Source organism: Actinopolyspora xinjiangensis (assembly GCF_900104475.1).
In the GTDB taxonomy this organism is placed as follows: domain Bacteria; phylum Actinomycetota; class Actinomycetes; order Mycobacteriales; family Pseudonocardiaceae; genus Actinopolyspora; species Actinopolyspora xinjiangensis.
The window spans coordinates 57,672-173,014 of sequence record NZ_FNJR01000004.1; the positions used below are offsets into that span (position 1 = coordinate 57,672).

The following is a 115,343-nucleotide window of genomic DNA, read 5'->3' on the forward strand; positions in this document are numbered from 1 at the left end:
AGGCACAGCAGGTACGTCGGTACCGCGAACCCGAGCACCGTGCGCCGGTGGCGCCACAGTATCCGGTGGCGTCCGCCCACCGTCGTCCCCCGCCGCTGGAACACCGGACCGGTCAGTTCCAGGGCGATCAGCCACCCGCCGAAGAGCAGCCCCACCACCGGCACGACGGTCTGGCCCAGCAACGGCACGAACCCGAGCGCGAACAGGACCACCGCACCGACCACACCGACACAGACCAACCGCAGGGCATCGGCCAGCCCCCGCCACAGCAGGCGCACCCCACCCGCCCCGTCACCGTCGTCAGCGAGGCCGCGTTCCCGCTCGGTGCGTTCGGCGATGTGGTCGTAGAAGGGGCCCCCGATCAGCAGCGTCAGGGCTATGAACGACACCGAGCCGAGCAGCACCGCCCCGGCGACCAGCGTGATGGCCAGCAGAAGCCGCAACGAACGACGCCACCACCACGACCACTCGTCGGCGAACGGGGTCAGCCAGCTCGCGACGTCCCCGCTGTGGAGGGCGAGCACGACGACGCAGGTGAGCAGCAACAGACTGCTGAGCAGCGCGGGGACCCCGCCCAGCAGCAACATCCGCGGCGAGCGGACGATGCTGGTGAATCCGCTCCCGAGATCACGGAACCCGGCGGACATCTCGTTCATCAGGTACGGACCTCGAAAGTGGACGGCGTTTGTCCCCCACGATCCTATGGGAACTCGTCCGATCGGTGGATGCGGTGGCTGCCACCCCGGGGCCCGACCCGGCGGTGGCACGCGGCGACGACGGTGCGACACCGGCGGGCAGCCTCTCGAACTCCTCGCCGCACCGGTATCACGCCGAACGGCACGCCTCCCACTGCCGGTCGCGGCGTTCCCGGCCGCGAGTGACCCGTCGCAGATTCCGCCCCGCCCTGAGGCAGGGCGGCCACGGCGGTGGAAGCGGTTCTCCGCCGTCGCGGCGAACCCGGCGGAGAACCGGCGAAATCAGGCGATGATCCGGATGGGATCCTGCAGCAGCGAGGTGAGCTGCTGCATGAACACGGCGCCCACGGCGCCATCCACCGCGCGGTGGTCGGCGGACAGGGTCATGCGCATCATCTTGCGCACCACGAACTCGCCGTCCTGAACCTGCACCTCCTCACGGGTCGCACCGACGGCGAGAATGGCGGCCTCCGGCGGGTTGATGACCGCGGAGAACTCCTCGATGCCGAACATGCCCAGGTTGGACACGCTGAAGGTGCTCCCCGACATCTCGTCCGGCTTGAGTTTGCCGTCCCTGGCTCGCTCGGCCTTCTCCTTGCCCTCGGCGGCGATCTCCGAGACGCTCTTGCGATCGGCGTCGGGGATGACCGGCACGACCAGTCCCGAGTCCAGCGCCACGGCGACACCGAGGTGGACCCGCTTGTGCTGGAACAGCTTCTCGTCCCGGAACGAGACGTTGACCGAGGGGTTGGCGCGCAGGGCGGTGGCGCAGGCCTTGACCACCAGGTCGTTCACGCTGACCTTCGGTCCCCCCGAAGCCTGCAGCCGCTCGTTGAGGTCGGCGCGGAACGAGACCAGGTCGGTGACGTCGACGGCGCTGGTCAGGTAGAAGTGCGGCGCCTGCTGCTTGCTCTCGGTCAGCCGCCGGGCCGTGACCTTGCGGATGTTGCTCAGCGGGATCTCCTCGAGTTCCGGATCCCGCTGCTCGGCTTCCGAACGCTCGGCGGGACGCGACTCGGGCGCCTGCGACCGCCGCTGCTCCGCACCACCGGCGGCCTCGGCGGCGGCCTCGATGTCGACCCGGATGATGCGCCCGCCTGGGCCGGTGCCGGTCACGGTGGAGAGGTCCACCCCCTTCTCCCTGGCGACGGCACGCGCGAGCGGGGATGCCTTGGGGCGACCGTGCGGCTCGGCTCCGGACTCGGCCGGGGAAGCGGCCGCGGGGCGAGGCGCGGCCTCCGCCGCCGCGGAGTCGGCGCTCGCCCCGGCCTCTCCGGAACCAGTCGACGATTCCTGTGCATCGCTTTCGGAGGGTCCGGCCGCCGCGGCGGCCCCCGAACCGTCCCCCATCAGCCCGATGGGGACGCCGATGGGCACGGTCTCCCCCTCGCCGACGAGGATCTTCTCCAGCACCCCGTCGTCGTAGGCCTCCATCTCCATGACGGCTTTGTCCGTCTCGATCTCGGCCACGACGTCGCCGCGGTTGATCTGGTCACCCACCTGCTTGTGCCAGGTGGAGATAACGCCTTCCTCCATCGTGTCGGAAAGGCGCGGCATGTGAATCTCGGTCATGGTCTTCCTCGGATCCTGGTGGTCCGGCTCACCCCGGTCCCGTCTCGAACGAGCTCCGCCGGTGCTTTCCCTCGGTCATCGGAGCGATTCCGAGGTGAGCCTGCGCCTTGCTGCGGGGTGTGTCAGCGACGGTGTCCGACCGCCTCCAGCGTCTGCCGCACCGCGGTGTTGAGCGACTCGGCGGAGGGCAGCGCCGCGCGTTCCAGTGGCTTGGCGTACGGCAGCGGAACCTCGGCGGCGGCGACGCGACGGACCGGGGCGTCGAGGTAGTCGAAAGCGCCGTCGGAGATGGAGGCCGCGATCTCCGCACCGACACCGTAAGTCAGCCAGTCGTCCTCGGCGATCACGGCGCATCCGGTCTTACGGACGGATTCCACCAGGGTCTCGCGGTCCAGCGGACGGAGGCTGCGCAGGTCGATCACCTCGGCGGAGACACCCTCCTCGCTCAGCTGGTCGGCGACCTGGGTGGCCACTGTGGCCATGCGCGAGTACCCGATGATGGTGATGTCACTGCCGACCCGGGTGACGCCGGCCTTTCCGATCTCGGCGGGCGGGGCGTCCTCGGGAACCTCGCCCTTGGTGTTGTAGAGCGCGAGGTTCTCCAGGAACAGCACCGGATCGTTGTCGGCGAGCGACGCCTTCAGCAGCGCCCGGGCATCGGCGGGAGTACTCGGCGCGACGACCTTCAGACCGGGGACGAACGCGTAGTACAGCTCGATGTTCTGCGAGTGGGTCGCCCCCAGCTGCTGCCCACCCCCACCGGGGGTGCGTAGCACCATCGGGGCGCTGGACTGGCCACCGAACATGCCGTAGATCTTCGCGGCGTGGTTGACGATCTGGTCCAACGCCAGCAGCGAGAAGTTGATCGTCATCAGCTCGACGACCGGACGCAGCCCCAGCATCGCGGCTCCCACCGCGGCACCGACGAAGCCCTCCTCGGCGATCGGGGTGTCGCGCACCCGCTTCTCGCCGAACTCCTCGAGCAGGCCGGCGGTGATCTTGTAGGAGCCCTCGAAGACTCCGATCTCTTCTCCGATGAGGAAGACGTTCTCGTCGGAGAGCATTTCCTCGCGCAGCGTGTCGTGCAGCGCTTGCCGATAGGTGATGACGGCCAACGGTCTATCTCCTGGACATGGTCGCGCCGTGGGGCCGCTCGCGCGGCCCCGGCGCCTCGTGGCGGGGTGTGATTCGATGGTTCGCTCTCGCGAGAGGGCCGGGGGACCGTCGCGCGAGTTCGGGACTGTCCCCGTCAGAAGACGGGATCGGCCGGCAGCCTTCGGGAGTCGTTGGCGACCGGGGTGGCGTAGGTGTAGTCGAACAGGGTGGCCGGGTCCGGGTGCGGACTGTCGTCGGCGAAAGCCACGGCGGCGTCCACATCGGCCTGTACCGCGCGCTCGATCTCGGCGGCGCCGTCCTCGTCGAGCACACCCGCCGAGATCAGCTGGGAACGGAACGTCGCGACCGGGTCGGCCTCCCGCGCGGCCTCGGCGTCCTCGGCACTGCGGTACTTCGCCGGATCGACGACCGAGTGGCCCTTCATCCGGTGGCTGACCGCCTCCAGCATGGCCGGCTCACCGGTTTTCCTGGCGTGTTCGACCAGTCGACCGGCCGCCTCCTGGACGGCCACCACGTCGTTGCCGTCGACCCGCTCACCGTGCATGCGGTAGGCGACCGCACGCTTGTACAGCTCGGACTCCGCGGAGGACATGTCCACCGTGGTTCCCATGCCCAGATAGTTGTTGATCACCACGAACACCACGGGCAGGTTCCACAGCGCCGCGATGTTCATCGACTCGTGGAAGGCACCGATGTTGGTCGTACCGTCGCCCATCTGGCACATCACGACCTCGTCGCCGCCCCGGTAGTCGATGGCGAGCGCGGCGCCGGTGGCCAGCGGAATCTGCCCTCCGACGATGCCGTAACCGCCGAGCAGCCCCACCTCGGTGTCGAACATGTGCATGGAGCCGCCCAGCCCCTTGGAGGTCCCGGTGGTGCGGCCGTACAGCTCGGCCATCACCCTGCCGGGCTCGATCCCCTTGGCGATGGCGTAACCGTGCTCCCGGTAGTTGGTGAAGAGGTAGTCGGAACGGCGCAGCGCACTCATGAGCCCGACCACCGTGGCTTCCTCACCCAAATTGAGGTGGCAGTAACCACCGACCTTGGCCTGGGTGTAGCCCTGTGCGGCGCGTTCCTCGAACCGCCGGATGAGACTCATCTGCCGAAAGTAGTCACGCAGGGTTTCCTGGGACTCGGAACCCAACGCGGTATTCCCCTGACGCTGCTGCACCCGATTGCCGCCCGAACGGGTGCCGCGGCGGCTCTTCGATCCGGAGCTTGCCGGCTTGCTACGGGTAGCGGTCTCCGCCATGAGAGATCCCCTTTTTCGAGTGGGTGGTTGCGGCGTCGCTGCGACCGGGGACGACGCGGTGCGTGCGAGGACGGTCGGACGCCGATGCCTTGGTGCGGTCCCGCCCGGGGAGGCGGGACCGAGTTCGGGAGCTCCGCCGCGCTCAGCGACGTCGCGGCGGCGCGGTGTGCAGCGGTAGCCCCAACGCCGACATGGCGGACTCCATACCGATCTCCCCCAGCGTGGGGTGGGCGTGGATCGTGTCGGCGAGTTCGTCGAGGGTGGCCTCGAGACTGATGGCCAGGGTTCCCTCGGTGATCAGATCGCTGGCGGACGGGCCTATGACGTGCACGCCGAGGATCTCGCCGTGCTTGCTGCCCGCCACGATCTTCATGAAACCCTCCTCGTCCCCGGTGGTCTTGGACCTTCCCAGGGCGGCGAAGGGGAAACGGCTGGTGACGACGTCGTGGCCGTGCTCCTTGGCGGTCGCTTCGGTGAGACCGACGCTGGCGATCTCCGGGTGGGTGAACGTGGCAGCGGGAACCACGCCGTAGTCGATGTGGGCCTCGTGGCCGGTTATGGTCTCGGCGGCGACCACTCCCTGATGGGAGGCCACGTGCGCGAGCAGCGCCCTGCCCGTGACGTCCCCGATGGCGTAGACGTGGTCGACGTTGGTCCGCAGCTTCTCGTCGACCCGCACGAAACCGCGCTCGTCGGTGGCGACGCCGGTCGCGTCGAGTCCGAGGGACGCGGTGTTGGGCTTGCGGCCCACCCCCATCAGGACCACATCGACGTCGAGCTGCTGTGCCTTGGCGCCGTCCACGTGGACCCGCAGCGCCCCCTCGGCCCGCTCGATGGCGGAGACCGTGGAGTCGGTGAGCACCCGCACCCCGCTCTTGCTCATGGAACGGCCGAGAGCCTTGCCGATCTCGGCGTCCTCGATCGGAACCAGGCTGGAGGCCATCTCCACCACGGTGACCTCGCTGCCGAAGGTGGCGAACATGCTGGCCCACTCCGCCCCGACGGCGCTGCCGCCGATCACGGCGATCCGCTTCGGAACCTCCTGGAGCCCGAACGCACCGTCGGAGGTGATCACGCCGGGGAGGTCTGCCCCTGGGATGGGCAGCCGGGCGGGCACCGACCCGGCCGCGATGATCACGTCGCGCCCGGTGACCCGCTCGACGGGCTGCCCGCCCGCCGGCTCGGCCGCGTAGCGCGGGCCTCCCTCACCGAGCGGAGACTCCCCGTTGGGGTGGACGTCCACGGTGTTGGGGCCGGTGAACCGGGCGTGGCCGTCGATGACGGTGACCCCGTTGGCCTTGAGCAACCCGGCCACGCCGTCGGTGAGGTTCTTGACGACACCGTCCTTGCGGCGGGTCACCGCCCCGAAGTCCAGCGCCACGTTCTCCGCCCGCACCCCGAAGTCCGCGGAGTGCAGCACCGTCTCGTAGACCTCGGCGGAGCGCAGCATCGCCTTGGTCGGGATGCACCCCCAGTTCAGGCACACACCGCCCGCTTTCTCCTTCTCCACCAGACCGACCGACAGGCCCCGCTGGGCCGCACGGATCGCCGCGACGTAGCCACCAGGGCCGCCGCCCACCACAAGGAGGTCGAATTCCTGCACTTCGCTGTGCTCCTTTGCTTCGCACCCACCGAGAAGCCTCGAACTGTCGCGTTTCGAGTGTCGTGACCGGGACCACGGTGGCGCCATGCCGCCACGCCCAGAGTTGACCCTCAGTCACTGTGCATCCCGCACATCAGTCCCACTATTCAGCGACAAAACGAGTTCAATTGAGTACGAAACGTATAAAACTGGCCTTCAACCGGGTGGGGTACCCAACAGAAAACGAGCGCGAGCGACCGCGGTGTCAAAATCGCGGCGATTTCCCCGCCGTTACGGTTGACATCGCGACACGATCGTTCCTCAAAGCCCGCTGGTGCGCATCCGCAGGGCGGACAGCGCCAACGAGAGCGCGACGTAGGAGTCACGCCCGTGCAACGGCCTGCCGATCAGCGTCGTGATCCGGTGCAGCCGGTTGAGCACCGTGTTGCGGTGGCAGTGCAGCCGCACGGCGGCGTTGGCCGTGGAGCAGTTCTCCTCCAGCCAGGCGGCGAGGGTCTCCAGCAGCATGTCCCGCTCCTTGGGCTGCAACGCGAGGATCTCGCCGAACTGATCGTCCAGCAGCCGTCTCGCGAGGTCGGGGGACTGGACCAGCAGTGCCTCGGGATAGCGCTGCTGCAGCGAGACCAGCTCCACCGATCCGGGGGGCGAGGTACCCAGCGCCGTGAGGGCGAGTTCGTGCGCCATCCCCGCTTCCGCGAGCCCGCTGACCACGGGAGAAGCGGCGGCCCGTCCCCTGACGAGCTGCCGCAGCGCCGCCAGCGCGCTCGACTCGTCGTGCTGTTCCAGCGCGATCAGTCCCACCAGGGTGTCCGCCCTGACCTGCCAGACGGAACGGATGTGCAACGCCGCGAGTGCGGCCTGCTGCCCTCGCAGCGCGAAGCTGCCGTCCGGGACCATCTCGGCCACGACCACGACGTAGGGTCCCGAAGTGGGCAGGTCGAGTTCCTTCGCGGTCCGCTGAGCGAAGGCGGTGTCCCTGGCCCGACCGCCGAGCAGGTCCTCCACCAGCGCGTGTCTGCGCTGGTCGTCGCTGCGCAACTGCTCCAGCTCGGTGTTGCGGTAGGAGGTGGACAACGCGGAGGACAGCGCGTCGATCACCGTCCACATCGTGGTGGCCGCACCGAGCACGGCGTCCGGATCGACCTTGTCCGCATGAGCCCGCTCGACCAGCGCCTCCCACAGGATGCGTCCACCGAGGCGGAAGGTTCGCAGCATCACCTCGAGCGGAACTCCCTGTTCGGCGCGCCGCCTGCCGATCGCGGCCGCGACCGAGTCGTCCTCCCCACGGGGGACACGCCCGCTGAGCACGTGCAACGCGCGGGCGAGGTAGTTGGCACACCCCTCCCACAGGTCCTCACGTGGGACGGGGCGGTAGTCGGTCCACTCCGGGTTGTCGGTGAAGATCGCGTCCATGAGCCGCTGGGCGAGCCCGGGCACGTCGTCGAGGCACTTCTCCGCCAGCGAGCGCGTAATCTGTTCGGCGCGACCGTCGGGGAGGTTGTGGGTCAGTTCCCCGGGGACGTCACCTGTGAAGGGATCAGCCACCACACCTCCAGACGATACGCCGTCGTCGCCACGGCGAGCGCGCCCCGACGGGCGGACGAAAAACCACCGACCGGGAATTCGCAGCGCAAAGCCCTGGAAACCCGAAAGCCGTCGTCGACTCCGCCGGGATCGGGCGGGGCCGGGACCACGATCCCGCGCCGCACACGATGCGCGCGAGGCGGTATTCACCGACAATTCGGTCCCGTCCCCTGTGCGGGACGAGTCCCGGTGGCACGGGCGACCGCGATCGGTGCCACACCCGCGCGACGATCGGGAGTTCGATGGCCGCATCCGGATCACCATCCCGCGGACGCAGACCCCAGCTGCCGGAGGAAGTCGCGGTACACATCCGCGAGCAGATCATCACCGGCCAGGTGCAGGAGGGGGAGTACCTGCGGCTCGACCAGCTCGCCGAGGAGCTGGGGATCAGCGTGACCCCGGTCCGGGAAGCACTGATCGCCCTGTCCGCGGAAGGGTTCGTGGAGCTGGAACCGCGTCAGGGGTTCGCTGTGGCACCCCCGAGCAGACAGGACCTCGACGACATCTTCGAGCTGCGGGCCGTGCTGGCGGGTAAACTCGCGGGCCGCTGTGCCGGACGGATCTCCGAGGAGCGGCTGGAACGCCTGCGAGCACTGCAGCACGAGCTCTCCCGCGCCGACGAGTCGGGGGACACCGCGACGGCCGCCGAGTCGCTCACCCGGTTCCACCGGGAGCTCGGTGAGGCATCCCGCGCACGCAAACTCGCGTGGTTCTTCGAACTCGCGAGTCGCTACGCCCCCCGGGAACAGGCCCTGGCCGCCGCGGGATGGCCGCGCTCGTGCGTTCGCGAGCACGGTGCGGTGTTGCGGGCCCTGGAGAGCGGCGATCCCGGTAGCGCCGAGGAGACGATGCGGGAGCACCTGCGAACGCTCGGGAAGCTGCTGATCGACTACCTCGACACCCGGAACACCTGGCCGGAGGAGGACACCCCCGATGACTGAGATTCGGGTGCTCCCCGCTGCCCGTTCGGCGCCGGTCACCCGATCCCCCCGCCACGCGTCGGACAGCAACGCGGCCACCCGAGGCTGGGCCACGGAGCGTAGGCAAACTCACCCATATGTGCCCACCACAAGAGTGACAGCGCAGGCATCATGGTGGCGAATACCCGCCAGCGCACGGTTTCCGCGACCACGGGAGTGATATCACGCACCCCGGTGGCTTCCACGATCGTGTGAGTAGGGGAAACTGAACCAACGTCCGCGCGCGAGTGGCACTCGCGCGGAAACCGACCGTCGAAGGTGCAGCAGGCCGATGCCCAAGACAACCAATCCGATGGCGAAGCGCAGCGGGGCTTCGACCAACATCATCCTGACCGCGATCGTGCTGGTGGTCGCGGTAGCAGTCATCGGTGGAGTCGTGTACTTCGGAGGCAACAACACCGACAACGGCGCCTCCTCGGGTGACAAGGTCGCCTCCTCAGTACTCAACCCCGAGGGCAGCCATCAGGTTCTCGAGGGAGGCCAGGGCGCCCCAACGCTGGTCGAGTTCGTGGACTACCAGTGCCCCGCCTGCCACAGCTTCTACCAGAGCACCACCAGCAAGTTGGAGAAGGAGTACGAAGGAAAGATCAACTTCGTGGTCCGGAACAACCCGCTGGACATGCACCCACTGGCCCAGCCCGCCGCGAAGGCGGCCGAAGCGGCCGCGATGCAGGGCGAGTTCAAGTCGATGTATCACAAGCTGTTCGACAACTACTCTTCCTGGGCCGTTTCCGCGAACGGCGGCAACAACGTCAGCAGCGACGAGCAGCGCGCACAGCGGCAGTTCGCCGAGTACGCCGAACAGATCGGCCTGGACACCGAGAAGTTCCGCGAGGACATGAACTCCGACCAGGTGCAGCAGCGCATCGACAAGGATCTGGCCGACGGCCAGCAGGCCGGCGTCACCGGTACGCCCGCGTTCTTCCTCGACGGTGAACGGGTCCAGTTCTCCCAGGGCGGCACCTCGCCGTTGCAGCAGCTGCGCGACAAGCTGGACGGAGAGCTGGCCAAGTGACCGCGACCGCCGAGACGAACACGCGAGACGGCAGTTCCGCACCCACGAACTCGGAACAGGCCCTCTTCGGGAGGGCGTTGGGGTGGCTCTATCTGATCGGGGGCGGCATCGGGTTCCTCGCCGCCTTCGCGCTCAGCATCGAGGAGTACCTCACCCTCGTCAACCCGGACTATGTAACCACCTGCAGCATCAACCCGGTGGTGTCCTGCGGCTCGGTCATGGAAAGCGACCAGGCGAAGGCGTTCGGCTTTCCCAACCCGCTGATCGGCATAGCGGCGTTCGCGATCGTGACCACGAGCGGAGTCGCCATGCTGTCCGGCTTCCGGGCACCGCGCTGGTACCGGATCGGGATGCAACTGGGAACGATCTTCGGCGTGGTGTTCGTGCACTGGCTGATCTGGCAGAGCCTGTACGAGATCCACGCGCTGTGCCCGTACTGCATGGTGGTCTGGGTGGTGACCATCGCCATCTTCTGGTACACCACCCTGCACAACCTGGGAAACGGACACATCCCCGCCGGCCCCGCGAAACCCCTGGTAACAGGCGTGAGCAAGGTACACAGCGTGGTGCTGGTGCTGTGGTACCTGGTCATCGTCGGCATGATCCTGCAGGCGTTCTGGACCTACTGGAGCGGGCTGCTGTAACCCGCGCCCCCGAACCCTGGGAGCGCGGGCGGGGTTTTCCGACCAGACCACCGGGGCGGCGTGGCTCTCCCCGCTGCGGACGTCCGCGCCGCCCCGCGAGAACGGAACACCTCCCGCATCGGCCGCCTGATCCCCGGCACGAGTGACCTCCGTTTGTCCCGTTACGTCACCGGGTATCAGGCGGCTATGAGCGTTCAGGCCCGTTCGACATCGCCGCGTACCCGACGTTCGCGGCCAGCCGCTGTCCCACCGGGACGTCCCACCCCCCGAAGCGACGGACGGTTCCGCCCCTCTGATTCGATGTGCGGTGGTCTCGCATGAGGTTGGAACGAGGAGTCCGCGTGTCAGCATCCCATCCGGATCGGAACCGGGCATCACTGGAACACGGCGCGCCGAGTGGCGAGCCCTCGGAAGCGGTCGAGGACTCCCGCGTGGTGGAGGTCAGGGTCGCCGCGGAGGCGACGCAGCTGCCCGTCATGCGCGCCGTGGTGGGCGATCTCGCCATGCGCGCCGATTTCGACGTCGACACGATCGCCGACCTGCGGCTGGCGGTGGACGAGGCGTGCTCCTCGCTGGTTCGGATCGCGGCCGAACGGAGCCCGTTGGTGGGCAGATTCCGCACCGAGGACGACAGGCTGGATTTCACGGCGGAAGTGACCAGCGACGATCCTTCCGGGCCGCGCAAGAACACGTTCAGCTGGCGCGTACTCGGCGCGCTGACCGACAGCGTGGCATCCTCGGTTCGAGAACCCGAGAACAGCGGCGACGGTCACGTCGTACGGATCGAGCTGAGCAAGGGACGGATGGTCCACGGGTGACGCAGGCGGACTCCGAACACGTCTACCGAGGTCAGAACTACGAGGAGCTGGCCCCGCTATTCGTCGAGTTCGCGGAGCTGAGCGGTGACGACCGGCGGCACGCGGAACTGCGGGACAAGCTGGTCACGGCGCACCTGCCCATCGCGCAGCACATCGCACGGAGATTCAGCAACCGGGGCGAGTCCCAGGAGGACCTAGTCCAGGTCGCCACGCTCGGTCTGATCAACGCGGTGGACAGGTTCGACCCGAACCGGGGTGTCGATTTCCTGTCCTACGCGGTGCCGACCATCATGGGTGAAGTGCGGCGCCACTTCCGCGACACCGGCTGGACGGTACGGGTTCCCCGACGGTTGCAGGAACGACACCTGTCCATCTCCTCGACGATATCGACGCTTTCCCAGGACCTGGGCAGAGCCCCCACCCCCAGTGAGATCGCCGGCCACCTCGGCATCAGCCGTGACGAGGTGCACCAGGGCCTGGAGGCCGGAAACGCCTACCGGAGCAGTTCCCTGGACGAACTGCTCAGCGACACCGACGAGATCCCGCTCGGGGACGCGATCGGCTCCTCGGACACCGAGCTCGACGAGGTGGAGAACCGCGAGGCGATTCGTCCGCTGCTGCGGGAACTCGGCGAGCGGGAACGCCGAATCCTGATCCTGCGTTTCTTCAAGTCCATGACGCAGACCCAGATCGCCGAGCAGATAGGCATCTCGCAGATGCACGTCTCCCGGTTGCTCGCCCGTACACTGAGCTGGCTGCGGGAACGACTCGAGGTGGAGGTTCCGCCGGAGCCGGTGACGGACACCTGAGTGACGACACCGCCCCGGACACGTCGGTGTCCGGGGCGGTGAGGCGCGGTTGGAAAGTCGCCGGGGATCCGGTGTCGGGGTAACGCGGCTCCCCGGCGACGACTTGGGGGTCAGCCGAGGGTGTAGCCCTGCTGCTTCAACCACGGAATCGGATTGATCTCCTGGGCGCCGGGGCCCACCCGGGTCTCGAAGTGCAGGTGCGGACCGGTGGACTGGCCGCGGCTGCCCACCGTGGCGATCTGCTGGCCCGCCTCGACACGCTGGCCGACACTGACCTGCGAGCTGTGGATGTGTCCGTAGACGGTCACCTTGCCGTCGTCGTGCTGGACACGAACCCAGAGTCCGAAACCGCTGGCGGGACCGGAGCTGATGACGGTACCGCCCTGCGGCGCGTAGATCGGGGTTCCGGTGTCGGCACCGATGTCGATGCCGGCGTGGGCGCCACCCCGGCTGTGGTAACCCGAGGTCAGAAAGCCGCTCCGCACCAGCTTCTTCGGGGTGGCGGACTCCTCGGCCTTCTTCGGGGCGGCCGCCTTGGCCCGCGGCTGCTTGTCGCTGTTCCCGGAATTCTCGGACTCGTTCCGCTCGGCGGCCTCGCGAGCGAACTCCTTCTTCTTCGCCGCCTGCTCCCGCACGGCCTCGCGCTGCTCGGCCTCGCGTTCAGCCTTGGCCTTCTCCTCTTCGGCCTTCTCGCGCTGTTTCTGGACCTCCGCGCTCTTGTCCAGGTTCTCGCGCTCCGAGCCGTCGTCCTTCGAGTCGCCGCCACGCAACTGGACCGAGCCGGGGGACTCGGGAGTTCCGTTCACAGCGGCGCTCAGGGGGCTCTGTTCGGCCACCGGGGCCACATCACGACTCTGCGACTCCGAACCGTCCCCGTTCGTCGCGGCGACGAAGGGAGAGCCCACGGCTACGAACGCGCCGGCGGCGACCACACCGGCCAGCACCTTGTTACGGACCGGGGTCCGCGAGCCACGGGAAAAGGAATTGCGCAGTGATTCAGGCAGATAGGACTTGAGGGTGGAGTTGTCGCGACGGCCACTCTCGTCGTTCTTCTCAGCCATGCTCGCCTTTCCGTCTCGGGGAGGTCCGGCCACTGCCCGTCGGGGGTCGGGCTTACTCGTCGGGGGGTCGAGTTCGTCGTGACCGAACCGTGACGTACCTGGTGCAACGTAGCTTTATGTATCCGAAGCATCAAGCGTTCACCCTTTAGAAGCAGCCAATAAGCACATAATCGAAGAGATCAAACACGTTACGTGTTCAATATTTGATCACTGTTCGATAACGACTCAACCAAACGGCTACTTGGCTCCCCACTGCCTCCCATCGGAGCGACCGCCGGAGCAGCCCCCGAGGAAACGTCGGAAAGCCTCGAACATCATTTTCTTCGATTCCGCTGGTCAAAACGAAGCGGGCAAGCGAACGGAGATCAGTTTTCACCACGAAGGAAAGATCGAATACACAAGAAGAATGATCTGGGAAAGATCACGAAAACCGCTGATGTAGCTCGGTCGGCCTTTGATCGAATTCGACCGAAAAAGATCATCCGCACGACGCGGGCCTTTCACGGTGACCTCCGACACGCCGTCGCGATGCCATTCAAGAATGGCTACCAGTAACGACTGAGAAGACCCATCCGAACACGATGCGCGTCACATCCCGCTGCTCCTCCCCGACCGCGCGGAACACCTCCGGAAGGCACTCTTCGGAGTGAGGTAGCGATCCGGGCGTTGCGTACTCGTCTCCGGTCCTCAAACCTGGTCGAGGGATAGTCACTGCCGTGGGAGGGTGCCGTGCCAGAGGACGACCACACCCGACAGCTCGGCGGTCGGGGCGAGAACGGTCGCAACGAGCTCAACACGCGGCAACTGTGGACCGGCGGAGCCGCTACCGCGCTGGTCTCGGCGCTCATAGCGCTCGTGGGAGTGGTGATCCTGCGGGGCGTGCTACGGATTCCCGTGCTGGGCCCCTCCCGTTACGGGACACTCGGTGACGTCAGCACGGTTCGGTTGTGTCTGTTCGCCGCGCTCGCGGCGCTGCTGGCCACGGCTCTGCTACACCTGCTGCTGGTGAGCACACCACGACCGGTCACCTTCTTCGGCTGGATAGTCGCGCTGGCCACCGTCGCCGTGGCGGTACGCCCCTTCACCACGACGGCCTCGCTGGAAACGCAGCTCGCCAGCTGCGCGCTGAACGCGTTGATCGGCCTGGCGATCGGGACCCTGACGGCCGGAGTGGCGGCCAGCGCCACCCGATCCCGCCGGTAGGAGCTCGTCTCCCCATGACAGTGCGCCGGGAACCCCGTAAACGGAGCGCGGCCGCCACCCCGCCGCCAGGACGGACGAGGAAACACCATCCCGGTTCGACACGGCCGGCGGGAGGCGGCCGGCGGGAGGCAGGAGAACTCGGGGACACCGCCGAGCGGGCCCGGAACGGGCCGTCAACTCAGCCCGCCTCTCGCGAAGCCGCCCGGGATCGACCGCCAGGGCCCACACCCCGGCCCGCTCCGGCAACCGGGGCAGCCCCGCTCGGGCATCCGTGGAACGGACTCCGAACAGGCGGGCCCGACCGCTCGGCCGAACCGGGGAACGGATCGGTGGCGGACGGCCGAACCCGCTGCCGGATCACCCGGGGGGCACTGCTCAGCCCTGCGAGCGGAGCGGGCTGGAGGCCGTACGCCACTCCACAGTGGGACGCATCGCGGCCAGGTCTACCCGATCCTTGAACTGCTCGGCGACACCGAACAACGAGTTGATCAGGGTGTTGGACAGCAGGTGGGGATCCAGTCCCAGTTCCACGAGCCCCGTGTGCACCACGTTGTAGTAGTGGTGGTCCTGCTCCACACGCGGGTTGTCGAGGTACTCCACCTCGACGGTGCCGTGGTAGTTGTTGGCGACCGTCTTGGCGATCTCCTCGACCGAGAAGCTCTCCGTCATCTGGTTGAAGACACGGAACTCGCCCTTGTCCGCGGGGTTCTCCGAGGCGAGACGGATGCACTCCACGGTGTCCCTGATGTCGATGACACCACGGGTCTGGCTGCCGGTGCCGTAGACCGTCAGGGGGTGACCGAGCACGGCCTGGATCACGAAGCGGTTGAGCACCGTGCCGAAGATGGCGTCGTAGTCGAAGCGAGTGGCCAGCCGCGGGTCACGCACGGTCTGCGGCGTCTCCTGGCCGTACACGACACCCTGGTTGAGGTCGGTGGCGCGCAGGCCCCAGATACGACAGGCGAACTCGATGTTGTGGCTGTCGTGCACCTTGCTGAGGTGGTAGAAGGAGCCGGGCTTCTTCGGGTAGAGCATGCGGTCGGTACGACCCTTGTGGGTGACCTCCAGCCACCCCTCTTCGATGTCGATGTTGGGAGTGCCGTACTCACCCATGGTCCCGAGCTTGACCAGGTGGATCTCCGGGTCGACCTCCTGGATCGCGAACAGCACGTTGAGGTTGCCGACCACGTTGTTCTGCTGCGTGTAGACCGCGTGCTTGCGGTCGATCATCGAGTAGGGGGCGGCTCGCTGTTCGGCGAAGTGCACGATGGTGTCCGGGCGGAAGTCCCGGATCATCTCGACGGTGAACTCGGCGTCGACGAGGTCGCCGTAGTACGCCTTGATGTCCTGGCCGGAAACCTCCCGCCAGGCATCGACCCGAACCTGCAGCGGTTCCATCGGAACCAGGCTGCGCACGCCCATCTCGTGGTCGTAGGCCCTACGGGCGAAGTTGTCTGCCACGGCCACGTCGTGACCGCAGTCGGAAAGATGCAAAGCGGTCGGCCAACCAAGATAGCCGTCCCCACCCAGGACGAGGATTCGCACGCCTTCTTCTCCTCTACACAAATGTCGGCACCCAGCGGCGTCCGTTCACGACGAGCCCCTGGCTGCCACCTGTCAGGTTCGTTCCGCGACACCCGCACCTTGTGGGTATCCACAGAATGTAATTCATCGAACACGACATGTGCGACTCAAGCCCTCCCCACACTATCGTGTTCAATGTGAAAGGCTAACTGCTGCGCTGCAACAGCCAACCCCACCTCCACGAACGATATGTTCTCATCCGGCGGGCGGATGACGGAGCGGTTTCCGTACAGTTCGTGGAGCTCGTTTCTGCACTCACTCTTCCAACGGAGGGAAGCGAACCGTGTCCGCCACCCCGGAGCCGCCTTCCGAGCGCCGTGGTACCAGCCGGTACTGGAGACTGCTGCGCGGTTTCGCCGCTGTCTCGGCGTTGGCGACCGCGAGCAGTCAGCTCGTGTTCGTGGTGTCCTACTGGATCAGCTCGGCCTCGACGCTGGCCACCGTGCTGGGGTGGTTGGCCGGCGCCGTCCCCAACTTCTTCCTCAACCGCAGGAACTGGGGAAGCACTGGACGCCACCAGCTGCGCGGCGAACTGACACGATTCGCGGTGGTGTCGGTGACGACCTTCCTTCTCGCGGCGATCGCCACCAATTACACCGAGGAACTCGCCCACAGCCTCTTCGCCGATTCCGAGGTCCGGAGAGTGATCCTGGTCTGGGGTTCCTACCTCGGCACCTACCTGCTGATGTTCGTGCTCAAGTTCTTCCTGATGGACCGCTTGGTCTTCGCTACTCCCCGGCGGCACGAGCAGGTTCGCTGACCTGCTCGTCCGCCGTGGAGGACCCGCTCGCCCCAGCCAGCCGTTGGGCACGCCGCTCGCGCAGCCAGGTCCCGAGCACCACCCTGCTGTAGCGGTAGCCGTAGAGCACGTTGTTGCCCTTCTTGCTGACCCCCGCCACACGTTGACGCATGGTCATGGCCCGCTCGCGAACACGGTAGCCACGCGCCAACACACCGACCAGCAGCTCGGAGGACTGGTACTGCTGCTGCTCCAGCCGAACCGAGTTCGCGACCTCGACCCGCATGGCGCGGAAGCCGAAAGAGGTGTCGGTAATGCGCTGGCCGGTCATCACGCTGACCAGCCAGGCGAACACGTAGGTACCGACCCGGCGCAGCAGCTGGGGGTTCTCGCTGCTACCCAACCTGCGCGACCCGGTGACGAAGTCGGCCTCGTCGTCGAGGAGCGGACGCAATAACCGGGGAAGCTCGTCGATCTCGTACTGTCCGTCCGCGTCGGTGGTGACCACGTAACGCGCACCACGCTCGGCCGCCAACCGGTACCCGAGCCGCAGCGCCGCCCCTTGACCGCGGTTGGTCGGGGCCACACAGGTGTAGGCGCCGTACCGAACGGCGACGTCGGCCGTGTCGTCGGAGGCACCGTCGACGACCACCAGGGTGTCCACGTTCAGCTCGCAGCTCGTGCTCGGTATCCCCTCGAGCACCGCGGGGATCGCGTCCCTCTCGTTGTAGGCGGCGATCAGCACCACCACCGGGGCGAACCGGTGATCACCGTAACGCGCGGCGTAGTCGGCCAGGGCGGCTTCATCGACCTCATCGGGAAAGGTCGTCGGCATCTCATGCTCCATTCGTGCCGTGATCTCGGCTACCGGTTCGTCGTGGAATCCGTCGTATCAGGTCGGCGGCCGGTGATGGCCGTGATCCCCATCGCACCCGCCAGCGGCAGCAGGACCAGCGCGGGCAGTTGATAGCGCCAGGAGAACTCCATCGCGGCCGCGGTGAACAGCACCGCGGTCCCCACCCCGCCGGAAAGCAGGCAGACGGCCCGGAGTCCACTCCGACGAGCTCGTCCCACCCCCAGCATCGCCGCGACGGTGAGGACCAGGGCCAACCCCAACACGGTGCCCGGAGTGTAACCTCCCCCCAACTGGTACGCGCGAAGGAAACCCGCCGCACGCTCGTTGGTGGAGTAGCCCCCGTCGTCGTAGTACTCCAACCAGTCCAGTGTGATCCACTCCGGAGTGTAGAGCGGGTACTCGGTCTGGAACTGCCACCGAGCCAGCGGGACGTCACCCGGTGAACGGGTGCGCATCGGGGCGAATCCCTTCATGAAGTCCCGGACGACACCGCCGAAGACCTCCACGGGCTGGTTGCGCAGCACGTTGAAGGCCAGGGAATGCTGCGCCTCGGAATAGCTGACCCCCTCCGGGAGGGCGTCGGTGTCGATCTCGGGCCGGAACCAGTGGATGTAGTGGTCGATGCCCTTGCGTTTTCGCTCGGCCACTGGCTCCGGGGGGCAGACGACCCGCTGGGCCGGTGTCAGTTCGAGCCGTTCGCAGTCGGCGACCATCGCGGTGCGCCCGAATACCACGCTGCCGGTCGCTCCGCCGAGCGCGGGCTTGCCGGTCCAGTACATGTGATATCCAGCATAGCTGGAAAGCATGAACACGAACCCGGCCACCAGTGCCGTCGCCGATCTCAGTCGCCGCTTCCAACCGTCCCTGGGACGCAGCCCGGCAGCCAGCAGCACGAAGACGGCCGCGGGCACCACCAGGGTGAGTCCGACCAGCCGCACCAGCACCGAGGTGCCCAGCACCAGTCCCCCCAGCAGGGCCACGCCGGGTCCGGGGGTCCCCCACCAGGTCAGCAGGATGATCGCGAGCAGCAGCAGTACCTGGAACAGCAGGTCGGACATGATCAGGTGCTCGATCTGGAGCTGGTAGGCGTCCAGCAGCACCGGTGCCACCGCGAGCGCGGCCAACCACCGCCGACATCCGTAGCGCAGCAGCAGGGAGTAGCTGGCCAGAGCCAGCCCCAGTCCCAGCAGGTGCTGCACTATCGCGACGAGCCCCAGGTCACCGACCAGCAGGACCGGTCCGAGCAGCAGCACCTCGTAGCCGATCGGATTGATGTTGCCGGGGAAGAACACCCCGAGATCCCGCAGGTAGCGGAAGGAGTCGATGTACAGCAGCGCCGGCTGGTAGGCGATCTCCACCACGAGCCGCAGCAGCACACCCGCCAGTAGGAACAGCACCAGCAGCCAGTGCTGCCGGACCGCGCGCGACAGTCGAGCGGTCATGGGGCCACGGACATCCCACTGTCGGCGGCGCGGAAGTCGTCCCACACCGTGCGCAGCCCCTCGGTCAACCGCACGTTGGGCGTGTAGCCCAGCTCGCGCCTGGCCTTCTCGATCTCGACGATCACAGCGGGCATCTCACCGTTCTTGGCGGACACGTGCGTTACCGGCAGCTCCCTGCCCGTGGCGGCACGGACCGACTCGATGAGTTCCATGACCGAGATGGAGCTGCCGGAACCGATCACCGCGGTTCCGCTGTACTGCTTGTCCCAGGAGGCCATGACGGCCTGCACCACGTCGTCGATGTGCACGAAGTCGCGGCTCTGTGAACCGTCGCCGTAGACCTCCACCCCTTCACCGGCCAGCGCGGCGCGCATGAGCCGGGGGACGAAGCTGTCCTTGTGCCCCATGCCGGGACCGTAGATGTTGGTGAAGCGCAACGCCGTGGTCGCGATCCCGTAAGCACCGCTGTAGCCCGACAGCAGCATCTCGCAGGCCGCCTTGGTCGAGCCGTACGGCGTCAACGGGTGCAGCGGCAACCGCTCCGAGATGGTCCCGTAACCGATGTCACCGACCACAGCGTTGGTGGAGGCCAGCACGAAGCGCCCGACGCCACGCTGCCGGGCCAACTCGAGCAGCCCCTGTGTGACCTCCACGTTGTTGGCGAAGGTCTCCACCGGCTTGTCCACGGAACGCAGCACCGAGGTGATGGCGGCCAGATGAATGATCCCGGCTGTGTTCTCCGGGACACCCGCCTCCCGTACCTCAGGGTCGGTCAGATCACCGGCCACGTGTGTGACCAGGTGGCGATACTGCTCGGGCACCTCGGGAGCCACTCGGTCGACGACCGTCACCGGGTTGCCGCGCTGCGCGAACGACCGGACCACGGCTCTTCCCACGAACCCCGATCCTCCGGTGACGACGACGCGCTCGGCGCCGACTTCGGAACCTGCTGAATCTGTTGCGGACTGCACGAAGCTGCTTGGCACGCGTACGACTCTAACCGTTGGCACATTCGCCGTGCGTCAGCCCGTCCACAACATATCGCGGCCCCATTTCCACTGCGCAACGAGAATGACGAGGACCACTGTCAGCCACGGCGAAACCGATCCCCCACCCGGACCGGCTGAGCTCCCGAAGGAGCGGACGAGGGGAATCGAACGGGAAACCGGCGAGCCGAACGGCGACGCGGGGCGGATGCGGGCTCACCCGGCGCAGATTCGCGCCAGTGCCGCCAGTCCGGCGGCGAACACGTCTTCGCGGAACGCCCGGTCCAGTTCGATCACCCGGTCCTCGTCGGCGTCGTAATTCGCCGACCATTCCGCGAATGTCGCACCGCCGGCGGTAACCGGCGTCACGCGTACGGTGGCCCGGTAGTTCCGCACCGGAAACGGTCCCTCCAACATCTCATACCCGTACGAGCACCGAACGGAATCGAACGAGACCAACCGTTCCCGGACGGTCGAGCCGTCCGCGAGCCACAGCTTGCGCACGGCTCCTACCTCGGAAGGAGACGAATTCTGCTCGATCTCGCCCGCCGTTATCGCGGGATGCCAGTCGGCCAGTGCGGCGAAATCCCCGAAAAGGCGCCAGACGCGCTCCACCGGAGCCTCCACCAGGGCACTGGAGTACGATTCGGCCACGAATTCCTCACTCTCCTCTCGACGGACAGCACGAAGCAGTGGCGGTCGACCGTGCCGGAACCGCCGGAAATCGATCGTCCCCGGCGCACTCTCCCTCGCCGATGATGCCTCCCGCGCCTGCCGGACACCTTCGCTCTCCGGGGACGACCACGTGGCGTTCGCCCCGAGAACCGAGGAACATCACGTGGACGTGTTTCGGAAAAGCACCTCACGTCCCGGCGATCTCGCACGGTTCCCCGACTCCGCGCCGGGACTCCCGACGGGCGCGTCATCCCGAGACTCGCTGTTCCAGAAAGGCCTCCGTACGGGCGGCGACAGCCCGTTCGGTGGGCAGCCGCTCCATACTGCTCGCCCCGTAGAAACCGTGGCAACGGGTGGTCCGTGAAAGCACGTAGGCCATGTCCTCCGGTTCACTTATCGGACCGCCGTGACAAAGCACCAGAACATCATCACGAATCTCGGCCGCCGCTTTCGACCACTCCTCAACCGAACGCACGCAGTCATCGAGATCCCGAGCGGTTTCGGCACCGATGCTTCCCCCCGTGGTCAGCCCCATGTGGCAAACGATCACATCGGCACCGGCTCGCGCCATGGCGCGAGCCTCGTCCGCGGAAAAAACGTAGGGGGTGGTGAGTAGATCCATTTCCCGGGCGATACGCGTCATCTCGACCTCGAGCTCGTAACTCATGCCGGTTTCTTCGAGGTTTGCCCGGAACGTCCCGTCTATCAGGCCGACCGTGGGAAAGTTCTGCACTCCCACGAATCCCAGATCACGCAGTTGTCCGAGGAATTTCTCCGGAATCATGAACGGATCGGTTCCGTTCACTCCTGCCAGCACCGGAGTGTGCCGGACCACCGGCAGCACCTCGCGCGCCATCTCCAACACGATCTCGTTGGCGTTTCCATAGGCGAGCAGCCCCGCCAACGATCCCCGACCGGCCATGCGGTAGCGCCCCGAGTTGTACAACACGAGGAGGTCGATACCACCGGCCTCTTCGGACTTGGCGGACAGCCCCGTACCGGCGCCCCCACCGACGATCGGCACACCCCGCTCGACCTTGTGGCGCAGCGATCGCAGTACCTCGCCGCGGGTCGGTGCCCGCCCGTTGGACGAGCCCGCTTGCGGATCGTGCTCACTCATCACTCATCACCTCGCAGAACGCGTCCAGCAGAGCCCGTACGAACAGCGAATCGTTTATGTTGTGCGGCACTCGGACCAGGCTCCGTCGTTCGTGCTGCACCACGTTGCGTTCGAGTGTGTCGAACAACACTCCGTCGGCCTCCGGATCGTGGAAAGGCTCGCCGACGGCGTCCAGCGCGGACACCCCTCCTTCCGGGAGCAGGAACCGCACGGGGCCGGGGAGTGCGTTGAGCTTGTCCGCGAGGAACAGACCGATGGCCTCGCACTCCTCCGGGGTGGTGCGCATCAGGGTGACCTGGGAGTTGTGCTCGTAGAGCAGCCGACTCCGATGACGCTCCGGCACGGTGTCCCTGGCACCGAAGTTGACCATGTCGAGCGCACCGCAGGAGCCCACGTACGGCAGCCCCGCCCTCGCCGGGGCGTCGAGGCGTCCGCTTCCCGCGCTCATCACACCGCCGACGAGGAGATCGCAGAGCTCAGTGGTGGTGACATCCAGCAGACCGTGCAGCAACCCGTCGTCGACCAGCTTCTCCATGGCACGACCACCTGTGCCGGTCGCGTGGAACACCAGGGGGTCGTACGTTCCGGCGAGTTCCTCGGCCACGGCGCTGACACACGGGGTGGTCACACCGAACATGGACAGACCGACGGCGGGTTTGTCGGTCACGACCGGACCGGGTGCGCTCACGGCCCCGTGCAGGGCGTGCGCGGCGTTGGCGAGCACCCGCCGCGAGATCCGGTTGAGCCCGGCCACGTCGGTCACGGCGGGCATCATGGCGATGTCGCTGGCGTCGACGTAACCGGAGACATCTCCGGAGGCGACCGTGGAGACCACGAACTTGGGAACTCCGACGGGCAAGGAACGCATCGCCGGCGTGACCAGGGCGGTGGCACCCGATCCCCCTATCCCGATGATCCCGGCGACGTCGTCGCGGGTGCCCAGGAACCGCTGGAAGGCCTCCGACATGGCGGCGACCGCCGAACCGCGCTCGCCGGTGAACACGGCCTCGCCACCGTGCGGGTGGTGCTCGGCCACGGATGCCGCGGAGACCGAAGTGGCGGTGGTGGCATCGGACCGAGCGGTGCCGAGGTCCACGGTCACCACCGAGGAGCCGTCCGCGCGAAGCAGTTCGGCCACGTAGCCGAGTTCGTCGCCCTTGGTGTCGAAGGTTCCGACCACGTAGACCCTGCCCAACACACGCTCCGTGACCAATCGATGATCATGTGTGCGGCACTCTACTGGCTTCCGGCTCCGCTCGACAGCCCCCGGCCGCGATGCCCCGAGGGCGCCGGAAAACGGCCCGGCACGAGCCGGATTCCGATTCACGGCCCCGCGGGACACGGTGGACCGAGCCCGAACGAGAAGGAACGCCCGGTCGCGGCCGGGCGTTCCGAGATGGTCGTCACCGTCGGGCTCGTCGCGTGCCCCTCCCGACGGGGCGAGGCGGCCGACCGAGCCGTCAGCACGTCAGTGGCTTTTGCCTCTGCCTTTGACCTTGCTCACGACCCGGTCGATCTTCTCCTTGTTCTTGGGGTCCCGGGCGTAGCGCCGGGCCTGCTCGATGGCACGTTTGCCCTGCGGACTCTTGGCGAGCTCGGCTACCTTGACTACCTTCTTGAAGATCGACATGATCGCTCCTGGCATCTGGTCGGGGCCATCCGACATCCAGAGTACCCATCGACATCACCGAGTGAGACGACCGTCACAACCAATGGGAAACCAGGCTTCGCACCGGAGCTCGCGGGAGTGGAACGGCGTGGAGGGGCGGTCGCCGCACGGCCTGCCCACCACACTCCACGACCGCTCGGTCAGCCCAGCACCCCGCGCACCGAGGCGTGCCCTTTGAGCAGGTTGCGTGCCACTGTGCGGCGCTGGATCTCGTCGGTCCCCTCGAAGATGCGCAGCAGCCGCAGATCGCGGTACCAGCGTTCGATGGGTAGTTCTCTGGTGTAGCCCATCCCGCCGTGGATCTGCATCACCCGGTCCACGATCTCGTTGGCCCGGACACCGCCGTGCAGCTTGGCGATGGACTGCGCGTGGCGGGAGTCCATGCCCTGGTCGGCCTGCCAGGCCGCCTGCAGCACCAGCCAGCGCAACGCCTCGATCTCGACGGCGGAGTCCGCGATCATCCACTGGATGGCCTGCCGGTCCGCGATCGGGGCGCCGAAGGTCTTCCGGGACTGCGAGTACTCCGTGGCCATTTCCACCATGCGCTCACAACCACCGAGCGCGCGAGCGGGCAACAGGTACCTGCCCCGGCCGATCCACTGCATGGCGAGTCCGAAGCCGTTGCCGACCTCGCCGAGCACGTTCTCCTCGGGGACTCGGACGCCGTCGAAGGTCAGCGCTGCGGGTTGCCGGTCCCACTCACCCATGATGTCGATGGGTTCCGAGGTCCAGCCCATGTCCCGGTCGACCAGGAAACAGGTGACTCCCCCGTCGGCGCCCTTCTCCTTGTCCGTCACCGCGAAGACCATGGCGAAGTCGGCGTCGATACCACCGGTGATGAAAGTCTTCTCACCGTCGATCACCCACTCGGAGCCCTCTTTGCGGGCAGTGGTGCGAATGTTCTTCGCGTCGGACCCGGCGTCGGGTTCGGTGATCGCGAAGCAGGACTTGCGGGTCCCCTCGATGGTCGGGATCAGGTAACGCTGCTTCTGATCCTCGTTGCCGTAGTAGAGGATGTTGTCGGCGGCGCCTCCGAAGGTGAAGGGGACGAAGGTCCGGCCGAGCTCCACTTCCACGAGGGCCGTCAGCACTGCGGAGAGCCCCATGCCGCCGTACTCCTCCGGCGTCTGCACTCCCCAGAAGCCCGCCTGACGTGCCTTGTCGCGCAGCCCCTCGGTCTCCTCCTTGGTCAGGCCGCGCTCACCGCGACGTTCCCGGTCGAGTACCTGCTGCTCCAGGGGCATCAGCTCGCGCTGAACGAAGTTGCGAACCCAGTCGCGAATGTCGCGCTCGGTGTCCGACAGTGCGAAATCAACCATGACAAGCCTTCCTCGGTGGCGGGGACGACGATTTCACGGGAAATCGCCGGGGTGAGAGGTGGGCGCACCGGCCGGGCCGCTGCGCCCACGTGGGGAACCGGTGGTCAGCCGAGTTTGCGACCACCGTCGACGTACAACGTCTGACCGGTCACGAACGAGGACTGCTCACTGGTCAGGAAGCTGACCGCATTGGCGATGTCGCTCGGTTGACCGACGCGGCGCACCGGTGTCTCGGCGGCGGCTCCCTGCTGCAGCTCCTCGAAGGTCACCCCGAGCCGCTCGGCCGTGGTGGCGGTCATGTCGGAGACGATGAATCCGGGGGCGATCGCGTTGACGTTGATGCCGAACGGCCCCAGTTCGATCGCCAGGGTCTTGGTGAAGCCCTGGACACCGGCTTTCGCGGTGGAGTAGTTCGCCTGGCCGCGGTTGCCGAGCGCGGAGACGCTGGAAAGGTTGACGATCTTTCCCCACCGCTGGGGGACCATCTGCCGCTGAGCGGCCTTGCTGCACAGGAAGGCACCGCGCAGGTGAACCCCCATGACGGTGTCCCAGTCCTGTTCGGACATCTTGAACAGCATGTTGTCCTTGGTGACCCCGGCGTTGTTGACCAGGACACCGACCGTTCCCAGCTCCTCGGAGACCCGGGTGAAAGCACGGTCCACGGAGTCCGAGTCGGTGACGTCGGCGGCCACGGCCAGGGCCGATCCCCCCGCTTCGGTGATGCGACGCACGGTATCGGCGCAGCTGGCCTCGTCGAGGTCCACCACGGCCACGGCGGCTCCGGAGGAGGCCAGCGTCTCGGCGATGGCGGCGCCGATCCCCCTTCCCGCGCCGGTCACCACGGCCACCCGGTCCTGCAGTTCTCGCGTCACGTTCTGCTCCTTCAGTTCTGACTCGCCTGTTGTTCCTCGCGAATGATCCGCTCGCGCAACTCCCGCTTGAGCACCTTGTGGCTGGGGCCGAGGGGGAGCTCGTCGGTGAAGACCACCCGCCGCGGATACTTGTGGGCCGCCAACCGGTTCGCGGCCCACTCCACCACCCGGTCGCTAACCGACTGGTCGGTATCCCCTGCCGACAGTGTGGCATGCACCGCCACCGCGCATATCTCCTCGCCACGGGTGGAGTCCGGCAGCCCCACGACCGCCACCTGCGCCAATTCGGGGTGCTCCAGCAGGAGTTCCTCGACCTCGCGCGGGTAGACGTTGTACCCGTTGCGAATGATCAACTCCTTCTTGCGGTCGACGATGGACAGGAAACCGTCCTCGTCCCGGACTCCGATGTCGCCGGTGCGGAACCAGCCGTCGACGAGCGCGGCGCGGGTGGCCTCCGGGTTCCCCAGGTAACCGGCGAACACGTTGTGGCCCCGCACGACCACCTCACCACGGCTTCCGCGCGGCAACAACTCGATCCGTTCGGAGTCCGGATCGGCGATCTCGACGTCGATTCCCCACAGGGGATGGCCGACGGTGCCCGCACGCGTGCCGATGGAGGGCTGGTTGACCGTGGCCGTCGGCGAGGTCTCGGAGAGGCCGTAGCCTTCCAGGATCTGGGTCTCGAACCGCTCGTTGAACCGCTCCAGCACCGAGACCGGCAATGCCGCTCCCCCCGAGATGCACAGCCGCAGACTGGGTAGCCGCATCTCCGGCGGGGCCACCTCGAGCATCCGGGTGTACATCGTGGGTACCCCGTTGAAGTGGGTGATCCCGTGCTCGCGGATCAGTTCCAACGCCTGGAGCGGATCGAAACGGGGTTGCAACACGAGGGTGGCGCCGGCCCGGAACGTGGTGTTCATCGAGACCGTCTGTCCGAACACGTGGAACAACGGCAGACAACCCAGCACCCAGTCGCTCGAACTGGTGTCGTTGGCGTCGAACGCGTTGACCGTGGCGTTCATGACCATGTTGAGATGGGTGAGGATCGCGCCCTTGGGCTTGCCCGTGGTTCCACTGGTGTAGAAGATCACCGCCGGATCCTGTGGCCCCCGGGTCACGAAGTGGGAGACCGGCTCGACGTCCTCCGCCAGCTCGGTCAACGAGGGGGGATCGTCATCGGAGCGCTCGGAACCTCGCGACCCCAGGGTCACCAGGCTCGCACCGGTCCGCTCGGCGCATCCCCGGGCCAGCTCCAGCTGGCTGGTGTGTCCCAGAATCACCTTCGCTCCCGAGTCGGAGACCAGATGAGCGGCCTCCTCCGGCACGAGCAACACCGGAACCGGCACCACGACCGCCCCCAGCGTTTGCACCGCGTAGTAGGCGCGGACGAAGTCCGCGACGTTCGGGGCCACCAGGGCGACCCTGTCGCCGGTGGCCACGCCGAGTCCCCGCAGCGCGGCGGCGTGCCCGCGCACCTGTTCCCACAACTCGCCGTAGCTGACACGTTCCCGCCCCTCCAGGACGGCGAGGGCCTCCGGAGTGCGGCGGGCCGGTTCCGCGAGCACCGAGGCCAACGAGAGCGAGGTGGACGAACTCGCGTCCCCGATCGCCTCCCCCGTCCCCGTGCCCGGATGGTTCGTGGTCATCAGCGACCTCCTTCGTACGTCAGGAGCCGCTACCGCGTGCGGCGCGCACCGCTGCGGCCGACAGCTTAACTAACGACGTTAGTTTTGTGAGACCCTAAAGTCGGCGACAACGTTTGACAAGACTCGTGACCGCCGAACCGGATTCGTCCCGCCGACCAGCCCACGGAGGTCAGTCCTTGCCCAGACCGAGCCAGCCCCTGCTGTCGATGGAGCGCATCCGGGAGTGCGCCCTGGAGATCATCGACACCGCCGGGCTGGAAGCCCTTTCCATGCGACGTCTGGCGGAGCGGCTGGGTGTGCGGGCGGCCTCGCTGTACAACTACGTCCCCAACAAGGACGAGCTGCTGCACGACCTCGCCAACTCGATGATGGACCAGGTCGACGTCTCCGGTTTCGGGAGCGACTGGGTCACAGGAGTGACCGTCTGGGCGCGCTCCTACCACCGCGCACTGGCCGAACACCCCAACCTGGTTCCGTTCATCGCCTCCGGTCCCGCCCGCAGGGAGGCCGCGCTGCGGCGGGCCGACGCCGTCCACGGCGGGCTGGTCGAAGCGGGCTGGTCGCAGCGCTACGCGACCATGATCGGGGCCTCCGTGAAGTACCTCGTGGTCGGCAGCGCGATGGGGTCCTTCGCGGGCGGATTCGTCGACGACGCGGAGATCTATGACGAGAGGTTCCCGAACCTGAGCAGGGCGCACCTGCTTCGAAGCCACGCGGCCGAGATCGACCACGCCAGTTTCGAACTTGCCCTGCACGCATTCATCGAGGGACTGCGCAGACGCTACACCGAGACCGACAGCGCTGAGTGACCACCACCGGAGGCCGCCCACGACGACGGACCACCGCGGCACCGGCGAGGGGCGCCCACGGAACCGAGGCCGCGAGAACCCGACAACCCTCGCGCGACGCGCGCGGGCGGAATACGGACAGGATCACCTTCACGTGTTGTTGACTCGACCGCCGGGGCTACGTAGCGTTCACTCTACAATCGAACACTGCGCCTATGACGTCATGCGGGAGAGACTCCGCACTCGGCTCGCGGCAACGCTGCCCGGCCACGGCAATGGCCCCAACGTGCGCGCGGAGCGCCGAAGGAGCAACACTCCCCACAAACTCTCAGGCCCGATCACCGCATGACACCAGGCGATTCAGGAGGAAAGCAGGGGGTAGGTTCCCCTCGCCCACGGTGCAAGCCGCAGCGCGCGGTGAAACTCTCAGGCCAATGACTCCGGGGAGACGCCGTAACGGCGCCGACCACTAGGAGTTTCACATCATGACACCACCCCGCAAGACCCCGCTGCACGAGATCCACCAACGGCTGGGTGCCACTTTCACCGAGTTCGCGGGCTGGGAGATGCCGCTGCGCTACTCGGGTGACACGAACGAGCACAACGCGGTGCGCAACACGGCGGGCCTGTTCGACCTCACTCACATGGGCGAGCTTCGCGTCAGCGGCCCCCAGGCGGCCGAGGCGATGGACTACGCCCTGGTCGCCAACGCCTCCGCGATCAGGGTGGGACGCGCGCGGTACACGATGATCTGCGACGAGGCGGGCGGCGTGCTGGACGACCTGATCGTCTACCGCACCGGGGAGCGGGAATTCCTCGTTGTCGCCAACGCCGCCAACGCCGCCGTCGTCTCGTCGGAGCTGGCCGAACGGGTGAGCGGTTTCGACGTCGACTACACCGACCAGTCCGAGGAGTACGCGCTGGTCGCGATCCAGGGACCGGTCGCCAAGGACGTCCTGGCTCCACTGACCGACATCGACCTGACGGAGGTCCGCTACTTCGCGGGGTACCCCGGCCGGGTAGCAAATTGTGATGTTCTACTCGCCCGCACCGGCTATACCGGCGAAGACGGTTTCGAGCTGTTCACATCCGTCAACGACGCCGCTACGGTTTGGCAGGCGCTCAGCGAGGGGGGCGCCTCGTACGGGCTGCGGCCCGCCGGCCTGGCATGCCGGGACACACTGCGGTTGGAGGCCGGTATGCCGTTGCACGGTCACGAGCTCTCCACCGAGGTGACCCCGTTCGAAGCCAATCTGGGCCGGGTGGTCCGACTGGACAAGACGGGAGATTTCGTGGGACGCGCCGCGCTCGCCGACGCAGCGGAGCGGACGCCGGAGCGCACACTGGTGGGGCTGCGCGGAACGGGCCGCCGCGCCCCACGCCACGGTTACCGGGTGCTGGACGGTGACGGCGCCGACGTCGGTGTCGTGACCAGCGGTGCGCCGTCGCCCACGCTCGGTCACCCGATCGCGATGGCCTACGTGGACCAGACCAGCGCGAAGACGGGGGCCGAGTTACAAGTGGACATTCGCGGCAAGGCAGTCGCCGTGGAGGTCGTGGAACCGCCCTTCTACAGCCGGAACCGCTGAGACCGCGCCCGCCCCGCTCCACCGAGAATCAGAACACGGAGGTAAACGATCATGCCGTCAGGCGATCTGTTCAACGAGAGGCTCGCTTCGGTAGACCCCGAGGTGGCCAACGCGGTCGACGCGGAGCTGCACCGGCAGCAGAACACGCTGGAGATGATCGCCTCGGAGAACTTCGCACCCCAGTCGGTGCTGGAGGCTCAGGGGTCGGTGCTGACCAACAAGTACGCCGAGGGCTACCCGGGCAAGCGCTACTACGGTGGCTGCGAGCACGTCGACGTCGTGGAACGCCTCGCCATCGACCGGGTCAAGCAGCTGTTCGGGGCCTCCTACGCCAACGTCCAGCCGCACTCGGGTGCGCAGGCCAACTCGGCGGCGATGTTCGCGCTGCTCAAGCCGGGTGACACGATCCTGGGCCTCGATCTGGCCAACGGTGGCCACCTCACCCACGGGATGCGGCTGAACTTCTCGGGCAAGCTCTACAACGTCGTGCCGTACCGGGTCCGTGAGGACGACCACCTCATCGACATGGACGAGGTCGCCCGGCTCGCCCGCGAGAACAAACCGCAGGTGATCATCGCCGGCTGGTCCGCCTACCCGCGCCAGCTGGACTTCAAGCGCTTCCGCGAGATCGCCGACGAGGTCGGCGCCTACCTCATGGTGGACATGGCCCACTTCGCCGGTCTGGTCGCGGCCGGGTTGCACCCGAACCCGGTGCCGCACGCGCACGTGGTGACCACAACCACGCACAAGACGCTGGGCGGCCCGCGTGCCGGTGTGATCCTGTCCTCCGACGAGGAGCTCGGCAAGAAGTTCAACTCGGCGGTGTTCCCCGGCCAGCAGGGTGGCCCGCTGGAACACGTGATCGCGGGCAAGGCGGTGGCGTTCAAGCTGGCCGCCACCGAGGACTTCGTCGACCGGCAACGTCGCACCCTGGAAGGCGCTCGGATCATCGCCGAGCGGCTGCAGTCCGCCGACGCCAAGGCCGCGGGGGTGCAGATCGTCTCCGGCGGCACCGACGTGCACCTGGTCCTGGTGGACCTGCGCGACTCCGAGCTGGACGGTCAGCAGGCCGAGGACCGGATGCACGAGATCGGCATCACGGTCAACCGCAACGCGGTGCCCAACGACCCGCGTCCGCCGATGGTCACCTCGGGACTGCGCATCGGCACCTCGGCACTGGCCACCCGTGGCTTCGGCGCCGAGGACTTCACCGAGATCGCCGAGATCATCGCCACCGCGCTGCACTCCGACTTCGACGAGTCGGTGAGCAAGAAACTGCGCGGTCGTGTGGAGGCGCTGGCCAGCAAGCACCCGCTGTACCCGAACCTGTGAAGCGTCGGGCCGCTCCGTGACCCCGCCCTCCCCGGCGGGACGGATCGAGCCCGCGACCACGGTCCACGGCAGTGCCGCGCCCCGGAACTTCCCCGGGGCGCGGCACTGCTGCTTCGGAGCCCGAACGGCTCCGGACAACTCACGGGTGGGAATGTTGTAGATTTCGCGATCTTGTCGCGGCTCGCGGGCTCGACGAGTGTCGAGGCCATGACGAGCACACTGGAAGACCTGGTCACGAAAGCACTGCGTCGCGAGGCACCGAGCCGCAACGAGGCCACGCGACTGCTGTCCGAGGAGTTCGACGTCCTCGACGTGGTCGCGGCGGCGGGCCGGGTACGTCGGCACTTCTTCGGCAACCGGGTCAAGCTCAACACCATCGTCAACATGAAGAGCGGGCTTTGCCCGGAGGACTGCACCTACTGCGCACAACGGCTCGGAGCGGACTCGGAGATTCTCAAGTACTCCTGGGTGAAGGCCGAGGAGGCGGCCGGTGCGGCCGACGAGGCCGCCACCGCCGGAGCGAAGCGGATCTGTCTGGTCGCCAGTGGACGCGGCCCCGGACAGCGAGACATCGACCGGATCTCCGAGACGATCGAGGCGATCCGGCGGAAGCAACCCGACGTGGAGGTGTGCGCCTGTCTCGGATTGTTGTCGGAGGGGCAGGCCGAGCAGTTGCGCGAGGCCGGGGCCGACGCCTACAGCCACAACCTGAACACCAACGAACGGCGCTACGCCGAGATCTGCTCCACCCACACCTTCGCCGACCGGGCCGAAACGGTGCGCAGCGCCACCACAGCCGGGCTCTCCCCCTGTTCCGGCGCGATCTTCGGCATGGGCGAGTCGGACGATGACGTGGTGAGCCTGGCCTTCGAGCTGCTGGAACTCGACCCGGATTCCGTTCCGATCAACTTCCTGATCCCGATGGAGGGCACTCCGATGGCCGGTGAGTGGCGACTCACCCCGCAGCGGTGCCTGCGCATCCTCGCGCTCTACCGGTTGTTCTTCCCGGACGTGGAGGTGCGGCTCGCGGGAGGCAGGGAGGTCCATCTGCGCAACGTGGAGGCCCTGGCGTTGCACGTGGCGAACTCGATCTTTCTCGGGGACTATCTGACCAGCGAGGGCAAAACCGGTGAGCAGGACCGTCAGCTGATCGCCGACGCGGGTTTCGTGGTGGAAGGGTCCGAGGAGCGGACCCTGCCGGAGCGGCGTCACGACCTGGTCAACATCCGCAGGCGGGGGGTCGGCACCGACGTGGCCGCCAACGTCTGACCCGAAGGACACCGTTCGCCCCGGTGAGGATGCCCGCACCGGGGCGAATCATCCTCCGGTGGCGATGCGGGGGCATCGGGCGACCGTGTTCCGCGCTGAACCGCTCCCCGGAGGAGGTCGCGTCGGGTGGCTCACCGACGGGAGACCTCGTGGCTCGGCTCACGCCGCTCGGTCGACTTCGTCGAGGTCGGGCGTGTCGTCGACGATCTCCGCCGGACCGGCTTCGGTGACCCGCCCCCTGCGCCGCCGCCACAGCCAGGTGATCACCCCGACCGCGACCAGAGCTCCCAGCACTGCCCAGCCCGCTCCGCCGAGGATGTGTTCGACGTACTTGGCCGAGGCTCCCGCCAACCACCCGGTGGCCACGTGCAGCGTGGACCACATCGTCGCCCCCGACAACGATGCCGCCAGGAACCGCCCGTACCTCAGCCCGGACGATCCCGCCGCGGCCGGGGTGAGCGTGCGCACCACCGGCAAGAACCGGGCCACGAACACCGCGCCGATCCCGTAGCGACGCAGCAGCGTTCCGGCGCGGTCCCAGTGACGCTGCCCCAGCTTGCGGACAGTAGCGCTCTCCCGCAGTCGCCAGCCGTATCGGCGTCCCAGCAGGAAGCCGATGTTGTCGCCGATCGCGGCGAACAACGCCACGGACACCGACAGGGTCAGGAAGAATCCGAAGTCGGTCACGGCGGCCGAAGCGATCAGCAACCCGCTCTCACCGGGAACGACGAACCCGATCCCCAGCGTGCACTCTCCCAGCACCAGCGCGCCGACCACCACGATCAACAACGGGCGGGGCAGCCCCGCGATCGCGGCCAGCATCTCACTGACGACAGACACACACACTCCTAGGGCCGGGTAACGAGGATCACGCTACCGTGTGAGACCAACGGTATGAATCCGGAATCGCCCCCAGAGTCCAACGGGATCACACCGGCCAGCGCCGGAAGCGGGACCGGATATCGACGACCTGGCACACGAAGTGGAATCCGGACAACGCACCTCGGGTTCCGCGGCGCCGAAACACGACGACCACCCGCATAGTACCTTCAGCAGCTCTTGCTCCAGGAGCACTCGAACATCGCCTCATCGGGAGGCGTCGAGGGGGTGTCGGCGACCTCCACCGAGGAACGGCCCCGCCCATCGGGGTCCGGAGGAGCACCTTCCGCCCCGGCACCGTGCCGAGCGAGTCGGACCACCACCGCGTCCTGGACCTCGCGGGGCGGTGCCGCGAGGAAACCGTTGAACACCACGGAGAACACCAGCTGCCGGTCGGTGCGGGTACGAACGTAGCCGGACAGCGCACTGACCCCGGTCATCGAGCCGGTCTTGGCCGAGACGTTCCCCTCGGCGGGGGTCCCGCGCATCCGCCCCCGGAGGGTGCCGCCGGTCATCCGGTCAGAAGCACCGGCCAGCGGCAGCGCCCGCTTCCAGGTCTCGAACCAGGGCCGTTCACGGGCCACGTCGAGCAGCTCGGCCAGCTGCGCGGGCGCCAACGAGTCAAGCGTGGAAAGCCCCGAACCGTCCACCAGCCGGTAGTCGCCCGGCTCGATCCCCAGGGCGGCCATCCGGTTCCGCACCACCCGCAGTCCGGCCTGCCAGTTCCCCTCTCCCCGAACTACCCTGCCCATGGCCTTGACCAGCGCCTCGGCGTGACCGTTGTTGCTGAGCTTGAGGAACGGCACCAGCATACGTCGCAACGGCATCGAACGGTGCTCGGCCAGCACCCGGGCCCGTTCCGGGGTCACGGCCTCTCCCACGCCTTCGAAGGTGATCCCCCGCTCGACCAGGGCACGGCGGAACACGTCGAGCGCGTAGGCGGTGGGGTCGGGGACACTGCTGAAGACTCGCCGAGTCCCCGATCCAGCGGGAACTCCTCCGCTGACGATCACCCGATCGGTACCGTGCGCGCGACGGACGGAGAGTCGAGCCGTCGCACCGGGGGCGAGCGTGCGCGCGCGGTTCACGATCTCGACCGCGTCGGTCTCGGGATGGGAACTCACCCGCACCGGCTGGCCTCGACGAGTCGGCCGCACTCGGACCACCACAGATCCGGCGTCGTAGTCGGTGTTCGGCGCCACGGTCAGCGCCGAGACCGGCGCGGCGTAGTAGTACGGCTCGTCGATCGCCATCCAACCGTTCGCCAGCCCGCGGTCGTCGAAGTGGGAGTCGTCGGCCAGCACGTCCCCCCGGACGACCCGGATGCCGGCATCGGCGATCCGGTCGGCCAGCCTCCGGTAGTCCGAGGCCAGCATCGTGGGATCACCGCCACCGCGCAGGTAGAGGTCGCCGAGCAGCACCCCACCTCGTCGCATGCCGGTGGTCAACACCCCGGTTCGGAACCGGAAGTCGGGCCCGAGCGCCTCCAGCGCCGCTACCGAGGTGAACAGTTTGGCGTTGGAGGCCGGGACCAACCGGCGGTGGGGCGAGCGGCGGTAGAGGATCCGGTCGGTGGCCGGATCACGGACGACGACCCCGACCGAGGCCCCCTCCAGCCGGGAGTCGGACAGGATCCGGTCCAGATCGGCCCGCAACGACGAGCGCGTGGAACCGACGGGAGACGCCGCGCCCGGAACCGCGAGAAGCACCGTGAAACCGACCAGCAACACCAGGGCACGCCGCACCGCCACTCCTCAGCAGCTCGGGCCGCGCTCGTAACCGTCGAGCGGGACGATCAGGGGCCTGGCCAACCAAGCACGTCTCGTAGCCGAGGTCAACGAACTCTCCCGCTCATCGAGGGGCGTGTCGCGCTCCCGCGCTCCAACCGGGAGCCGTCCGCCCCCGGTTGTCTCAGGCGAACGCGATCGACCCGGCCATCAGCAGCAACGCACCACCGCAGCACCGCTCGAAGACCCGCTTGCGCCGGGGAGCGGCGAGAAAGGCCGACAACCACCCCACGGAGGGGACGACGACGAGCCACCAGGCACCGAACGAAGCGACGGCCGCGGCACTGAGCAACAGAGCCTGCTTCATCGGGTCACCCGCCGAGTCCATCGCCTGCGGCAGCAGGGTGAGAAAGGTGAGCAGCACCTTCGGATTGAGCACGTCGACCAGCAGGGCCCGCAGGAACACCGCCCGCCCCGAAGCGGGCGCCGCCTCCCGCTGCGGTTCCTGGGGAGCTCCCGCGCGACGCAGGATCTGAACCCCCATCAACAGGAGATAACCGACCCCGAGCATCTTGACCACGAGCAGCGCCGCGGGAAAGGCGATCACCAACGCCGAGAGCCCGGCGGTGGCTGCCGTGGCGTGGATGAGCAACCCGCAGGTAACCCCGGCTGCCGCCAGCCATCCCCAGCGAGCCCCGCTGGCGGCGCTGCGCGTCACCATCACGAAGTCGGGCCCCGGCACCAGAATGATCACCAACAACGCGAGCAGGAACGACCCCCAAGCGATGTGCACTGCGAACTCCTCGAACATCGAACCGACAATTCTTCGACAGACATCGCTATAGTGGGTGAATCGTTCGTATTCGATCCAGCTACGACATAGGATGTTCGGCCATGGCGAGTTCGACAGAACTGGATTCGGTGGATTGGCGAATCCTGGAGGAGTTGCAGAACGACGCGACGCTGCCCAACCGGACACTGGCCGAGCGGATCGGCCTCGCCGCGTCGAGCTGCCTGCAACGCGTCCGCAGGCTCAGGGAGCAGGGAGTGATCACCGGTTCGCACATCGACGTCGACCCGGCGGCCACCGGACTCACGCTGGAGGCGGTGGTGTCGATCAACGTGCGACCGCACACCAGGGCTGTGGTCGACTCCTTCCGGGAGTTCGTGATGGCCCAGCCCGAGACGCGCTCACTACTGCACGTGAGCGGGCAGGCGGACTTCCTGCTGCACCTGGCGGTCGCCGACAGCGCGCACCTGCAGAGCTTCCTGGTGGACAAGCTATCGGCACGCACCGAGGTGCGGCACTTCACCACCTCGGTCGTGCTGGAGCAGGTGCACACCCGCGCGTTGACGCCGCCGCGACCACCACGACCGGCACGGCGACGCGGCTGACGGGACGACTCGCTCCGCCGTGCCGGTGTGCTCCGGTGGATATTCGACGGAGCCCGCTTCCCGAGGGGTGTGGCAAGCGTGGCCGGGGCGGCCCCGGCAGGGGGTCTAGTCCTCGACCCGGAGCAGGCCCTCCTGCACCACGGTGGCTATCAGGGAACCGTCACGGGAGAAGAAGTTACCGGTGGCCAGCCCCCGCGCTCCGGAGGCGCTGGGCGAACTGCAGTCGTAGAGGAACCACTCGTCGGCGCGGAAGCGCCGGTGGAACCACATGGCGTGGTCGAGACTGGCCCCGTGGACCTGGTCCACACCCCAGTAGACGCCGTGCCTGGCGAGCACCGAGTCGAGCAGGGTCAGGTCGGAGGCGTAGGCGAGCAGGCAGACGTGCAGCAGGTCGTCGTCGGGCAAATCGCCGTCCGCCCGCATCCACACCCTGCTGCGCGCGTCGCGGGGACCGTCCTCCCGACTCAACCACGGCGGCTCGGTGACGTGCCGCATGTCGATGGGGCGGGGGAGATTCGCCATTCCGCCCACTTCGCCCGCGAGGTCGCCGAGGCGCTCCCCGTAGGTGGGCAGCTCCTCCGGGGCAGGTACCTCGGGCATCGGTTCGGCATGGTCCATCCCCCGTTCCTCCACCTGGAACGAGGCGGAGAGCGAAAAGATCGTCTTGCCGTGCTGCACCGCGACGACGCGGCGAGTCGTGAACGAACGACCGTCCCGGGTCCGGTCCACCTGGTAGACGATCGGGACGCTGGGATCACCGGGACGGAGGAAATAGGCGTGCAGCGAGTGCACCCGACGTTCCGACGGCACCGTTCTTCCCGCGGCGACCAGAGCCTGTCCGGCTACCTGGCCTCCGAACACTCGAACGGGGGATTCCGCCGGACTGACGCCACGAAATATGTTCTCCTCGATCGGTTCGAGGTCCAGCAACGCCACCAGCCGATCCAGCACCGGCTGTCCGTGCGGCATACCACTGGCATCGACCGGGACGGACGACTGACTGCCGGTGCCCGCCGGATCGGCGGCAGCGGCACGTGCCGCTTGGGTCACTTCGGACTCCTCGTGTCGGTGGGGGGGCCGCACGCCGACCCACCCGGGCAGCGGAATGCCGGAGTACGGAGCTCGCACCCGAGTCTCCGGTTCCGCCGCGTCCGGGAGAAGTCAGACGTGATCCTCTTCGCCGAGACGGTGCACCCGGATCAGGTTGGTCGACCCGACGGTCCCGGGCGGGGAGCCCGCGACGATGACGACCATGTCGCCGCTGTCCGAGCGGCCGAGCGACAGCATCGCCTGATCCACCTGGCGCACCATCTGGTCAGTGGTCTCCACACTAGGCACCAGGAAGGTTTCCGTCCCCCAAGTGAGAGCGAGCTGACTACGAACGGACTCCTCCGGGGTGAAGGCGAACAGTGGCAGCCTGGTGTGCAGCCTCGCCAACCGCCGGACGGTGTCACCGGACTGTGTGAAAGCCACCAGTGCCTTCGCGCTGAGGCGCTCGCCGATGTCCCTGGCGGCGTAGGAGATCACACCACGCTTGGTCCGCGGCACGTGACTCAGTTCCGGCGGCTCCGAGGACCCCGCCTCCACGGCCTCCACGATGCGCGCCATGGTTTCGACCGTTTCCACCGGGTAGTCACCGACGCTGGTCTCACCGGACAGCATCACGGCGTCGGTTCCGTCGAGCACCGCGTTGGCCACGTCCGAGGTCTCGGCCCTGGTCGGCCGGGGATTGCCGATCATGGAGTCGAGCATCTGGGTGGCGACGATCACCGGCTTGGCGTTCTCCCTGGCGATGCCTATCGCCCGCTTCTGGACCAACGGGACGTGCTCCAGCGGCAACTCGACCCCGAGGTCTCCCCTGGCGACCATGACACCGTCGAAGGCGAGCACGATGGCCTCCAGATTGTCCACCGCCTCGGGCTTCTCCAGCTTGGCGATCACCGGAGCACGGCATCCGACCCGGTCCATGACCTGGTGCACGCTGTCGATGTCGGCGGGAGTGCGCACGAACGACAGCGCGATGAAATCCACGCCCATCTCCAGCGCGAACTCCAGATCCTGCACGTCCTTGTCCGACATGGCGGGAACGGAGACGTCCATCCCGGGAAGCGACAGCCCCTTGTGGTTGGAAACCGGACCGCCCTCGACGACCTCGCAGACCACGTCGGTCTCCTCGACCGCCGTGACCGTGAGACCGACCTTTCCGTCGTCGACCAGGATCTGGTCGCCCACCTTGGCGTCGCCGACCAGGCCCTCGTAGGTGGTCGACACCCGGTCGTGGGTTCCGGTCACGTCCTCCACGGTGATCCGGACGACCTCACCGGTACGCCACTCGACCTCTCCCTCCGCGAAGGTGCCCAACCGGATCTTCGGTCCCTGCAGATCGGCGAGAATCCCCACCGCGCGTCCGGACTCGGCAGCCTCCGCACGCACCATGTCGTAAACCCGACGGTGGTCGTCATGGCTTCCGTGGCTGAAGTTCAGCCTGGCGACGTTCATCCCGGCACTGACGAGCTCGGCCACCTTCTCCGGCGTGGCGGTGGCTGGCCCCATAGTACAAACGATTTTGGCTCGTCGACTCACGGTGCCACAGCCTAATGCGTCGGCTCGCGCGCGAAGTATGCCACCGCCGACGTCAACCAAGATCCGAGAGGACGCATACTGGATCCTTTCAGTCCCCGTGCACACCGCGCGTTGTTCGTACTGAGCTGCGTGGCGAGCCAGGTGATTCTTTTCACCCCCTCGGGGGGCGTTCCCGACGCCCCGCCCGGCACGGACAAGCTGGTGCACCTGGCGCTGTTCGCCGTGCTCGCGCTGACCGGTGGGCTCGCCCGGATCTCCGACGCGGTGCTGCTGCCGTGCCTGGTGTGCTACGCCCCGCTCTCCGAGACGCTGCAGCAGGTACTGCCGCTGCGGCGCGACGCGGATCCGCTGGACACGCTCGCGGACCTGTGCGGAACGGCGATCGGCTACGTCCTGGCGACGCGTCTCCGACGAAAGACTCCCCGGAAGGGCCACCGAAACTCACACCTTCGAGTGAGGAAACATCGTTCCAGCGCACAGCTCTCGCTCTCGGAGCGCGAGCCGGGTTCGGGAGAGTGAACGGAGGTATCCTCCAAGGTGTGGACTCCACCGCACGGGCCCGCTCACGCGCTGCCGGCGGCAACCTCCCGGCAGAGGTAACGAGCTTCGTCGGCAGGCGTCGCGAGATCACGCTGACCAAACGACTGCTCGCGGAGTCGAGGGTGGTGACCCTGACCGGCCCCGGCGGCATCGGCAAGAGCCGCCTCGCGCTGCGGGTCGCCGCCAACATGAGTCGTTCCTTCCGGGACAAGACCTGGCAGGTGGAGTTGGGGGAGCTGCGCGACCCGGATCTCGTGCCCGCCACCGTCACCGAGCAGCTGAACGTCCCGGAGACCTCGGGCGGCGACGAGCTCGACAACCTCGTCGAGCACTTCCGGGAGCGCGAAGCGCTGCTGGTGCTGGACAACTGCGAACACCTGGTGCGGGCCTGCGTCGACCTGGTGGACACGCTGACCCGCGCCTGCCCGGGGCTTCGCGTGCTGGCCACGAGCAGGCAGTCGCTCGGCGCGGCGGGCGAGAGCACCCTCGTCGTACCGCCACTGCAAGCTCCCGACCCGGAACAGCTGCCAGCCGCCGAGGCTTACGAGCAGTACGCGGCGGTGCGGCTGTTCGTCGACCGCGCCCGTGCCGTGGTTCCCGAGTTCGAGGTGACGCCGGACAACGCACCGGTGCTGATGCGACTGTGCCACCGGCTGGACGGAAACCCACTGGCGATGGAGCTGGCCGTGGTGCGGCTGCGCTCACTGTCCCCCCGGCAGCTGGAGGAACGGCTCGACGAGCGCTACGAGCTGCTCAGCGGCGGCCGCAGCGGAGCACCACCGCGGCAGCAGACCCTGCGGGCACTGATCGACTGGAGCTACGACCTGTGCACGGAGCCGGAACGCCGGGCATGGGCACACCTGTCGGTGTTCTCCGGCAGCTTCGACCTGGAGGCCGCCGAGTACGTGATCGACGGCACCACCGAACGGTCCCACGCCGCCTCGCTGGTGCACGCGCTGGTGGACAAATCGGTGCTGCTGCTCGAACGCAGCGACGGCCCCAGCCGCTACCTGCTGCCGCACACACTGCGCGAGTACGGCCTGGAGAAGCTCTGGGCGGCGGGCGAACGCCCGGAGGCCGAGGCGAGGCACCGCCACTGGTACACCAGCATCGTGCAGCGCTTCGCCGCCGAGTGGCTGGGCGCCGAGCAGGTCGAGTGGGTCCGACGGCTGCGCACCGAACAGGCGAATCTCCGGGCGGCGCTGCACTCCGTGACCGAGCACGGCGACGGCGGAGGGACCGGCGGCGAACCGCACTCCGAGGAAGCGGGATCGGTGGCGGGCGGCCCCGCTGTCGCGCTGCGCCTGGCCACCGCGCTGGGACGCTACTGGCAGCTCCGAGGGGCCCACACCGAGGCGCGCTACTGGTTGGACCGCACCCTGGCGCTGACCGGGACGCACCGGGCACCGCGGGAACGAGCCGCCGCCCTGGCCGCCAGCGCCTGGTTCACCCTGCTGCACGGTGACGTGGCCGGGGCACGCGGTTCACTGGACACCGCGACCGCCACGCTCCGGGGACGGGATGCACCGCTGGAACGTGCCCACCTGACGCGCACCTACGGGATGGTGGCCCTGTTCGAGCAGGACGCGGCCAACGCGACAAGACTGCTGGACGACGCCCTGGAAACGTTCCGACGCGGCGCCGAGAAGCAAGGGGAACTGTTCGCGCTGATCGGTCTGGGGCTCGCGCACGCATTGGACGGCAGGACGCGGGACGGCCTGGAACTGCTCGACGACGCGCTGGCGATCACCACCGGCCGCGGCGAGGTTTACTGGCGGTCCTGGACGCTCTGGGCGATCGGCTACCTCAAAACGGCCGAGGACAGACTCGACCGGGCAGAGCCCGCGCTGAAGGAAGCGCTCAGGCTGCAACGGAGACTGGACAACCGGCTGGCGATCGCGTTCAGCCTGGACACGCTGGCCTGGGTCGCGCATCTGCGGGGCAACGACAGGCGCGCGGCCCGGCTGTTCGGCGCCGCCGGGGGAGCCTGGGAGTCCGCGCGCTCCACACCGAACCTCTACGCCACGTTCGCCGAGCAGCACCGCGCTCACCTGGTCGCCACCCGTGAGGCGCTCGGCGACGAGACCTACGGTGACGCCTTCGACCGGGGTTACCACTGGCAACACGACACCGCGATCGACTTCGCGCTGGAGGTCAAGCAGCGTTCCCGGGAGAGCTCGCGGGAGAACGTGCACCCGATGCCGCTCACCAACCGGGAACGGGAGATCGCGCAGCTGGTGGCTCAAGGGCGAACCAACAAGGAGATCGCCGAGCAACTGGTCATCGCGCTACGCACCGTCGAGGGGCACGTGCAGCACATCCTGACCAAGCTGGACTTCACGTCACGGGCCCAGATCGCGGGATGGGTAGCCGAGATGCGCTCCGAGCAGGGCGGCCGGTAAGAACGTCGGAAAGTACGGTGATCGGCGCAGAGCGCAGCGGCCCTATCGGGGTGAACGGACTCACTCCACCCCGCCGGACTCCAACAGCCGCAGGGTACCGTGCAACGCCTCGGCCACCAGCTCGCGCATCGCCGTCTCGGCCCGTTCGTGATGTCCCCGCTCGATGCACCGCGCGATCTCACTGTGCAGACCGACAGCCAGCGGTTCGGGGTGGGCGGGCATCAGACCCTGCTCGGTCCGCCAACGCAACACCTCCCGCACGACCTCGTGCAGCTGAGCGAACATCTCGTTACCCGAAGCCCGTAGCACCAGTGAGTGAAACGACACGTCGGCCTCCAGGAACCCTTCGAGGTCGCCCGCCTCGGCCAGCTCGTTCATCCGCTCGCCGATGCGGAGCAGTTCCGCCACGTCCTCGGCGGGGGCACGCTGAGCGGCGGCACCGGCCGCCACCGGTTCCACCGCCGTGCGCAGTTCGATGAGCGTCTTGACCTGGTTGGCCCGGTCGGCCTCCAGCAACCAGCGAATCAACGTGGGATCGAACGTGTTCCACTCCTCACGGGGTCGGACGACGATCCCGACACGCTGCCGCCCCACCACGAGCCGGATGGAGGCCAACGTACGCACCACTTCGCGCACCACGGTGCGCGATATTCCGAAACGCTGTTCGAGGTCCTCACCACGCAACACGCTGCCCGGGGGATGAACGCCCGCACTGATCTCCCGCCCCAGTGTCTCGACGATCTCCCCGTGCAGTCCTCCACTCATGCCGGCTCCGTTCGACACATCTCCCGGCCATCGCCTCGCCCCGCGCTTCGCACCGGCACGGCGGTGCCGGGTACGGATGTGGCACGTCCACGTTCCAGCCGACGAGAATAGTCCTCCGTCCCCGTCGACGTGGGATCGGACCGGAGGGTGCGGCACGGGCAACAGCACGTTCCACGATCAACTGCACCCGACGGTTCCGTCCCCACCGGAGTACACTGGTTCGTCGGGCCTGTTGGCGGGCCGCGGTGTCGCGGAGCGCACCGCCGTGCCCCGGAAAGCCCACGCCCGTCCTGTTCCAACGCGCATGACCGCACGAGGTGGAGTCGTGTCCGAAACCCGAGCCGATCGGGAACTTGACCACGCCGACAGCGTCGCCGCCGAGCAGCGGTACGTCTCGATGCTCTACGACAAGCTCGATGAACTGCGGCGGTACAACAGCAAACGCCTGGCCGAAACGCTGCGCGAGACCGGAGGGACTCCGCAGGCGCGTACCGAGCGCGACATCTCCACCAAGATGCACATCGACAAGCTCTCGCAGCTCAGTGCGGTGGAGAACGGGTTGTGCTTCGGCAGGCTCGACCTGGACAGCGATGAGCGGTTCCACATCGGCAGGCTCGGTCTGTTCGACGAGGAGAACGAGTACGCGCCGTTGCTGATCGACTGGCGCGCCCCGGCCGCGCGGCCGTTCTACCTGGCCACGGCGGCCTCGCGGGACGGTGTGGTGCGGCGCAGGCACATCCGCACCACCAGGCGCACCGTCACGGACCTGGAGGACGAGGTTCTCGACCTGGACTCCGCCGAGCAGGGCAGCCACCTGGGGCTGGCCGGTGAGGCGACTCTGCTGGCCGCGCTCGACGAACGCCGCACCGGTCAGATGGGCGACATCGTCGCGACCATCCAGGCCGAGCAGGACCGCATCATCCGCAGCGGCATGAACGGGGTCCTGGTCGTGCAGGGAGGTCCCGGCACCGGCAAGACCGCGGTGGCACTGCACCGAGCCGCCTACCTGCTCTACACCTACCGACAGCAGTTGACCAGGCGCGGGGTGCTGGTGGTCGGCCCCAACAAGACGTTCCTGCGCTACATCGGCCAGGTTCTCCCCTCCCTCGGAGAGACCGGGGTGCTGCTGTCCACCGTCGGCGAGCTGTACCCCGGGGTGGCCGCCACGGCCACGGAGTCGGCCACAGCCGCCGAGCTCAAGGGCCGCACGGACATGGTCTCGGTGCTCAACAACGCCGTGCGGGACCGCCAGCAGGTGCCGCGGAAGTACATCGAGGTGACTTTCGACCGCGAGCCGCTCCACATCGACAAGAGCACCTGCAGCCAGGCGCGCACCAAGGCACGGCGCTCGCGCAAGCCCCACAACGAGGCCAGGAAGATCTTCCGCCGCGAGATGTTCTCCGCGCTGGCGCTGCAGGTCGCCGACCGGTACGGCCGGGACCTGCTGGACCAGCGAGACATCGACGACATCGCAGCCGAGCTGCGGGCCGACGACCAGGTGTGCGAGGCACTCGAACAGCTGTGGCCGGAGATCGAACCGACCCGGTTACTGGACGAGCTGCTCAGTTCACCCGACCGTCTCAAGCGGGCGGCGCGCAGGTACTTCGACGAGTCCGAGCGCGAGGCGCTGTCGCGCGAGCCGGGAGCCGAGTGGACCCCCGCGGACGCTCCACTGCTCGACGAACTGGCCGAGCTGCTGGGCGAGGACGACTCGGAGCAGCAACAGGCGCGGCTGCGGCAGGAACGGGAGGAACTCGCCTACGCCGAGGGCGTGCTGCACATTATGGAGCAGGACGAGGAGATCATCGATCCCGAGCAGCTGCGAGTCTCGGACGTGCTCGACGCCGATCTGCTCGCGGAGCGGCACCGCACCGACAGCGATCTCACGGCCGCGGAACGAGCCGCCGGGGACCGTACCTGGACCTTCGGCCACGTGATCGTCGACGAGGCGCAGGAGCTGTCGGCGATGGCGTGGCGGGTGATCATGCGGCGGTGCCCGAGCCGGTCCATGACCGTGGTGGGCGACATCGCGCAGACCGGCTCGGCGGCTGGCGCCTCGTCCTGGCACGATGTGCTCGAACCTTACGTGGCTCGCCGTTGGCGCCTGGAGGAGCTCACCGTCAACTACCGCACCCCGGCCGAGATCATGTCGATCGCCGCTCCGCTGCTCGACGAGATGGACGTCGACCTGTCCGTGCCCAACTCGGTTCGCGGCACCGGCGTCGAGCCCTCGTCGCTGCGTACCTCCGAGGAGGAGACGGCGAGCCGCGCCGCCGGGCTGGCCGCCGAGGAGCTGGAAGCCGTCGACGGGGGGCACGTGGCGGTGCTCTGCCCACCGGACCGGCAGGAGGAACTCGGCCGACGGGTCGGCGAACTGGTCCCCCGGACCACTGTGGGGCCACAGCCGGAGGGGCTGGAGTCCCCGGTCATGGTGCTCACCGTCGAACAGGCCAAGGGCTTGGAGTTCGACAGCGTGCTCCTGGTCGATCCGACCGGGATACTCGAGCAGTCCCCCAGAGGGGTAAGCGACATCTACGTGGCGCTGACCAGGACCACGACCAGGTTGAGCATCCTGCACCACGGCGACCTACCCGCATCGCTGCGGAGCCTCGACCTGTGACCCGACGCGAGGGCCGGACGCACCGGACGAGGATCCCCGAACGGGACGGGATGGTATCTTTGCTGATCAGGAAGCCACGCCCGAACACAGGGGCGCGGCTTTCGTGATGTCGTGCGTAGGAAATCCGGAACGAGTCCGGTGCGTCTCCCGCAGCCGTGAAGTACCGGGGAGGCCGGGCCGGGAGCGGCCGCCTCGGACACGACATCGACGACCGCCGTTCCCGGTGCAGGAACGCGGCGTCGGCCGATCGGCGGGCGCCGCGGGGCACCGACCGAGACCGAGGACACCATGAGTCGGACAATCGGATTCCGCCGCGGCGTGACCATGCTGCTGGCACTCGTCGCGCTGCTCGCGGGGACCACCTCGTGCGCCCAGCGCTCCTCCCCCGACGAGGAGACCGGGCGGGGCGACGATCCGGCTTCGGCTTTTCCAGTGCGCGTGGAGCTTCCCGGGCAGGACCCGGTGACGCTGCCCGAGCAGCCGAAGCGCATCGTCTCGCTGAGTCCCACAGCCACCGAGGTGCTCTACGAGATCGGGGCGGGCGAGCAGGTCGTGGCCGTGGACGAGTACTCCACTTATCCCGAACGCGCGCCGCGCGAGGACATCTCCGCGCTCAACGTCGGGGCGAGCACGGTTTCGGAATACCGGCCGGACCTCGTGATCGCGCAGGCCGGCAGCGCCGGTGAGTTGGCCAAGGGGCTGCGCGAGCTCGACATCCCGGTGCTGCTCACCCCTTCCGCCACGGACCTGCGGGCGGCTTACGAGCAGATGAAGGCGCTCGGCCGGGCCACCGGTCACGGTGACGAGGCCGCCGACACGGTGCGTCGGATCCGTTCCGAGATCGACGAGCTGGTCCGGCAGGCCCCCGACCCCGAGGGGTCGTTGACCTACTACCACGAGGTCAGCCCCGACCACTTCACGGCCACCTCGAAGAGTTTCGTGGGCAGCGTCTACGAGAAGTTCGGGCTCGACAACATAGCCGACTCCGCGGGCGGGAAGTTTCCCCAGCTGTCCGAGGAGCGGATCCTGCGGGCCGACCCCGACATGATCTTCCTCGCCGACACCAAGACGGCGGGGGTCAGCGAGCAGGCGGTAAGCAACCGGCCCGGCTGGCAGACCCTGACCGCCGTGCGGGAAGGACACGTCTACGAGCTGAACGAGGACGTGGCCAGCCGTTGGGGACCTCGGGTGGTCGAACTGGCCCGATCGATCAGCGAAGCGATAGACGACACCAGGCAGAGCTGACGCCGCCCGATGCGCGACTCGCGATCCCCCTCGGTAGACACGGCCGAGGGGCCCGACACCCCGCCCCCTCCCGTCCGACGGCCGCGCGGCAGCACGCTGCGACCGGTTCACCTGCTGCTCGGCACCGCCGCTCTGGCGGTACTGCTTTTGGTGTCGGTGCTGACGGGAGCCGCCGAGCTGGGATGGCAGCGGGTGCTGGCGGAGATCGGCGCCCAGCTGACGGGTGGAGTGTCCCCCCTTTCCGAACGCGAGGCCGCGATACTGTGGCAACTGCGGGTTCCGCGCGTGGTACTGGCCGTCCTCGTCGGAGGTGCCCTGGCGATCTCCGGCGCCGCGTTCCAGGGAGTGTTCCGCAATCCGCTGGCCGACCCCTACCTGCTGGGTGCCGCCGCCGGAGCGGGGCTGAGCGTGACCGTCGTGGTGACGGCGATCCCGCAGGTGAACCTCGGCACTACCGGGATCGCACAGGTCGCGGCGTTCCTGGGAGCGCTGGGCGGGGTCGGGCTGACCTGGCTGATCGGGCGGTCGGCCGGTTCGGACACCGCCACGCTGGTGCTGGCGGGGGTGGCCGTCGGGGCCTTTCTCACCGCGGCGCAGACCTTCGTCCAGCAGCTGCGGGTGGAATCGTTGCAGCGGGTCTACATGTGGATCCTGGGCAGGCTGAGCACCACCGGTTGGAACGAGGTCCTGACGGTGCTGCCCGCGCTGTGCCTGGCCGTCGTGGTGCTGTGCGCGTGCGGGCGGTTGCTGGACCTGCTCGGTACCGGCGACGAAGAGGCCGCGGCGCTTGGCGTGCGGCCGGGACGGGTGCGTGCCCTGGTGCTGGTGGCGGCTTCGCTGGCCACCGCCTCGGCCGTGTCGGTGGCCGGGCTGATCGGTTTCGTGGGGCTGGTGGTCCCGCACCTGGTGCGGCTGGCCCTCGGGGGAAGCTACCGGGTGATCGTGCCGGTCTCCCTGCTGTTCGGTGGCGCGTTCCTGGTCGGTGCGGACATGCTGGCCCGGACCGTGATGGCTCCCGCCGAGCTCCCGATCGGGGTGATCACAGCGTTCACCGGCGCCCCCTTCTTCGCGTTGTTGCTGCACACCAGCCGGCGACGTTGAACGCCTCGGCGGCCCGGCCCCGGTGCCGAAGCCCGCTCGACGGTGTCCGGACTCCTCCGGTGCGCGGTGACCGGGGCGAAACGTCAACCGCACGTCTACCAGGAAGGCGACTCACATGAGCGCCGTGGAAATCGAAGGGCTGAGCGCGGGCTACCGCGGCACCACCGTGCTCTCGGAGATATCGGCCGGAATCGGCGACGGTGGGTGGCTGGGCGTGATCGGGCCGAACGGCTCCGGCAAGTCCACGCTGCTCAAGGCGATGCTCGGCTTGGTGCGGCACACCGGCCGAGTGCGGGTGGACGGCCGGAGCGTCAGCGGGCTGCGGCAGCGGGACCGGGCGAAGCTGCTCGGGTACGCGCCGCAGCTGCCGCAGCTGCCGGTCGGCATGACCGTGACCGACTACGTGCTGCTGGGGCGCACCCCCCACCTCGGCCCACTGGGCCGGGAGGGAGCCAGGGATCTCGACATCGTCACCGAGGTACTGGAACGACTCGACCTGCTCGGGTTCGCCCGCCGGGAACTGTCCGAGCTCTCCGGCGGAGAACGGCAGCGTGCCGTGCTGGCCAGGGCGCTGGCACAGCGCACGGGGGTGCTGCTGCTCGACGAGCCCACCACGGGACTGGACGTGGGGCACGCGCAGGCGCTGCTGGATCTGGTCGACGAGCTGCGGCGCGAGCGCGGCACCACCGTGGTGACCACGCTGCACGACCTGACCATGGCGGGCCAGTACGCCGAGCACCTGCTGCTGCTCGATACCGGCCGGGTGAGTACCGAGGGATCACCGCACGAGGTGCTGACGGCCGAGCTGCTGGGGCGGCGCTACGCGGCGAGAGTGTCGATCCTGCCGCTGCCGGACGGTTCCCCCGTGGTGGCCCCGACGCGGTCGGTGGTGAGCGGACGGGAGTGACCGGCCGGCGCGGGAAGGAGCCGCGCGGATCTCCCGTCCGATCCGGAACCTTCCCACCCGGCGGAACGGCTAGTCGTGCCTGTCGTGCTCGTCCTCGGTGGAGTCGGCACGCCGGGAGTCCAGCTCCTGGCGATCTTCCCCTTCCGGTTCCCCGGACTCGTCGGGTAGTGAGGTCTCACCGGCCGCCGCCTGCCGGGAGTCGTCCCGCGGCGGTGCCACCTCGGCGGGTGTGTCGGGTAGACGCACTCCGTAGTCGGGATCACCTGGTAACGGTTTGCCCAGCAGGCTCTCGGGGGCCTCCCTGGAGCGCCGCACGACCAGCAGGTAGACGACCGCCCCCAGGAAGACCAGCGCGGAGACGTAGACGTTGACCCGGATGCCCAGATCGAACGGTGTGGAGGCCGGATCGGTGCGCATCATCTCGATCCAGAACCGCCCGGCGGTGTATCCGGCCACGTACAGCGCGAACACCCTGCCGTGACCCAGCCGGAACCTGCGGTCGGCCCAGACCAGCACCAGCGCCACCAGCAGGTTCCACAGCAGTTCGTAGAGGAAGGTCGGGTGGACCACCTCGACGGGGATGTCACTGACCGCCACACCGGTCACCGGGTTCGGCTCCCGCTGATATATCTCCAACCCCCACGGCAGGTTCGTCGGCCCGCCGTAGAGCTCCTGGTTGAAGTAGTTTCCGAGTCTGCCGATGGCCTGCGCGACCACCAGGCCGGGGGCGACCGCGTCGGCGAAGGCGGGCAGCGGGATGCCGCGCCTCCGGCAGCCGATCCAGGCTCCGACGGCGCCGAGCGCCACGGCTCCCCAGATGCCGAGGCCGCCCTGCCAAATCTTGAAGACGTCCCACCACGGATTGGGACTGCCCGGCCCGAAGTAACGCCAGTAGTCGGTGATCACGTGGTAGAGCCTGCCGCCGACCAGCCCGAAGGGAACGGCGAACACGGCGATGTCGGTGACGGCACCCTTGCGCCCGCCACGAGCGACCCAGCGACGTTCCGACCAGAGGATCGCGACGACGATCCCCGCGATGATGCACAGCGCGTACGCGCGAACGGGGATCGGGCCGACGTACCACACGCCCTGCGGTGGGCTGGGGATGTTGGCCAGGTAGGTGGTCGCCGAGGCGGGTAGCGCGACAGTCACGCGACCACCGTAACGGGCGGCGGAGCGGGCATCGGCACGGGCTCCTCAGTCGACGACCTCGGGAACCGGGGCCGGGTTCGAGCGGACGCCACGTCCGAGTTCGGCGGCGAACTCCGCGACTCCGGTGGTCCCCTCCCGCCGGACACGGCTCACGAAGGCGGAGCCGACGATCACACCGTCGGCGAACGAACCCACCTCGGCGGCGTGTTCGGCGGTGCGCACCCCGAGCCCCACTCCGATCGGCAGCTCGGTGTGCTCACGGGTGCGCCGCACGAGATCGCGGGCGGAACCGGAGACCGAGTCCCGAGCACCGGTCACCCCCATCACCGACGCGGCGTAGAGGAACCCGGACCCCGCCTCGGCGGTCATGGCGAGCCTGCGGTCGGTGGAAGACGGTGCCACCAGAAAGATCCGGTCGAGGTCGTACCGTCGGGCCGCCGTCAGCCACTCGTCGGCCTCGTCCGGGATCAGGTCCGGAGTGATCACCCCGAGACCACCCGCGGCGGCGAGGTCCCGGGCGAAGGCATCGGGGCCGTAGCGGTGCACCGGGTTCCAGTAGGTCATCACCACCGGAGCCGCCCCCGCCTCGGCCACCGTCGCGACGAGGTCGAACAACTGCCGGACTCTGAAACCGTTGCGCAGGGCCTCACCACCGGCCGCCTGGATGGTCGGGCCGTCCATCACCGGATCCGAGTAGGGAATGCCGATCTCGACGACGTCACAGCCGGGAGTGTCGCCGTCGCCGCGCACCATGGCGCGGAACAGCTCGGCGCTGTCGGGCACGGTGGGAAACCCCGCCGGCAGATAACCGATCAGGGCCGCGCGTCGTTGTGCCGCGCAGTCGCGGAATACCTCGTGCAGACTCACCCCTGGTCCTCCCCGGTGATCCCGGCCTCGGGCACGAGGCCGAAGTAGTGCGCGGCAGTGTCCATGTCCTTGTCACCCCGCCCGGAGAGGCTGACCACGAGCACGGCCTCCGGGCCGAGTTCGGCTCCCAACCGCAACGCCCCCGCCAGCGCGTGGGCCGACTCGATGGCCGGGATGATCCCCTCGGTGCGCGACAACAACCGGAAGGCGTGCATCGCCTCCTCGTCGGTGACGGCGCGGTACTCCGCACGCCCGGTGTCGGCCAGCCAGGCGTGCTCCGGCCCCACGCCGGGGTAGTCCAGCCCGGCCGATATCGAGTAGGCCTCGGCGATCTGGCCGTCCTCGTCCTGTAGCAGGTAGGACCTGGCACCGTGCAGCGTCCCCGGGCTACCGCTGGTGAGCGCGGCGCCGTGTTCACCACTGTCGAGTCCGTGACCGCCCGCCTCCATCCCGACCAGGCGCACGCCGGGGTCGTCTATGAACCCGTGGAAGATCCCGATGGCGTTGGAACCACCCCCCACGCAAGCGACCACCGCGTCGGGCAGCCGACCGGTGCGGCGCAGCACCTGTTCCCTGCTCTCCTCACCGATGACCTTGTGCAGGTTGCGGACCATCAGCGGAAACGGGTGGGCGCCCGCCGCCGTACCGAGCAGGTAGTGGGTGTCGGCGACGTTGGTCACCCAGTCCCGCAGAGCCTCGTTGATCGCGTCCTTGAGGGTGGCCGAACCGGCCTCGACCGGGCGGACCTCGGCCCCGAGCAACCGCATCCGCGCCACGTTGAGGGCCTGCCGCCGGGTGTCGGTGGCACCCATGTAGATGACGCAGTCGAGATCGAGCAGCGCACAGGCGGTGGCGGTCGCGACGCCGTGCTGCCCCGCCCCGGTCTCGGCGATCACCCGACGCTTGCCCATGCGCTTGACCAGCAGGGCCTGCCCCAACACGTTGTTGATCTTGTGAGAGCCGGTGTGGTTGAGGTCCTCCCGCTTGAGCAGCACCCGTGCTCCCCCCGCATGGGCGCCGAACCGTTCGACCTCGGTCAGCGGGGAGGGTCTGCCCGCGTAGTCACGCAGCAGCCGTTCGAGCTCGGCTACGAACTCCGGGTCATCCCGCGCCTTGTCGTACTCGGCCGCGAGCTCGTCCTGCGCGGCGATCAGGGCTTCGGGCATGAAGCGACCACCGTAGGAACCGAAGTGCCCGCCGGAGTCGGGGTCGTGCCCGCTGACGCCCGTCCCTCCCGGCGTCACCGACTCGTAGGAGGTCTCGGAGTCTCGCGCTGTCATCCGGTTTCCTATCCGCGGCTGGGACGCGGGCAGGCCGGGTGAGAACCCGCCGTGACCAACTGCGTCAACGCCGCACGTGGGTTGTCACTACTGACCAGGCCCTCACCGACCAGTACCGCATCGGCTCCGGACCCGGCGTAGGCCATCAGGTCGCTCGGTCCCCGCACCCCGGACTCCGCGATCTTGATCACTCCGGCGGGAAGCCCCGGAGCGATCCGGCCGAACACGTCGCGGTCCACCTCCAGAGTGTGCAGGTCCCGCGCGTTGATCCCGATGATCTTGCCACCGGCCGCGAGGGCCCGATCGGCCTCCTCCGCGGTGTGCACCTCGACCAGGGCCATCATCCCGAGCGATTCCACCCGGTCCAGCAGCGCCTCGAGGGCGTTCTGTTCCAGGGCCGCGACGATGAGCAGCACCATGTCGGCACCGTGCGCGCGGGCCTCGTGCACCTGGTAGGGACTGACGATGAAGTCCTTGCGCAGGATCGGCGCACTGACCCTGGCCCGCACCGCGTCCAGGTCGCGCAGCGAACCACCGAAACGACGTTGCTCGGTGAGAACGCTGATGACCCGGGCACCCGATTCGTGGTAGCCGGCGGCGAGATCGGCCGGTTCGGCGATGTCGGCCAGCTCCCCCTTGGAGGGGCTGCGCCGCTTCACCTCCGCGATCACCCCCACGCCCGGTTCGTGCAGTGCCGCCCAGACGTCCTTGGGGGGTTGCGCGGTCGCCGAAAGCTTTTTGACCTCCTCGAACGGAACCTCCGCCTCACGGGCGGCCAGGTCCTGCCGGACATCTTCGATGATCGTGTCCAAAACGCTCACGAGGGCACCTCGCACAGGGCCGGCCGGACACTTGCTCGCAGGTGGCAATACGCGCGGATCGTCCTATCGCGCTCGATCACGACACTCCCCTTCCCCGCCGTGCCGGTCGCGGTATCGATGCTAAACCCGTTCAGTGTGAAGCCCGCCGCAGGGGGCGGAACAACGTCCCAGCGCATCAAGGACCTTGGTCCCTTGTCGGTGTTGGGTGCCGGTGTTCGGGAAGGCTGCTCGCCGGGAAAACAGCTCCGTTCCGGGATCGGCGCGCTCCGCAGGCGAACCGTGGCGGGGCCACGGTCCTTCCTCCCGGGAATCAACCGTTCTCGTCTCCGTCACCCGCTTCGGTGGGGTCACGACCTTCGTCCAGATCCTCCCAGAGACGCCGGTCCGGATCACGGGTTTCACGCGCTTCGGCGGGAGCGGAGTACTTCGACCCCATGGCGGGCATCCGTCGCGCGGCGAAGAGCACCGCCGCCCCGCACAGCAGGAGCACCAACGCCGAGGCTCCCATCAGCGCGGGAGCGTAGGGCAGCACCTCCCGCACCTCCAACGGCCTGCTTCCCGGCGGGGAACCGGGAACCTCCGAAACCCCGGCCGGACCAACGAGCCAGTCGAACAGGCGCCATCCCAGCAGCACGGCCTCGAGGACGATCACCAGGCCGATCACTCGGCGCAACAGACCGCCGGTCGCCAGTACCGCCGCGATCGCCGCGAGGGTGGCCAACGCCAACGGCGCGAGCTCGGGACGCAACGCCTCCCCCGTCACCCGCGCCACGTCGTCACCGGAGAACGGTGTCCGATAACGCTGCCGTGTCCACACCAGCGAGCTCGCCGCCCACAGCCCGACGGCCGCGGCGAGCATGCCGATGACGCACGAAACCAACAACCGACGGCCCGTCGCGCTCCGCTCGGTCGACTCCTGTCGGGTGGTCACGCCGGTTTCACACCCCCACATCGGGATCTCGGGTCGGTGAGCCGGAGCCGCGGGCACCTCCCGTGCCGCTTCCGCCCCGGCTCTCGTGCTGGAGTCCTCAGCTCGGAGTCGAGCTTCCCAGCATCTCGGCGGGTGAGGCCGTCGGGCGGTCGTCGAGGTGCCCGTCCGGAGCGGCCCCGGCTCTCCCGCTCTCGGCCTCACCGTCCGGACGCCGGAGGGTCGCGGCCGTGGCGACGGCGCTGAGCACCGCCTTCGCCTTGTTCAGACACTCCTGGTCCTCGGCGGCCGGATCCGAGTCCGCGACGATGCCGCCGCCAGCCTGCACGTACGCGGTGCCGTGCCGCAGCAGAGCGGTGCGGATGGCTATCGCGGTGTCGGCGTTCCCGGCGAAGTCGAAGTAGCCGACCACTCCGCCGTACTGCGCGCGCCGCGTCGGCTCCAGCTCCTCGATTATCCGCATGGCGCGGGGCTTGGGTGCCCCGGACAACGTCCCCGCCGGGAAGCAGGCGGTCACCGCGTCGAAGGCGTGGTACTCGTCCCCGAGTTCACCGGTGATCGACGACACGATGTGCATGACGTGGCTGTAGCGCTCCACACGGAAGAACTCCACCGGGTGCACCGAGCCCGCCCGGCACACCCTTCCCAGGTCGTTGCGGGCGAGATCGACGAGCATGAGGTGCTCGGCACGCTCCTTGTCGTCGTTGATGAGCTCCTTCTCGAGGGCGACGTCCTCGTCCTCGTCCGCGCCCCGCCAACGGGTTCCGGCGATGGGGTAGGTCGTGGCGTGGCCGTCCCTGACCTTGACCAGCGACTCCGGACTGGAGCCGACGATGTCGAACGGCTGTTCGTCGACCGGGTCGGGCAACCGCAGCAGGTACATGTAGGGACTCGGGTTGGTGGTGCGCAGGATTCGGTAGATATCCAGCGCCTGCGCCTCGGTGCGCATCTCGAAACGCTGCGAGACGACCACCTGGAACGCCTCGCCCTGGTGGATGGCCTCCTTGGCGCGCAGGACCGCCTCCCGGTGCCGTTCGGAGTCGCGGTGGCGGGTGAACTCCGGCTCCTGCCGCGAGAAGGCCGCCACCGTGGAAGGCGAGGGCTCGTGCAACCGTCGTGTCATCGCGTCGAGCCTGGCCACGGCGTCGTCGTAGGCGGCGTCCACCCGTTCCGGACTGTCGTCCCAGTTGACCGCGTTGGCGATCAGCGTGACGGTGCCCTCGTGGTGGTCCAGCGCCGCGAGGTCGGTGGCGAAGAGCATCACCATCTCCGGGATGCCGAGGTCGTCCTCGGTGTCCTCCGGCAACAGCTCGAACCTGCGGACGGTGTCGTAGCCGAGGTAACCGACCATTCCGCCCGTCAACGGCGGCAGTCCGGGCAGCGGATCGGTGTGCAGCAACCGCAGGGTCTCCCGCAGCGTCTCCATCGGGTCGCCGTCGGTGGGTAAACCGTCCGGTGGCGTGCCCAGCCAGCACGAATCACCGTCACGTACCGTGAGGGCCGCCGCACTGTGCACCCCCACGAAGGACCAGCGCGACCAGGAACGACCGTTCTCGGCGGATTCGAACAGGAAGGTCCCGGACCTGTTGCGCGCCAGTTTCCGATAGATCCCCAGCGGCGTCTCGTCATCCGCGAGCAGTCGCCGCACGACCGGGATCACCCGACGCCCGGCCGCGAGCTCGCGGAACTCGGCTCGCGAGGGGCTGGTAGTGCCGATGTCACCGTCGCCGACCATGGGAGTCATTGTCGCAGGCCGCTCGTGGCGACTTACCGGGACTGACCCGAAATTTGCGGATGCGGCGACCGGCCCGTGAGGATGTGGAGCGTGCAACCAGACAGCCGTGACGCGGAGCGCACTCGTCTGCGACGGGGTCGCAGGGGCGGCGGTGGCAGCACCAAGGAGGAGCTGCTCGACGCGGCCCGCACCGCCTTCATCGAGAACGGTTACGAGGGCGCCACCGTACGGGACATCGCGGGCCGGGCCGGAGTCGATCCCGCGATGGTCCGGCACTGGTTCGGCGGCAAGGAGGAGCTTTTCACCGCCGCCGTCTCCCTGCCGGTCGATCCGGCCAGGATGCTGCCCCGGCTGCTCGACGGCCCCACCGAGCGGCTGGCGGAACGCATGCTGGGCATGTTCCTCTCGGTCTGGGACGAGGCGGGCGGCGGTGAGTTCGCCGCGCTGGTGCGCAGCCTCTCGGTTCGGGAGAGCGCGGTACGCATGCTGCGCGAATTCCTCACCACCGCGCTGTTCGGCAGGCTGCTGCGGGAGCTGGGCTCCGACGAACCGGAGCTGCGCGCCGCGCTGTGCGGTTCACAGCTCGTGGGACTCGGCATGATGCGCTACGTGGTACGGGTGGAGCCGCTGGCCAGCGCCGAGCACGAGCTGGTAGTGGCCAGTATCGCCCCCAACCTGCAGCGCTACCTCACCGGGCCGTTGCGACAGGAGTGAGCGAGAAACACGGGCCCGGCGCCACCCAGCTCACGCGGCTGGAGGCGTCGATTCGGGCCGCAGCAGCACATCGGCCTCGAAACAGTCCGGCGCACCCGTGTGACAGGCGGGACCGGTCTGCTCGACGAGCAGCAACACCGTGTCACCGTCGCAGTCGAGCCGGACCTCCCGCACGTACTGCGTGTTGCCGGAGGACTCCCCCTTGACCCAGTGCCGGGCACGGCTGCGCGAGTAGTAGGTGGCCTGCCTGCTGTGCAGGGTGCGGCGCAACGCCTCCTCGTCCATCCAGGCCATCATCAGCACCCGGCCCGTGTCGTGCTGCTGGGCCACCGCGGCGATCAGGCCGTCCTCGTTGCGCTTGAGTCTCGCGGCGATCGCCGGATCGAGTGCCCCCTCGGTTCGCCCCTCGCCTGCCGGTGACGTCATCGGACCGTGATCCCCTCCGCTCGCATGGCGTTCTTGACCTCCTCGATGGTCAGCTCTCCGAAGTGGAAGACGCTCGCGGCCAGCACGGCGTCGGCCCCGGCGTGCACGGCGGGCGCGAAGTGCTCGGCGCTCCCGGCACCGCCGCTGGCGATCAACGGGACGCGCACGGCGGCACGCACGGCGCGGATCATCTCGAGGTCGAACCCCTCTTTGGTGCCGTCGGCGTCCATGGAGTTGAGCAGTATCTCGCCGACGCCCAGCCGCTCGGCTCTGGCCGCCCACTCGACGGCGCAGATGCCGGTTCCCCGTCGGCCCCCGTGCGTGGTGACCTCGAAACCGGAGGAGGTCTCGGTCCCGCCGGACGGCACGCGCCTGGCATCGACCGAAAGCACCACGCACTGCGCCCCGAACCGGCGGGACGCGGTCTCCAGCAGTCCGGGATCCGAGATGGCCGCGGTGTTGAGGCTGACCTTGTCGGCGCCCGCACGCAGCAGGCGGTCCACGTCCTCGGGACCGCGCACGCCGCCACCCACGGTCAGCGGGATGAAGACCTGGTCGGCGGTGCCGCGTACCACGTCGTAGGTGGTCTCCCGATCGGACGAGGAAGCGGTGACGTCGAGGAACGTCAGCTCGTCGGCCCACTCCCCGTCGTAGCGACGGGCCAGCTCGACCGGATCACCCGCGTCGACCAGCCCGGTGAAATTGACTCCCTTGACCACTCGCCCCTGGTCGACGTCCAGACAGGGGATCACGCGCACCGCGACCGACATGGCACCAGCATAAGTGCCCGGTGGTGGAGCGGCCCCACGGCTTCGATGATCGGCTCCCGGGGATACGCGGGCCACCCCGGCGCGACGATTTCCCGGGGTTCGCCGCGCCACGGCTTCATCCGCCGACGGCTTCGAGAGCTTCGGTCAGAGTGAAGTTGCCCGCGTACAGCGCCTTGCCCACGATCGAGCCCTCGAGCCCGTACGGTTCGAGTTCGGCCAGCGCCACCAGATCGTGCACAGTGGATACCCCTCCGGAGGCCACGACCGGCGCGGGGGTGTACTCGCAGACCGCGCGCAGCAGCGACAGGTTGGGCCCTCCCAACGTCCCGTCCTTGCTCACGTCGGTGACCACGTAACGGGCGCAGCCCGCGGCGTCCAACCGGTCAAGCACCTGCCACAGATCCCCGCCGTCCCGCGTCCAGCCGCGCGCCGCCAGGCGGTGTCCCCGATCACCGATACGCACGTCCAGGCCGACCGCCACACGCTGGCCGTGCTCGGCGACCACCCGCGCGGTCCACTCGGGGTCCTCGAGCGCGGCGGTGCCGAGATTCACCCGGGCACAGCCCGTCTCCAGCGCCGCGCGCAACGAGTCGTCGTCCCGGATTCCACCGGACAGCTCCACGGCGACGTCCAACTTCGCGACCACCTCGGCGAGCAGCTCCCGGTTCGAACCACGACCGAAGGCGGCGTCCAGGTCCACGAGGTGGACCCATTCCGCCCCCGCGTCCTGCCAAGCCAGAGCGGCCCGCAGCGGGTCCCCGTAGGAGGTCTCGGTGCCCGCGGCACCCTGCACCAGACGCACGGCCTGCCCGTCGGCGACGTCAACAGCGGGAAGCAGCGTGAAAGTCACGTCCCAAGCCTATGACGGGACTCGCGGCACCACGTCGCCACCCGTCGCACGGTGCTCGTCGAGCGGTCCCGGCGCATCCCGTTCAACGCCTCCCGCGGGACCGACCACCGGAGTACAGCGCGGCCCCCACCGGAACGGCGAGCACAAGCAGGGCCGCCGAGATCACCAACCATCCGGAGACACCCGCGGCCAGCAGGTACGTCGAGGCGAACCCCACGACCATGCCGAAGCACAGCAGAAAGGCCACCACGCGAGCGGCACCACCGGGGCGCATCAGCCCGTGCCGACGGGCACTCACAGGGTTTCCAACCAGTTGCGCAGCAGAGCGCTCCCGGCGGCACCGGACTTCTCCGGGTGGAACTGGGTCGCCATCAGGGGACCGTCCTCCACAGCGGCCAGGAACGGCTCGCCGTGCTCGGCCCACACCGAGCGCCGTTGTTCACTCGCCGTCCCGGCGTCCCCCCAACCGCGCGCCGCGAACGAGTGGACGAAGTAGAACCTGGTCTCGGGAGTCATCCCCGCGAACAGCACGCTGCCGGACGGAGCGGAGACCGTGTTCCACCCCATGTGGGGCAGCACCTCGGCGCGCAACCGTTCCACCGCACCGGGCCACCTGCCGACCCCCTCAGCCGCCACTCCGTGTTCGACTCCCCGTTCGAACAGGATCTGCATTCCGACGCAGATCCCGAGCACGGGCCGGTCGTCGGCCAGCCGTCGATCGACGAGCTTGTCGCCACCGACCTCGAGCAGTCCGCGCATGCAGGCGGAGAACGCCCCTACTCCCGGCACGACGAGGCCATCGGCCTCCATCGCCGCACGGTGATCATCGGTGACCTCGACTCGCGCACCCGCGTGTTCCAGCGCGCGCTCGGCCGAACGGAGATTGCCGGATCCGTAGTCCAGTACGACAACTCGTGGCACGGCACCAGCCTACCCGGCCGAGGAACCGGTCCGTTGTCAGGACGACCGCCGACGGCATTCTCCCGTCAGGAGCTCTCCCACACGAACCATCCCGCCGCACACCGGGTTCACCCCGTAACCACGATCACGACGAAGAATCGGACGGATACTGATAGTTGGACACGAACCCGCTCGTTATGCTGGCGGCGTGTCGAAACCCGCCGCCAAACTGACCATCGGCGAACTCGCCGAACGCAGTGGAATAGCGACCACGGCACTCCGCTTCTACGAGGACCGCGGGCTGATCACCTCAACACGCACGAGCGGCAACCAGCGACGCTACGAACGCAGCGTGCTGCGACGTCTGGCGTTCATCCGGGCCGCCCAACGCGTGGGGCTGGCCCTGGAGGACATCGCGGAGGCGCTGCGAACCCTGCCGGACGACCACGCCCCCACCAGGACCGACTGGGCGAGGTTGTCGGAACGCTGGCGCGACGAACTCGACGCCCGTATCGACGGGTTGCAACGACTGCGGGACCGGCTCACCGGATGCATCGGCTGCGGCTGCCTGTCACTGAACACCTGTTCGCTGCACAACCCGGACGACAGGATGGCGACCGATGGCCCCGCGGCTCCTCGGCTTCGCCCGAAAGCCGAGGGGGGACTGTGACCTGACGAGACAGCTCACGGAAAACGCCTAGGATAGGACCGGGGTCGGCCGTTCGCTGCGGGACGCACCGAACGGTGGGGACGGCGGAGCGTTGAAGGGGCCAGTGGATCATCTCGGGGCGTCCGAGGCGCCACGTGTGATCGCGAGCCCGGCCAGGACGCGGGCGCACGGGTGCGGCTATATCCACAGCAGTCCGCCGACCAGCGCCAGCACCGCACCCGCACCGAGCAGGACCGCGGGCACCCGTGCGGTTCTCCACATCGCGTAAGCTCCACCGCCCAGAAATCCCGCGACGGCGAGCAGAATGACCGGCAGGAACTCGCGCACGGATCTCGCACCTTTCGCATCGGTCGTCCGGATCAACGGTGGCCCCGCCGAAGCCGACCACCGGACTCAGCCCAGGGGCGCAGAGCAGTTCCGATCGGATGGTCACAGCGCGGAGGACGAGTGCGCACCTCGCCGTACCACGCCCCTCGGAACAGCGGCCGGGGCCGGGCTCCACGCCCCGCGAGGCCCCTAACTCGGCTCGGAGCCACCGGTACCGGCGACACCGGGAGCCGAAACCGGTGGGCGACACTCCTGAACCGGTCCCGGTGTGATCCGCCGTTCCTGTTCCCGCTCTGTCGGGGCCGCGATCTCAGCCCTGGCTTACACCTCCCGACTCGGCTCGATCCGCACCACCACGGCCTTGGACACCGGGGTGTTCGAGTACTCCGCCACCGAATCCAGCGGAACCAGCGGGTTGGCCTCCGGGTAGTAGGCCGCCGCACAACCGCGCGGGGTCTCGTAGGCGACCACCCGGAACGATTCGGCCCTGCGCTCCTCGACACCGCCGGAACCGTCCGCCCACTCCGAGACCAGGTCCACCGACTGCCCCTCGGCGAGGCCGAGTTCCGCGATGTCGGTGGGGTTGGTCAGCACCACGCGTCGCGCGTTCTCGATCCCGCGGTAGCGGTCCGAGAGCCCGTAGATCGTGGTGTTGTACTGGTCGTGGCTGCGCAGACTCTGCAGCAGCAGCCTGCCCTCCGGAACGTGGATCATGTCCGGCACGTTCACCGTGAAGTTGGCCTTGCCGGTGGCGGTGGGAAACGTTCGGCTGTCACGCGGTGGATGTGGCAGTACGAACCCGTCGGGTTCGCGCACCCGCTCGTTGTAGTCGGCACAGCCGGGAACCACCCTGGCGATGTGCTCGCGAATCCGGTCGTAATCCTCCTCGAACACCCGCCACGGCACGGGGTGGTCCTCGCCGAGGAGGGTACGGGCCAGTTCGGACACGATGGCCACCTCCGAGAGCAGATCGGGGGAAGCGGGCTCCAACCGACCGCGCGAGGCATGCACCACCGACATCGAATCCTCCACGGTGACGAACTGCTCCCCGCCTGACTGCCGGTCGCGTTCGGTGCGGCCGAGCGTGGGCAGGATGAGCGCGGTCCGTCCCGGAACCACGTGTGACCGGTTGAGCTTGGTAGACACCTGCACCGTGAGTTCACAGCCGCGCAGCGCCGCCTCGGTGGCCGCACTGTCCGGGGTGGCCGCCGCGAAGTTGCCGCCGAGCGCGAAGAACGCGGCGCACTCTCCCTCCCGCATGGCACGCAGCGTCTCCACCGTGTCCCAGCCGGGCCGACGGGGGACGGAGAGGCCGAACTCCTCGTCCAACGCCGCCAGGAAGGACTCGGGCATCCGCTCCCAGATACCCATGGTGCGGTCGCCCTGCACATTGGAGTGACCGCGCACCGGGCACACCCCCGCTCCGGGTTTGCCGATCATGCCTCGTAGCAGCTGGACGTTGACGATCTCCCGGATGGTGGGAACCGCCTGCCGGTGCTGGGTGATCCCCATCGCCCAGCAGACCACCGTGGAGCGCGACTCGGCGAACATCCGGGCGACGCGCTCGATCCGCGGCTGTTCCAGACCGGTCAGCCGCTCGACCTCCTGCCAGTCGACCTCGCGGCCCCGCGCGGCGAACTCCTGGAAACCGTACGTGTGGTTGTCGACGAACTCGCGGTCCACCACCGTTCCGGGTGCCTCGTCCTCGAACCGCAGCAGCAGCGCACCGATGGCCTTGAACAGCGCCAGATCACCACCGATACGCACCTGGGCGAACTCGTCGGCCAGCGGGGTGCCGGAACCGACCACCCCTCGCACGTTCTGCGGATTGCTGAAGCGCATCAACCCGGTTTCCGGCAGCGGATTGACCGCCAGTATCCGGCCGCCGTTCTGTTTGGTCCGCTCCAGCGAGCTCAGCATCCGGGGATGATTGGTGCCCGGGTTCTGTCCGATTACCACGACTAGGTCGGCGTGCTCGATGTCGGACAGGGTCACCGAGCCCTTACCCACGCCGATCGTCTCGCTCAGCGCGGCGCCGGAGGACTCGTGGCACATGTTGGAGCAGTCGGGCAGGTTGTTGGTGCCGAAGGACCGGGCCAGCAGCTGGTAGCAGAAAGCGGCCTCGTTACTGGTCCGCCCAGAGGTGTAGAACGAGGTGTGCCCCGGGCCGACCTTCCGGAGCCCGTCGACTATGACCTCGAACGCCCGCTGCCACTCGATCGGCCGGTAGTGGGTGTCGCCCTCCCGTCGAATCATCGGCTGGGTCAGGCGTCCCTGCTGGCCCAGCCAGTAGTCGGTGCGTTCGGCGAGTTCCTCGATCGAGTGACGCTCGAAGAACTCGGGATCCACGGTGCGGGTGGTGGCCTCCTCGGCGACGGCCTTGGCCCCGTTCTCGCAGAACTCCGCCCACTTGCGGGAGCCGCCCTCCTCGTCCCGGGGCTCGGGCCAGGCGCAGCCGGGGCAGTCGAAACCGTCGCGCTGGTTCAGCAGCGGGAGGGTCTTGACGGTGCGTACCGGACCCATCTGCCGCAGGCTCCGTCCGAGTGAGACCGCTACCCCACGCACCCCGGCCGCGGACCGCTCGCGGCGGTGCACCTCGAGTTCCGATTCATCGATGTCCTTGTCGGGGCCGTGCCTACTCACGTGATCCACCCCGCCTTTCGCGAACTCACTCGTCAGACCCACTCATCATCGCGCTGTCGGATCTTCTACGCCAGCACGGTTCGTGCTGATCACCCGAAGTGGGGGCGGGGTTCCGCCGGGTCCCACCGGAGTAGTTCGTTCCGCCCGCGCTCGCCCGGCCCCGGTTGGTGAGCCGGGAGCGCCGCACGTCGGGATCGCGCGGACACTGCCCACCGGCCGGACCAACACCGCGAGACGCCGTCCGGACCACGGGCGACCGGCGTACGTGGGCGAGGACCGCCGCTTCATGTCAGTCGAAGTGCTCGGTCAGGTACTTCTCGCCCTCGTCCGCCAGAAAGGTCACGATCTCCCCGAGTTCCGGCCGGTCCCGTCGCAACCGCTTGGCGGCGAGCAGGTGGGCCCCCGAGGACGGCCCTACGAACAGACCGTAACGTCGTCCCAGCTCGCGGCACTGCCGGAGGGCGTCGGCGCTGTCCACTGCGACGATCTCGTCGACCTCGTGCCGGTGCCTGGCGAACACCCCCGGCACGAAACCGTCCGAGATTCCCTCGATGAGGTGTTTGTCGATCTCACCGCAGGCCAGGGTGCAGGACTCGTTCGGTTCCATGGCCACGATCCGGCACTCGGGGTTGACCTCGCGGAACGCCTGGCCCACTCCGATGATCGTGCCTCCCGTGCCGACACCGCCGACCACCGCGCCCGGGAGCGTTCCGGGCGGGAGCTGACGCAGGATCTCCGGACCGAGCCAGGTGCGGTTCTCGTCGACGTTCCACTCGCTGTCGAACTGCTGCGGCGCGAAGTAGCCGGGTTGTTCCCCGAGCTCACGTGCGGTCTCCAGGGCCGCGTTCACGTGGAAATCCCCGGTGGTGCGCACCTCGGCCCCGAAGGCGCGGGAGATGGCCGCCCGTTCGGTGCTGACGTTGCGCGGCATGACCACCAGCATCGGATACCCCTTCACCGCCGCCACCATGCTCATGGCGTTTCCGGTGTTTCCGCTGCTGGCCTCCACGATGGTGTCGCCGGGGCGCAGCAGCCCCTCGCGTTCGGCGCGCTCGATCATGTAGGTGGCTATGCGCGCCTTGATCGAGCCGGAGGGGTTGAGGAATTCGAGCTTGACCCAAATTCCCTCGATGCGCAGCAGCGGGGTGTCACCGACCGCGTCCAGCACCGAACCGACGTCGGGAGGCACGGGGACTTCGGGAACAGCCGGGGCCCGCGCCCCGGCCAGCGGCGACCTGGTCATGAGCTCTCCCTTGACACCATTGTCAAAGCGACAACACACAACATATGTTGCGTAATACACACTATGTTGCTTAATGAGCGACAATGCGACTTCGCTCACGGCACTGTCAAGGGGAGTTCCCAGGAGAACCACCCGCTCGTGCGACCGTCCGCCGAGCTGGGTGGAGAGTGAGCGGCAACCGACGACACGGGCCTCGCGGGTCGGCTCCAGCGGGCCGGGTGCCGCTTCCCGAATGCCGCGCCCGAACCGGAAGAGAGCGAGTTCGGGCGGCGCGGCCCACCGGGAGCTACCGGCGGCCCCAACGGTCCCCGTCCCGCGACACCCTCACCGGGTGACGCCGAGACGGAGCGCGGCGAACCGTCACCCTCCCGACGGGTGCCCCACAGGAGAGCGGGTCACAGCGATCCCTTCGTGGAGGGCACCGTGTCGGCGAACCGGGGGTCCGGCTCGACCGCGGCACGCAGGGCCCGGGCGATCGCCTTGTACTGCGCCTCGGTGATGTGGTGCGGATCCCTGCCGTGGATCACCCGTGCGTGCAGGTTGATCCCGGCATGGAAGGCCAGGGACTCGAAGACGTGCCGGTTGAGCACGAAGGGGTAATTGTTGCCGACGGTGAACGTGTTGTACTGCTCGGGCTCGCCCGTCAGCACGCAGTACGGCCGCCCGGAGACGTCGACGGCCGCGTGGGCCAGCGTCTCGTCCATCGGTATCCAGGCGTCGCCGAACCGGCGGATACCCGCCTTGCCCCCGAGGGCCTGGCGCAGCGCCTGCCCCAGCACGATCGCGGTGTCCTCGACGGTGTGGTGGGCGTCGATGTGGATGTCCCCGCTGGCGCGCACGGTCATGTCGAACGCGGCGTGCGTGCCGAGGGAGTGCAGCATGTGGTCGTAGAAGGGCACGGTCGTGTCCACCTCGACCCGCCCACTGCCGTCCAGGTCGAGTTCGACCGTGACGCTCGATTCCTTGGTGGTGCGTTCCACGCGTCCGGTACGGGGTGCCGCTTCGTTCACCGGGAGAGCTCCTCACCGACTCGTTCGCTCGCCGCGAGGAACGCGTCGTTGTCACGCGGCGACCCTATGGTGACCCTGAGATGGCCGCTGATGCCCACGTCCCGGATGAGCACCCCGGAGTCGAGGTAACGCCGCCAGGCGCGGTGGGCGTCGTCGAACGTGCCGAACAGCACGAAGTTGGCGTCGCTGACGACCGGCGTGAAACCGAGTTCGCGCAGCCGTTCGGTCACCCTGGCTCGCTCGTCGACGAGCTGCTTGATCCCGCTCAGGGTGGCGTCGGCGTGCCGCAGCGCGGCGCGCGCGGCCGCCTGGGTGACGGTGGACAGGTGGTAGGGCAACCGCACGAGCAGCAACGCCTCGATGACGGCGGGGGAGGCGGCGAGATACCCGAGCCGCCCGCCCGCGAACGCGAAGGCCTTGCTCATGGTCCGGCTCACGACGAGCTTGGTGGGGAACTCGGAGATCAGCCCGATCGCGCTCTGCCGCTGCGAGAACTCCACGTACGCCTCGTCGACCACGACGAGACCGGGAGCGGCACGCAGCAGGGCGCGCAGATCGTCCGGGTCGACGGACTGCCCCGTCGGGTTGTTCGGACTGGTCACGAACACCACGTCCGGCCGACGCTCGCTCACCGCCCGCGCGGCCTCGGCCCCGTCCAGGGTGAAGTCGTCGCGGCGGGGTTCGGGCAGCCACTCGGTCCGAGTACCCGCCGCGAGCACCGGATGCATCGAATAGGACGGTTCGAAGCCCAGCCCGGTACGGCCCGGACCGCCGAACGCCTGCAGGAGCTGCTGCAGGATCTCGTTGGAGCCGTTGGCCGCCCACACGTTGTCGGCCGAGACGAACACACCGGTGGCACCGGTGAGGTAGGCGGCCAGGTCCTCCCGCAGCGAGACCGCGTCCCGGTCGGGGTAGCGGTTCAGGCTGCTCGCGCTCTCCCCCACGGCGGCGACGACGTCGTCGACCAGCTGCTTAGGAGGAGGGAACGGGTTCTCGTTGGTGTTCAACAACACCGGGACGTCCAGCTGTGGCGCCCCGTAGGGAGTACGACCGCGCAGATCGTCCCGCAGGGGCAAATCGGCCAGCGTCGTCTCGCCGCCGATCACGTCGCTCATCGATTTCACCAATTCGTCGTCGTTGTGGATGCCGGCTCACTCACTCGAATCGGGCGGTGACCGCCTCGCCGTGCGCTGGAAGATCCTCGGCCTCGGACAGCGCCACCACCTGGGAGGTGACGTCGCGGAGCGCCTGCCTGCTGTAGTCCACGACGTGGATGCCGCGCAGGAAGCTCTGTACGCTCAGCCCCGAGGAATGCCGCGCGCAGCCCCCGGTGGGGAGCACGTGGTTCGAGCCCGCGCAGTAGTCACCGAGCGAGACCGGCGCGTACGGGCCGACGAAGATCGCGCCCGCGTTGCGCACCTCGGCGGCGACCCGGGAAGCATCGGCGGTCTGGACCTCCAGGTGCTCGGCCGCGTAGGCGTCGACGACGCGAACACCGTCCGCCAACGAGGAGGTCAGTACGCAACCGGACTGCTCACCGGTCAGCGCGGCGCGGATGCGCTCGGTGTGCTTGGTGGCGGGGACACGTTCGGCCAGTCGTTCGTCGACCGCGTCGGCGAGCTCGATCGAAGTGGTCACCAGCACGCTGGCGGCCAGCGTGTCGTGCTCGGCCTGACTGATCAGGTCGGTGGCGACGTGCACCGGATCGGCGGTCTCGTCGGCCAGCACGGCGATCTCGGTCGGTCCGGCCTCGGCGTCGATCCCGACGATGTTGCGCAGTTGCCGCTTCGCCGCCGTGACGTAGACGTTGCCGGGACCGGTGACCATGTCCACCGGCAGCAGCTCCCGCCCGTCCGTGTCCACACCACCGTAGGCCAGCAGTCCCACGGCCTGCGCACCGCCGACGGCCCAGACCTCGTCAACCCCGAGCAACGCCGCGGCCGCGAGGATGGTCGGGTGCGGCCTGCCGCCGAACTCCGCCTGAGGCGGAGAGCACACCACCAGTGACTCCACACCGGCCGCCTGAGCCGGAACCACGTTCATCACGACGCTGGAGGGGTAGACGGCCAGCCCGCCGGGAGCGTAGAGCCCCACCCTGGAGACCGGGACCCAACGCTCGGTGACCGTGCCGCCGGGCGCGACCTCGGTGGTGACGTCGGTCCGACGCTGCTCGGCGTGCACCTTCCTGGCACGACTCACGGACTCCTCGAGGGCGGTGCGGATCGACGGGTCCAGACCACGCAGCGCCTCGTGCAGCTCCTCGTCCGGCACCCGCACCCGCTCGGGGCGAACGGAGTCGAACCGCTCGGTGTGCTCCAGGGCGGCGGCGACTCCCCGTTCGGCGATGTCCTCGAGCAGCGGCCGCACCGCGGGCAGCGCGTGCTCCACGTCCATACCGGCTCGTGGCAGCCTGGTACGCAGCTCACCGACGGACGGCTCCCGACCCCGCAGGTCGATACGGCTGAGCATGGGTTTCCCTCCGCGAAACGTTGCTGGTTACCAGGGTAGCCGCACGGCCGCTCGCCCCCGTCGGCAGCTCCTGATCGCCTCGCGGTCTCCCCCTCGGAGGCCGGGCGCGAGTCCGCCGAAAAGCGGCCCCGTTCTCCTACGTGAGTAGGTTGTGACCAGGAGTAACCGGAGTGAATCTCGAACGGTCAGCACATCCCTGACCGATCGGAGAGGCATGTACCCGTTACGACGACGAGCGGTGACGGCGTTGTCCCTCACCGCGTTGCTGTTCGTACTGCCGGTCACACAGTCGGCCACAGCCGACCAGGTGACTTCCGGTGACGCCGAACCGGATTCGGCACGGGCCGTGTACCGCGTACCGAACACCGACTCCGCCTCGCGCACAGCGGTCAACCGCACCGGGGCCCTGGTGCTCTCGGTCGACGAGGGCACGGCCTTCGTGTCGGCGACCCCGGAGCAGGCACGGCGGCTCCGCTCCAGGGGCATGGCCCCGCGCCGGGTAGCGGACGGACCGGCCCGGTTCCAGAACGCACCGGCACGCCCGGCCGAGTTCCCCCCGGAGGATGGCGACTACCACACCTACTCGGAAACCCTCGCCGAGATCGAGGAAGCGGCCACCGACCACCCTGGAATCGTCGACAGCACCTCGGCGGGAAGCTCGGCGCTGGGCAGGGACATCCCGGTGGTCAAGATCAGTGACCGGGCGGACATCGACGAAGCGGAACCGGAAGTGCTGTTCACCTGCAACCAGCACGCCCGTGAACACCTCACGGCGGAGATGTGTCTGCACATCCTGCGGCGCTACACCGACGGATACGGTTCGGACCCGGAGATCACGGAGGACGTCGACAGCCGGGAGATCTGGGTCGTCCCCATGGTGAATCCGGACGGTGCGACATACGACGTGACGAGAACGGGATACCGGGGCTGGCGCCGCAACCGGCAGGGCACTCCGGTGGACCTGAACCGCAACTGGGGTTACCAGTGGGGTTGCTGCGGGGGCTCCAGCGGGAACCCGAGCCAGCCGACCTACCGCGGCCCGGCGCCCTTCTCCGCACCCGAAACCTCCGCGGTGCGGGACTTCGTCGAATCACGCGTGGTGGGTGGAAGGCAGCGGATAACCGCGCACATTGACTTCCACAGCTTCTCGGAGCTGGTGCTGTGGCCGTACGGCTACACCACGGCCGACACGGCGCCGGGCATGACGCGGGAGCAGTACCGGAGGTTCGCCGAACTGGGCAACGCGATGGCAGGAACCAACGGCTACACCCCGATGCAGTCCAGCGACCTCTACGTCACCGACGGAAGCGTGAACGACTGGATGTGGGCCGAACACGGAATCTTGTCGTTCACCTTCGAGATGTATCCCGGCGGCGGCGGTTTCGACGGTTTCTACCCACCGGACGAGGTCATCCAGCGGGAGACCAGCCGCAACGACGAGGCGGTCGCCATGTTGCTGGACGAAGCGGGCAACTGAACACGCCCGGTGGGGGTGGGGAATCACCTGCCTCCCCACCCCCGGAGCGTCACCCGAGCAGCAGCACCATGGCCCCCAGCACGATCCCGAGCACCACGACCACCGCGGCGGTGATCAGCAACCAACGCAGTTGCGGGTGTTCATCACGGATCTCCGACCTGGCTCGTTCGCGCCATTGCGTGAACGTGGTCTGTTCACTCATCAGTGCTCTCCACAACCAATCGGGCGCCTCGGTCACCACGGCACGTGGCGACCGTGCACTGGACAATCACCTCACCCTGCCACACTTCCCGGCCCTACCACCGGATGACGTCGTCACCGGCCCAGGCGAGCAGCAGGGGCTCGTCGTGGCTGATGGCCAGCACTCCGGTCCCCTCCTCGTTCACCAGTTCCCCGACCACCCGTACGAGCGCGGCCGTGGTTGAGGCGTCCAGCATCCCCGTCATCTCGTCGCAGATCAGGTAGCGCGGGCGCGGCGCCACAGCCCGTGCCAGGCAGGCCCGCTGCAACTGCCCGTCACTGACCTCGTGCGGCATCCGGTCGAGCAACTCGTCGTTGAGCCCGGTGAGCTCGGCCAGCTCACCGACCCTCCGCCACGGGCGCCGTATCCCGCGCGCTCGCAGTGGCTCGGAGACGACCTGGCGCAGCGTCATGCGCGGATCCACAGCGGGGCGAGGCTGCTGGAAGACGATCCCGACCGCCGTTCGCAGCTCGGCCGGCACCGAGTACCGGGCGCCCCGGACCGGACGACCGTCCAACTCGACGGTGCCCGACCAGGGGCGTTGCAGCAACGCCAGCACGCGGGCGAGCGTGGACTTGCCGCATCCGCTCGGTCCCGCAAGCCCACGAACCGCCCCCGGCGGCACCACGACGTCCACTCGGTCGAGCACCGCGCGGCCACGGTCGTAGCCAGCGACCACCTCCCTGGCCCTCAGCATGGCGGATGCGCCGCGACCGACCTGCTGCCGTACTCGACGAGCGCGGGGTCCCCGTTGCAGGGGGCCACGCCGGGCGTGTCCGGACAGCGCAGGCAGAACACACAGCCCCACTCCCGCTCCAGCTCGGCGAGCTCGGTGAGTGCGGGCGGGTGCCCCGGGACGGGCTGGAAGCCCGCCTCCGGCATGGCTTCCAGCAATCCTTTCGTGTAGGGGTGCCAGGGTCGGTGGAACACTTCCTCCGCCGGGCCGCTCTCCACCACCCGGCTGGCGTACATCACCGCCACGTGAGTGGCCACGCGCTTGGCGGCGGCCAAGTCATGGGTGATCAACAACACTCCTCTGTTCCGGTCGGCGAGTTCGCCGAGCAGATCCGTGACGCGGTCGACCAACGGCCGGTCCAGGCCGGTGGTCGGCTCGTCGGCGATGACCACGGAGGGATCGGCCACCAGTGCCGAGGCCACCGCGACACGTTGGGCCATACCGCCGGACAGCTCATGCGGGTAGTGCGCCAGGTCCGCCGGGGCGAGCCCGACGCGCCCGGCCAGTTCGTCCACCGAGCCGTGATCGACGCGACCGCGCAACTCGCGGAAGGTCTCGGCCAGTTGGTCGCGCGCGGTACGCACCGGGGTCAGGTGCGTCGCGGCCGACTGCGGCACCAGACCGATCCGCCTGCCCCGGACCCGGCGCGCGAGCACGTGTTCGGAGCTGGACAGCAGCTCGACCTCCTCGTCCGTGCCGGGATGCAGCCAGGCACGACCACGGATCCAGGCGTTCGAGGGCAACAACCCGAGCAGGGCCGAGGCCAGCACGGACTTACCGCATCCGGACTCGCCCACCAGGGCCAGTACCTGCCCGGGGGACAGCCGAACCCTGGCGTCGGTGACGGCGTGCACCGGCCCGGAGCCCCGGCTCCGGCCGAGCTCGAAGCGCACCGACATGTCGTCCAGCCACAGCAGTGGTGGTTCCTGCACCGATGATCACTCCATCAGGATCGTCTCCTGGCGCCGGACGGTGTCGCCGGTCCGCCGGAACGGGTCGAAGGGGCGGGCGGGGTCCGGGCGGGGTCCGGGCGGTGTCCCGCACCGGCCGGACGTTCGATCGGGGAATCGGGTCGAGCACCGGCGGCTCACAGCGCCAGTTCGGAACGGCGGGTGGGAACCACGCGATCGCGCCAGACAGCGGCGATGCCGGAGACCGACAGCGTGGTGGCCACGAGCAGCGCGGCTGGGAAGGCCACGATCCACCAGGCACCGAGCAGCACTCCCTCCCTGCCGTCGGAGAGGATGTTGCCGATGCTGGCCAGGTGGGGCGGCAGCCCGAGTCCGAGGAAGCTCAACGCGGTCTCGTGGAAGACCGCGTGCGGCACCAGCAGCACGGCGGACAACGCCGCTTGAGGCACGATCGCGGGAAGCAGGTGCTTGCGCAGCACCCACCAGCGTCCCGCCCCGGAGGAGACGGCCGCGTCCACGTAGGGGCGGTTGCGCAGGCCGAGGACCTCGGAACGCACCACACGCGCGACTGTGGCCCAGTGGGTCAGACCGATGGACAGCACAACGGCGAGCACCGTCCCCTGGTAGAGCGCGACGATCACGATCCCCAGCAGCAGGTGCGGCACGGCGTTGACCGCGTCGACCACTCGCATCAACAGCCGGTCCGCCCAACCGCCGAGGGAACCCGAGACGGCCCCCACAGCGGTGCCGAGCAGCGCGGACACGGCGGTGCTGACCACGGCAACCAACAGGGAGACCCGCAGTCCCGCGAGGGAGCGGACGAACAGGTCCCTTCCCGAGGTGTCGGTACCGAACGGATGCTCGGGACCGGGTGACAGGCGAACGGCCTGGTAGTCCACGGTGCCGGGGGCACTGGACAACGTCGGCACCAGCAGCGCCGCCAGCACGAGCAGGGCCAGCACGCTCACCGCCGCGCCGAGACGCAGCCGCGCCCGCGCGGCACCACCGGTGCCACGCGCGGTTCCGGCACGCACGCGCGCGGCGCTGCGCCAGGAGCGGTGTTCGCCAGCGGTGGTGTCGTGGGAGTCGAGCTCAACCATCGGCGGAGACCCTCGGATCCAGTAGTACGGCCGCCACGTCGGCCAGCAGGGAGCCGAGCAGCACGGCGGCCGTGGCCAACAGTGTCAGGACCGTCAGCAGCGGGTAGTCGGCCGCTCGCGCTGCGGTGACCACGGCGGAGGCCACCCCCGGCCAGGAGAAGACCTCCTCCACCAGAACCGCCCCGGTAACCAGCTCCGGAACACGAGCGCCGATCAGCGTCACGAACGGCAGCAGCGCCGTCGGAAGGGCGTGTCGCAGCACCACGACGCGCTCGCGCAGTCCTCTCGCCCGGGCACCGGTGACGTGGTCCTCGGTGAAGGCGGCCAGCAGTGACTGCCGGACGTGCAGCACGAGCCAGGGGCTCTGCGAAAGCCCCAGCACCGCCGCCGGAAGCACCAGGTGCTCGGCCACCTGGGCCGGACCGAGCGCGCTGCCCGCGTCGGTGAGCCCGGCCACCGGCAACCAGCCGAGCCCGAGCGAGAACGACGCGATCGCCAGCAGCGCCACCACGAAGGGGGGAATGCCCTCCAGGGCGTGGCCGAGCGCCGTGATCAACCGGTCGAGCCATCCTCCCTGGCGCCAGGCGGCCAGCGTGCCGACGAACAGCGAGAACACCACGGCCAGCGCCAGCCCGCAGCCCGCGAGCAGCAGCGTCCAGGGCAGGCGCTCCGCCAGTACATCGGCGACCGGTCGACGCATCGAGCGGGACACCCCGAGATCACCGGAGAGGACTCCGCCCAGCCAGTCCAGGAACCGCAGCGGCACCGGACGGTCCAGCCCCAGCTGCTGCCGTACCCGGGCCACGTCCGCCGCGGACGCGTCGAAGATCTGGACCCCGTAGTACTGGTGGATCGGATCGAACGGCGAGGCCGCGGCGAGCAGGAACACGGCCAACGAGACGAACAGCAGCACGGGCACGGCCAGCACTATCCGACGCGCGACCAGCCCGGCCACCGCCGTCGCCCGCCCCCGACCGCCGGGAGGTGACGCTCGACCGCTCACTTCTTCGGTGTCCAGTCCTCGACGTTCCACCACGGCCCCCAGGTCGTACCGTGCGTGTGCGGTTCCACGACGGGTTGGTAACCGTTCCAGACGCCGGTACGCACCACATAGCTGTGCTGGATGAACGCCAGGTAGACCAGCCCCGGGTCCTCGACGTAGGCGCGTTGCGCCTCCTTGTAGTGCCGCGCCCGCTCGGCCTCGCCCACGGTGTTCCTCCCCGCGTCCAGCGCCGCGTCCACCCGACTGTTGCGGTACTTGGCCGGATTCCGGTAGGTGCCGGTGCCGATCATCGAGGAGTGCAGCCCGGGATACATCTGCGGGTCGGGGTCGAGGGGGGTGCCGCCGCCCAGCACGATCGCGTCGGTGCCGATGCGTTCGGCCGCCTCGGTGCGGTCCACTCCGGCCAGTTCGACCCGCACCCCGACCTTGCCCGCGTCCGAGGCGAAGGCCTGGGCGAACTTCTTGCGAAGGGTGTCGTCGGCGAAGTACATCACGGTGAAGCTCGCGCGAGTGCCGTTCCTGGTCCGGATGCCGTCCGAACCGCTCCGCCAGCCCCCTTCCTCCAGGATCTCGCGAGCCCGCCGCTGGTCGAACTCCAACCTCGCCTCGGGCTCGTGGAACCGCTCCATCGACGGTGGGATGGGGGTGTAGGCGGGCTCGCCGTGCCCACCGAGCAGGCTGTCGACCATCTCGGAGCGGTTCGCCGCCAGATTGAGCGCCATCCGCACAGCGGGATCACCCGTGACCGGGTGGTCTGCGGGCAGGGTGATGGCCCGGTAGTCGGCGGTGTCGTGGTGCACGGTGCGATAGGCGCCGCCGCCCACGCGTTCGGCCAGCAGGGGCGGCAGTACGGTGCCGTCGAACTCGCCTGCTTGAACCCGCTGCGCACGGGTGTTGTCGTCGGTGGCGAACACGACGGTGATCTCGCCGATCCGAGGGGTACCACCCCAGTAGTTCCGGTTCGCGCGCCAAACCATCCGCTCCCCGCGCCGCCACTCCGCGAGCCGGTAGGGACCGGTGCCGACCGGCTGGGTGTTGAGCGGGGAGCGTTCCTGCGGTATCGCTTCGGCCAGGGCGGACGCGGGAAGTATGCCCATCACCATCCGGGCGGGCCAAGCGGCGTAGGGAACGTTGAGCCGGAACCGTACGGTGTGCTCGTCCACCGCCTCGACCTCGTCGAGCATCGACAGCCCGGAACTGATCGTGGCGGCGTAGGCCGGATCGATGGCGGCGCGGTAGGTGGCGACCACGTCGCGCGCGCCGAACGGTTCGCCGTTGTGGAACTTCACCCCGCGACGCAGCCGCACCGTCCAGGTACGCGCGTCGTCCGAGGGGCGGGGTTGCTCGGCCGCCAGCGCCGGGCGCAGTCGTCCGTTGCCGTCGAAGGCGAGCAGTCCGTCGTAGAACTTGGCCGCTCCCCAGCGAGCGTAGCCCAGCAGGGGGTTGAGGCTGCTCGGCTCGTACCCGTCGGCCAGCAGCATGTTCGCGGGATCGCCCCCGCCGGTTCCGCTGGGGGCCGCGCAGGAGGTGCTCGCCACGGCGAGGGCCGCCATGGAGGAGGTGATCAGTGTACGCCGGTTCAGCACGGGAGAACCCTAGAAACTGCTGCAACCGAATGGCAACAAGATGAGACGTTGCCTACCCGGACTCACTCGTCGCGAATCCACCACTCGTGGGAGGATGAGCGCGCAGTCAGGCCATCACGGGAGGACCAAGTGCGCGTCGCGCTGTGTCAGATCGCGTCCACATCGGACCCGAACGCGAATCTTGAGCTCGTGGCGGGAGGAGTACGACGCGCCGCCGAGGCCGGCGCGGAGCTCGCGGTCTTCCCGGAAGCCACCATGGCCTGTTTCGGGGTCCCGCTGGCACCACTGGCCGAACCGCTGGACGGCCCGTGGGCGGGTGAGGTGGGCAGGCTCGCCGAGGATGCCGGTATCACCGTCGTGGCGGGCATGTTCACCCCCACCGACGACGGCCGTGTGAGCAACACGCTGCTGGTGACCGGGCCGGAAACGCGGGCGCGTTACGACAAGATCCACCTCTACGACGCGTTCGGCTTCGCCGAATCGCGCACCGTCTCCCCCGGGGAGCAGCCGCTGACCGTGCGGCTGCCGAGCGCCACCGTGGGACTGACGACCTGCTACGACGTCCGCTTCCCCGGACTGTTCACCACCCTGGCCGAACGCGGCGCCTCGGTGCTGGTGACCGCGGCTTCGTGGGGAGCGGGAACGGGCAAGCGGGAGCAGTGGGAACTGCTCACCCGCGCCAGGGCGCTGGACTCCACTTCGTGGGTACTCGCCTGCGGACAGGCCGATCCGCGCAGCATCGGGCGGGAGCCCGCGGCCAAGGCCCCCACCGGAATCGGGTACAGCACCGTGGTCAACCCCTACGGCGTGATACACGACCAGCTCGAGGCCGAACCGGACGTACTGATCACCGACATCGAACCCGAGCGCGCCGAACGGGCCCGGGAGGAGATTCCGGTGCTGGCCAACCGGAAGTTCTGAACGTCACCGGAGAGCACCAGCCGCCCCTGGCCGTCGAAGCCGGAGCGCCCCGAATCCACCGCCGTGTCCACTGTGGCGGGAGGCGGGCCGCGACGGCGAGAATCCGCGAAGGCCCCCACACCCCGACGACGAGGAGCCGATCATGTCCATCCGCCGAGCCATGCCCGACATCCACTCGGAGAGCATGGCGGAGAGCAGGGACTTCTACGGTCTCATGGGTTTCGAGGAAGTCATGAACCACGGCTGGGTGATGACGCTCGCCTCCCCCACGAATCCCACGGCCCAGGTCACCTTCATGACCCACGACGAGACCGCGACTGTCGTACCGGACCTGAGCGTCGAGGTGGACGACGTGGACGCGGTCCACACCGCGATGCTGGAAAACGGCGCGGAGATCGTCCACCCGCTGCGGAACGAGGACTGGGGAGTGCGCCGCTTCTTCGTCCGTGACCCCAACGACCGGGTGATCAACGTGCTCAGCCACCTGTGACCCGCCGTCGGGACCGCCACGTTCGAGGGAGGAGCGCTGCCGGTGACCGACGTACCGGACGAACGGATCACGCGTCGAAAACCGTTTGCGGGGCCTCCGGCGGGGCAATACCTTTCCGGCCGTGGATCTCTTCTCACGCTGCTGGACGGCGTTACGCACGGCGGTCATCGACCTGTCGGACGAGGATTTCGCGATGCCGTCCGGCTGCACCGGCTGGCTGGTTCGGACCTGGCCTGCCACCTGATCATCGACGCCCAGGACGGGCTTATCACCCTGGTGACACCCGCCGAGGCCGAGCCGACCCGTGACACCGTCACCTACTGGGAAGTCACCGGAACCCCGCCGACCGGTGACGACCCGCTCGACGCGCTGACCGTACGGCTGGCCGCCGCGTACGGGCAACCGTGGCTGTTGCGGTTCCACCTCGACGACATCGGCTCCGCCGCCGGTCGCGCGGCCGAGCTCGCCGATCCCGCCGCACGTGTGAGCACACGCGACGAGGTTCTCACCGCTGGTGACTACCTGGCGGCATACGTCGTGGAGTGGACGCTGCACCACCTCGACCTGATCGCCCATCTCCCTCACGTGCCCGGCCCACCGCCCGAGGGGCTGGCCAGGACTCGCGAGACGCTGGAGAGTATCGCAGGAACACCGCTGCCCACCGCGCTGTCCGACACCGACGCCCTGCTGCTCGGCACGGGTCGGCGACTCCCGACCGACGCGGAGCGGGCGGAGCTGGGCGAGCTGGCCACGAGGCTGCCGTTCGTCCTGGGGTGATCGCCCGGCCGGACGGCGCCGGTCTCCGTCCCGGCGGGACCGGAACCGACCGAGGGGAGTTCACCCCTCACGCTGGTGTCCCACACCACGAGCACCGACGGCCCGCGCGGCGTCCCGGCCACCCCGACCTCCGCTCCCGCCGGCGCACCACGTCCACAACAGCGGGTGCGCGCCGCGTCGCGGCGCAGCCGGGGTGTTCGTCGTACCGTTGGTGTCGTCCACCTCCGTCCGTCCCGCGACGTGGCGCGCACCGGCGGCCGTGGTGCTGCCGGTACTCCCGCGCGGCGGGTCCGATCCCCGAAGCAGCACCGAAGGAACCGAGGTGACCGCGTGAACTCCCCCGAGACCGCCACCCACCGCAGCGCCGAAAGAGTGCTCGCCGATCTGGGCGAACTACGGCCCGAGCTGCACCGGACCTACCGGACCCTGCACGCCGCTCCCGAGCTGTCGATGCGGGAGTACGAGACAGCACGGCTGATCGAGTCCCACCTGGACCGGCTCGGCATCCCCACCTTCCGGTGTGCCACGACGGGTGTGGTGGGGGTCATCGAGAACGGTCCCGGCCCGGTGGTGGCGTTCCGCGCCGACATCGACGGACTGCCCGTCGCCGAGCGAACCGGCCTCGAATACGCCTCGACGGTCTCGGGAACCCTGCCCGACGGCACCGAAACCGCCGTCATGCACGCGTGTGGCCACGACACGCACACCGCGGCTCTGTTGACGAGTGCGACGCTGCTCGCCGGGACGCGGGACGTCTGGGCCGGCACGGTGGTGCTGGTCTTCCAGCCCGGCGAAGAGACCGCCGCCGGAGCGGCCGGGATGATCACCGACGGTCTGTGGGAGAGCGCACCTCGCCCCGAGGTGCTACTCGGCCAGCACGTGACGCCCGGATCGGCCGGTTCGGTACGGTACCGGACCGGTGTCTCCGCCTCGATCTCCGACTCCTGGCAGGTGACGATGTTCGGACGCGGGGCGCACGGCTCACAGCCGCACACCGCGATCGACCCCATCGTGCAGGTAGCCCACACCATCACCAGAATCCAGAGCATCACGGCGCGCGAGGTGGACCCGCTCGACTCGGCGGTGGTCACCGTCGGCAGGATGTCCGGCGGTACGAAGGAGAACGTCATCCCGGACTCCGCGATGTTCACCGTCAACGTACGCACGCTGGACGAGGCACAGCGGAGCGGAGTACTCACCGCGCTGCGGCGCGTCATCGATGCCGAGGCCGCTGCCTCGGGGGCTCCCGAACCGCTGATCACCGAGTTGTCGACGTTTCCCGCCCTGGTCAACGACGAGGTCGTCACCGAACGCGCCATGGGGGCGCTGCGGCGGTTCCGGGAGAGCTGCGACGTCGAGCCCGGCCGGCTGCTCATGGGAAGCGAGGACTTCGGCCTGCTCGGCGACAGCATCGACGTGCCGTACTGCTACTGGTTCATCGGCGGTGACGACCCGGCGAAACGCGCCCGTGCCGAAGCGGACGGAACCGCCTCGACCGAGTTCCCGTCCAACCACTCGCCGCTGTTCGCACCGGTACTGGAACCCACGCTGTCCAGGATGGTGGAGGCGGCGGTGGTCGGTATGTTGACCTTCCTGCGGACCGGGTAGGAGCGGCTCCGCGCGGTTCCGCCGAGGACGCGCCCGGCGGAGGACACCTTCCACCGGTTCGGCTCAGGCCGCCCAGGGGCAGGACCGGAACCAGGCCGCGTCCCACGGACGCGCACGCCGCGCCGGCTCCCGGAACCGCGCGGGCGTCGACGGCCCCTTCGGGACGAGGGACGAACCCCGACGCTTCGGACGCCGGGTCACATGTCCAGCCCGATGTCCAGCACCTCGGCGGAGTGGGTGAGCGCGCCGACGGCCAGATAGTGCACGCCGGTGGCGGCGTAGGTCGGTGCCACGTCGAGGGTGAGGCCCCCGGATGCCTCCAACGCGGTCCTGGGCGACCTCGCGGCGGCACGCCGAACCGCCTCGGCGCAGTCCCTCGGCGCGAAGTTGTCCAACAACACCAGGGCCGGGCTCTCCGACAGCACCTCGTCGAGCTCGGCGAGGTCGGACACCTCGACCTCCAGCTCCAGTTCGGGCGCGTGCTCCCGGCAGGATCGCAGGGCAGCGGTCACGGAGCCGGCCGCGGCCACGTGGTTGTCCTTGACCAGCATCGCGTCACCGAGGCCGAGTCGGTGGTTGCTCCCGCCACCGCAGCGCACCGCGTACTTCTGCGGCAGTCTGATGCCGGGGATGGTCTTGCGGCTGTCCCGGATCACGCAGCCCGAGCCGCGTACCGCCGAGACCCAGGCGGCCGTCGACGTCGCGATCCCGGACAGGTGGCACAGCAGGTTCAACGCGGTCCGCTCAGCGGTGAGCAGCGCGCCCAGCGGGGCTCGCACTGCGAGTACGCACCCTCCCGCGGGGACCTCGTCACCGTCGGAGACAGCCGAGACCACCTGGTAACCGTCCGCTCCCACCACCTCGTCCAGCACAGCCAGCACCAGCGGCAACCCGGCCACCACACCGGCTCGCCGTGCGTTGAACCCGGCGGTGGCCACCGCCTCGGCGGGTACGGTCGCCCTCGTGGTGGCGTCGGGCCCGTAACGCAGGTCCTCCGCCAACGCCGCTCGCACCAGGACCTCGCTCTCGGCGGGATCCAGCCCGGCGGTGCGCAGATTCCGGACGGTGTCCTCGGAGAGGTTCAAGCCACTTCCCTCGTTTCCTCCGGGGTGGATCGGATCAACCAGCCGGAGACGTCCAGCCGCAACGGGTTGGGCCGCCTCCACCGCAGGTCGTCAGTGGCGGGGTGGTCATAGCGCCGGTGGCAACCGCGCGACTCGGTCCGGTCCGATGCGGCGGCGAGCAGCGCGTGGGCCGTGAGTCCCAGCGCCGCGTCCTCCACGGCCTCGCGAGTCCGCAGCGGACGGACCACCGCAGCGGTGTCCAGTCCGGAGCGGGCCTCTCGCAGCCCGTCGGCGTGACGTCCGATACCGGCGTGCCTGCTCATGAGCTGTCGCAGCCAGGCGCGGTCGACCACGGCCGCCGCGGGCAGCCGTTCGGAGGTCACCGGTCCCCGGCGCAGCGCGCCGACACGGAGGTCGCGCAGCACGGCCTCGGCGGAGCGGCTGCCGAGGACCAGACCTTCCAGCAGGCTGTTGGAGGCGAGCCTGTTGGCCCCGTGCAATCCGGTCCGTGCGACCTCGCCCGCGGCGTAGAGGCCGGTGACGCCGGTCCTGCCGTCGACGTCGCACATGATCCCGCCACAGGAGTAGTGTGCGGCGGTGGTGACCGGGATGGGGTCGACCAGCGGGTCGATCCCGGCGTCCCGGCAGGCCGCGTACACGGTCGGGAAGCGTTCGACGAAGCTCTTGCCCAAGCCGGTGGCGTCCAGGCGGACCGAGTCGGAACCGGTCTCGACGAGCCTCTCGTTGATCGCCGCCGCGACGACGTCCCGTGGAGCCAGGTCCCCCATCGGATGCCTGCCCGCCATCACCGGCTCGCCGTGGACGTCGAGCAGCACCGCTCCCTCACCCCGGACGGCTTCGGTGATCAGCGGTCGGCTACCCCGCTCGGTCGAGGAGGTGTGCAACACGGTCGGGTGGAACTGGACGAACTCCAGATCGGCCACGGCGGCCCCGGCACGCAGTCCGAGCGCGATGCCGTCGCCGGTCGCGACCGCGGGGTTCGTGGTGGCCCGGTAGAGCTGACCCAGCCCACCCGTGGCCAACAGGACGGCGGGTGACTGCACGAGACCGGGCCTGCCCGCGTGGTCGAGCACGAGCGCGCCTCCCACCGCCCCCCACTCGGTGTGCGAGAGCTCGACCACGCAGTGGTTCTCCAGTACCGGGACACCCTCGGTCGTGGTTGCCTCCACCAGTGCGCGCTGCACCTCCGCGCCGGTCGCGTCACCCCCCGCGTGAATCACCCGGAAGGCGCTGTGACCGCCCTCGCGAGTGCGCGACAGGGTGCCGGCGGGGGAACCGTCGAACCGCGCTCCCGCCGCGCGCAACCGGCTCACGGCCGCCGCGCCGTCCCCGAGGATCGTGTTCACCGCGGCGGTGGAACACAGCCCGGCACCGGCTTCGAGCGTGTCCCGCACGTGCCGCCGCACGCTGTCGGAGGAATCGCGCTCCTCCTCGCGTACGACGGCGATACCGCCCTGCGCCCACTCGGTGTTGCCGACGGTGACGCTCTCCTTGCTTACCACCAGCACCCGCAGACCGAGCTCACGGGCGCGCAGCGCGGCGGTGAGCCCGGCCACGCCGGTCCCCACGACCAGCAGATCCGCACCGGCGTGCCAGGTCATTCGCCACCACCGGGCTGGCCGATGCTGATCATCCGCTCCACGGCCGAGCGAGCCCGTCGAGCCGTTTCGGGCGCGACGCGCACCTCGTCGGCGTTGTCGGTCAGGCAGCGCAGCAGTGCGGCCGGTGTGATCATCTTCATGTACTTGCAGGAGGCACGGTCGTTGACCGCTCTGAAGTCCACCTCGGGAGCGGCCGAGCGCAACTGGTGCAGCATTCCGACCTCGGTGGCCACCAGCACCGAGGAGGCGCCGGTCCGGTGCGCCGCGTCGAGCATCCCACCGGTGGACAGGATCTTGACCCGATCGGAGTCCACCGTTCCGTCCCCGGCCAGGTACAGCGCCGAGGTGGCACAGCCGCACTCCGGGTGGATGAACAGCTCCGCGTCCGGGTCGGCACCCGCGCGTTCGGCGAGTTCGGCTCCGTTGATGCCCGCGTGGACGTGGCACTCGCCCGCCCAGACGTGGAGATTCTCCCTGCCGGTCTCCCGCTTGACGTGCGCGCCGAGGAACTGGTCCGGGCAGAAGAGCACGGGACGGTCCTCGGGAATCGAGCGCACGACCTCGACCGCGTTCGAGGACGTGCAGCAGACATCGGTCTCGGCCTTGACCTCGGCCGTGGTGTTGACGTACGAGACGACCACCGGCTCGGGCTCACCGGCGCGCACGAAGTCCGCCTTCCAGGCGCGGAGGTCCTCGGCGGTGATCGAATCGGCCAGTGAGCAGCCGGCCCGCTCGTCCGGGATCAGCACCGTCTTGTCCGGGCTGAGGATCTTGGCGGTCTCCGCCATGAAGTGCACACCGCAGAACACGATCGTGCTCGCGGTGCTCTCGGCGGCGATGCGGCTCAGCGCCAACGAGTCACCGGTGTGATCGGCGACGTCCTGGATCTCGGGAAGCTGGTAGTTGTGCGCGAGCAACACGGCGTCCCGCCGCTCGGCCAATCGGCGGATCTCGGCCGCCCACGCCGCGTCGCCGGGAATCCCCGTGTAGCCGTCTTCGGTGCGCCGCAGGGCTGCGGTGTCGAGTCCGGCCGGGTTGCCGTCGCCACCGACAGTGGCTGCTGTAGCGGCCATGTCCTCCTCCTCACCGGCGCGGGTGGCGAGCCCACCACGCCGATCTCCCCGCAGGGCCCGGTGATCACCGGGTTGTCGAACTCCTGATTTCGCAACCAGGGTTTTCGTCTTAGGATCGAAAACGTGTCCAATACTAACACGCCGCCGGAGCACCGGGAGCGCGATACGAGCCACACCACGGGCCACGAGGTACTCGCGGGGGTCGTGCAGGTGCGACGGGGGGCGTTGAAGGCGCTGTTGTGGCAGCGAGCCAGACCTCCCCACCCGAACCGCTGGGCACTCCCGGGCGGCAGGCTCCACTCCGACGAAACGGTGGAATCCTCCATACGCAGACAACTCGCCGAAAAGGTCGACGTGCGCGAGCTCACACACGTGGAACAGCTCGCGGTGTTCAGCGACCCCGAGAGAGTGCCGGGCAACCGCGTAGTGGCCACCGCTTTCCTCGGCCTCGTCCCCTGCGACACCGATCCGGAGCTGCCGGGCGACACCGCCTGGCACCCGATCGAAGCACTGCCGGAGACGGCGTTCGACCACGAGACGATCCTGCTGACCGCCCGAGAACGTCTCCGGTCCAAGCTGTCCTACACCAACATCGGCTTCGCCCTGGCTCCGCCGAAGTTCACCGTCTCCGAACTACGCGACATCTACTCGGCCGCCCTGGGGTACCGGGTCTCGGCCACGAACCTGCAGCGGGTTCTCTCCCGGCGCGGCGCGCTGGAGGCGACCGGGGAGACCGTGGCGGCAGGCCCGTCGGGAGGCCGCCCACCGGCGCTGTTCCGGTTCACCTCGCGTGATCTGCAGATCACGGACCGGTTCGCGGTACTGCGGCCACCCGGGTGAACCGCCTCCGTCCCGGATTGCGCGCGGGACTCGGTCGTGAACGGACGGGCACCCGTGCCTTCCGGCGGAGCACCGGTCGGTCGTCTCCGTCCCGTGGCACCGAAGGATCACGCCTTCGGTTGGTCAGCGGAGCGAGGCGACGAGTAGGTTGGGAACGTGACTGAAACGCTACCGCTGTTTCCGCTGGGTACCGTACTCCTGCCCGGCGCCTCGCTCCCGCTGCGCATCTTCGAGGCACGCTACCGGCAGCTCGTGCTGGATCTGGTCAACGAAGTGGTCCCCGGCCGACGGTTCGGCGTGGTCGGAATCCGGCAGGGCTGGGAGGTCGGCGAGGACAACGTCGACGCCATGTACGAGATCGGGTGCTCCGCCCGGCTGGGCGAGGTGCAGCAGCTCCCGGAGGGACGTTACGACACCACAAGTACCGGACAGCACCGTTTCCGGCTGTTGCAACTGGACACCGAGGCGGCTCCCTACCTGATGGCCCGCGTGGAATGGCTGCCGGACAGCACTCCCCAGCAGGACTCCGACCAGCTACGGGAGAGGCTGGCGACCTCGGCCCGCGCCGCGCACGAGCGCTACCTGGCGACCGGGCTCCAGGTGGAGGGCACCACCACCCCGGACGATGACACCGGCTTCGCCGAGCTCCCCTATTCCCTGGCCGAGAACTGCGTGCTCACCCCGGAGGACCGACAGCACCTGCTCGCCGAGACCGACCCGGTGGCGCGGATGCGCACGATCCGTTCGCTGCTCAATCGGGAGACCGAGCTCGTGCGCAGACTTCGCGCGGTACCCGCCCAACTGTCCGAATTCGCCGAACACGCGGGAACGAACTGAACTCGGCTCCGATCTCGAGAGGACCCGGCGGACAAGGCGCGGTACTCGCTAGGATCACGAACCATGTCGTTACCTGGCGGGCCCAACAACTGGACCGGATCGGACGGCGGCGCACCCCGCTACTACGACCCGCTCACGGGACAGCCTGTCACCCAGGAGGGCACGCACGCCTCCGAGCACTCCCAGTACGGAACGTCGTACGGACCGCCGCGGCCGACACCGGCCCAGTACGGCGCGTCCCGGTGGGACGCCCTACCTCGGGATCCGTCGAGCTCCCCCGGGCGGAGCCGTGGTCCGACCATCGCCGTGGTCTCGACCGCCGTGGCCAGTGTGGTCATCATCATCACCACGCTCGTGCTGGTCAACATCGGGGACGAACCAGAGGGTGGTGACGGGAGCGGTTTCGCGGCGGAGAGCTCGGCGACGTCGACGAGTTCGCGTCCGCCCGTTCCCGCCGAAGTCCGCGGCTGGCGGTCCGTACCGGTATGGGAGACCGGAGTCGCCTACGACGTGCCCTCGGACTGGACGACCTATCCCGCCGCCACCGAGACGCTGATGGCCAACGGCGCGAACGACGAAGTCACGCTGAGCGGGTACTCCATGTACATGGAGGGTTTCTGCGACCGGGCTCAGCAGTCGTTCCGCGCACTGATCGGACTGACCTCCGCGAACGAACCCGACAACGCCGAGGCGGGCAGGCGGCTGGCGGAGAAGCTCGGCACCATGCTCTGGACCACCGGCGACGGCGTGCCGCCTCGGGTGCGGTTCGACGAACCGCGTCCGGCGACGCTCGACGACGGCAAGCTGGCTGCCACCTTCGTCAGCGCCGAGGTCGTCCCGGCCGCCGCGGAGACCTGCGGCACGGACTCCGCCTACATCGGGGTCATGGCCCTGCCTCACCGGGGAGGAACGGCGATGCTGGTGGGGGTGGCCGACCAGCGGTTCGACCAGGCGGTGCCACCGAGCCGGATGGAGCGCTCGCTGCGTTCGCTGCGATTGTTGCCGCGGTGACGCGCCACCACGGCTGTCACCGTCCCGACACGAGCTCTCAGCCGCGCCGCCTGCCCAGGTCGTCCAGCCCGTTCCACGAAGCGATCAGACCGTAGGTCAGGGCCACGGTCAGCGGCTGTCCGAGCAGCCCGGTCGGCGTGTCCAACCGGGGCGCCACCTCCACCAGTTCCCCGGGCCGCAGGCTCTCCGGGACCGGATACATCCCGGCCGCGAACGAGGTCCCGAGTCGCATTCCCAGCCACGCGGCCAGCAACGACCCCAGCACTGTCGCGACGAGCAGCACGGGCCCCCTGCGGCCGCGCAACTGCCAGACCGCGGCGGCGACGAGCACACCGCAGGCCGCACTCAACAGCAGGAAAACAGCCAGCCCGTCGAACCTGTGGTAACTCTCGACCAGCACCGGCACCAACTCGCCCTCCCTGGTCATGGTGCTCTCCCGCGGCGGGGCGAGACGGGCCCAGATCCAGCCGAGCGGAAACCCCAGCAACGCCACCAGTGACAGCACGCTCAGAGACGGCAGCAGATCCGCCCCGATCACCACACCCGGCCGGGGTGAGCACGAGCGTTCCCACTCCGGGGAGCTCCGCTCGGTCGAGTACCGCTGCTCCTCCGGTCCTCCGACCGGTTCTTCCGACACCGCTCCTCCTCCGGACAGACCGGTGAACCACTCCGGGCACCGACCGCTCGGGGCCACGGCAGCTCACTGTTCACCTGTCGTTATTCTGCGTAACGTCCATCATCGATTTCTCACGGCCGGGAGTGGCGGAGACCTTGCCAAGTTCCACGTCGATCGGAACGGACAACGCGGAGCACGGCCACACGGCCCCCGAGCCGAGGTTGTCCGCCGGTCGAGCGATCCCCGAACTGCTGCTCGGCGCGGGAATCGCCGCCGTACTCAGTGTATTGCTGCAGTTCGTCGTCGCTCAGCTGGGAATCACCGAACCGAGCGACGCCGCCGAGGCGTGGGCCGTCCTCGGTTCCACCCTGATTCTCACGCTGCTGCTGTGCCCGCTGGCACTCGGGAAACGGATCGGAAACGGCTGGGGGCGCCTCGCTGGGGTCTGGGTGGGCCTGACCACGCTGACCACCCTGCTGCTGTCCCTGCCACTGCAGGGGACCCGTTTCTACTACGGGGGATCCTCCGTGGACAACGCGTTCCGGTTGCAGTACCTGAACCGGATGGCGGCGAACCTGGTCCCGGCCGACATGAACTACGCCGACGTCCCGCCCTACTACCCGTGGGGGTGGTTCTGGCTCGGCGGCCGGTTCGCGAACCTGATCGGTTGGGACGGTTGGGCGGCCTACAAGCCCTACGCGCTGGCGTGGATGGCCGTGGTGGTCGTGGTGGCCTTCACGCTGTGGAGCCTGGTGCTGCCGAGGGAGCACGCGCTGCTGGCGGCGCTGGTGACGATGCTGGCCGGTACCCGACACGGGCTGCTGGAGCCCTACGCCTGGCCGTCCTCGGCCTGGCTGGCGCCGATGGCGGTACTGACCTGGTACGCCCTGGCCGGGCGGGGACGCGTGCCACGCGGCGTTCTGCTCGGAGTGGGCGTCTTCGTCGGTTTCGCCGCGATGACCTACACACTGAACTTCGGATTCGCCGTGCTGGTGACCGTGGCGATGGCGGCCGTCGTGGGGGGGACACGCGTGCGGGACGGCGCCCCGCACGGCCGCACGGTCTGGGAACTGTTCCGCCGGTTGGTTCCCATCGGCGTGGTCAGCGGGTTGCTGGCTCTGGTGGTGTGGGCACCGTTCCTGCTGGCGGGCGGACTGTCCGAGCACAGCGCGGCACAGCACTACCTACCGGCGGGGAGCGCCTTCCTGCCGCTGCCGTTCACCGAGTTCTCCCCGTTCGGCGTGTTGTGCCTGTGCGGCGTGGGGTGGTTGGTGCTGCGGGCCACGAGCAGTCGTGTCGCGGCGGCGCTGCTGGTGGTGACCGCCACGGTCTACGTGTGGTTCGGTCTCTCCACGTTGGCCCTGGTCGCCGACACCACCCTGTTGTCGTTCCGCCTGCGGGTGGTCCTGGAGTGCGTCCTCGTCGTGGCCGGTGTCCTCGGGCTGGTGGAACTGATCGGGTGGCTGCGGGGCAGACTGCCGAAGTGGTACCTCCCGAGGCTGACCGCGTTCTCCGTGGTGCTGGCCCTGGCGGGGTCGCTGTCCGTGGTGCAGTACCAGCTCGACGCCGGGCTGGACTCCAAAGTGCGGGCGGCCTACGAGGACTACTACCCCACCGGTCACAATGCCTTCGGCGCGGAGGACCCGGACGAGCCGGACGCCTGGTTGGACGAACTCGCAACCACCATCTCGGAGATGACCGGACAACGCCCGCAGCGCAACGTCGTGCTGAGCACGAACTACAGCCTGCCCTCCTTCGAGCCGTACTGGATGTTCCAGCAGGAGACACCGCACTACGCGAATCCGCTGGGCGAGTACGAACATCGGTCGACCGAGATCAGGCGGTGGTCCGATGCCGACGACAGTGCGGAACTGGCACGGATGCTGCGGCGGAGCCCTTTCCGCGCACCCGATGTCTTCGTGCTCCGGCACCATACGGACACCGAGGAGACCGCGGAACGGGACGACACGGCCGAGGACGCGAATCCTCCAGCCGGAAAGCTTTCGCTCACGCTGAAGAGTGACGTCTTTCCCCGAAACCCGAACGTGCGGAACTACCGGGTGCTGTTCGACAGGGAACTGTTCCGGGGACCGGAGTTCACCACGCGGGAGGTCGGCCCCTACGCCGTGGTCGTCGTGAGCTGACCGCGGGACTCCGGGACCGGGCCGGAGGGTCCGCTGTCGGCGCACCCGCAGCGAACGAGGACCCGCACGACCCGGCCCCGCGGGCGGGGCGGAGGCCTTCGCGGTCCGGGACTGCCCCTCAGGACAACCTGACCGGAAGCTGCTCCAGTCCCCGCATCAACGTGCTGGGTCGGTAACGCAGCTGTTCGTCCGGGACCGCCAGTTTCAGGTCCGGGAAACGCTCCACGAGCCGTCGCAGCGCGATCTCCCCCTCCAGCCGTGCCAGGGGAGCCCCCACGCAGAAATGGATGCCGTGGCCGAAAGCCAGATGGCCGCCGGTGGCGCGGTCCTGGTCGAACCGGTCCGGTTCGGCGAACTTCGCTGGATCGCGGTTGGCCGAACCCAGTGCGACCAGCACCAATTCGTCTTCCGGGATCTCCACATCCCCGACCAGCACCGGTTCGGTGGTGTAGCGGAAGGTAGCCAGGTTCACGGGGCCGTCGAAGCGCAACGTCTCCTCGACAACCGAGGAGGCCCGCTCGGGCTCGGCGCGCAGCCTCCGGTACTGCTGGGGGTCCCGCAGCAGGGCCAGCACACCGTTGCCGATGAGGTTGACCGTGGTCTCGTGTCCGGCGACCAGCAGCAGGAACACCATACCGATCAGTTCCTCACCGCTGAGCCGGTCCGAGTCGTCACTGGTCTCGATCAACGCGGTGAGCAGGTCGTCCCGCGGATCGCGCCGCTTGTCCTCGACCAGCTCGAACAGGTACTCGCCCATCGCGACGGCGGCCCGCTCGGCGGCCTCGGGATCCTGCCCGGAGACCAGCGTGTTCGACCATCGCCGGAAATCGTCCCTGCGGTCCTCGGGAACGCCGAGCAGCTCGCAGATCACTCGGATGGGCAGTGGGAAGGCGAACGCGTCGAGCAGGTCGACACCCGCCTCGCCCACTCGTTCCGCCCCGGCGAGCTCGTCGAGCAGTTCACCGGTTATCTGCTCGATCCTGGGGCGTAGCGCTTCGATGCGGCGGGCCGTGAATGCCTTGACCACCAGCTTGCGCAGCCGGGTGTGATCGGGAGGGTCCATGTTGAGCATGTGGGCCTGAATGGATTCCGAGACCTCAGCGCGCTGGGCGCCCCGCTCGACCTCACGTTCCATTATCCGTTCCATACCCCGGTAGTCCTTGCTGAGCCTGGGGTCGGTCAGCGCCGCTCTGGCGTCTGCGTAACGGGTCACCAGCCACACCGGCATGCCGGTGACGGTGAGCACCCGCCTGGTCGGATCGGACTCCCGCATCCGCGCGTAGCGCACGTGTGGATCCTGCAGGAACTCGTCGTCGAGCACCGATACGGAATCGTGCGGACACTGTTGGGACGAACTCATGACAGCCCTTCGCGGTAGACACCGGTCCGTCCACAGTTAACACCGTTAATGGCGAGGCTGTCACTACCACCAAAGGAGCATTCCGGACGGTTTCACCAGCGAGAACCATCGCGTTCCGACGGAATTTCGACGATTCCGACCACCGAATCGGACAACATGACTTCCTTTCGGCGAAACCGACACCCCGCGTGGAGCCCGCTCTCCGCGCCACCGCTCGTGCTCCGCACCGAACGGCGAGAACCCCGCGCCGGAGCACCAGATCCGGCACGGGGTGCGATCACGCTCTCAACCGACGGACTCGAAACAACCCGCCCCGAGCAGCCCCTTGAGCTCGCCCTGCAGGCCGTTGTCGGTGTTGACGAAGAAGTCGCTGGAAAGTGCCAGCCTCGTCTCACCCCGGCTGCCCTGCAGCTTCACCTGCACAGGTACCTCACCGGAATGGGCGCGCAGCGTCCGCTTGAGCTCGTTGACCATTCCCCGATCCACCTTGGACGCGTTGAGCCGCAGCACGAAAGGGGGGCTGCTGCCAGGATCGGTCTCGGCCGCCGAGATGTCCACCGGCACCGCATCCGAGGCGAAGACGCTGATTGCCCCCTCCCGCTCGTTGATGCGCCCCTTGACCGCGATCGCGGTGTCCTCCACGAGCGTCTCGGAGAACATCTCGTAGGCCTTGGGGAAGAACAGGACCTCCACGCTGGCGTCCATGTCCTCCATCGTCACGATGGCCCACGGCTGCCCGTTCTTGTTGATCCTGCGCTGTATGCCGGAGATCATGCCCGCGATCCGCACCTGGTCCTTGCCGTCCTTGCCCCCCGAGGGGGAACGCTCACCGCTGATCAGCTCGGCGATACCGGTGTCCTGGTAGGGGGCGAGCAGTTTCTCGGCACCGTCCAACGGGTGCGCGGAGACGTACAGCCCCAGCATCTCGCGTTCGTAGGCGAGCAACTGCTTGCGGGGCCACTCCTCCGAGGAGAACGTCAGGTGCGCCAGCGGCGAGCTCTCCGAGGCGGCGTCCTCGTCCGAGGCGGGGCCGAACAGGTCGAACTGACCGGCGGCCTGCTGCCGCTTGAGCCCCACGACCGCGTCGACGGCGGACTCGTGCTGCTCGGTCAACCCCATCCGCGTGTGCCCCAGCGAGTCGAAGGCCCCCGCCTTGATCAACGACTCCACCACGCGCTTGTTGCAGGCCACCGTCTCCGACTTGTCCAGGAAATCGCGGAAGGAAGTGTACCTGCCCTGCTCCTCGCGGACGCGGCAGATCGAGGAGACCACGTTGGTACCGACGTTACGCACGGCGCTGAGCCCGAAGCGGACGTCGGAACCGACGGCGGTGAAAGTGTCCCGCGAGTCGTTGACGTCCGGGGACAACACCCGCACCTGCATCCGGCGGCACTCCGAGAGGTAGACCGCCATCTTGTCCTTGTTGTCGCCGTTGGCGGTCAACAGCGCCGCCATGTACTCGGCGGGGTAGTTCGCCTTCAGGTAGGCCGTCCAGTACGCCACCAGGGCGTAGCCGGCGGCGTGGGACTTGTTGAACGCGTAACCGGCGAACGGCAGCACCGTGGTCCACAGCGCGTTGATGGCCTCTTCGCTGTAACCGTTGCTGGACATGCCCGCGTGGAACCGGACGAACTCCTCGTCGAGCACCTCCTTCTTCTTCTTGCCCATGGCCCGGCGCAGGATGTCGGCTTGTCCGAGGGTGTAGTTGGCGACCCGCTGCGCGATCGCCATGATCTGCTCCTGGTAGACGATCAGGCCGTAGGTCTCGGCCAGCACGTCGCGCAGCGGCTCCTCGAGTTCCGGGTGGATGGGCTCGATCGGTTTGCGGCCGTTCTTGCGGTCGGCGTAGTCCAGATGCGCGTTGACCTCCATCGGACCGGGCCGGTACAGAGCGTTGGCCGCCACGATGTCGGTGAACTCGGTGGGCCGCAACCGTTTGAGCAGTTCACGCATCCCACCACCCTCGAGCTGGAAGACCCCGAGGCTCTCGCCCCTGGCGAGCAGTTCGTAGGTGTTGGTGTCGTCGAGTGCCAGGGTGGACAGATCGATGTCCAACCCGTGGTTGTGGTGCACGGACTGCAGGGCGTCACCGAGGATGGTCAGGTTGGACAACCCCAGGAAGTCCATCTTGAGCAGCCCGATGGCCTCGCAACTGGGGTAGTCCCACCCGGTGATGATGGAACCGTCGTCGCGCATCCACAGCGGGACCGTGCCCATCAGCGGCTGCGAGGACAGGATCACCGCGCAGGCGTGCACCCCGGCGTTGCGGATCAGTCCCTCCAAGCCCCGGGCCGTGGAGAAGATCTGCGAGATGGACTGGTCGTTCTCGATGAGTCCGCGTACCTCGGCGGCCTCGGCGTAGCGTTCGTGCTCCGGGTCCACGATGCCCTCGAGCGGGATGTCCTTCGCCGCTATCGGTGCGGGCAGCGCCTTGGATATCTTGTCCGCGATGGCGAAACCGGGCTGGCCGTGGTGAACGCGTGCGGCGTCCTTGATGGCGGCCTTGGTCTTGATCTTACCGAAGGTGATGACCTGCGCGACCTTGTCGCGACCGTACTTGTCGATCGCGTACTGCAGCACCTCGTCGCGCCTGCGGTCGTCGAAGTCGAGGTCGATGTCGGGCGGGGAGTCCCGCTCCGGATTCAGGAAACGCTCGAAGATCAGGCCGTGCGCGATGGGATCGAGATCGGTGATGTGCAGGATGTAGGCCAGCAACGACCCCGCCGCCGAACCACGGCCCGGCCCGACGTGGATCTTCTCCGACTTGGCCCAGCGGGTGACGTCACCGACCACCAGGAAGTACGCGCAGTACCCCTTGGTGTCCAGCACGTCGATCTCGCGTTCGATCCGCTCCCGGTACTCCTCGCTGATGCCGTTCGGAAACCGGGTCGGCAGGTAGTACTCCACCTCGGCCGCCAGGGCGTCCCGCTCCGTTCTCCCCGCCTCGACGGTCACGCGCGGCATCCGGTCGGAGTAGGTCCACACCTCCTCGTAGGAGTCCACCAACTCGCTGACCAGGAGCGTGTTGTCCGCGGCCCCGGGAACCTCGGAGTCCCAGTACTCGCGCATCTCCTCGGAGGACTTGAGGTAGTAGCCGTCGCCGTTGAACTGGAACCGGTTCTCGTCGTTGAGGGTCTTGCCGGACTGCACGCACAACAACGCCCCGTGCGACTCGGCCTGGTCGACGGTGACGTAGTGGCTGTCGTTGGTGGCCAGCGGGCGAAGCCCCAACTCCTTGGCGATCTTGAGCAGGTTCTCGCGGACGGAGCGCTCGATGACCAGTCCGTGGTCCATCAGTTCGAGGAAGTAGTTCTCCGCCCCGAAGATGTCGCGGTAGTCCGAAGCCGCCTGCAGCGCCTCACGGTACTGCCCCAACCGCAACCGGGTCTGCACCTCTCCCGAAGGACACCCGGTGGTGGCGATGATCCCCTCGGAGTACTCGGCGATCAGCTCCCGATCCATCCGGGGCTTGCGGTACTGCCCCTCGAAGGAAGCTCGGCTGGAGAGAGTGAACAGGTTGCGCAGCCCCGTGGAGTCGCGCGCGAGCATGGTCATGTGGGTGTACGCACCGGCACCGGAGACGTCACCGCCCTCACCGAACTCGTCGGTGCTGCGCTGCTTGGCCTCACCCCAGAAGACCGGTTTCTTGTGATACCGGCTCTGCGGTGCGACGTAGGCCTCGATGCCGATGATCGGTTTGATGCCGGCCTTCTTGGCCTGCTGGTAGAACTCGTCGGCACCGAACATGTTGCCGTGGTCGGTCATCGCGACGGCGGGCATCCCGAGGCGTTTCGCCTCGGAGAACAGCGCCCCCATCTTCGCCGCGCCGTCCAACATCGAGTACTCGGTGTGCACGTGCAGGTGAACGAACGAATCGCCAGGCACGGCGGATCTCCCTCCCGTGGAGCAACACGGCGCACTTCAATACTGTGACCAGCAAAGATGGTTCGCATGGTCGATTCGGATTCCGGTGCGGTCGACAGCCCCCGCGCTACGACGAAAGGTGGACCGTTACCGAGTCCCCAACCCTAATCCAGCCGTCCCCACCCACCACCGCCCCGCCCCCGGCGCGACCGTGGTCACCGCGAGCGGGTCGAAGCGCAGGACGCGGCCCGAGCCCGGCGACGATTCCCCGGATCGGATCGACACCACGAGGACGGTGCTCGTGCCGAGGCGGGTAGCGTGACGAGACGTGGCTGCACCAGATCCCGTGGACGTTCGTCTGCTCAACGCCGTCGCCGAGACAGGTCGCGCCGCGATCCACGAACTCGCCGCATACCTGGGCATGGATGTGCGCGAGGTGGCAGCGCGGTTGGCCGCGCTGTCCACCAGCGGATTACCGCTCGTGGTCGGGGTCGAGTGCGACCCGAACGGGATCCGCAACGCGCTCGCCTCGGCCGGAGTCCAACCCGGCCCCCAACAGCCGCCGCCCCAACCCAGCGGCGGATACCCGGCACCGCCCCCGGGAGCGGGCGCACCACCACTTCCGCCGCAGCCACACCACTCGGGACCGCACAGCGGTGGCCACCCGGTCCACGGCGGCATGAGCGGTCCGTACCAACACCCGAACACCCCCTACCCGCCCGCCACGCCACAGGGGCCACAGCCGCCGCGGCAACCACCGGCTCAGCCGCAGGGGCCACCTCCGGTCGGCACGGCGAGTCAGCAACCGCCCACACCTCCGGGCACCTGGGGACCGCCCGCGTCCTCGGCCTGGCCCAGGAGGGACGCGGCCGGCGACCAGGCTCCCCGCCCGCCCGCTGTGCCCAAGTCGGGCAAGGTCGGCAACAAGCTGGACACGGTCGGTCCCGACGGTGAGCCGGTGAGCGTTCTGCTGGTTGAGGTGGTGGATCCCGCCGACTTCCTGTTCAGCGCCGCCGGACACACCCTCGAAGCGGGCCAGCGCGCGGTCGTGGTGCACATCGAGCTGACCAACCGTGGAACCGCGGTGTTCGACTCACCGCCGGACCAGCACCTGCTGCTGGTGGCACAGGACGGTTCGACGGTGTCGAAGTCCTCGGTCGCCCTTTCCTCGCGCCCACCGCACAGTGCCGGTGTCTCCCCGGGGGAAACCGGCGGCGGGCACACCGTGTTCGTACTTCCGGAGGAGACCGAGCTGCGAAGCGTCGAGTGGTCGCCGCGCCCCGATCCCGGTCCGCATTCGCTGGTCTGGGACATCAGTGACCTCTGATTGAAGTTTTCCGATCGGGTTATCGGAGCGCTCGCTCGGCGGAACCTCTCGCACGGCTCTCGCCGCGGCCAGGCCCGACATCGAGTAGGTACTACACAACGTCGGGCCTTCCCCGCGAGAGCCGCACGGGGGGCACTCGCGGGTGGTCGGGTTGATGACGTGGCTTCCGATATATCGAAATCGAAAAAGACCCCTCCCCGTCGACAACACGACAGGAAAGCATCAGTGAGAACCGGGGCGTCCCCGCTCGCCCGCCCGAGGCGTGCCGCGCGTGAACCCGCACCTCCGGAACGGTCAGTGGTCCTGCTCGCGCAGTTGCTCCAAGGCCTCGCGCAGATCCGCCGGATAGTCGCTGTCGAAGGTGACCAGCCCTCCGTGGGCGGGGTGTTCGAAGGACAGCGAATAGGCGTGCAGCCACTGCCTAGTGAGACCGAGTCGCCGCGCGAGCGTCGGATCGGCACCGTAGGTGAGATCGCCGACGCACGGATGCCGTACCGCCGAGAAGTGCACCCTGATCTGGTGGGTCCGCCCCGTCTCCAACTTCACGTCCACCAGCGAGGCCGCGCGGAAGGCCTCGACGATCTCGTAGTGCGTCACGCTGGGTTTGCCGTCGGTGACCACCGCGAACTTGTAGTCCGACTTCGGATGCCGGTCTATCGGCGCGTCGATCGTCCCCCTACTCGGATCTGGGTGCCCCTGGACCAGCGCGTGGTAGTGCTTGTCGACGGTGCGTTCCCGGAAAGCGCGTTTGAGCGTGGAGTAGGCGCGCTCGGACTTCGCCAGCACCATGACACCCGTGGTGCCCGCGTCGAGGCGGTGCACCACCCCCTGGCGTTCCGGAGGTCCGGAGACGGCGAGGCCGACCCCGGCGGCGGCCAGCCCCCCGAGCACGGTCGGACCCTCCCAGCCGGGGCTCGGGTGGACGGCCACCCCCACGGGCTTGTTGACCACCACGATGTCGTCGTCCTCGTGCACGACCGTCAGTCCCTCGACCGGCACGGCCACGATCTCGGGGGCGCCGTCCCCCTCGGGAAGCCGCACCTCGAGCCACGAGCCGGCCAGCAACCGGTCGGACTTCCCCGCCGGTGAACCGTCCAGTTCGACGTCCCCGGAGGTGGTCAGCGCGGCGACGGTACTGCGCGACAGCCCGAGCAGTTTGGCCAGCCCGGAGTCCACCCGCATGCCGTCGAGCCCGTCGGGAACGGGCAGCGTACGCAGCTCGCTCACGAGTCTTCCTCACCATCGTCGCGTCGTGGCCGCTCGGGCGTGTCCCCGGCCGCTTCCCCGGCGGGGTGTTCGCCCGTGGCACCGTCTCGCTCACGCCCTCGGGAGCCATCTGTCCTCTCTACCGCGGCCGCCGAGGTCCGCTTCGACCGGCGTCGATGCACGGTTCCGTCGTAGTCGTGGCCCAGCAGCGCCAGCAGCACGATCAGCACACCGCCGCAGACGATCCCGGAGTCGGCCAGGTTGAACACCGGCCAGACACTCCCGTCCGGCGCGAGCACGGACAGGAAGTCGATCACGTGTCCCCGCAGCGGTGCGGGCTCGCGGAAGATCCTGTCGACGAGGTTACCGCAGGCACCCCCCAGAACCAGGCCGATCCCGACCGCCCAGCCGGTGGAGCGGAGCTTCGGAGCGAACCAGATTATGGCTACCACGACCACGATCGCCAGCAGCGCCAGCAACCAGGTCAGACCGGTCGCGATGTTGAAGGCGGCTCCTGGATTACGCAGGAGCACCAGGTAGAGCCCCCCACCGAGCAGTTCGACCGGCTCCCGGCCTTCCAACTTCGCCACGGCCAACGACTTGGTGAACGCGTCCAGCCCGAGCAGGGCCACGGCAATACCGAACAGCAGCACCAACAGCCTGGGGCGAGGTGGACCGCGGCGCGCGGGCTTCGAGTCGGCGTCGGAGCGTGCGGAACGTGACGGCTCGGTCGTGTGGTGCTCATCGCTCACTCCCCCATTCTCCCTGACCGTACCGGGTGAGGTTCAGCCAGCCCGGCCGCTCCCCCGGTCGGCTCGCACGGCGACCGGCCGGTTTGGTTCCACCGCGCGGCGGGAACGAGGACGGTGCACCGGGTAAGACTGGAACAGTCGGGCAGCTGACGATGTTGTCCGAACGGCAACTCCCGGTCCGTCCCAGCGGACCGGGCCGTCGGGATCGGAGCGCGCACATGAGTGACAAGGCCGACATCGGAGTGACGGGACTGGCCGTCATGGGTAGGAACCTGGCCCGCAACCTCGCCCGCAACGGGCAACGCGTCGCGGTGCACAACCGCCACCGGGAACGCACCGACGATCTGGTCGAACGGTTCGGCGGTGAGGGCGAGTTCGTCCCCACCGGCTCGCTCCGGGAACTCGTAGAGTCGCTGGAGCGCCCCCGCCGCGTGGTGATCATGGTCAAGGCGGGCCCGGCCACCGACGCAGTGATCGACGAACTCGTGCCGATGCTCGACACCGGCGACGTCCTCGTCGACGCCGGGAACGCCAACTTCACCGACACCCGGCGCCGGGAGGCGGCACTGGCCGAACGAGGAGTGCACTTCGTCGGCACCGGGGTGTCCGGCGGCGAGGAAGGAGCGCTGCACGGCCCCAGCATCATGCCGGGCGGATCGGCGGAGGCCTACCGCGAGCTGGAGCCCGTGTTGCGCTCGATAGCGGCGAACGTCGACGGCACCCCGTGCGTCACCCACGTGGGGGCAGACGGGGCTGGGCACTTCGTCAAGATGGTGCACAACGGCATCGAGTACGCCGACATGCAGCTCATCGCGGAGACCTACGACCTGCTGCGCAAGGTGCTGGGTCGGGAGCCGGGCGAGATCGCCGAGACCTTCCGCCGGTTCAACACCGGGCGGCTGAACTCCTACCTGATCGAGATCACCGCCGAGGTGCTCGGCCATGTGGACGCCCGTACCTCGCGTCCGTTCGTCGACGTGGTGCTGGACCAGGCCGAGCAGAAGGGCACCGGTAGGTGGACGGTGCAGAACGCCCTGGAGCTGGCCAGCCCGGTGACCGGTATCGCCGAAGCGGTCTTCGCTCGCTCCATATCGGGGCAACCCCGGCTGCGGGAGGCCGCCGCCGATCTGCCCGGCCCCTCGGAGCAGCCCCGGATCGACGACCCCGAAGGGTTCGTGGCCGACGTGGAACGCGCGCTCTACGCCTCGAAAATCGTGGCCTATGCCCAGGGATTCGACCAGATCCAGGCGGGTAGCGCCACCTACGGTTGGAACATCGACCTCGGCGCGGTCGCCACGATCTGGCGAGGTGGGTGCATCATCAGGGCGGAGTTCCTGGACCGCATCCGAGCGGCCTACGACCAGAACCCCGGCCTGGCCAGTCTGCTGGCCGACGAGGACTTCCGGGCCGCACTCACCGAGGCCCAGGACTCGTGGCGGCGCGTGGTGGCCACCGCGACGGCCGCCGGGGTCCCGGTACCGGGCATCTCGACGGCGCTGGCCTACTACGACACCGTCCGCGCCCGGAGACTGCCCGCCGCGCTGATCCAGGGCCAACGGGACTACTTCGGGGCACACACCTACCGGCGGACGGACGCCGAGGGGGTCTTCCACACCGAGTGGGCCGCCGACCGCTCCGAACACGAGGCCTGAACCGTGGTGCGGCGGGGGACTTCCCGGTTCCCCCACCGGTGGGCTCGCGGGCCGGTTCCCGGGTGTCGGAGCACCACTCGGTGTTCCCGTCACCCCGGCGTCCTCGACGTGCCGGGAACCGGCCACACGCGCGGGCGCGGCTACGGGTTCCTGGTCACCGAGACCGTGATCTCGGTGTCGTTCTCCCCGACGGTGCCGACCAGCGCACCCTGACCGGCGGTCTCGGCCAGCACGACCTCGTCGGCCAGCGTTTCGCCCGCCACGAACGACTCGTACTCGCCCACCGCCTCGCGGACCGGCCCCGGAGCCGCGATCGTGGCCACGATCCGGTCCGAGACCACCAGCCCGGCCTCGCGCCTGGCCTGCTGCACCACCCTGACGACGTCACGCGCCATCCCCTCCGTGGCGAGGTCGGTGGTCACCTCGGTGTCGAGGACCACCAGACCGTCACCGCTGGGCAGTGCCGTAGCCGCGCCGGGATCGGTCGAAACCAGATGCTCGGAGAACTCCTCCGGGTACAGTTCCACCCCGGCGGCGAGCACGCCCCCCTCCGAAGTCCGGGTCCACTCACCCGACTTGACCGCCTTGATCGCCTTCTGCACGTCACCACCGAGCCGAGGACCGGCGATCCGGGCGTTGACCGAGATCTGGAAATGTCCGTGCGCGGCGACGTCGGAGGTCAGCTCCACGTTCTTGACGTTGACCTCGTCCCGCACGAGCTCGACGAACGGAAGTAGCGACTCCGAGTGCGGCAGGGCCACGACCAACCGGCGCAGCGGCAGCCGAACCCGAAGCTTGTTCGACTTGCGCAGGCCGAGCGCGGCCGAGCACACCTGGCGGACGCTGTCCATGGCCGACACCAGCTCGGTGTCGGCGGGCAGCTCCTCGGCGAGCGGCCAGTCGGCCAGATGGACCGAGCGCCGCCCGGTCAACCCGCGCCAGACGGCCTCCGCGGTCAGCGGCAACAACGGCGCGACCACCCGGCAGGTTACCTCGAGAACCGTGTGCAGCGTGTCGATGGCGTCCTTGTCCCCCGCCCAGAAACGGTCGCGGGAACGGCGGACGTACCAGTTGGTCAGCACCTCGAGGAAGTCGCGGACCGCCGCGCACGTTCCGGATAGGTCGAACACGTCCATCGAGTCACGCGCGGTCTCGACGAGTTCACGCGTCTTGGCGAGGACGTACCGATCGAGCACGTGCTCGCTGTCGGTGCGCCAGGTCCCCTCGACGTTCTCCGCGTTGGCGTACAGCGCCAGGAAGTACCAGGAGTTCCACAGCGGCAGCACCGCCTGACGGACGGAATCCCTGATCCCCTTCTCGGTGACGACGAGGTCCCCGCCGCGCAGGATCGGGCTGGACATCAGGAACCAGCGCATCGCGTCGGAGCCGTCCCGCTCGAAGACCTCGCGCACATCCGGGTAGTTGCGCTTGGACTTGGACATCTTGAGCCCGTCGTGGCCGAGCACGATCCCGTGCGCGAGCACGTGGGAGAAGGCCGGACGGTCGAACAGCGCGGTGGCCAGCACGTGGAGGGTGTAGAACCACCCCCGCGTCTGCCCGCTGTACTCCACGATGAAATCACCGGGGTAGTGGTGTTCGAACCACTCGGCGTTCTCGAACGGGTAGTGCACCTGCGCGAAGGGCATGGCCCCCGACTCGAACCAGCAGTCGAGCACGTCGGGCACCCGGCGCATGGTGGATCTGCCGGTGGGGTCGTCCGGGTTCGGCCGGGTCAACCGGTCGATGTTCGGGCGGTGCAGATCGGTGGGGCGGACACCGAAGTCGGCCTCGAGTTCGTCCAGCGAACCGTAGACGTCCGTACGAGGGTACTCCGGGTCGTCGGAGACCCACACCGGAATGGGGGAACCCCAGTAGCGGTTCCGGGAGATGTTCCAGTCTCGCGCGTTCTCCAGCCACTTGCCGAACTGGCCGTCCCTGATGTGCTCGGGTACCCAGTCGATCTGCTGGTTTAGCTCGACCATGCGGTCCCGGAAACGGCTGACCTCGACGAACCAGGAGGAAACCGCGCGCTGGATCAGCGCGTTGTCACAACGCCAGCAGTGCGGGTAGGGGTGGTCGTAGGTCTCGTGGCGCAGCAACGAACCCGCGGCCTTGAGATCGGCGATGATCGCCTTGTTCGCCTCGAAGACCTGCTGCCCCTCGTAGGGTGCGACCTCCGGCGTGAACCTGCCGTGTTCGTCGACCGGGACGACCGGCTCGATGCCCGCCGCGTCGGTGACCACCTTGTCCTCCTCACCGAACGCGGGGGCGATGTGCACCAGCCCGGTACCGTCGTCGGTGGTGACGTAATCGGCGGACAGAACGCGGTGCGCGTTCTCCCTGCCGATGAAGAAGTCGAACGGCGGCTCGTAGCGGGTACCGAGCAGCTCACTACCGCTGAAGCGGGCGACGACCCGCTCCGCGACGTCCTCGCCGAGCTCCCTGGTATAGGCGTTCAACCGGTCGGCGGCGAGAACGTAGGTGTTCTCCCCCTCAGCGGGGCGCACCAGTACGTACTCGATGTCGGGGTGGACCGCCGCGGCCAGGTTGGAGGGCAACGTCCAGGGAGTGGTGGTCCACACCAGGGCCAGAGCCCCGTCGAACACGGCACCCGGAGCTCGCAGCCGCAGGCCGACGGTGACGGCGGGGTCCTGCCGCTGCCGGTACACGTCGTCCATGCGCGTCTCGGTGTTGGACAGCGGCGTCTCGCAGCGCCAGCAATACCAGAGCACCCGGAAACCGCTGTAGACCAACCCCTTGTCCCAGAGGGTCCGGAAGGCCCACATGACGCTTTCCATGTAGTCGAGATCGAGCGTCTTGTAATCGTTGGAGAAATCCACCCAACGCGCCTGCCGGGTGACGTAGTCCTGCCACTCGTCGGTGTAGTGCAGCACCGAGCTACGGCAGGCCTCGTTGAACTCGGCGACCCCCATGGACTCGATCTCGGACTTGGCGCTGATGCCGAGCTGCTTCTCCGCCTCGACCTCGGCGGGCAGACCGTGGCAGTCCCACCCGAACCTGCGCTCCACGCGGTAGCCGCGCATGGTCTTGTAACGAGGCACCACGTCCTTGGCGTAGCCGGTCAGCAGGTGCCCGTAGTGCGGCAGGCCGTTGGCGAACGGCGGCCCGTCGTAGAACACGAACTCGTTGGACCCGTTGGTGCCCGACTCACGGTTGACGACGCTGGCGCGGAAGGTGCCGTCGCGCTCCCAGTAGTCCAGAACCTCGTGCTCGATGGCGGGAAAGGACGGCTGCGCGGCCACGTCGTCGGCGGATCGCGCCGCTTCGGGACCCTCGGAACTCGCACCGTTGAACGGTACTTTCGGATAAGCCATCGCGGATGCGCTCCTCGCGAGTGTGTCGTGTGGTTACGCCGCGCGAGCATCGGTCGAGGATGCTCGAGCGGGGACGACACAGCGAGCTCCTCAGGGACGACGAGCACTCGCCTACCGCGGTACCACCCCGCTTGCCACGTGGCCGAGCAGCGCGGCACGTGACCTCTCGTTGAAGGCTGTGACGGGCCCACCCGTCCGGTTCTACTGAGGCGGAACACCGCGCGGTGCTCGCGGTGTCGACGCCCGTTCTTCCGGAGGCTCCCCGGTGATGGCCGGATCAACGCCACTGCCGCCAGCATAGCGGGTGGACGCCAGTCGATCACTTCCGGGCACGATGTCGTTCATCGGGCCCACCCTCGCGGGGACACCTCACCGCACGGGGCCACCGCTCCGAGCCCCGGCCCGTAGTCCAGAAGCAGGTCTTCCCCTTCCGGGCCCGGTAACGATCACGATTCGTGTGAACGCGCCAGCCGAGCCACCGAGCTGTCCGGCGCGCAGACCGCGCAGGGCGTAAAACCGAGCTCACGCGCCTCGGCGACGGGCAACGGCAGGGTCTCGCGGTCACCGACCCAGGAGCAGTCGTCGAGGTGATAGCGCGGACGCTCGTCGATCACGAAGACCACGGTCTCCGCTTCGGAGACCAACAGCACGTCCGCGGCGTCGGTCCGCTGCTCGGCGGGCTCGGTGTCCGGATCGGGCTCCGCGCCCCGCTGGGAAGACCCCTCGGAGCCACCCTCCGAGGAGGAGGTTTCGGACTCGCCGACCGACGCCGCCTCCTCCTCAACGGGCGGGGCGGCGTCGGCCACACCCGCGGTGCCGTGCGCCGAGTGCCGCGGTGCCGACCGGAACCTCCGTCGGTCCCGGACACGGGCCCAGAACAACATCACCGCCGCCACCGCGCACAGCAGCACCGAGAGCCACGCCCACTGGGCCGCACCCGTGGCCACCGCGAAGACCAACACACCGGCGGCCACGAGCAGCAGAAGCAGCACTGTCAACAGCACGTAGCCTCACGCTTTCAGGTAGATCCGGAAGACTGTACGTCTCGGATCAACGAGTCGGGTGACACGTCGAAACGCATCCCCGGGTTCCGAGGCCTCAGCCCGCTTCCGCGGCACGCGTCCCGAAGTTGTAACCGCCGCTCTGCTGCCCCGAGGAGGACGACCTGGTGTTGCTGACGTTCTCGGCCGGTGCTGCGGAACCGCGGTCCTGGAGTTCGCGCAGCTGCGACTCCAGGTACGACTGCAGCCGGGAGCGGTACTCCCGCTCGAAGGTGCGCAGCGCTTCGATCTTCTTCTCGAGTGCGTTCTTCTCCTGGGTGATGTTGCCCATCACTTCCGCGTGCTTGTGCTGAGCATCGCGTTCCAGACTCGCCGCCTTCTCCCGAGCCTGACGTTCCAACGTCTCGGCCCTGCTGCGCGCGTCGTTGAGCATCGTCTCGGCACGGCTGCGCGCGTCGTTGACCATGCTGTCGGCCTTCGTCCGAGCGTCCGAGAGCAACTGCTCGGACTTGGTACGCGCCTCGGAGAGCATCCCGTCGGACTCGGTCTTGGCCTCACCGGTCAGCCGGTCGGCCATCTCCTGGGCCAGGCCGAGCACCTTGGCCGCCTGCACGTGCTGGTCACCGCCGGGGGAGGTCTGCTCCGAGGCAGCCGTGGGCGGGGGAACGGGTTGCAGTCTGCGCGGCTCCTCGGAAGCGCCCGAGGAACTCGACTGACCGGCGGCGACGCCCGCCTCGGCCGGGGCGGGCTGGTTCCTCGCCTCGTCGAGGTCGGACTGGGCCGACTGCAGTTGGGTCTCCAACTGCTCGACCTGGTTCCGCAAGTCGCCGTTCTCCTCCACGAGCCGCGCGAGCTCGGCCTCGACGAGGTCGAGGAAAGCATCAACCTCGTCCTCGTTGTAGCCCCGCTTTCCGATGGGAGGTTTGCTGAACGCCACGTTGTGGACGTCGGCGGGGGTCAAACCCACAAGATCACCTCACGCACTCCTCGGCTGCGAGTCACCGGGTTCCCCGTTACCCGGGTTGAACCAGTCGCATCAAGATGTACACGACCAGCAGCAGCACCATAATGGACAAGTCCAGCCCGACGTTGCCGATTCGGACCGTCGGGATCACCCGACGCAGCAATCGTACGGGTGGGTCGGTCACTGTGTAGATGGTCTCCAGCGCGATCGCAACCCCGCCACTGGGTCTCCAGTCGCGGGCGAACGCACGAACGAGCTCCACCACGATACGCGCTATGAGCAGCAGCCAGAAGAAGAACAGCAGATAGTAAAGAACGATCAGGGCCGGTTCCACGACTCAACTCTGCCACCACTCACCCGTAATTGAAAAAGGCCCCCTCGGCGAGGCGCCGTTTGTCCTCGGCAGCCACGTCGACGTTGGGGGGCGAGAGCAGGAACACACGGTTGGTGACCTTCTCGATGGAGCCGCGCATGGCGAACGCCAACCCCGCGGCGAAGTCCACCAGCCGCTTGGCGTCAGCTTCATCCATCTCAGTGAGGTTCATGATCACCGGTGTGCCGTCGCGGTACTGCTCCCCGATGGTCCGCGCCTCGCTGTAGCTGCGCGGATGCAGGGTTGTGATCTTACTCAAGCTGTAGTGACTGCCCGTGTCGGTCACCGCACGCAGCCGCGGAGTCTGTTCCAGGTTCGGATCCACCGCCAACGAACCGCGGACCGGACTCTCGGAGCCCCATTGCCTCCGAGGGCGCGTGACGCGGGAGCGTGGCTCACTGTCATGGTCATCCTCTTGATCCTCGTCCTGGGCACCACGGGTCCCCCCGTGCCGGCGCGGTCCGACGGCCCTGTCCTCCGACGCGTCGTACTCACCGTAGTCCGACGCGTACCCGTCGGGCGCCTCGTCGTACTCGTCGACTTCTTCGGCCGGGACCATGCCGAAGTACGCCTTAAGCTTGTGTAGCTTACTCATCGGCAAGCCCCTTCCTCCGCGAAAGGTACAGCGACGGCAGGCCTTCGACCCGTTTGGCGGCTCATCGTGAGACTAACGGGCGACCACCGAGCAACGACGTTCCGACACGCACCCGGGTCGAGCCGTGGGCTATCGCGCTCTCCAGGTCCCCACTCATTCCTGCCGACACCTCCCGAGCTTCCGGGAAGTCCCGGCGAAGCCGCTCGGAAATCCCCGAAAGGGTGGCGAACGCCACATCCGGATCCTCGCCCAACGGAGCGACAGCCATAACTCCGCAGAGCCGAATCTCACACATTCGTGCCATCTTTTCCGCTAGTTCGGGGACTTCCCCTGGCGAACACCCACCCCGATCCGTACGCTGATCAAGATTCACCTGCAGGAGCACGTCCAGCGGAGCGGAGCGCTCCCCGGCTTCCAGGGCGTTGTCCACCGCACGTCGCAACGCCTCGATCAGACGATCACTGTCCACCGACTCCACCACATCGGCCCACCGGGCCACCGAGCGAGCCTTGTTGCGTTGCAGCTGACCGACCATATGCCAACGCACGCCAGCGCCGGGGCGCAACCGTTGGAACTCGGCCACCTTCGGCCTCGCCTCCTGCTCCCGGTTCTCCGCGAGATCGGTCACGCCGAGATCCGCGAGCAACGCCGCGTCCGATGCGGGGAAGGTCTTCGTCACCGCCGACAACGCCACCTCGTCAGGGGACCTACCCGCGTTCGCACAGGCCCGGTCCACGCGTTCCCGCACCCGGACCAACGACTCGGCGAGCTGCGCCCGACGGGAACGGTCGGTCTCTTCCTCGTTCACTGCTGCTCCTCCGGTTCGGACCAGACCACCGCCGCGATCCTGCCCGTGCGCCCCGAGTCCCGCCGGTGGCTGAACAGCTCGGGGGCCTCGATGGTGCAGCGCGGGTCCTGCCCGATCCGCGCGACGCCGGCGGCGGCCAGTTGTTCCCACAGCCCGGCCCGCAGGTCCAGCGCGGGAGTGCCGCCACGTGTTCTCGCGGCGCTGCCGGGCAGGTCCCGCTCCACCTCGTCACGCATCTCGGCGGGGACCTCGTAGCACTCACCACAGGCGGCGGGCCCCAGTAAGGCCTCCACTCGATCCAGCCTCGCTCCGACCTCGACCATCCGCCGCAGGGCGCTGACCAACACGCCGACACGCGCCCCCACTCTCCCGGCGTGCACCGCACCCACGACACCGCTGACCGGGTCGCCGAGCAGCACCGGCACGCAGTCCGCGGTCAACACGACCAACGGAAGCTTCGGAACGGCGGTCACCAACGCGTCGGTGCCCTCCAGGGGCTCCGCACGGGGGCCGTCCACCACGGCGGCCGTCCTGCCGTGGATCTGCTCCATCCACACGAAACGCCGTTCCTCGATGCCGATCCCGGCGGCGAGCTTCGCCTGGTTCGCGGCCAGGTGCTCCGGATCGTCGCCGACACGTCCGCCCAGATTGAACGAGTCGAACGGGGGTCTCGAGTAACCACCTTCACGAGTCGTGACAACACGACGGATCCGCACGATGCGCCCTCCCGCGAGTGCTTCGAACATGCCACGGCGCGTCCGGTTCGACAACGCCCGCACCGCGCATTGTCCCGCACTCCCGAACGAGAGGACGGGTCAGTCTCACCTGCGCATGAACGGCGGGATGTCCACCTCGTCGTCGTTGTCGTCGTCGTTGTGGTTCTTGGAACGCCCCAGCAGGGAACCACCGAACCCACTTCCGGTTCCCGGATAACCACCCGTCGGCCTGCCGGGCACCGTGCCGGTCTGCTGCTCGCCCCCGATCGCCGAACCGTCGGTACCGAGGGGACCGCCCACACCCTGCTGCGGTTGCCGTGGTTCCCCCGTCTCCTGGCTCGAAGGGGCTCCGGGAGGCGGGGAGCTCGCCTCCCTAGCGGCTGAGCTCGTACCCGATGCCGCGCCGAGCACACCACCGCTCTCCGAGTCGGGTCGCGGGCGGGAGGAGTCCTGCCTGATCGGCGTGGTCTCAGAGGCGTCCTCCGGCGATCCGGCCGAGTGGGTCGTCGAAGCCGGTGCGCTCTCCTTCGCATCCTGGGCTTGCCGGTTCACGGGCTCGGATTGGCCGTCGACGACCTGCCCCGCCGTGACCGGGGCGTCGGGGTCCTGCTCCTCGGTGGAGCCGACCTTGTTGGGATCCAACTTCTTGTGCGTGGGCGCCCCCGCGTCGAAACCGGCCGCGATCACGGTGACCCGAACCTCGTCACCGAGCGAGTCGTCGATGACCGTACCGAAGATGATGTTGGCCTCGGGGTGGGCGGACTCCTGCACCAGCGAAGCGGACTCGTTGATCTCGAACAGTCCGAGGTCCGAACCGCCGGCTATGGCGAGCAGCACACCGTGCGCGCCCTCCATGGAGGCTTCCAGCAGCGGTGAGTTGATCGCCTTCTGCGCCGCTTCCACCGCTCTGCCCTCCCCCCGGGCGGAACCGATGCCCATCAGAGCGCTGCCCGCTCCGGACATGACGCTCTTGACGTCGGCGAAGTCGAGGTTGATCAGACCGGGGGTGGTGATCAGGTCGGTGATGCCCTGCACACCGGAAAGCAGCACCTCGTCCGCCGAGCGGAAGGCGTCCATCAGGCTCACGCCGATGTCGCCGAGCTGCAACAGCCGGTCGTTGGGAATGACGATCAGCGTGTCGCACTCGTCACGCAGATCCTTTATCCCCTGCTCGGCCTGGTTGGCCCGGCGTTTGCCCTCGAAGGAGAACGGCCGGGTGACGACACCGATGGTCAGTGCGCCGAGTTTACGGGCGACCGAAGCGATCACCGGGGCACCACCGGTACCGGTGCCACCGCCCTCACCGGCGGTGACGAACACCATGTCCGCGCCCTTGAGCACCTCTTCGATCTCGTCCTTGTGGTCGTCGGCCGCCTGGTAGCCGACATCGGGAGCGGCACCCGCTCCCAAACCGCGCGTCAGCTCACGGCCGATGTCGAGCTTGACGTCGGCATCCGACATCAGGAGGGCCTGCGCGTCGGTGTTCACCGCGATGAACTCGACGCCCTTGAGCCCGACCTCGATCATCCGATTCACGGCGTTTACACCGCCGCCACCGATGCCGACGACTTTAATCACCGCTAGGTAGTTGTGCGGGGGCGTCATCGTCATCCGCCTTCCTGGTCGTGGCTGAAGCGCTCGCTGTGGGTGGACCGTGACAGGTCCCCGGTCGCGGACGCCTGTCGGCGCCCGATGTGGTGTGCGGCTACGTGGCTGGCTCGCCGTCAACCCGCAGTGATCGGACGTTATGCACCGCGGACCGCGGGAGTCCAGCAGCCACGCCGATTACCGCCGGACGTGTGTCAACCGACACCACCGGTCGCCACCACGGCTGTCCGCACAACGCTCGAAAAGTTCCGTGCCCCACACCACGAAACACCGAGTGCGCCCGACCGGCCGCGGTATCGCGATCACAGTCCACACCGTACCGCGAACCGGTCCACGAGTCGTGGTGTCCACGTCGGCCGATCCAGTACTCACACGGGACTTCGAACGGTGGACGGCTTCACACGATATTGTGTGACGCCCGCCGGTGGGAACCGGGGCCCGTCGATCGACTCGCTCCCGGTGCCAGAAGGTGGGGAAGGCGCCGGCGGCGAAGCCCGACCGTGGATCACGTACGGGGCGACTCCCGGTGAGTAGCAGGAAAGCACGACGAGAGGCGATGGGGCGAGTGTCCGTCGAACGAGTGGCCACCGTGGATTCGCCACGCGGCGAGATCGTACTGCTGCGGCGCGCCGACGGCGCACTCGAACTGCGGGTCAACGGAGTGTTCGTGATGGACACCGCGCACACCGACAGTGAGCGCCGACTCGCCCGGACGGCGCTGAACGCGCTGAAAACCTCGAAGGGCGGAACGCGCGTTCTGATCGGGGGACTCGGTCTCGGATTCACGCTGCACGAAGTGCTCGCCGAACCACTCGTGGGTGAGGTCACGGTGGCGGAACTGGAACCGGCGGTCATCGACTGGTACCGGAGCGGCCTGGTTCCGGAACTCGCCGATGACCCCCACGACAGGAGGGTCCGACTGCGCGCCGCGGACGTCACCGAGGTGCTGGCCGAGCACGCGAACGGCTCATTGGACCTGGTGCTGCTCGACGTGGACAACGGTCCCGGTTATCTCGTGCACACCGACAACGTGACGGTCTACGAACGGGACTTCCTGACCACCTGCCACAGCAGACTCGCGGCGGGAGGAGTGGCGGCGATCTGGTCCGCGGCGCGCTCCGCCGAGTTGGAGGCGACCATGCGGGCTGTGTTCGAAACGGTCCGGCGGAGCACGGTTCCGGTAACGCTGGGGACGTTGAAGACCGAGTACCACCTCTATCTGGGAATCCGCTGACAGGGCTTTCCTGCTCCGATCGTCGGGTTCCCCGTCGGCACCCATCACCGCTCGTCCCCGTCGGCGGTGTCCCGCGCTTCGTGCTCGGAGAGTGCCGAACCCTCACGAAACGGTCGCCAACTCCGGGCTGGTGACGTCGTAGACCTCCCCCTGCTGCGAGAGCAGCACGGGCAGGATCGCCGCCTTGCGGTCCGACTCGTTCCTGCCGCCCCACTCCACGGTGCGTCCCTCCGTCAACGACATGCGCACCCGGGGGGCGCCCCGCGAGACATCGACCCGCACGGTCCGGACCTGGCCCAGCGTCCGATCGTCCAGCGCCGTGACGGCGGTGATGGCCGCCGCGCGCCCCTGCCGCTCCCGTCCTTCGGAGGTGATCCGGAGTTCGGGAAGTTCGCTCGGCCGGTGGTCCACCGCCGCGTAATCGACCCCCTCGTCATCGACCAGCCGGAAGCCGTCCGGGGTGTCGGTGAACAGCACAGGCCGTCGCTCCACGAGCTCGATGACCACCGTGGAGGGCAACGAGAAGCGGAGGTCGGCCGAATCGACCCTGGAGATCCCGTTCAGCCGCCGCAACACCCCGGAACGGTCCACCCGGACCATCGGGGTTCCCCGCTCGATCGCGGCCACCTGCCGCACCCGCTCCTGGTCGAGCTCCCTGGTCCCCTCGACCCGCACGGAACGCACCCCCAGCACCGGAGTGAAGAAGACCACCACCGCGCCGATGGTCACCAGGGCGAGCGAGACCAGAACCACCCAGCCGAACAGTCCCGAGCCGGCGGATCTCGGCTCCCTCCCGGAACGCCGCCGAGCTCGTGAGGCGGCCCGATCAGGCTCCCGTCTCGCCTCGGAATCCGCCATCACCACTCCACGATGTCCGTCTCGCCGCCTGCAGCTGCCAATCCACCGAGGGAAGGGGACGACCGCCGACAACGTCCCGTTCCCCTCCACTCGGACTCCAGGACACGTCCGGGTGGAGGGGCCACCCGGACGTGTGAGTGACGGTGGCCGGGTGAATCACCGAAGCCGTCAATCACCCGAGTCCGGGCTTATCAGCTCTCGGAGGAGCTCGGGGAACGAGCCCCGTCCCGGCTGTCGATCTCGGTCAGGATCTCCGGTCCCAGCATCGTGACATCACCCGCGCCCATGGTCAGCACGATGTCACCGGGACGTGCCAGTCCGGCCAGTCGTGGCGCCACCTCGGTGATGGAGGGCTCGTAGTGCACCCGGTCCGCGGACAACGGCACCGCATCGGCGATCAGTTGACCGGACACACCGGGTTGCGGCTGCTCCCTGGCGCCGTAGACGTCGAGCACCACCACTTCGTCCGCCTCGGCCAACGCCGCGCCGAACTCCTCGGCGAAGGCCGCGGTGCGCGAGAACAGGTGCGGCTGGAAAGCGACGACGATCCTGCCGGAATCCACCTCGGTACGCGCGGCACGCAGCTGTGCCCGGACCTCGGTGGGGTGGTGCGCGTAGTCGTCGTAGACCCGCACGCCGTCGGCCCTGCCCTTGAACTCGAAACGCCGCCGAACACCGCCGAAGGCCGCCAGTCCGTCCAGCAGCTCCGCCGGGTCGGCCCCCAGCTCGATCCCCGCCAGTAGGGCGGCTACCGCGTTCGCGGCCATGTGCTCGCCGGGAACCGAGACGTACAGCTCCAGGGGATCGCTCTCCCCCAGCCGCAGCCGTACCGCCCCGCCACCGTGCCGCGGCTCGTAGGAGACGACGCGGGCGTCTTCGGTTCCCTCGACGGCGGTGCCGTAACGCCGCACCCGAACCCCGGAACGCTCGGCCCGGTCGGCCAACGCGGCCGCACCGGGGTCGTCTGTTCCCGCGATGAGCACACCACCGGGTTCGATCCGCTCCACGAACCTCTCGAACACCTCGACGTAGGCGTCGGTGGTTCCGTGGTGGTCGAGATGATCCGGCTCGACGTTGGTCACCACGGCCACCGAGGGGGAGAACACCAGGAACGAGCCGTCGCTCTCGTCGGCCTCCGCGACGAACAGCCCGCCCTCACCGTGGTGAGCGTTGGCGCCGGACTCGTTGAGGTCACCGCCGATGGCGAACGACGGATCGAGTCTGCAGTGCTGCAACGCCACCGTGAGCATGGAGGTGGTGGAGGTCTTGCCGTGCGTGCCGGTGACACACGCGACACGGTGATCCCGCATCAGCGCGGCCAACGCCTCGGCACGGCCGAGCACCGGGACGCCGCGTCGCCGCGCTTCGGCCAACTCCGGGTTCTCGGTCTCGATGGCCGTGGAGATCACCACCGCGCTCGGGCCGGACTCGAGTTGGTCCAGGTTCGGCTCCTCATGTCCGACCGCGACAGCGGCTCCCTGCGTGCGCAGCGCGAGCACGGTCCTGGAGTCGCGGGCGTCCGAACCCGAGACCTGCCGCCCTCTGGCCAACAGGATACGGGCGATGCCGCTCATCCCCGCACCACCGATACCGATCAGATGCACCCGGGACAGCAGATCGTGGGTGGTGGCGGGAGAGTCCGGAGAGGTCCCCCGCGACTGCCTGCCATCCTCATCGCCGTTCACGCCCCGGCCACCTCCAGCGTAGTCTTGGCCAGCACTCGGTCCGCCTCACGATGTCCGGTCTCCAGCGTCGCGCGGCTCATTCGTGCCAGCATGTCGGAATCGCCTGCCAACGGCAGTATCTCATCGATGACGCGCTGGGGCGTCAGCTCCGAGTCCGGAACCAGCCTCGCCCCGCCCGCGGCGACCACCGGCTGGGCGTTGAGCGCCTGCTCACCGTTGCCGTGGGGCAGCGGGACGAACACCGCCGGAAGTCCCACAGCGGAGACCTCGGCCACCGTCATGGCACCGGAACGGCAGACCACCAGGTCGGCGGCCGCGTAGGCCAGATCCATCCGCTCCAGGTACGGCACCGGCACGTAGGGCGGCGCTCCCGGGAGCTCACGTACCGCGACCGTGTTCTTCGGGCCGTGTGCGTGCAGCACGCCGATCCCGGCCCTGCCCAGTTCGTCGGAGGCGCCAGAGAAAGCGGTGTTCAGCGTTCGTGCTCCCTGAGAGCCGCCGAAGACCAGCACCGTCGGCGCGTCGGGGCGCAGTCCGTAGTGCGCGCGCGCCTGGGCGCGCAGGGAGGAGCGGTCCAGCATGGTGATCGACTCCCGCAGCGGTATGCCGATGGTCCGGGCACCGGGTAAGCCGCTGTCGGGGACGGCCGCCAGAACCTCCTTCGCGAAGCGGGCTCCCACCTTGTTGGACAGTCCGGCTCGCGCGTTCGCCTCGTGAACGATGATCGGTACGCGGCCACGTGCTCCCAGGTAAGCGGAGAGGGAGACGTAACCGCCGAAGCCGACGACCACGTCGGCCCCCACCCGCTCCAGCACCTCGCGAGTACGACGCACCGAATCGCGGACCTTCGAGGGCATTCGGAGCAGCTCGGGGCTGGCCTTGCGGGGCATCGGCACCGGCGGCACCAGTTCCAGCGGATAGCCCCTGGCCGGCACGATCTCGGTCTCCAGTCCGCGCTCCGTGCCCAGGGCCACCACGCTGGCGTCCGGTCGGAGCCTGCGTACTGCGTCGGCGAGGGCCATGGCGGGTTCGATGTGTCCGGCCGTTCCCCCACCCGCCACGACGATCGTCGGTCCACGGCGGCTCGGTGAACCGGTGCCGGCCGCGCCCGCGGGGAAGGGTGCGGCGGCCCGACCGCTCGGATCACCCGGTTGCTGCGTGTTCAAGAAGTTCCTCCTCGATGTTCGCATCGCGCCCCGCACGTCCGGGCGGCGATACGCGGTGTTGGTGGTTCCCGGTCCGGTAACCGCGCCCTCCGGACCCGTTCCACATGAGCCTGCCATCCCGGCGGACGAACGCATCGCCCAGTGGTGGCCACTCCTCGTCACGGGCTCGTCGGATCATCTCGACGACCCGGTACGACGTCGCTGACGGGGCGCCGGTTGCTTCCGACCCGCCGTACCAGCGGAGCGACTCCGCTTACCGGACGGTTTGGTGGCGGGAGCGGTGCGCCGGTTCGCCGTTCCGGAGGGGCGACGTGTGGCCGGCGGGCGATACGGCGCCGGGGTGGGCAACCGCAGCAGTCTGCCCACCTTGCCTGGCCCGAGTGAGCGCAGTGCCGCGATGGCCTCGGGCTCGTGCCTGGCGAAGTTCGCCAACAGCCCGAACACGATCATGGTGGTCACCACCGAGCTCCCCCCCGAGGAGATCAGCGGCAACGGCAGGCCGGTGACCGGCAACAGCCCCACCACGTAACCGATGTTGATGGCGGCCTGGCCGACCACCCAGGTGGTGAGCGTGGCGGCGACCAGTTTGATCCACGGATCGGTGTTGCGAGCGGCGATCCGCATTCCCACGTAGGCGACGGTACCGAACAGCAGCAGCACGGCGGCGCAGCCCACGAACCCCAGTTCTTCCCCGAGCACGGCGAAGATGAAGTCGTTGTCGGCTTCCGGCAGGTACTTCCACTTGGACCAGCCCTGGCCGATGCCCTCTCCGAACAGCCCTCCGTCAGCCAACGCCAACCGGGCCTGAGTGGCCTGGAAGCTGTCGGTTCCCCCTCCGCTGTCCGAGCTGAAGAACGAGGTCACCCGGTTTATCTGGTACTGGAAGAGGAACACCAGCGTCAGCATGCCGGTGACGGCGCCGAGCACCAGGGCGCTGAACAACCGCAGCGGAGCCCCCGCGAACCACAGCAGTGCGAGCAGCACGATGCCGAGAGTGACCGTGGAACCGAAGTCGGGCTGCAGCATCACCAGGGCGAACATCAGCAGCGCGGCCGGCAGCACCGGCACCAGCAGATGGCGGTACTGGCCGAGCAGCGCTCGTTTGGTCACGAGCACGTGGGCCCCCCAGAGCGCGAGTGCGATCTTGGCGGGCTCCACCGGCTGGAACGAGACGGGCCCCAACACGAACCAACTCTGCGCCCCGTTGCTTCGGAAGCCCAGTCTGGTCAGCACCAGCACCAACAGGACCAGGCACACCAGCAGGAACACGTGACTGAACCGGCGCAGCATCCACACCGGCGTGCGCATCGCCACGTAGCAGCACACCGCCCCGAAAAGACAGTGCAGCAGGTGTTTCAGGAAAACACTGTAGGAGGAACCGGCCTCGCTGAAGGACTCCACGCTGGAGGCGGAGAGCACCATCACCAGGCCGACGGCGGTCAGCAGCCCGAAAACCGCGAGTAACAGGTGGAACGAGGCCAGCGGTCTGGTCAGCCAGGCGGTCAGTGCCGAACTGACTCCGCGCAGCGCCTCCGCGATCCCCTGTGTGCCTCGTCCACGAGCACCGCTCGTGCTCCGGGCTGCCACAGCTGCCTCACCCCCTGGGACGTTCGGCGGACCCGCTCGCCGGTTCCGCCAGCACAGCACGTACCGCCGCCGTGAACTCCCGCCCGCGATGGGCGTAGTCGGTGTACATGTCCATGGAGGCCGCGGCGGGTGCCAGCACCACGGCCGTCCCCGATGTCGCGTACGCCCTCGCCAGCCGCACCGCCTCCGACATGGCGGCCACCCGCTGGGGCGGGATGCCGACCACCGGGACTTCCGGGGCGTACCGCCGCAGCGCCTCGGCTATCGGCCGCTGATCGCTGCCGATCAACACCGCGGCACGGAGCCTCGGGGCGTGCTGCCTGACCAGTTCGTCGACCTCGGCCCCTTTCAGCAGTCCACCAGCGATCCATACCACGTCTCGGTGGGCACCCAGTGCCGCCGAGGCGGCGTGCGGGTTGGTCGCCTTGGAGTCGTCGACGTAGACCACGCCCTCGGCCTCCGCGACCACGTCGGAACGATGCTCCCCCGGCGAGAACTCCCGTAGCCCCCGGGCGCACGCCTCCTCCGGGACGCCGCACGACCTGGCGAGCGCGCAGGCCGCCAGTGCGTTGGCGAGATTGTGCTCGCCCACCTGCCGAACGTCGCTCACCCCGGCCAGGGACACCGGTGCGGCGTCCCCCGCGGGAACGTGGCCGTTCCGGTCGAACGCGCGGTCGAGCAGCTCACCGTCGCGCACACCGAGTTGTCCGACGACGGGGTCACCCGAGGTGACCGCGACCTGCCTCGCTTGGGAGTGTTCGGCCGCGAGTTCGACGGAGGCGGCGTTGTCCGCGTTGTGGACCGACACCGAGTTACCCCGGTAGACCTTGCCCTTGGCGGCGCCGTAGGCGTGCAGCGAGCCGTGCCAGTCGAGGTGGTCGTCGGCGAGGTTGAGAATCACACCGGTGTCCGGTGAGAGCGTGTTCGACCAGTGCAGCTGGAAGCTCGACAGTTCCACCGCCAGCACTCGGTGGCCGGCACGTACCGCGTCAACGGCGGGAAGCCCCACATTGCCGCAGGCGACCGCGTCGATCCCAGCGGCCCGCAGTACCGACTCCAGCATTCCGACGGTGGTGGTCTTGCCGTTCGTCCCCGTCACCGCCAGCCAGCGGGCCGGACGGGTGGAGGCCCGGTCGATCCGCCAGGCGAGCTCGATCTCACCGATGACCTCCGTGCCCGCGGCTGCCGCCGCAGTCAGCAACGGTGAGTCGGGACGCCAGCCCGGGCTGGTCACCACGAGATCGGTTTCGGCGGGCGGCTCGGTGAGCGAGGGTACGAGTTCGGCGCCCCGGGCGCGCAGTTCGGACAGCTCGGCCAATCGCCGCTCGGAGGCATCCGTGACGGTGACGGCGGCTCCCCGTTCCAGCAACGCCTCCGCCGCGGACCTGCCGGAAACCCCCGCGCCGGCCACCAGAACCCGCTTTCCCACCTTGCTCATGACCTCACCAAAGACCCACTCGGATTGCCACGTAGTTCACCGCGCCGCCACAGCGGTGGCCGTGGCGGCCTTCCGATGTCCCGCGTACGGGGGCCGGAGTCACGGCTCCGGAGCACGGCCCGGCCATCAGTTAGGCACCAGTGCCAACCAGTCGGCGTAGAACAGTCCGACACCGAACAGGCAGCTGATCGCGGCCAGTATCCAGAACCGGATGATAACCGTGGTCTCCGCCCATCCCGCGAGTTCGAAGTGGTGGTGGAACGGTGCCATGCGGAACAGCCTGCGGCGGGAGGTACGGAACACCACGATCTGCAGCACCACGGAGAGGGCCTCCACCACGAACAGACCGCCGATGACGATCATCAGCAGCTCGGTCCGGGTGGTCATGGACAGTCCGGCCACCAGGCCGCCGATCGCCAGCGAACCGGTGTCTCCCATGAAGATCTTGGCAGGGGCCGCGTTCCACCACAAAAAGCCGACGCAGGCCCCCATCGCCGCGGCCGCCACCACCGCGACGTCGAGGGGATCACGCACCTGGTAGCAGGCCGGC

The 115,343-nt window shown here is 68.6% G+C and carries 100 protein-coding genes, 1 pseudogene and 2 riboswitches (2 of these 103 cut by a window edge); of the genes and pseudogenes, 32 read left to right on the forward strand and 69 right to left on the reverse strand.

The genetic code is table 11. The features are described 5' to 3' along the window. The 6 genes from BLQ75_RS07340 to BLQ75_RS07365 form a co-directional block, all read right to left on the reverse strand. Positions 1-656 carry the 5' portion of an EI24 domain-containing protein gene (locus BLQ75_RS07340; RefSeq protein ID WP_092599869.1) on the reverse strand. The gene continues 145 nt to the left of window position 1, outside the view, so the window shows 656 of its 801 coding nt (coding positions 1-656); it begins with the start codon at positions 654-656; its stop codon lies beyond the left edge, outside the window. A 321-nt stretch (positions 657-977) separates the two neighbouring features. Then, positions 978-2,267 carry a pyruvate dehydrogenase complex dihydrolipoamide acetyltransferase gene (locus BLQ75_RS07345; RefSeq protein ID WP_170837378.1) on the reverse strand — a complete coding sequence of 430 codons (1,290 nt, stop codon included), beginning with the start codon at positions 2,265-2,267 and terminating at the stop codon, positions 978-980. A 122-nt stretch (positions 2,268-2,389) separates the two neighbouring features. Next, positions 2,390-3,382: an alpha-ketoacid dehydrogenase subunit beta gene (locus BLQ75_RS07350; protein ID WP_092599872.1), complete on the reverse strand. Its 993-nt coding sequence runs from the start codon at positions 3,380-3,382 to the stop codon at positions 2,390-2,392. 134 nt (positions 3,383-3,516) lie between these two features. Beyond that, the gene (gene pdhA, locus BLQ75_RS07355; protein ID WP_092599875.1) at positions 3,517-4,635 is read right to left on the reverse strand and encodes a pyruvate dehydrogenase (acetyl-transferring) E1 component subunit alpha; all 1,119 of its coding nucleotides are present in this window, start codon (positions 4,633-4,635) and stop codon (positions 3,517-3,519) included. A gap of 142 nt (positions 4,636-4,777) precedes the next feature. Then, complete coding sequence (gene lpdA / locus BLQ75_RS07360; protein ID WP_092599879.1) at positions 4,778-6,238, reverse strand: dihydrolipoyl dehydrogenase; 1,461 nt, start codon at positions 6,236-6,238, stop codon at positions 4,778-4,780. A 300-nt stretch (positions 6,239-6,538) separates the two neighbouring features. Further along, positions 6,539-7,786: a PucR family transcriptional regulator gene (locus tag BLQ75_RS07365; protein WP_425286442.1), complete on the reverse strand. Its 1,248-nt coding sequence runs from the start codon at positions 7,784-7,786 to the stop codon at positions 6,539-6,541. Positions 7,787-8,064: 278 nt separating this feature from the next. Here BLQ75_RS07365 and BLQ75_RS07370 point away from each other — a divergent pair, with 278 nt between their 5' ends. The 5 genes from BLQ75_RS07370 (at position 8,065) to BLQ75_RS07390 (ending at position 12,088) form a co-directional block, all read left to right on the forward strand. Then, positions 8,065-8,763: a GntR family transcriptional regulator gene (locus BLQ75_RS07370; protein WP_092599885.1), complete on the forward strand. Its 699-nt coding sequence runs from the start codon at positions 8,065-8,067 to the stop codon at positions 8,761-8,763. Between the two features lie 310 nt (positions 8,764-9,073). Next, the gene (locus BLQ75_RS07375; protein WP_092599888.1) at positions 9,074-9,817 is read left to right on the forward strand and encodes a DsbA family protein; all 744 of its coding nucleotides are present in this window, start codon (positions 9,074-9,076) and stop codon (positions 9,815-9,817) included. Next, positions 9,814-10,461 carry a vitamin K epoxide reductase family protein gene (locus BLQ75_RS07380; RefSeq protein WP_092599892.1) on the forward strand — a complete coding sequence of 216 codons (648 nt, stop codon included), beginning with the start codon at positions 9,814-9,816 and terminating at the stop codon, positions 10,459-10,461. The genes BLQ75_RS07375 and BLQ75_RS07380 overlap by 4 nt, the downstream gene beginning before the upstream one ends. A gap of 341 nt (positions 10,462-10,802) precedes the next feature. Continuing rightward, entirely contained in the window at positions 10,803-11,279 is a 477-nt protein-coding gene (locus BLQ75_RS07385; RefSeq protein WP_244515304.1) for an ATP-binding protein, read from the forward strand. Beyond that, positions 11,276-12,088: an RNA polymerase sigma factor SigF gene (locus BLQ75_RS07390; RefSeq protein ID WP_092599895.1), complete on the forward strand. Its 813-nt coding sequence runs from the start codon at positions 11,276-11,278 to the stop codon at positions 12,086-12,088. Before BLQ75_RS07385 ends, BLQ75_RS07390 begins: the two co-directional genes overlap by 4 nt. 110 nt (positions 12,089-12,198) lie before the next feature. Here BLQ75_RS07390 and BLQ75_RS07395 read toward each other — a convergent pair whose 3' ends face one another. After that, positions 12,199-13,149 (reverse strand): M23 family metallopeptidase, encoded by a 951-nt coding sequence (locus tag BLQ75_RS07395; protein WP_092599898.1) that lies wholly within the window; start codon positions 13,147-13,149, stop codon positions 12,199-12,201. Between the two features lie 729 nt (positions 13,150-13,878). Between BLQ75_RS07395 and BLQ75_RS07400 the strand changes: the two genes are divergently transcribed. Beyond that, positions 13,879-14,352, forward strand: a complete 474-nt coding sequence (locus BLQ75_RS07400; protein ID WP_244515305.1) for a DUF6069 family protein — start codon at positions 13,879-13,881, stop codon at positions 14,350-14,352. Between the two features lie 375 nt (positions 14,353-14,727). Here the strand turns inward: BLQ75_RS07400 and BLQ75_RS07405 are convergent, their stop codons facing one another. Then, the gene (locus BLQ75_RS07405; protein ID WP_092599901.1) at positions 14,728-15,897 is read right to left on the reverse strand and encodes an NAD-dependent epimerase/dehydratase family protein; all 1,170 of its coding nucleotides are present in this window, start codon (positions 15,895-15,897) and stop codon (positions 14,728-14,730) included. A 322-nt stretch (positions 15,898-16,219) separates the two neighbouring features. On the opposite strand from BLQ75_RS07405, the gene BLQ75_RS07410 reads away from it, so the two are divergent. Continuing rightward, entirely contained in the window at positions 16,220-16,696 is a 477-nt protein-coding gene (locus tag BLQ75_RS07410) for a GtrA family protein (RefSeq protein ID WP_092599904.1), read from the forward strand. Here BLQ75_RS07410 and BLQ75_RS23810 read toward each other — a convergent pair. The 10 genes from BLQ75_RS23810 to BLQ75_RS07450 form a co-directional block, all read right to left on the reverse strand. Continuing rightward, positions 16,665-17,510 carry a glycosyltransferase family 2 protein gene (locus BLQ75_RS23810; RefSeq protein WP_211481223.1) on the reverse strand — a complete coding sequence of 282 codons (846 nt, stop codon included), beginning with the start codon at positions 17,508-17,510 and terminating at the stop codon, positions 16,665-16,667. The genes BLQ75_RS07410 and BLQ75_RS23810 overlap by 32 nt on opposite strands. 29 nt (positions 17,511-17,539) lie before the next feature. After that, positions 17,540-18,973: a hypothetical protein gene (locus tag BLQ75_RS23815; protein WP_211481224.1), complete on the reverse strand. Its 1,434-nt coding sequence runs from the start codon at positions 18,971-18,973 to the stop codon at positions 17,540-17,542. Next, positions 18,970-19,944 (reverse strand): NAD-dependent epimerase/dehydratase family protein, encoded by a 975-nt coding sequence (locus BLQ75_RS07420; RefSeq protein ID WP_092600456.1) that lies wholly within the window; start codon positions 19,942-19,944, stop codon positions 18,970-18,972. Before BLQ75_RS07420 ends, BLQ75_RS23815 begins: the two co-directional genes overlap by 4 nt. Positions 19,945-20,175: 231 nt before the next feature. Then, positions 20,176-20,613, reverse strand: coding sequence for an SRPBCC family protein (locus tag BLQ75_RS07425; protein WP_092599907.1), 438 nt, complete (start codon positions 20,611-20,613; stop codon positions 20,176-20,178). Positions 20,614-20,881: 268 nt separating this feature from the next. Then, on the reverse strand, positions 20,882-21,754 hold the full coding sequence (locus tag BLQ75_RS07430; RefSeq protein WP_092599910.1) for a phosphoenolpyruvate hydrolase family protein: 873 nt from the start codon (positions 21,752-21,754) through the stop codon (positions 20,882-20,884). Then, positions 21,747-22,949, reverse strand: coding sequence for a Tm-1-like ATP-binding domain-containing protein (locus BLQ75_RS07435; protein ID WP_092600458.1), 1,203 nt, complete (start codon positions 22,947-22,949; stop codon positions 21,747-21,749). The genes BLQ75_RS07430 and BLQ75_RS07435 overlap by 8 nt, the downstream gene beginning before the upstream one ends. A 273-nt stretch (positions 22,950-23,222) precedes the next feature. Then, positions 23,223-23,384: a hypothetical protein gene (locus BLQ75_RS23390; RefSeq protein WP_170837379.1), complete on the reverse strand. Its 162-nt coding sequence runs from the start codon at positions 23,382-23,384 to the stop codon at positions 23,223-23,225. Positions 23,385-23,563: 179 nt separating this feature from the next. Then, positions 23,564-24,742: an acyl-CoA dehydrogenase family protein gene (locus BLQ75_RS07440; protein ID WP_092599913.1), complete on the reverse strand. Its 1,179-nt coding sequence runs from the start codon at positions 24,740-24,742 to the stop codon at positions 23,564-23,566. 104 nt (positions 24,743-24,846) lie between these two features. Then, positions 24,847-25,614, reverse strand: coding sequence for a 3-oxoacyl-ACP reductase FabG (fabG, locus tag BLQ75_RS07445; RefSeq protein WP_244515308.1), 768 nt, complete (start codon positions 25,612-25,614; stop codon positions 24,847-24,849). A gap of 11 nt (positions 25,615-25,625) precedes the next feature. After that, complete coding sequence (locus BLQ75_RS07450; RefSeq protein ID WP_092599916.1) at positions 25,626-27,260, reverse strand: AMP-binding protein; 1,635 nt, start codon at positions 27,258-27,260, stop codon at positions 25,626-25,628. Positions 27,261-27,436: 176 nt separating this feature from the next. Between BLQ75_RS07450 and BLQ75_RS07455 the strand changes: the two genes are divergently transcribed. The 4 genes from BLQ75_RS07455 to bioB all read left to right on the forward strand — a co-directional run bounded on the left by BLQ75_RS07455 (position 27,437) and on the right by bioB (position 32,238). Beyond that, on the forward strand, positions 27,437-28,069 hold the full coding sequence (locus BLQ75_RS07455) for a TetR/AcrR family transcriptional regulator (RefSeq protein WP_092599919.1): 633 nt from the start codon (positions 27,437-27,439) through the stop codon (positions 28,067-28,069). 195 nt (positions 28,070-28,264) lie between these two features. Continuing rightward, positions 28,265-28,402: riboswitch (glycine riboswitch) on the forward strand. Then, a riboswitch (glycine riboswitch) is annotated at positions 28,403-28,499 on the forward strand. A gap of 34 nt (positions 28,500-28,533) precedes the next feature. Continuing rightward, positions 28,534-29,637, forward strand: a complete 1,104-nt coding sequence (gene gcvT, locus BLQ75_RS07460) for a glycine cleavage system aminomethyltransferase GcvT (RefSeq protein ID WP_092599922.1) — start codon at positions 28,534-28,536, stop codon at positions 29,635-29,637. A gap of 51 nt (positions 29,638-29,688) precedes the next feature. Beyond that, entirely contained in the window at positions 29,689-30,969 is a 1,281-nt protein-coding gene (gene glyA, locus BLQ75_RS07465) for a serine hydroxymethyltransferase (RefSeq protein ID WP_092599924.1), read from the forward strand. A 207-nt stretch (positions 30,970-31,176) separates the two neighbouring features. Beyond that, a complete protein-coding gene (bioB, locus tag BLQ75_RS07470) occupies positions 31,177-32,238 on the forward strand; it encodes a biotin synthase BioB (protein WP_092599927.1) in 1,062 nt (353 codons plus the stop codon). Positions 32,239-32,397: 159 nt separating this feature from the next. On the opposite strand, the gene BLQ75_RS07475 is transcribed toward bioB, so the two are convergent. The 3 genes from BLQ75_RS07475 to BLQ75_RS07485 form a co-directional block, all read right to left on the reverse strand. Beyond that, positions 32,398-33,078 (reverse strand): DedA family protein, encoded by a 681-nt coding sequence (locus BLQ75_RS07475; RefSeq protein ID WP_092599930.1) that lies wholly within the window; start codon positions 33,076-33,078, stop codon positions 32,398-32,400. A gap of 209 nt (positions 33,079-33,287) precedes the next feature. Then, complete coding sequence (gene dacB / locus BLQ75_RS07480; RefSeq protein WP_244515309.1) at positions 33,288-34,862, reverse strand: D-alanyl-D-alanine carboxypeptidase/D-alanyl-D-alanine endopeptidase; 1,575 nt, start codon at positions 34,860-34,862, stop codon at positions 33,288-33,290. A gap of 166 nt (positions 34,863-35,028) precedes the next feature. Next, positions 35,029-35,655, reverse strand: coding sequence for a LysE family translocator (locus BLQ75_RS07485; RefSeq protein WP_211481225.1), 627 nt, complete (start codon positions 35,653-35,655; stop codon positions 35,029-35,031). 83 nt (positions 35,656-35,738) lie between these two features. On the opposite strand from BLQ75_RS07485, the gene BLQ75_RS07490 reads away from it, so the two are divergent. Beyond that, complete coding sequence (locus BLQ75_RS07490; protein ID WP_092599933.1) at positions 35,739-36,239, forward strand: Lrp/AsnC family transcriptional regulator; 501 nt, start codon at positions 35,739-35,741, stop codon at positions 36,237-36,239. Between the two features lie 105 nt (positions 36,240-36,344). On the opposite strand, the gene tesB is transcribed toward BLQ75_RS07490, so the two are convergent. Both tesB and pyk read right to left on the reverse strand, forming a co-directional pair. Next, entirely contained in the window at positions 36,345-37,289 is a 945-nt protein-coding gene (gene tesB / locus BLQ75_RS07495; protein ID WP_170837380.1) for an acyl-CoA thioesterase II, read from the reverse strand. A 111-nt stretch (positions 37,290-37,400) separates the two neighbouring features. After that, on the reverse strand, positions 37,401-38,822 hold the full coding sequence (pyk, locus tag BLQ75_RS07500; RefSeq protein ID WP_092599936.1) for a pyruvate kinase: 1,422 nt from the start codon (positions 38,820-38,822) through the stop codon (positions 37,401-37,403). Positions 38,823-38,933: 111 nt separating this feature from the next. Between pyk and BLQ75_RS07505 the strand changes: the two genes are divergently transcribed. Then, positions 38,934-39,341 (forward strand): VanZ family protein, encoded by a 408-nt coding sequence (locus BLQ75_RS07505; RefSeq protein WP_211481226.1) that lies wholly within the window; start codon positions 38,934-38,936, stop codon positions 39,339-39,341. Positions 39,342-39,361: 20 nt separating this feature from the next. Next, entirely contained in the window at positions 39,362-41,764 is a 2,403-nt protein-coding gene (locus tag BLQ75_RS07510) for an ATP-binding protein (protein ID WP_092599939.1), read from the forward strand. A 60-nt stretch (positions 41,765-41,824) separates the two neighbouring features. On the opposite strand, the gene BLQ75_RS07515 is transcribed toward BLQ75_RS07510, so the two are convergent. Beyond that, positions 41,825-42,529, reverse strand: coding sequence for a FadR/GntR family transcriptional regulator (locus BLQ75_RS07515; protein ID WP_092600468.1), 705 nt, complete (start codon positions 42,527-42,529; stop codon positions 41,825-41,827). A gap of 325 nt (positions 42,530-42,854) precedes the next feature. On the opposite strand from BLQ75_RS07515, the gene BLQ75_RS07520 reads away from it, so the two are divergent. The 4 genes from BLQ75_RS07520 to BLQ75_RS07535 all read left to right on the forward strand — a co-directional run bounded on the left by BLQ75_RS07520 (position 42,855) and on the right by BLQ75_RS07535 (position 48,402). Next, on the forward strand, positions 42,855-45,149 hold the full coding sequence (locus BLQ75_RS07520) for a HelD family protein (protein WP_092600470.1): 2,295 nt from the start codon (positions 42,855-42,857) through the stop codon (positions 45,147-45,149). A 288-nt stretch (positions 45,150-45,437) separates the two neighbouring features. Further along, on the forward strand, positions 45,438-46,394 hold the full coding sequence (locus BLQ75_RS07525; RefSeq protein ID WP_092599942.1) for an ABC transporter substrate-binding protein: 957 nt from the start codon (positions 45,438-45,440) through the stop codon (positions 46,392-46,394). Between the two features lie 9 nt (positions 46,395-46,403). Next, on the forward strand, positions 46,404-47,495 hold the full coding sequence (locus BLQ75_RS07530) for a FecCD family ABC transporter permease (protein WP_092599945.1): 1,092 nt from the start codon (positions 46,404-46,406) through the stop codon (positions 47,493-47,495). 115 nt (positions 47,496-47,610) lie between these two features. After that, entirely contained in the window at positions 47,611-48,402 is a 792-nt protein-coding gene (locus tag BLQ75_RS07535; protein WP_092599947.1) for an ABC transporter ATP-binding protein, read from the forward strand. 69 nt (positions 48,403-48,471) lie between these two features. On the opposite strand, the gene lgt is transcribed toward BLQ75_RS07535, so the two are convergent. The 6 genes from lgt to BLQ75_RS07565 all read right to left on the reverse strand — a co-directional run bounded on the left by lgt (position 48,472) and on the right by BLQ75_RS07565 (position 55,194). Continuing rightward, positions 48,472-49,554: a prolipoprotein diacylglyceryl transferase gene (gene lgt, locus BLQ75_RS07540; RefSeq protein WP_092599950.1), complete on the reverse strand. Its 1,083-nt coding sequence runs from the start codon at positions 49,552-49,554 to the stop codon at positions 48,472-48,474. A gap of 45 nt (positions 49,555-49,599) precedes the next feature. Beyond that, a complete protein-coding gene (trpA, locus tag BLQ75_RS07545; protein WP_092599953.1) occupies positions 49,600-50,421 on the reverse strand; it encodes a tryptophan synthase subunit alpha in 822 nt (273 codons plus the stop codon). Continuing rightward, a complete protein-coding gene (gene trpB / locus BLQ75_RS07550; protein WP_170837382.1) occupies positions 50,418-51,701 on the reverse strand; it encodes a tryptophan synthase subunit beta in 1,284 nt (427 codons plus the stop codon). The genes trpA and trpB overlap by 4 nt, the downstream gene beginning before the upstream one ends. A gap of 8 nt (positions 51,702-51,709) precedes the next feature. Continuing rightward, the gene (trpC, locus tag BLQ75_RS07555) at positions 51,710-52,522 is read right to left on the reverse strand and encodes an indole-3-glycerol phosphate synthase TrpC (RefSeq protein WP_092599956.1); all 813 of its coding nucleotides are present in this window, start codon (positions 52,520-52,522) and stop codon (positions 51,710-51,712) included. A gap of 310 nt (positions 52,523-52,832) precedes the next feature. Further along, positions 52,833-53,453 (reverse strand): Trp biosynthesis-associated membrane protein, encoded by a 621-nt coding sequence (locus BLQ75_RS07560; RefSeq protein ID WP_092600473.1) that lies wholly within the window; start codon positions 53,451-53,453, stop codon positions 52,833-52,835. Between the two features lie 97 nt (positions 53,454-53,550). Further along, positions 53,551-55,194, reverse strand: coding sequence for an anthranilate synthase component I (locus BLQ75_RS07565; protein WP_170837384.1), 1,644 nt, complete (start codon positions 55,192-55,194; stop codon positions 53,551-53,553). A 72-nt stretch (positions 55,195-55,266) separates the two neighbouring features. Between BLQ75_RS07565 and BLQ75_RS07570 the strand changes: the two genes are divergently transcribed. After that, positions 55,267-55,899: a TetR/AcrR family transcriptional regulator gene (locus tag BLQ75_RS07570; protein WP_092599962.1), complete on the forward strand. Its 633-nt coding sequence runs from the start codon at positions 55,267-55,269 to the stop codon at positions 55,897-55,899. Between the two features lie 30 nt (positions 55,900-55,929). On the opposite strand, the gene hisI is transcribed toward BLQ75_RS07570, so the two are convergent. The 5 genes from hisI to hisH all read right to left on the reverse strand — a co-directional run bounded on the left by hisI (position 55,930) and on the right by hisH (position 58,866). After that, positions 55,930-56,325 (reverse strand): phosphoribosyl-AMP cyclohydrolase, encoded by a 396-nt coding sequence (gene hisI / locus BLQ75_RS07575; protein WP_092599965.1) that lies wholly within the window; start codon positions 56,323-56,325, stop codon positions 55,930-55,932. After that, on the reverse strand, positions 56,322-57,095 hold the full coding sequence (gene hisF / locus BLQ75_RS07580; RefSeq protein ID WP_092599968.1) for an imidazole glycerol phosphate synthase subunit HisF: 774 nt from the start codon (positions 57,093-57,095) through the stop codon (positions 56,322-56,324). The genes hisI and hisF overlap by 4 nt, the downstream gene beginning before the upstream one ends. A 115-nt stretch (positions 57,096-57,210) precedes the next feature. Then, positions 57,211-57,945, reverse strand: coding sequence for a bifunctional 1-(5-phosphoribosyl)-5-((5-phosphoribosylamino)methylideneamino)imidazole-4-carboxamide isomerase/phosphoribosylanthranilate isomerase PriA (gene priA / locus BLQ75_RS07585; protein WP_092599971.1), 735 nt, complete (start codon positions 57,943-57,945; stop codon positions 57,211-57,213). Positions 57,946-58,027: 82 nt separating this feature from the next. After that, positions 58,028-58,243 carry a hypothetical protein gene (locus BLQ75_RS07590; protein ID WP_244515312.1) on the reverse strand — a complete coding sequence of 72 codons (216 nt, stop codon included), beginning with the start codon at positions 58,241-58,243 and terminating at the stop codon, positions 58,028-58,030. Beyond that, entirely contained in the window at positions 58,240-58,866 is a 627-nt protein-coding gene (hisH, locus tag BLQ75_RS07595; RefSeq protein ID WP_092599974.1) for an imidazole glycerol phosphate synthase subunit HisH, read from the reverse strand. Before hisH ends, BLQ75_RS07590 begins: the two co-directional genes overlap by 4 nt. Before the next feature lie 187 nt (positions 58,867-59,053). Between hisH and soxR the strand changes: the two genes are divergently transcribed. Further along, a complete protein-coding gene (gene soxR, locus BLQ75_RS07600; RefSeq protein WP_092599977.1) occupies positions 59,054-59,515 on the forward strand; it encodes a redox-sensitive transcriptional activator SoxR in 462 nt (153 codons plus the stop codon). A gap of 177 nt (positions 59,516-59,692) precedes the next feature. Here the strand turns inward: soxR and BLQ75_RS23395 are convergent, their stop codons facing one another. From BLQ75_RS23395 to hisD, 6 genes are all read right to left on the reverse strand, one after another. After that, positions 59,693-59,842, reverse strand: a complete 150-nt coding sequence (locus BLQ75_RS23395) for a hypothetical protein (protein ID WP_170837385.1) — start codon at positions 59,840-59,842, stop codon at positions 59,693-59,695. A 321-nt stretch (positions 59,843-60,163) separates the two neighbouring features. Beyond that, positions 60,164-62,485: an FdhF/YdeP family oxidoreductase gene (locus BLQ75_RS07605; protein ID WP_092600477.1), complete on the reverse strand. Its 2,322-nt coding sequence runs from the start codon at positions 62,483-62,485 to the stop codon at positions 60,164-60,166. A gap of 289 nt (positions 62,486-62,774) precedes the next feature. After that, a complete protein-coding gene (locus tag BLQ75_RS07610) occupies positions 62,775-63,728 on the reverse strand; it encodes a PLP-dependent cysteine synthase family protein (protein ID WP_092599980.1) in 954 nt (317 codons plus the stop codon). 395 nt (positions 63,729-64,123) lie between these two features. After that, the gene (gene hisB, locus BLQ75_RS07615) at positions 64,124-64,738 is read right to left on the reverse strand and encodes an imidazoleglycerol-phosphate dehydratase HisB (protein ID WP_092599983.1); all 615 of its coding nucleotides are present in this window, start codon (positions 64,736-64,738) and stop codon (positions 64,124-64,126) included. Further along, a complete protein-coding gene (locus tag BLQ75_RS07620) occupies positions 64,735-65,853 on the reverse strand; it encodes a histidinol-phosphate transaminase (protein ID WP_092599986.1) in 1,119 nt (372 codons plus the stop codon). The genes hisB and BLQ75_RS07620 overlap by 4 nt, the downstream gene beginning before the upstream one ends. A gap of 40 nt (positions 65,854-65,893) precedes the next feature. Further along, the gene (gene hisD, locus BLQ75_RS07625) at positions 65,894-67,207 is read right to left on the reverse strand and encodes a histidinol dehydrogenase (RefSeq protein ID WP_092599989.1); all 1,314 of its coding nucleotides are present in this window, start codon (positions 67,205-67,207) and stop codon (positions 65,894-65,896) included. A gap of 214 nt (positions 67,208-67,421) precedes the next feature. On the opposite strand from hisD, the gene BLQ75_RS07630 reads away from it, so the two are divergent. Continuing rightward, entirely contained in the window at positions 67,422-68,684 is a 1,263-nt protein-coding gene (locus tag BLQ75_RS07630; protein WP_092599992.1) for a M14 family metallopeptidase, read from the forward strand. A gap of 49 nt (positions 68,685-68,733) precedes the next feature. Here BLQ75_RS07630 and BLQ75_RS23400 read toward each other — a convergent pair whose 3' ends face one another. The 6 genes from BLQ75_RS23400 to BLQ75_RS07655 form a co-directional block, all read right to left on the reverse strand. Next, positions 68,734-68,886: a hypothetical protein gene (locus tag BLQ75_RS23400; RefSeq protein WP_170837386.1), complete on the reverse strand. Its 153-nt coding sequence runs from the start codon at positions 68,884-68,886 to the stop codon at positions 68,734-68,736. Between the two features lie 94 nt (positions 68,887-68,980). Continuing rightward, on the reverse strand, positions 68,981-69,622 hold the full coding sequence (locus tag BLQ75_RS07635) for an ABC transporter ATP-binding protein (protein WP_092599995.1): 642 nt from the start codon (positions 69,620-69,622) through the stop codon (positions 68,981-68,983). Continuing rightward, positions 69,616-70,560, reverse strand: a complete 945-nt coding sequence (locus BLQ75_RS07640; RefSeq protein ID WP_092600479.1) for an ABC transporter ATP-binding protein — start codon at positions 70,558-70,560, stop codon at positions 69,616-69,618. The genes BLQ75_RS07635 and BLQ75_RS07640 overlap by 7 nt, the downstream gene beginning before the upstream one ends. Before the next feature lie 188 nt (positions 70,561-70,748). Next, positions 70,749-71,672 carry an ABC transporter permease gene (locus BLQ75_RS07645; RefSeq protein WP_092599998.1) on the reverse strand — a complete coding sequence of 308 codons (924 nt, stop codon included), beginning with the start codon at positions 71,670-71,672 and terminating at the stop codon, positions 70,749-70,751. Then, positions 71,665-72,675: an ABC transporter permease gene (locus tag BLQ75_RS07650; protein WP_244515314.1), complete on the reverse strand. Its 1,011-nt coding sequence runs from the start codon at positions 72,673-72,675 to the stop codon at positions 71,665-71,667. The genes BLQ75_RS07645 and BLQ75_RS07650 overlap by 8 nt, the downstream gene beginning before the upstream one ends. After that, positions 72,672-74,261, reverse strand: a complete 1,590-nt coding sequence (locus tag BLQ75_RS07655) for an ABC transporter substrate-binding protein (RefSeq protein WP_211481227.1) — start codon at positions 74,259-74,261, stop codon at positions 72,672-72,674. Before BLQ75_RS07655 ends, BLQ75_RS07650 begins: the two co-directional genes overlap by 4 nt. A 129-nt stretch (positions 74,262-74,390) precedes the next feature. On the opposite strand from BLQ75_RS07655, the gene BLQ75_RS07660 reads away from it, so the two are divergent. The 4 genes and pseudogenes from BLQ75_RS07660 (at position 74,391) to BLQ75_RS07675 (ending at position 78,057) form a co-directional block, all read left to right on the forward strand. Continuing rightward, complete coding sequence (locus tag BLQ75_RS07660) at positions 74,391-75,182, forward strand: carbon-nitrogen hydrolase family protein (RefSeq protein WP_092600005.1); 792 nt, start codon at positions 74,391-74,393, stop codon at positions 75,180-75,182. Between the two features lie 142 nt (positions 75,183-75,324). Then, positions 75,325-75,672: a VOC family protein gene (locus BLQ75_RS07665; protein ID WP_092600008.1), complete on the forward strand. Its 348-nt coding sequence runs from the start codon at positions 75,325-75,327 to the stop codon at positions 75,670-75,672. Between the two features lie 121 nt (positions 75,673-75,793). After that, a pseudogene (locus BLQ75_RS07670) lies at positions 75,794-76,449 on the forward strand (maleylpyruvate isomerase N-terminal domain-containing protein). 330 nt (positions 76,450-76,779) lie between these two features. Beyond that, the gene (locus BLQ75_RS07675; RefSeq protein WP_092600011.1) at positions 76,780-78,057 is read left to right on the forward strand and encodes an amidohydrolase; all 1,278 of its coding nucleotides are present in this window, start codon (positions 76,780-76,782) and stop codon (positions 78,055-78,057) included. Between the two features lie 197 nt (positions 78,058-78,254). On the opposite strand, the gene nadC is transcribed toward BLQ75_RS07675, so the two are convergent. From nadC to nadA, 3 genes are read right to left on the reverse strand one after another with little or no spacing between them, the layout of a single operon-like run. Then, a complete protein-coding gene (gene nadC / locus BLQ75_RS07680) occupies positions 78,255-79,142 on the reverse strand; it encodes a carboxylating nicotinate-nucleotide diphosphorylase (protein ID WP_092600014.1) in 888 nt (295 codons plus the stop codon). After that, positions 79,139-80,743 (reverse strand): L-aspartate oxidase, encoded by a 1,605-nt coding sequence (locus BLQ75_RS07685; RefSeq protein ID WP_092600017.1) that lies wholly within the window; start codon positions 80,741-80,743, stop codon positions 79,139-79,141. The genes nadC and BLQ75_RS07685 overlap by 4 nt, the downstream gene beginning before the upstream one ends. Continuing rightward, a complete protein-coding gene (gene nadA, locus BLQ75_RS07690) occupies positions 80,740-81,816 on the reverse strand; it encodes a quinolinate synthase NadA (RefSeq protein ID WP_092600019.1) in 1,077 nt (358 codons plus the stop codon). Before nadA ends, BLQ75_RS07685 begins: the two co-directional genes overlap by 4 nt. Positions 81,817-82,020: 204 nt before the next feature. On the opposite strand from nadA, the gene BLQ75_RS07695 reads away from it, so the two are divergent. The 3 genes from BLQ75_RS07695 to BLQ75_RS07705 all read left to right on the forward strand — a co-directional run bounded on the left by BLQ75_RS07695 (position 82,021) and on the right by BLQ75_RS07705 (position 84,504). Continuing rightward, the gene (locus BLQ75_RS07695; protein ID WP_211481248.1) at positions 82,021-82,656 is read left to right on the forward strand and encodes an NUDIX hydrolase; all 636 of its coding nucleotides are present in this window, start codon (positions 82,021-82,023) and stop codon (positions 82,654-82,656) included. 156 nt (positions 82,657-82,812) lie between these two features. Then, the gene (locus BLQ75_RS07700) at positions 82,813-83,493 is read left to right on the forward strand and encodes an LON peptidase substrate-binding domain-containing protein (RefSeq protein WP_170837387.1); all 681 of its coding nucleotides are present in this window, start codon (positions 82,813-82,815) and stop codon (positions 83,491-83,493) included. 63 nt (positions 83,494-83,556) lie between these two features. Beyond that, positions 83,557-84,504 carry a DUF8017 domain-containing protein gene (locus tag BLQ75_RS07705; RefSeq protein WP_092600025.1) on the forward strand — a complete coding sequence of 316 codons (948 nt, stop codon included), beginning with the start codon at positions 83,557-83,559 and terminating at the stop codon, positions 84,502-84,504. 37 nt (positions 84,505-84,541) lie between these two features. Here BLQ75_RS07705 and BLQ75_RS07710 read toward each other — a convergent pair whose 3' ends face one another. Beyond that, positions 84,542-85,141, reverse strand: a complete 600-nt coding sequence (locus BLQ75_RS07710) for a DUF2567 domain-containing protein (RefSeq protein ID WP_211481229.1) — start codon at positions 85,139-85,141, stop codon at positions 84,542-84,544. Between the two features lie 134 nt (positions 85,142-85,275). Here BLQ75_RS07710 and BLQ75_RS07715 point away from each other — a divergent pair, with 134 nt between their 5' ends. Further along, complete coding sequence (locus BLQ75_RS07715) at positions 85,276-87,264, forward strand: arabinofuranosyltransferase (RefSeq protein WP_244515315.1); 1,989 nt, start codon at positions 85,276-85,278, stop codon at positions 87,262-87,264. Positions 87,265-87,382: 118 nt separating this feature from the next. On the opposite strand, the gene BLQ75_RS07720 is transcribed toward BLQ75_RS07715, so the two are convergent. Next, positions 87,383-88,624: a cytochrome P450 family protein gene (locus BLQ75_RS07720; RefSeq protein ID WP_092600031.1), complete on the reverse strand. Its 1,242-nt coding sequence runs from the start codon at positions 88,622-88,624 to the stop codon at positions 87,383-87,385. Positions 88,625-88,909: 285 nt separating this feature from the next. Next, positions 88,910-92,509 (reverse strand): DNA polymerase III subunit alpha, encoded by a 3,600-nt coding sequence (dnaE, locus tag BLQ75_RS07725; protein WP_092600034.1) that lies wholly within the window; start codon positions 92,507-92,509, stop codon positions 88,910-88,912. Positions 92,510-92,816: 307 nt separating this feature from the next. Here dnaE and BLQ75_RS07730 point away from each other — a divergent pair, with 307 nt between their 5' ends. Beyond that, positions 92,817-93,815, forward strand: coding sequence for an AsnC family protein (locus BLQ75_RS07730; RefSeq protein ID WP_092600037.1), 999 nt, complete (start codon positions 92,817-92,819; stop codon positions 93,813-93,815). A 294-nt stretch (positions 93,816-94,109) separates the two neighbouring features. Here the strand turns inward: BLQ75_RS07730 and BLQ75_RS07735 are convergent, their stop codons facing one another. Next, a complete protein-coding gene (locus tag BLQ75_RS07735) occupies positions 94,110-95,042 on the reverse strand; it encodes an RluA family pseudouridine synthase (RefSeq protein ID WP_170837388.1) in 933 nt (310 codons plus the stop codon). After that, positions 95,039-95,773, reverse strand: a complete 735-nt coding sequence (gene lspA / locus BLQ75_RS07740; RefSeq protein ID WP_092600040.1) for a signal peptidase II — start codon at positions 95,771-95,773, stop codon at positions 95,039-95,041. Before lspA ends, BLQ75_RS07735 begins: the two co-directional genes overlap by 4 nt. Positions 95,774-95,991: 218 nt before the next feature. Between lspA and gndA the strand changes: the two genes are divergently transcribed. Beyond that, entirely contained in the window at positions 95,992-97,425 is a 1,434-nt protein-coding gene (gene gndA, locus BLQ75_RS07745; protein ID WP_092600044.1) for an NADP-dependent phosphogluconate dehydrogenase, read from the forward strand. Between the two features lie 140 nt (positions 97,426-97,565). Here the strand turns inward: gndA and ileS are convergent, their stop codons facing one another. From ileS to ftsZ, 8 genes are all read right to left on the reverse strand, one after another. Continuing rightward, a complete protein-coding gene (gene ileS, locus BLQ75_RS07750) occupies positions 97,566-100,760 on the reverse strand; it encodes an isoleucine--tRNA ligase (RefSeq protein WP_092600047.1) in 3,195 nt (1,064 codons plus the stop codon). A gap of 446 nt (positions 100,761-101,206) precedes the next feature. After that, on the reverse strand, positions 101,207-101,764 hold the full coding sequence (locus BLQ75_RS07755) for a hypothetical protein (RefSeq protein ID WP_092600050.1): 558 nt from the start codon (positions 101,762-101,764) through the stop codon (positions 101,207-101,209). 94 nt (positions 101,765-101,858) lie between these two features. Next, entirely contained in the window at positions 101,859-102,728 is an 870-nt protein-coding gene (gene wag31, locus BLQ75_RS07760; RefSeq protein WP_092600053.1) for a DivIVA-like cell division protein Wag31, read from the reverse strand. A gap of 46 nt (positions 102,729-102,774) precedes the next feature. Further along, complete coding sequence (locus BLQ75_RS07765; RefSeq protein WP_170837389.1) at positions 102,775-103,059, reverse strand: YggT family protein; 285 nt, start codon at positions 103,057-103,059, stop codon at positions 102,775-102,777. Positions 103,060-103,078: 19 nt separating this feature from the next. Next, positions 103,079-103,693: a cell division protein SepF gene (locus BLQ75_RS07770; protein WP_092600056.1), complete on the reverse strand. Its 615-nt coding sequence runs from the start codon at positions 103,691-103,693 to the stop codon at positions 103,079-103,081. 61 nt (positions 103,694-103,754) lie between these two features. Next, positions 103,755-104,501 (reverse strand): YggS family pyridoxal phosphate-dependent enzyme, encoded by a 747-nt coding sequence (locus BLQ75_RS07775; protein WP_092600059.1) that lies wholly within the window; start codon positions 104,499-104,501, stop codon positions 103,755-103,757. Continuing rightward, the gene (gene pgeF / locus BLQ75_RS07780) at positions 104,498-105,217 is read right to left on the reverse strand and encodes a peptidoglycan editing factor PgeF (protein WP_092600490.1); all 720 of its coding nucleotides are present in this window, start codon (positions 105,215-105,217) and stop codon (positions 104,498-104,500) included. Before pgeF ends, BLQ75_RS07775 begins: the two co-directional genes overlap by 4 nt. Positions 105,218-105,322: 105 nt before the next feature. After that, entirely contained in the window at positions 105,323-106,822 is a 1,500-nt protein-coding gene (ftsZ, locus tag BLQ75_RS07785; protein ID WP_092600492.1) for a cell division protein FtsZ, read from the reverse strand. 559 nt (positions 106,823-107,381) lie between these two features. Between ftsZ and BLQ75_RS07790 the strand changes: the two genes are divergently transcribed. Next, on the forward strand, positions 107,382-108,059 hold the full coding sequence (locus BLQ75_RS07790; protein WP_092600062.1) for a spermidine synthase: 678 nt from the start codon (positions 107,382-107,384) through the stop codon (positions 108,057-108,059). A 102-nt stretch (positions 108,060-108,161) separates the two neighbouring features. On the opposite strand, the gene BLQ75_RS07795 is transcribed toward BLQ75_RS07790, so the two are convergent. The 6 genes from BLQ75_RS07795 to mraY form a co-directional block, all read right to left on the reverse strand. After that, entirely contained in the window at positions 108,162-108,812 is a 651-nt protein-coding gene (locus BLQ75_RS07795) for a cell division protein FtsQ/DivIB (protein ID WP_280137822.1), read from the reverse strand. Between the two features lie 296 nt (positions 108,813-109,108). After that, positions 109,109-110,491 (reverse strand): UDP-N-acetylmuramate--L-alanine ligase, encoded by a 1,383-nt coding sequence (murC, locus tag BLQ75_RS07800; protein ID WP_425286443.1) that lies wholly within the window; start codon positions 110,489-110,491, stop codon positions 109,109-109,111. Between the two features lie 107 nt (positions 110,492-110,598). Continuing rightward, on the reverse strand, positions 110,599-111,768 hold the full coding sequence (gene murG / locus BLQ75_RS07805) for an undecaprenyldiphospho-muramoylpentapeptide beta-N-acetylglucosaminyltransferase (RefSeq protein WP_244515318.1): 1,170 nt from the start codon (positions 111,766-111,768) through the stop codon (positions 110,599-110,601). A gap of 174 nt (positions 111,769-111,942) precedes the next feature. Beyond that, the gene (gene ftsW, locus BLQ75_RS07810; RefSeq protein ID WP_092600068.1) at positions 111,943-113,355 is read right to left on the reverse strand and encodes a putative lipid II flippase FtsW; all 1,413 of its coding nucleotides are present in this window, start codon (positions 113,353-113,355) and stop codon (positions 111,943-111,945) included. 7 nt (positions 113,356-113,362) lie between these two features. After that, positions 113,363-114,793, reverse strand: a complete 1,431-nt coding sequence (gene murD, locus BLQ75_RS07815; RefSeq protein WP_092600071.1) for a UDP-N-acetylmuramoyl-L-alanine--D-glutamate ligase — start codon at positions 114,791-114,793, stop codon at positions 113,363-113,365. A gap of 126 nt (positions 114,794-114,919) precedes the next feature. Beyond that, a protein-coding gene (gene mraY / locus BLQ75_RS07820) for a phospho-N-acetylmuramoyl-pentapeptide-transferase (RefSeq protein ID WP_092600074.1) crosses the window boundary here: on the reverse strand, positions 114,920-115,343 show its 3' portion. 653 nt of this gene lie beyond the right edge of the window; the window shows 424 of its 1,077 coding nt (coding positions 654-1,077); the start codon falls outside the window, past its right edge; it ends in the stop codon at positions 114,920-114,922.

Bases quoted from the DNA above. Each gene is read 5' to 3' on its own strand.
- BLQ75_RS07345 (WP_170837378.1), bottom strand. From the start codon at position 2,267: ATGACCGAGATTCACATGCCGCGCCTTTCCGACACGATGGAGGAAGGC.
- pdhA (WP_092599875.1), bottom strand. From the start codon at position 4,635: ATGGCGGAGACCGCTACCCGTAGCAAGCCGGCAAGCTCCGGATCGAAG.
- BLQ75_RS07370 (WP_092599885.1), top strand. From the start codon at position 8,065: ATGGCCGCATCCGGATCACCATCCCGCGGACGCAGACCCCAGCTGCCG.
- BLQ75_RS07375 (WP_092599888.1), top strand. From the start codon at position 9,074: ATGCCCAAGACAACCAATCCGATGGCGAAGCGCAGCGGGGCTTCGACC.
- BLQ75_RS07395 (WP_092599898.1), bottom strand. From the start codon at position 13,149: ATGGCTGAGAAGAACGACGAGAGTGGCCGTCGCGACAACTCCACCCTC.
- BLQ75_RS23810 (WP_211481223.1), bottom strand. From the start codon at position 17,510: ATGCCGACGACCTTTCCCGATGAGGTCGATGAAGCCGCCCTGGCCGAC.
- BLQ75_RS23815 (WP_211481224.1), bottom strand. From the start codon at position 18,973: ATGACCGCTCGACTGTCGCGCGCGGTCCGGCAGCACTGGCTGCTGGTG.
- BLQ75_RS07430 (WP_092599910.1), bottom strand. From the start codon at position 21,754: ATGAGTGAGCACGATCCGCAAGCGGGCTCGTCCAACGGGCGGGCACCG.
- BLQ75_RS23390 (WP_170837379.1), bottom strand. From the start codon at position 23,384: ATGTCGATCTTCAAGAAGGTAGTCAAGGTAGCCGAGCTCGCCAAGAGT.
- BLQ75_RS07440 (WP_092599913.1), bottom strand. From the start codon at position 24,742: ATGGTTGATTTCGCACTGTCGGACACCGAGCGCGACATTCGCGACTGG.
- BLQ75_RS07450 (WP_092599916.1), bottom strand. From the start codon at position 27,260: ATGACCACGAACCATCCGGGCACGGGGACGGGGGAGGCGATCGGGGAC.
- gcvT (WP_092599922.1), top strand. From the start codon at position 28,534: ATGACACCACCCCGCAAGACCCCGCTGCACGAGATCCACCAACGGCTG.
- glyA (WP_092599924.1), top strand. From the start codon at position 29,689: ATGCCGTCAGGCGATCTGTTCAACGAGAGGCTCGCTTCGGTAGACCCC.
- bioB (WP_092599927.1), top strand. From the start codon at position 31,177: ATGACGAGCACACTGGAAGACCTGGTCACGAAAGCACTGCGTCGCGAG.
- BLQ75_RS07485 (WP_211481225.1), bottom strand. From the start codon at position 35,655: ATGTTCGAGGAGTTCGCAGTGCACATCGCTTGGGGGTCGTTCCTGCTC.
- BLQ75_RS07490 (WP_092599933.1), top strand. From the start codon at position 35,739: ATGGCGAGTTCGACAGAACTGGATTCGGTGGATTGGCGAATCCTGGAG.
- BLQ75_RS07515 (WP_092600468.1), bottom strand. From the start codon at position 42,529: ATGAGTGGAGGACTGCACGGGGAGATCGTCGAGACACTGGGGCGGGAG.
- BLQ75_RS07525 (WP_092599942.1), top strand. From the start codon at position 45,438: ATGAGTCGGACAATCGGATTCCGCCGCGGCGTGACCATGCTGCTGGCA.
- BLQ75_RS07530 (WP_092599945.1), top strand. From the start codon at position 46,404: ATGCGCGACTCGCGATCCCCCTCGGTAGACACGGCCGAGGGGCCCGAC.
- BLQ75_RS07535 (WP_092599947.1), top strand. From the start codon at position 47,611: ATGAGCGCCGTGGAAATCGAAGGGCTGAGCGCGGGCTACCGCGGCACC.
- trpB (WP_170837382.1), bottom strand. From the start codon at position 51,701: ATGACAGCGCGAGACTCCGAGACCTCCTACGAGTCGGTGACGCCGGGA.
- BLQ75_RS07565 (WP_170837384.1), bottom strand. From the start codon at position 55,194: ATGACTCCCATGGTCGGCGACGGTGACATCGGCACTACCAGCCCCTCG.
- BLQ75_RS07570 (WP_092599962.1), top strand. From the start codon at position 55,267: ATGTGGAGCGTGCAACCAGACAGCCGTGACGCGGAGCGCACTCGTCTG.
- hisI (WP_092599965.1), bottom strand. From the start codon at position 56,325: ATGACGTCACCGGCAGGCGAGGGGCGAACCGAGGGGGCACTCGATCCG.
- hisF (WP_092599968.1), bottom strand. From the start codon at position 57,095: ATGTCGGTCGCGGTGCGCGTGATCCCCTGTCTGGACGTCGACCAGGGG.
- BLQ75_RS07610 (WP_092599980.1), bottom strand. From the start codon at position 63,728: ATGACCAGGTCGCCGCTGGCCGGGGCGCGGGCCCCGGCTGTTCCCGAA.
- BLQ75_RS07620 (WP_092599986.1), bottom strand. From the start codon at position 65,853: ATGAGCGACGTGATCGGCGGCGAGACGACGCTGGCCGATTTGCCCCTG.
- hisD (WP_092599989.1), bottom strand. From the start codon at position 67,207: ATGCTCAGCCGTATCGACCTGCGGGGTCGGGAGCCGTCCGTCGGTGAG.
- BLQ75_RS07630 (WP_092599992.1), top strand. From the start codon at position 67,422: ATGTACCCGTTACGACGACGAGCGGTGACGGCGTTGTCCCTCACCGCG.
- BLQ75_RS23400 (WP_170837386.1), bottom strand. From the start codon at position 68,886: ATGAGTGAACAGACCACGTTCACGCAATGGCGCGAACGAGCCAGGTCG.
- BLQ75_RS07635 (WP_092599995.1), bottom strand. From the start codon at position 69,622: ATGCTGAGGGCCAGGGAGGTGGTCGCTGGCTACGACCGTGGCCGCGCG.
- BLQ75_RS07640 (WP_092600479.1), bottom strand. From the start codon at position 70,560: ATGTCGGTGCGCTTCGAGCTCGGCCGGAGCCGGGGCTCCGGGCCGGTG.
- BLQ75_RS07645 (WP_092599998.1), bottom strand. From the start codon at position 71,672: ATGGTTGAGCTCGACTCCCACGACACCACCGCTGGCGAACACCGCTCC.
- BLQ75_RS07665 (WP_092600008.1), top strand. From the start codon at position 75,325: ATGTCCATCCGCCGAGCCATGCCCGACATCCACTCGGAGAGCATGGCG.
- BLQ75_RS07685 (WP_092600017.1), bottom strand. From the start codon at position 80,743: ATGACCTGGCACGCCGGTGCGGATCTGCTGGTCGTGGGGACCGGCGTG.
- nadA (WP_092600019.1), bottom strand. From the start codon at position 81,816: ATGGCCGCTACAGCAGCCACTGTCGGTGGCGACGGCAACCCGGCCGGA.
- BLQ75_RS07705 (WP_092600025.1), top strand. From the start codon at position 83,557: ATGTCGTTACCTGGCGGGCCCAACAACTGGACCGGATCGGACGGCGGC.
- BLQ75_RS07720 (WP_092600031.1), bottom strand. From the start codon at position 88,624: ATGAGTTCGTCCCAACAGTGTCCGCACGATTCCGTATCGGTGCTCGAC.
- gndA (WP_092600044.1), top strand. From the start codon at position 95,992: ATGAGTGACAAGGCCGACATCGGAGTGACGGGACTGGCCGTCATGGGT.
- ileS (WP_092600047.1), bottom strand. From the start codon at position 100,760: ATGGCTTATCCGAAAGTACCGTTCAACGGTGCGAGTTCCGAGGGTCCC.
- BLQ75_RS07770 (WP_092600056.1), bottom strand. From the start codon at position 103,693: ATGAGTAAGCTACACAAGCTTAAGGCGTACTTCGGCATGGTCCCGGCC.
- ftsZ (WP_092600492.1), bottom strand. From the start codon at position 106,822: ATGACGCCCCCGCACAACTACCTAGCGGTGATTAAAGTCGTCGGCATC.
- BLQ75_RS07790 (WP_092600062.1), top strand. From the start codon at position 107,382: ATGGGGCGAGTGTCCGTCGAACGAGTGGCCACCGTGGATTCGCCACGC.
- murC (WP_425286443.1), bottom strand. From the start codon at position 110,491: ATGAGCGGCATCGCCCGTATCCTGTTGGCCAGAGGGCGGCAGGTCTCG.
- murD (WP_092600071.1), bottom strand. From the start codon at position 114,793: ATGAGCAAGGTGGGAAAGCGGGTTCTGGTGGCCGGCGCGGGGGTTTCC.